We start from the raw sequence: 115,343 nt of genomic DNA, 5'->3' as shown, positions 1-115,343 counted from the left end.
CCGGCCCCGGCGACAGTAGCAATAACTCACTGGCCAAAAATACCGCCTCTTCAATATCGTGCGTAATCAATAGAATTTGCTTGCCAGTATCACGCCAAATCGTCAGCAACAACTCTTGCATCTGTTCGCGAGTGAAAGCATCCAGTGCGCCAAACGGCTCATCGAGCAGCAATAAACGCGGGTCAACCGCCAGTGCACGGGCAATCCCGACTCGCTGGCGCATGCCACCGGAAAGCTGCCAAATAAAGTGATGTTCAAAACCGGCTAACCCGACCCGATGAAGCATTTTCAGCGCGGTTGCCCGCCGCTGGGATTGACTTAGCCCCGCCAGTTGCAAGCCAAACTCGACATTACTGACCACATCGCGCCACGGCAGTAAACCCTCATGCTGGAACACCACTCCCCGCTCGGCACTGGGGCCGTGAACCGGAATATCATCCAGAGTGATGCTGCCAGCTGAAGGCTCCATAAACCCGGCAATCAAATTCAACAAGGTGGTTTTGCCGCAGCCCGATGGCCCCAATACCACGACTAACTGTCCGGATGCGATTTGTAATGACACATCCTGTAAAGCCGGTTTGCCCTGATATTCAGCCCACAGGCCGCTGACGTTTAGCATAATAACTCCTAGGACTGCGGTGCCGCCTGAACCGCTTTCACAAAGCGGTCAGTGACGAAATCATGATAATCACTGGCCACTTGCGGGATCTTACCTTGCTCTTTGAGGAACGCGGCAGTATCGCGGATAGCCTGATCCACTGGCTGGCCCAGCTGTGTTATCTGTTCAGCCACCGGCAGATAGGTATTGCCCTTCACCAACTCCGGCACTTGCTCGGCGGGTACGCCACTTAAGCGCGCAAGCTGTTTCAAATTTTCTGAGCTTTTAAGCCATTGATCCGGTTGGGCCAAATAAGCTCCTTGGGCAGCTAATGCACTGCGAGCAAAGGCGGTCACCACTTCGGGATGTGCTTGGGCGAAATCTTTGCGCACCACCCAAACATCCAGAGTTGGCGCGCCCCATTGACCCACTTGCGCGGAATCCGTCAGCACCGTGCCAGTTTTGGCTAATTCGTTTACGGCGGGTGCCCAAACATACGCGCCATCAATATCACCGCGTTGCCACGCTGCGGCGATAGCCGGTGGCTGTAAGTTCAGAATCGTGACTTGATCCGGCTTGATGCCCCAATGCTTCAGAGCCGCCAGTAGACTGTAATGAGTGGTGGAGATAAACGGCACAGCAATGCGTTTCCCAATTAAATCTTGCGGGGTTTTGATCTCTTTTTTGACGACTAATGCTTCCGAGCTACCCAACTGTGAGGCCAGCAAGAAAACCTCAATCGGGACATTCTGACTGGCCGCAACCGCCAATGGGCTGGAGCCGATATTCCCGATCTGCACATCACCCGAGGCCAGCGCCCTGACCACACTGGAGCCGCTATCAAATTTGCGCCAATCGACCTTAGCACCGGAAAGCTTGGCAAAACTGTTATCCGCCTGAGCAACCTTGGCCGGTTCGGCAGAAGTTTGGTAGGCCACCGTCACATCGACAGCATGCGCACTGGCCGCCACCAATGACAGAGCCAACAGCGCGCTACTGGGCCGTAAGAAGCCGCGAATGGCGGCGGCAATGTTTGCAGAAGATAAACGTGCAGAAGATAAGCTTGTAGAAGATAGGATTACCGCCATGGTTCACTCCGCTCGGTTAACAATGTCATTCGCTATTATTGCGACCTTTAGCGCACAGGGGCGCTGAGATGACAGTGATACCTGAAGGCGGAATGGAGACAAAGGAATAAAAAATTATTCTTTATTCCTTTATGTGATAACAAATTAACTCACGAGCGGATCATTATCTACAACAAATAGTTAACTAAAGGGATAATTCGCCTTTGAGGAAAATGCGAGATTCACCGGAGATAACCGTGCGATCTCCGGCTAACGTGCAGAATAACTCGCCACCTCGCGCCGATATCTGGCGAGCATGGAGGGACGACCTGCCCAACCGAGCCGCCCAATAGGGCATTAATGTGCAATGGGCCGATCCAGTCACCGGGTCTTCATTGCTGCTCAGGGTAAAGTAGCGCGAAACAAAATCGACCTCATCACCCGGCGCCGTCACAATGACACCACGGCCAGCGAAAGCAATGAGCGCAGCAATATCCGGCTGTAATTGCTGAACCTGTTGCTCATTCTCCAGCACTACCAGCAGAGATTTTGCTTGCCATACTTGTTGAATATCAACAGCTAGCAAGGTTTTCAACTGCACCGAAATCGCGATTTTCTCTGGCGGCAATGTGGGGAAGTTCAGCGACAACCGACTGAAGTTATCGGCATCGCGTTTGACATGTAAATCACCGCTGGCGCTACGAAAACAGATATCGTGCAAACCGGGATTAATCACATTGAACATCACATGCGCCGCCGCCAAGGTGCCGTGACCGCATAAATCCACTTCACGTTCGGGCGTAAACCACCGAATTGCCGATTTATCCCCTTCGTCCCAGACAAAACTGGTTTCCGGTAAATTGATTTCAGCGGCGATACGCTGCATTTTTTCTGCCGACAGTGGCTTTTTCAGTAAATACACCCCAGCCGGGTTACCGGATAACCCGCTGCCGATAAACGCATCAACATGGAAATAGTTGTAAGCCATCAATAGCTCCCATGATCGTACTCTAAATAATTCGAGTTGCAGGCCGGCGGCAATTGAGTAAATCCCCCGGAGTCTACTGACTTTAAGGTCAACAACCAGTAAGTGACTGGGGTGACAAATCGGCCGCGAACCGAGTCATAAAAACAGCCAACGCGCATGCAGCTTGCAGTATGACGAGTATTGTCAGTGCCAAATAAATCAGTGCCAAATAAGTAGTACACAGGCCGCTGTCAGCAACCCCATCGAGATATTAAAAGTAAACCAGGCCCGGCGGCTGCGCAGCAAACGGCCAATCAAAGTACCAAAACCCAGCCAAATAATACCGGCCACCAGATTCACCATAAACATGCCAAGGCTTATCATTAAGATGGAATGATTATAAGCCGCACCCGCCATACTGAAACTGGCGACTGACCCTAATCCCATCAGCCAGGCTTTTGGGTTAAGGAACTGCAATAGCCAACCCTGATACAATCGCAGCGGTTTTGGCGGGACGACATTGGTTTCTAATTTTTCATAGGCCGAAGTGGCAATTTTCCATGCCAACCACAGCAGATAAAGACTGCCGAGAATTTTCAGGATTAAATGCAGGGAGGGATAAACTAATATCAGGCCGCCGACACCAAATGCCACCAGCAACAGCATACTCTGCATGCCCAACATAATGCCTAACATCAACCAGATAGAGCGCATAAAACCGAAGTTGGCCCCGGCTGAGGTTAATAACATATTGTTTGGGCCAGGGGTAATTGCAGCAACCCAGAGAAAACCTACCATTGAAAGAAATAAACTCAGTTCCATGAGACGGGTGCCTCTCACCCAAAATGATGCGCGATATACCCATGAAGCTAACAGTGTGCTATTGATCACACAAGAGCAATGACATGATTTCCATTCACCATATGCATGAAATATTTCGTCCGCTGGCCGGTGCCAGTAACCCACATCTACAAACGCTGCTGCCCCGTTTGGTCAGGCGGCGCGTACAACTGCAACCTTTTTGGCAACGGCTGGAACTGCCCGATGGGGATTTTGTCGATCTGGCCTGGAGTGAAAACCCTGAGCTGGCGCGCGATAAGCCCAGAGTGGTGCTATTCCATGGGCTGGAAGGAAATTTTTATAGCCCTTATGCCCATGGGTTACTGCGCGCCTGGCAAGACCGAGGGTGGCTGGGTGTGGTGATGCATTTTCGCGGATGCAGTGGTGAGCCAAATCGCAAGTCACGCATTTATCACTCCGGTGAAACAGAGGATGCCCGCTTTTTTCTGCGCTGGTTGCGGGAAAGTTATGGTCAGGTGCCCACCGCCGCGGTTGGCATCTCTTTAGGGGGCAATATGTTGGCCCTCTATTTAGCTGAACAAGGGCAGTTAGCTCAACAAGAGCAACAGAGTTTATTAGAGGCAGCCGTGGTGGTTTCTGCACCGCTGATGCTAGAACCTTGTGCTGACCGCATGGAGCAAGGTTTCTCTCGGGTTTATCAGCGCTATTTGTTGAACCAACTCAAATTAAATGCCACCCGTAAGCTACTGCATTACCCCGGCAGCCTGCCGTTGGATCTGACTCAATTGAAAGGACTGCGGCGAATCAGAGAGTTTGATGATGTTATAACGGCTAGAATACATGGCTTCAATGATGCGTTGGATTATTATCGGCGTTGTAGCGCTTTACCTAAGTTGTCACAAATTAAGACGCCGCTACTTATCATTCATGCCAAAGATGATCCATTCATGACCGCCGAGGTTATCCCGAATCTCAACGAGTTACCGGACAATATTGATTATCAGCTCACAGAGCACGGCGGCCATGTCGGTTTTGTCGGCGGCTCCTTAAAACACCCACAAATGTGGCTGGAACAACGTATTCCAGCCTGGCTTTCCCCCTATTTGGAGCAATCATCATGATGATCCCTTGGCAACAAGTCGACAGTGAAACACTGGATAATCTGCTGGAAGCCTTTGTGCTACGTGAAGGCACAGATTACGGCGAGCATGAGCGCTCATTGACCCAAAAAGTCGAAGACGTCCGCCGTCAGTTGGTCAGTGGTGGGGCGGTTTTGGTCTGGTCCGAGTTACACGAGACCATCAATATTATGCCGCGCGGTGCATTTCGAGCCGGTGCCGAAGAGTTGCCATAATCCTCGCCGGATCACGACACTCGCCGAGTAAAATCAGAGTGACAAGCCGGACAATTTGCCCTAAAAATAGCCCTTAGCCCTAAAAAAATCAGCCATTAGCGCTAAAAAACAGCCAATTTCAGCCTGTCCACTGAGGATCTAACCCCATGGAGTTACAGCTAATATGTCAACTAAACATCCGGTTATAGCCGTCACCGGCTCAAGTGGCGCAGGGACGACGACAACCAGCCTGGCGTTTCGCAAAATTTTTCAGCAATTGAATATTCGCGCGGCGCAAATTGAGGGCGATAGCTTCCACCGCTATACCCGCCCAGAAATGGATACCGTCATCCGTAAGGCACGGGATCAAGGGCGTCATATCAGCTATTTTGGCCCAGAAGCCAATGACTTTGGTCAGTTAGAAGACAGTGTGGAAGAGTACGGCAAAAATGGCTCGGGGCGTTCACGTAAGTATTTGCACACTTATGATGAAGCTGTACCTTATAACCAAATTCCGGGCACTTTCACCCCTTGGGAGGCGCTGCCAGAACCCACCGATGTATTATTTTATGAAGGGCTGCACGGCGGAGTCGTGACCGAGCATCATGATGTGGCAAAACATGTAGATTTACTGGTCGGCGTGGTGCCCATCGTCAACCTGGAGTGGATTCAAAAATTAGTCCGGGATACCGGTGAGCGCGGCCATTCCCGTGAGGCGGTGATGGATTCCGTGGTGCGCTCCATGGACGATTACATTAGCTACATTACGCCGCAGTTCTCGCGCACCCACATTAACTTTCAGCGCGTGCCGACCGTCGATACCTCAAACCCATTTGCTGCTAAAGCCATTCCCTCACTGGATGAAAGTTTTGTTGTCATTCATTTCCGAGGTTTGGACCAAATCGATTTCCCCTACTTATTGGCAATGCTGCAAGGGTCTTTTATTTCCAATATCAACACGTTGGTTGTCCCCGGCGGGAAGATGGGGCTGGCAATGGAGCTGATTATGGCCCCGCTGGTGCAGCAATTGCTGGAAGGCAAGAAGATCGGATAATTCTTCTGTCTTGGAGCTGCAGGTAGGCGGTTAGCAACTCTGCAGCTGCAAGGGCGAAGGATTTATTTAGGCGATTTCGCGGATCTCAAAACTGTGGGTAATAGTCGCCGCTTTCCCTAACATCAAAGAAACCGAGCAATATTTCTCTGCTGAAAGCTCAACTGCACGCTCAACAATTTTATCAGTCAACCCTTTGCCGCTGACAATAAAATGCAGGTTAATTTGGGTAAACAGGCGCGGTGCTTCTTCCCGGCGCTGCGAGGTTAATGTCACTTCGCAATCGCGCACATCGTTGCGCCCCTTTTGCAAAATGGAAACGACATCAATTGCGCTACAGCCCCCCGCCGACATTAACAACATTTCCATCGGGCTAGGGGCTTTATCTCCTGCATTTCCATCCATTAAAACTTGATGACCAGATGCGGATTCACCTAAAAATGTCAGCCCTTCAACCCACTTTACACGTGCTTGCATAACTCATGCTCCCGGTTAAATTTTCTCATTCAGACTACCCTTTCATTTACAAACTGGCAATGTAACCCGATGTTCATCATGCTGAAGCGATACAACACAAGACACCGACCTCATCCTGTGCTACAAACAGAACCGAAAGTGTTGTATTTAGAATTAAATAGGGTAGCTTCTCAATACTCAGTGAAGGGTTTCTACTCGGTACGCATCTTGGCTATACCTTTCGGCAGTTGAGCAAATTAATATGCTAAATGAAAGTGTATTTTATAAGCACGCCGTACAGGGAACTCTGAGCCCTGTTAAGTTAGGCTGCGATAACAACAGAGGATAACAGCGAATGGTTCTCGGCAAGCCACAAACAGACCCGACTCTCGAATGGTTCCTGCCTCATTGCCATATCCACAAATATCCATCGAAAAGTACGCTAATTCACCAAGGTGAAAAAGCCGAAACGCTTTACTACATCGTGAAAGGCTCCGTTGCGGTGCTTATCAAAGATGAAGAAGGTAAAGAGATGATTCTCTCCTATTTAAACCAGGGAGATTTCATCGGCGAGCTTGGATTATTTGAAGAAGGCCAAGAACGTAGTGCTTGGGTTAGGGCAAAAACCGCCTGTGAAGTGGCTGAAATTTCTTACAAAAAATTCCGTCAGCTGATTCAGGTTAATCCAGATATCTTGATGCGCCTGTCGTCACAAATGGCGAATCGCTTACAGATAACATCTGAGAAAGTGGGTAACCTCGCCTTCCTGGATGCCACTGGGCGCATTGCACAAACGCTGCTTAATCTGGCAAAACAACCGGATGCCATGACCCACCCAGATGGGATGCAGATAAAGATTACCCGCCAGGAAATTGGTCAAATAGTTGGCTGTTCCCGCGAAACTGTGGGGCGGATACTAAAAATGCTAGAAGATCAAAATCTGATCTCCGCGCATGGTAAAACGATTGTCGTTTACGGCACTCGTTAATTCCCTATAAACTGGTGCCGATACCCTCGGCACCAGTTTTCTTCTATACCCGTTATACTTCAAGCTGCATGTGTGTTGGCTGCTTTCACTACTCGGCCCGTCCATGGGCCTCGCCTCTGCGAGGCCGCTGCAAGCAGCGTTCAAATCTGCTCCCAGCAGATTTGTCACCCCAGTCACTTACTGGTCGTTGACCTTAAAGTAAGTAGATTCTTGGGGACTCGCTCAATTGCCGCCTTCTGGGTATATGTTATGTAATTAATAAATCTCTGGGGCCTATATGAATTGGCAACGGCTTATTTATCATCCTGAAGTCAATTATGCACTCCGCCAGACACTTGTTCTCTGCTTGCCGGCGGCATTGGGGTTCGCGATAGGCGAATTGCGGTTGGGGTTGATGTTCTCCCTGATACCCGCCTGCTGTAATATTGCAGCGCTAGATACCCCCCATCAACATTTCTTCCAGCGACTGATTGTCGGCGGGGCTATCTTTACTTTCAGTAGTTTTCTGACTCAACAACTGCTGCTGTGGGATATTCCATTACCTGCGGTGATGCTTGGCTTGGCATTAATATTGGGTGTCAGTGGCGCTATCAGCCAGCTCAATGGCCGCCTGCTCCCCGCCGCACTTATCGCCGCTATTTTTAGCCTCAGCATGGTAGGCCGTACGCCTATCTGGCAAGCGCCATTGATGTGTGCCGTGGGGACTCTCTGGTATGGCCTATTTACCTGGCTATGGTTCCGGTTATGTAAAGACCAGCCGATCCGTGAGCCATTGAGTCAGCTTTATCATTTGTTGGCCGATTATTGTGATGCTAAATACAGTTTGTTGGGTCAACATGTGGCGCTAGAAAAGGCAATACCGCCGTTGCTTGACCGGCAACAAGGTATAATGGACAAGATTAATCAGATTTATCAGCAATTTAACTTGATAGACAATGCCACTAAAAAAGAGCGGAAACGGCTATTGAACTTGTTTCAGATGGCGCTCGATTTACAGGAACACATCACCGCGGCAGTGAGTCAGTCAGAAAAAACGCAAGAGTTAATTGACCAAAGCCCGATAGAGAAAGTCCTTAAGCGCAATATGCAGGTTATCTCGACGCAAATGCGCACCATCGCCGATGATATTCTCTATCATCACCGAGCGAAAAATCATTTCAGTGCAGATGATGCGCTGGTCGAACTGGAAGAGATTGCCCAGCAGCATCCGGATAACCCAGCGGCACAATTCTTCTATTACCATATCAGCCATGTTACCCAAATCCTGAGCGACCAACGCCCGCAGTATGAACGCGCTTTGATGTCCAGCCAGCTATCTCAGCCGTTCTGGCCAGCACTCACCAGCTATTTATCTTTTAAATCCAGTGCCTTGCGGAATGCCGCTCGCCTTGGCGTCACTTTGGCCGCCGGCAGTTACATCGGTACCTTGATTCATCTGCCTAAACCTTATTGGATTTTGCTCACCGTGATGCTGGTCACACAAAACGGCTATAACGCCACTAAAATTCGAATTCATCACCGCGCCCTTGGCACCCTGATTGGGCTGTTACTCGCGGCAGCTTTGCTGCATTTTCAAATGCCGGAAGGCACCACGCTAAGCATTATGTTGCTTATCACCCTGGGGGCCTATCTGGTTCAACGCAAAAACTATGGCTGGTCGGTCATTCTCAGAACCATCACTACGGTCTATATCTTGCAGTTATTGACCGGCGAAGGTGCGGACTTTTTAATCCCGCGATTGTTAGATACGTTAATCGGCTGTGCATTGGCCTTTGCCAGTACATTGTGGCTATGGCCGCAGTGGCAAAGCGGTTTACTGCGTAAAAATGCGCATCAAACGCTGGAAAGTTATCAGAGAATCCTGCGCATCCTGTTGAAACCTAATCCGAATATTGAGCAACTGTCGTTTGAGCGCATCCACGTGAACAAAGCCAGCAACGCCGTCCTCAGTTCACTGAAAGAAGCTATGCAGGAGCCGGGGTTCAACTCAGAATATCTGGCGGACATGCGTCTGTGGGCCACCCATAGCGAACTTATTGTCGGGAATATCAATGAGATGACTATACTGACGCGGGCTTATCCATTGGCAGAGTCACCGGCAGAATCAGATAAACACCACATTCAGCTGACGGTTAGGTTGGCGGAAGAGTATTTACAGCTCTGTGAAATGGCGATTCAACAATGTCAGCAACGGCTAGAGTCAGATACCCGTGAGGGGAATAACGATTTTGTTCAAATGCCAGATAGAGATACTGATACGCAAATCTCTGAACTTGAACGTAATTTACGGCGTATTTTGTCTCATTTGAGTGTGATGCATACCGTTTCATCGCTGGCATGGCAGCAACAGCCGCACCACGGTATTTGGCGTAGCCGGAAACTGCGGGGGACGGCATCGTAAAAAGGAGAGGCAAAAAACCTCTCCACAATCCGTTGACAAAAATACGATTTAACCTTTGACCAGGCTGGCAACCGCCCTTTCTAAACGCGCCATACCTTGCTGGATATCTTCGGGTTCAATCACCAACGAAGGCGCTAACCGTAATACATCTGGCCCGGCATTAAGAATCATTAAACCATTCGCTGCTGCTGCCGTCAGGAACTCCCGCGAGCGACCATGATATTGCGGCGTTAATTGTGCCCCTATCAGTAGCCCCATGCCGCGGATGTCATCAAACACCTGATACTTACTGTTAATCTCTTGCAAAGCCTGCACAAACAGGCCGTGGCGCTGTTCAATGCCATCAAGTACCTCTGGGGTATTAATCACATCCAGCGCGGCCTCTGCGACCGCACAGGCCAGTGGGTTCCCCCCATAGGTAGTGCCGTGGGTTCCTACCGCCATCACCGAGGCAATTTCTTCAGTCGTCAGCATCGCGCTGACCGGGAACCCGCCGCCTAACGCTTTAGCCGTGGTGAGGATATCTGGCGTCACGCCGTAGTGCATATAAGTAAACAGCTTACCACTGCGCCCCATACCGCTTTGCACTTCATCAAACACCAGCAGCGCTTTGTGTTGATCACACAGCGCGCGCACACCTTGCAGAAACTCTGGTGTCGCGGAGGTAATGCCCCCTTCCCCTTGAATAGGTTCCAGCACCACCGCACAAGTGTGGTCGTCCATGACCGCTTTTACCGCAGCCAGGTCATTAAACGGCACATGGATAATATCGGCCGGTTTCGGGCCAAAACCATCGGAGTACTTGGGTTGCCCACCGACCGATACAGTAAACAGCGTGCGACCATGGAATGCATTATGGAAAGCAATGATTTTAGTTTTATACGGGCTGTGGCGTTCAATAGCGTAATGACGGGCTAACTTAAATGCCGCCTCATTCGCCTCGCCACCGGAATTGGCAAAAAAAACGCGGTCAGCAAAGGTCGCCGCAATCAGTTTTTGTGCTAAACGCAGGGCGGGTTCATTGGTGAATACATTACTGGTATGCCATAACATGTCACCTTGCTGATGTAATGCCGCCACCAGCGCCGGATGGCAATGACCGAGTGCTGTAACCGCAATTCCACCTGCAAAATCAATGTATTCCGTGCCTTGTTGATCCCACACGCGGCTACCTTTCCCTTTGACCGGAATAAACTGCGCGGGTGCATAAACAGGCAAAATAACCTGGTCGAATGTACTGCGAGTCACTGCTAATTTATCTGCCATTGCACTGTCCAATCTGAGAAAATATTGAGCCGCCAATTACTGACGAGTGAGAATATAATCACAAAATATGCATAAAAAATCAAAATCAAGCAAACAAAAAATTAACCAATAGAGAAAATGCAATTCAACCAATTAATTTTTAAGGAAATTATCCAATAATTGATGGCCTTGTTCGCTGAGGATACTTTCCGGATGGAACTGCACGCCCTCCAGTGGCAAAGTGCGATGGCGGATGCCCATAATCTCATCCATCACGCCGTTTTGTTCAGTCCATGCGGTCAGCTCAAAACAATCAGGTAGAGAGTCAGTAGCAATCACTAAAGAGTGGTAGCGGGTCACAGTAAGCGGCTGATTAAGCCCACGAAAGACACCCTGACCATTATGGCGAATTGCTGTGGTTTTACCGTGCATCACTTGCCGCGCCCGCACGATACGTGCGCCAAAAGCCTGCCCAAGCGCCTGATGGCCCAGACAGACGCCCAATATGGGCAATTTACCGGCAAAATGACGGATCGCGGCCACAGAAATCCCGGCCTCATTGGGGGTGCAGGGGCCGGGCGAAATCACCAAATGGGATGGTGATAATCTTTCAATATCAGCTAGTTGTACTTCATCATTACGTTTAACAACCACTTCCGCGCCCAGCTCACAAAAATACTGGTAAAGGTTGTAGGTAAACGAATCGTAATTATCGATCAATAACAGCATATTTAACCTAACTGACTAAGTTGGTAGATTGTAATGCACTTTGGTGGCAATAAAAGAGTCATCAAATCTTGTAGGGATAAAGGTCACCAGTTCCCCTACTTTTAACTGAGCAAGTCCCACCAAGATGGCCTTATCTCTTTTATCTATAAAAAATTGCCCAGCATAATTACCATCAACAGCTTTTATTGATACTAAATCGCCCTGAATTGATGATATTGCACCACGTATACGTTCACTAAATTGTGCATGAGTATGCCAGTTTTTAATATTGAGTTGAGGAATTTCATGGACTCCCGCCGCGAGATTTTTATACTCTGCAACACATTGGATAGAACAAAGTGCAGTCAATGACGCATGACTATTCACCAAAGTAATGGCTTTGAGATTTGAAGGGTTGATTGCTTCAATCAATATCAAACACTCATTATAAAAATTGATGACTTTATTCAAGTATGCGGGTGTGCCATAAAGACTTTTTGAGTACCAGACTGGCTCATGATGAGCAATTCTATTCCGTAATCGGTTAACATTTCTTAGAATATTAATCAGTTGCGGGTGCTTCATTTTTCTACCGGGGAATGCATGGTAAAGTAAGTCCGGCCACAGTCGTAAAGATTGATCGGCATTTATATCATGGGACTGACACAAATGGCTCCACACCCCAAAGGTTAATTCTGGTATTAAATTATCCGCAGTGAGCTCTATTCCCCTCTTTTCCAACTTATTTGCTGCCGATACTATTGCAACCTTGGTATCTTTATATTGATTATCGGTGGCTGAATCATAGAAATTCTTAAGCCACATAGGGTCGAATGCAGCATCAATTTCAGCCGCATTCTTACCCTGTTGCTTTAGGCGTTCTCTGAATAAGGATTCATAGCCCGAACAGAGGCCATTGCGAAGAGAGACTTCCAGTATTTGTAGTACAGGCAACAGTTCGGCGCATACTCGCTTATTCCAGATATACATACCGAGACATTCCGATATATCAGTTGTTTCAAAACAACGCTCATATGTCGCAATACGTTTTCCTGATATTGACTCAATAATACGTTCAACTGACATACATAATATCCAGTAATATATTTTGTTATTTCAATTTGTTAACGTTAATCTCCACAGCGCTACATTTAAAGATTTATTATTGGTTCCTCAGAACTGACTCGCAACAATACCCTGACTAAGGTAGCAACTTGACAGCACCTATTGACTCTGTAATTTACGCGCTATATAGTCCCTCTCGTACCAATGAACCAAGGTACAACTTGATAGGCACATAGGGTAGGAAACTATGCCTTTGTAGCCGACAGATATTCGGGATAACCCGCCTTAATGGCGGGTTTTCTCGTTTTAGAGACTAGGTCATTGCAGTGTTTTTAACGCTTGCGCCCACCAGTAATTGACCCCAAAACACCACGCAAAATTTGTCGGCCTAGATCGCGCGCCATACTTTTGGCGGCAGTCTGGACAATACCATCGCGCTTGCCGCCACGCGGCCCGGTAGAGCCAAACAACAAATCATTCAGCCCATCCATCAAACCGCCGCCGTGAGCATCTGGTTGCTGAGGTGCCGCCTCCCCACCCGAAGCCGCATCTCCCAAGGTTGAGGAGCCACCGGCAGACAATTTCTCATAAGCTGACTCGCGATCCACCATCTCTTCATAGCGGCCATATAGCGGCGAATGATTAATGGCGTGATTACGTGCAGTGGCATCCAGCGCGCCCATTTTGGATTGTGGGGCAATCACCATGGCACGCTCAACAATATTGGGCCGCCCTTTCTCATCAAGGAAAGAAATAAGTGCCTCGCCGACACCCAGCTCAGTAATCACCTGTTCAGCACTGAATGCCGGGTTCGCGCGCATGGTTTGCGCAGCGGATTTCACCGCCTTTTGATCCCGTGGAGTAAAAGCACGTAAAGCATGCTGCACACGGTTACCCAATTGGCCGAGGATTTTATCGGGAACATCCAATGGATTTTGTGTCACAAAATAGATGCCGACCCCTTTTGAGCGAATCAACCGCACCACTTGTTCAACTTTATCCACCAGCGCCGCCGGGGCATCAGTGAATAATAAATGGGCCTCATCAAAGAAAAAGACCAATTTTGGTTTATCGACATCACCGACTTCCGGCAGTTGCTCGAACAGTTCGGCTAACAACCACAGCAGGAAAATGGCATAGAGTTTAGGTTGATTAATCAGCCGGTCAGCGGCCAATAGATTGATAACACCTTGCCCATTGCTGTCAGTTCGCATCAAATCGTGAATATCCAGCATCGGCTCACCAAAAAATTGATTAGCACCCTGCTGTTCTAAGGTCAGTAAACCGCGCTGGATAGCGCCTACCGAGGCGGGCGTAATATTGCCGTATTGGGTGCGGAACTGCTTGGCATTGTCGCCAACGAATTGCACGATGGCGCGCAAATCTTTCATGTCTAACAGCAGCAAATTATTGTCGTCGGCAATTTTAAACACTAATTGCAGTACGCCACTTTGCACTTCATTGAGATCAAGCAGACGCCCCAGTAGCAGCGGGCCAAGATCAGAAATGGTGGCCCGGATGGGATGGCCTTTTTCAGCGAAAATATCCCAAGGTACAATCGGGCAAGCTTGGGGTTGCCAGTCAGTGACGCCAATTGCCGTCAGTCTTGCTTGCAGTTTTTCTGATTCAATACCTTCCGCGCCAATACCGGATAAATCGCCTTTCACATCGGCCAGAAATACCGGTACGCCAATACGGGAAAACTGCTCAGCCATTTTTTGTAATGTGACCGTTTTACCGGTACCGGTCGCGCCGGTAATCAGCCCATGACGGTTTGCCAATGCCGATAAAATCACTAAATCCTGTGCTGGCTGCGCCTTCGCGATAAGCAATGCTTCACTCATGAACCTTTCCCCCAAGCTAAGACAGATAATTGATTATATGCAACCTGTTGATTAATTTCTGATGGGATGGGATTTTTAGGAGATAAACCAGCTTTCGGGGATGAAAGCTGGTTGCAGCAATTAAGGTAAAACTTTCGCCGACAGAATGGTGATAGGTTTCACTGGCACATTCTGATACGGGCCGACGTTTTCAGTCTGAACCTGGGAGATTTTCTCTACCACATCCATCCCCTTAACCACTTTACCGAACACGGCATAGCCAAAATCGCGCTGGCCGTGATCGAGGAAAGCATTGTCTGCCACGTTGAGGAAGAACTGGCTGGTGGCGCTGTCTTTATCTGCGGTGCGGGCCATGGAGATAGTGCCACGCAGGTTACGCAAGCCGTTATCCGCTTCATTTTTGATGGGGGTTTTAGCCGTTTTTTGTTTGAAATCGGCTGTAAAACCTCCGCCCTGAATCATAAAACCGGGGATAACGCGGTGGAATATGGTGTTGTTGTAATAGCCGTTGTTGACATAATCAACGAAATTCTGCGTTGAAACCGGTGCCTTCTGGCTATTGAGTTCCAACTCAATATTCCCAACCGACGTCGTTAACAACACATGAGGTTCACCGGCAGCCAAAGCAGCGGGTGCCACGGCGCTTAGAGAGCAAAGTGCGATGAAGGTCACTAAAGTACGTTTAAACATTAACGGTTCCTTTCTGTGGGATGCGAACAACGGAAAAACGCTTTGATTCTAAAGACCTGACCCACGCAATGCCACCCATTTACGGTTATTTATGTTACAGAATGCGCATTTTCGCTGAAAACTCGCCGCATCAGCAGTGAAATAGCGTAATGGCGATTAATTAATCATATTAACCCCTCTACCAAATCCTAGCCGACAGTGAAATTCTGTAACCGGGATCACGTCTTGCTTATTTTCTTACTCTCAAACTGCCATTTTTGCGAGCAGCATCCCATTTTGTTTTTGGTTAATCGTTAGTCTTTCTTCTCAAATGAGAGCGCTCTCATTTCTAATTTATTCATTTGGAGGCCAAATATGAAAACCTTTAAAATTACCATTATTGGTGGCGGCAGTAGCTATACCCCAGAATTAGTTGATGGATTAATTCAGCGGATTGACCAGTTACCGGTCACGGAACTGGCGCTGGCTGACGTCGAGTTAGGCCGTCAAAAAGTGGAAATTATTGCTGCACTGACCCGCAGAATGCTGGATCGCCACGGGCTGGAGCGCGTGAAAGTTAGTGTTCACTTCTCCCTGGATACCGCAATCGAAGGTGCCAGTTTTGTTCTGACACAATTCCGGGTTGGCCAACTCCCAGCACGGGCAGCAGATGAGCGCTTGGGTCTGAAATATAACTTGCTCGGGCAGGAGACGACTGGCGTCGGCGGTTTTGCCAAAGCGCTACGCACTATTCCGGTAATGCTGGATATTGCGGCTAAAGTTGAGAAACTGGCACCAGATGCTTGGATAATTAACTTTACTAACCCCGCCGGTATCGTCACCGAAGCGGTAACCCGCTATAGCAAAGCGAAAATTATTGGCCTGTGTAATGTTCCAATCAGCATGCACCACATGATTGCAAAACTACTGGATGCGCCTTATGAAGATATCCAACTGCGCTTCGCCGGGCTTAATCATATGGTGTGGGTGCATGAAGTATTGCAGCAGGGTAAAAATGTCACCGCAGATGTGCTGAACATGCTGTGTGACGGCGCTTCACTGACCATGAACAACATCAAGGAAGCACCATGGCCGCCGGAATTTCTGCGGGCAATGGGCGCAATTCCTTGCCCATATCATCGCTATTTCTACCAGACTCAAGATATGCTGGCAGAAGAGCAGGCCGCTGCCGCTGAACGTGGTACCCGCGCAGAGCAGGTGATGCAGGTAGAAAAAGAGTTATTTGATCTGTACGCTGACCCCCATCTGGACAGCAAACCGGAGCAATTGAGTTTCCGGGGCGGATCATTTTATTCTGAAGTAGCACTGGAACTTATTCGTGCAATTCATAATAATTTAGGGACGCAACTTGTAGTGAATACCACAAACCGTGGTGCGATTCGTGGTTTGTCTGATGGTTCCGTGGTAGAAACCAACTGTATTGTTGATGCACAAGGTGCTCATCCGCTCACTTTCGGGCCTTTGCCGGTGTCAATGCACGGGCTAACTCAGCAAGTCAAAGCCTATGAGCGCCTGACGATTGAAGCGGCAGTTCACGGTGATCGCCGCAGTGCTCTGCTGGCATTAGTGACCAATCCGCTGATTGGCAACGCCAGCATTGCTCAGCCACTGCTGGAAGAGGTTTTACAGGTCAATAAACCTTACTTGCCGCAGTTCGCAGATTTGTAACATTAACTCATTTTATTACCCACAGTAATTGGAGTTGCAGTTCCCCCTGCAACTTCAAATATGAAAGGGACTGGAGCAAGATGATGGTCACACTGGAAGACGTCGCGGTATTAGCCGGGGTTTCCCGCGCTACAGTATCCCGCGTGGTCAACGGTGATACCAATGTCAAAGCGCAGACGCGCGAAAAAGTCGAACAGGCGGTCGCGGTATTGGGCTATACCCCTAACCCTGCCGCACGGGCACTGGCCTCCAGCCAAAGTCATACCTTGGGGCTAGTGACCACCTCTTATCGCGGCGGCTTTTTTGGTGCATTGATGGATTGTGTCCAAACTGAAGCTGAATCTCAGGGTAAACAGCTATTAGTCACTCAAGGGCGGGATAATGCAGATAAAGAATGGCAAGCTATCCAGCGCCTGTATAACTTACGCTGCGATGGTTTAATCTTGCATGTCCGTTTTCTCAGTGATGAAAGGCTGCATCAGTTGGCAGCGGCTGGGCGCTCATTTGTGTTATTGGATAGGCTGGTTCCCGGTCTGGAAGCCCGTTGTGTTACTTTTGATCATCGTCGCGCCAGCCAAATGGCAGCACAGGCATTGATTGATGCCGGCCATCGCCATATTGCTTGTATCAGTGGCTCCGCACAGCGCCATTCCAGTGAATTACGCCGTCAGGGTTTTCTTGATGCTATGCAATTAGCCGGTTTAGAGCCGGTGGCCTGTGTAGAAGGGGTTTATGACTTGGAAAGTGGTCATCAGCGCGCCGATGAAATCCTCAGCCGCCCCAATCTCCCCACCGCCATTTATTGTTGCAACGAAGAAATGGCCATCGGCGCTTTGTTGGCTATCAATAAGCACCATTTACAAGTACCGCAGGATATTTCATTGCTTTGCTATGACAGCGGCGAACGCGCCCCATTTGTCCGCCCGGCCTTGACCAGCTTGCATTTCCCCATTGTAGAAATGGCGCGACATGCAACTCAATTGCTAATTAACCCGTTGATTCCCAACGCCAGTTTCCCACCGGCGATTATCATGCGCGAGTCAGTTATGCCGCCCAAGAAGTAGCTTTTCTGCCAACTCATACAGTACCCGACCACCTTCCTTGCTATCACGATGCTTACTATCACGATACTTACTACCACATCCGTCTTAGTCGCGCTCAAAGCGCGCTCACATCCCGGTCATATTCAGAATATTTATCCTCTGGCTCACTCCTGAACTGTGACACATCACAATTATTATCAATGACATTTCATAAATTACATTAAAAGTTGAATGTAAATCACAAAAAATCACTATGCCTATGCTAGGATCCGCGGCCTCAGTAGTGAAACTGGTTTGAACGCTTTCTATAAATGTTCTTACTATTATTGTTTAAATATTATGCTGACACAGGCCCCATCTATGAATAACAGCAATCGCCTTCGACTCACTTGGATCAGTTACTTTTCATACGCGCTGACCGGTGCGTTAGTTATTGTCACCGGGATGGTGATGGGAAATATCGCAGAGTATTTCAATCTGCCTATTGCCAGTATGAGTAACACATTCACTTTCCTTAACGCCGGTATTTTGATCTCTATCTTCCTGAATGCTTGGTTGATGGAAATCATTCCATTAAAACGTCAGTTAGTGTTTGGTTTTATTCTGATGTTAATTGCTATTGCCGGGTTAATGGTTGGCCATAATCTGATGGTCTTCTCCATCAGCATGTTCATTCTAGGGGTTGTCAGCGGGATAACTATGTCGATCGGGACATTCCTGGTCACCCATATGTATGAAGGGCGTCAGCGCGGTTCTCGCCTGCTGTTCACCGACTCATTCTTCAGTATGGCTGGGATGATTTTCCCGGTCGCCGCGGCAATGCTGCTGGCGCGCCATATTGAATGGTACTGGGTTTATGCTTGTATCGGCCTACTGTATGTCGGTATTTTCGTGCTGACATTGTGCTCTGAATTCCCGGTTCTTGGCCACAAAGCCACTGACCAGAGCAAGCCGGTGGAGAAAGAAAAATGGGGCCTTGGCGTATTATTCCTGGCGATTGCTGCACTGTGTTATATCCTCGGCCAACTCGGTTTCATCCAGTGGGTGCCGGAATATGCCACCAAAAACTTCAACATGGATATCAACCAGGCGGGCCAATTAGTCAGTAACTTCTGGATTTCCTACATGATTGGGATGTGGGCATTCAGCTTTATCCTGCGCTTCTTTGACCTACAGCGCATCGTGACCATACTGGCTGCGCTGGCGACATTGGCGATGTACATGTTTGTCAGCACCAATAACCCAGAGCACCTGAGCTACTACATTCTGGCGTTAGGTTTTGTTTCCAGTGCTATTTACACCACCTTGATTACATTGGGTTCACTGCAAACCAAAGTGTCTTCGCCAAAACTGGTGAACTTCATTCTGACCTGTGGCACCGTCGGCACCATGCTGACTTTCGTGGTCACTGGCCCGATTGTGGCTAACAGTGGTGTTCATGCCGCGCTGGCAACCGCCAATGGTTTGTATCTGACCGTGTTTGTGATGTGTCTGATTCTGGGCTTCTTCACTAAGCACCGCAGCCACGGCCATACAACCAACTGATTTAGCTGTTTTATTGCCCTGCCGCCATCTCGGTTGCAGGGCAATCACTGTTTTTTTATTTAAAGCTAACTATTTCTTCCTGCCCTAAATATATCCGACTTTCTGTCGGTTGCGTCTTGGCGATCACCACGCCATGGCGAATAGAATAATGCACAGGTACCTGTCGCCGTACAGCATCAAAACCATTGTCGGCGGGCAGAATAATCACGTTAGCGCTATTCCCCGGCTGCAAACCATAATCCGACAAATTCAACGTTCTGGCGCTGTGGGTGGTGATCAAATTCAGCCCATCATTGATTTGGCCATAGCCCATCAACTGACAGATATGTAATCCCATATGCAGCACCTGCAACATATTGGCGGTGCCCAGTGGATACCACGGGTCGAACACATCGTCATGCCCGAAACAAACATTAATCTCTGCCGCCAGCATCTCTTTCACCCGAGTAATACCGCGCCGCTTGGGATAAGTGTCAAAGCGCCCTTGCAAGTGAATATTTACCAGCGGGTTAGCAACAAAATTAATGCCGGACATTTTCAGCAGACGGAATAACCGCGAGGTATAAGCGCCATTATAAGAGTGCATCGCCGTGGTATGGCTGGCGGTCACCCGTGCGCCCATGTTCTCCCGGTGCGCCAATGCCGCCACCGTTTCGACAAAGCGCGACTGTTCATCATCAATTTCATCACAATGAACATCCACCAGCCGCTGATATTTCTGCGCCAATGCAAAGGCGATATGCAGCGATTCGACGCCATATTCACGAGTAAATTCAAAATGAGGAATCGCGCCAACCACATCAGCGCCTAGCCGCAGCGCCTCTTCCAGCAGTGCGGCCCCCTCGGGATAAGAGAGAATTCCCTCTTGTGGGAAGGCCACAATCTGCATATCCACCCACGGACTGACTTCTTCTTTGACTTCCAACATCGCGCTCAAGGCGGTCAAACTGGGGTCAGAAACATCAACATGGGTGCGAACATGCTGAATTCCATTGGCTATTTGCCATTTTAAGGTTTGCCAGGCGCGCTGTTTAACATCCTCGCGAGTCAGTAGCGCTTTGCGCTCGGCCCAGCGCTCAATGCCCTCAAACAAGGTGCCGGATTGATTCCAACTGGGCTGCCCGGCAGTTTGAGTGGTATCCAGATGAATATGCGGCTCAATAAATGGCGGCAAAGCCAGCCCACCTTGTGCATCCAATATCCCCTCACCGGCGACGGTCTGCTCCGGTTGTGGCGCAATCGCGGTGATTTTGCCATCTGCAATGGTTATCTGCCACAGCCCCGTTTGCCCACTAAGGCGGACATTATTGATAGTGTTTAATAAATGAGGGGTTAAAGATTTACCCGCCATAAAGGCCTCCATGATTGTTTTTCATTATTACCCTTTAGCTTACCCGACCCATCTCCCCTCGCCCGATTTTCTTTTAATAAAACACCGTTTTATTTTAATAAATCAAAAAACCAAAACTGAAACCATTCAGCTAAACATGAATGAAATCCACAACTTATAAAAAACGTTAAAAATCAGCCATCTACCACCTTAGAGGTATATAGGGAGCAAATTGATTTACATCAATAAGTGCGCCGTGCGGAAGATTAAGGTGAGGGTAGAAAATTAAAAATTGAGGCAAAAATGAGCAAAGTCAAGCTTGCCATCATCGGCAACGGCATGGTCGGCCACCGCTTTATTGAAGACTTATTAGATAAAGCAGATAAAGACCAATTTGAGATAACCGTATTTTGCGAAGAACCGCGCATCGCTTATGACCGGGTTCATCTTTCTTCTTATTTCTCCCACCACACTGCGGAAGAACTGTCACTGGTTCGCGAAGGTTTTTATGAAAAGCACGGTGTCAATGTGCTGGTCGGCGAACGCGCGATTACCATCAATCGCAAAGAGAAAGTTATCCATTCCAACAGCGGCCGTACTCTGTATTACGACAAGCTGATTATGGCGACCGGCTCTTACCCGTGGATCCCGCCGATTAAAGGCAGCGAAGGGCAAGACTGCTTTGTTTACCGCACCATTGAAGACTTAAATGCCATTGAAGCTTGCACCCGCCGCAGTAAACGCGGCGCTGTGATTGGCGGCGGGTTATTAGGATTAGAAGCAGCCGGCGCGCTGAAAAGCCTCGGTGTCGAAACTCATGTCATTGAATTTGCACCCGTATTGATGGCGGAGCAACTTGATCCAATGGGCGGCGACCAACTGCGCCAGAAGATTGAGCGCATGGGCGTCCGAGTTCACACCGGCAAAAATACGCAAGAAATTGTCCATAGCGGGCAAAACAGCCGCAAAACTATGCTGTTTGCTGATGGTTCGCAGCTGGAAGTCGATTTTATCGTCTTTTCCACCGGCATCCGTCCACAAGACAAACTGGCCCATCAATGCGGTTTAGCCACAGCACGCCGTGGTGGTATTGCTATCAATGATAATTGCCAGACCTCTGATCCGGATGTGTACGCCATTGGCGAATGCGCATCATGGCAAGAGCGGACTTTCGGGCTGGTTGCGCCGGGTTACAAAATGGCGCAAGTGACCGCCGACCATTTATTGGGCCGTGAAAATGCTTTCCACGGCGCGGACATGAGCGCCAAGCTCAAACTACTGGGGGTCGATGTCGGCGGGATTGGTGATGCCCATGGCCGCACTGAAGGCGCGCGCAGTTATGTCTATCTGGATGAAAGTAAAGAGATTTACAAGCGTTTGGTAGTCAGTGCCGACAACAAAACCCTGCTCGGGGCAGTGCTGGTGGGCGATACCAGCGATTACGGCAATCTGCTGCAATTGGCACTGAATAATATTGAGCTACCGGAAAATCCAGACAGTCTGATTTTACCGGCTCATGCCGGTAGCAAACCGGCGATGGGGGTCGACTCCCTGCCGGACAGTGCGCAAATCTGCTCCTGTTTTGATGTCACCAAGGGCGATATTATTCAGGCCATCGGCCAGGGCTGCCATACCGTGGCGGCGCTGAAATCGGCTACCAAAGCCGGTACCGGCTGCGGCGGCTGTATTCCACTCGTCACCCAAGTGTTAAATGCCGAACTCAGCAAGCAAGGTATTGAAGTTAATCATCATTTATGTGAGCACTTTGCCTATTCGCGCCAAGAGCTATACCACCTGATTCGCGTTGAACAGATTAAAAATTTCGATGCCTTGCTGGAAAAATACGGCAAAGGTTACGGCTGCGAAGTCTGTAAACCGACGGTCGGCTCACTGCTGGCATCCTGCTGGAATGAATATGTCTTGGAACCGCAACATACCCCGTTGCAAGACACCAACGACAACTTCCTCGGCAATATCCAAAAAGACGGCACTTACTCGGTTATCCCGCGCTCACCGGGTGGGGAAATCACCCCTGACGGCTTGCTGGCCATAGGCCGCATCGCCAAAGAATATAATCTCTACACCAAACTGACTGGCTCACAGCGCGTCGGGATGTTTGGCGCGCAAAAAGACGACCTGCCCGCTATCTGGGCGCAGTTGATTGAAGCGGGCTTTGAGACCGGACACGCCTATGCCAAAGCCCTGCGCATGGCAAAAACCTGTGTCGGTAGCACCTGGTGCCGCTTTGGCGTGGGTGACAGCGTTGGCTTTGGTGTGGCGCTGGAACACCGCTATAAGGGCATCCGTACACCACACAAAATGAAATTTGGTGTCTCCGGCTGTACCCGTGAATGTTCTGAAGCACAGGGCAAAGATGTCGGGATTATTGCCACCGAAAATGGCTGGAACTTGTATGTTTGCGGTAACGGCGGGATGAAACCTCGTCATGCAGATTTACTGGCAGCGGATCTGGACGAAGAAACCCTGATGCGCTATCTCGACCGCTTTATGATGTTCTATATCCGCACCGCCGATAAGCTGCAACGCACCTCGGTGTGGCTGGAAAGTCTGGAGGGCGGCATTAATTACCTGCGCGCCGTTATTCTCGACGACAAACTGGGCATCAATGATCAGCTCGAAACTGATATTGCCCGTCTGCGCGACAAAGTCGTCTGCGAATGGAAAGTCACCGTGGAAAACCCTGCGGCGCAAGTCCGTTTCGCCCACTTTATCAACAGCCCGCTGCGCGACCCCAATGTACAAGTGGTGCGCGAACGCGACCAACATCGCCCGGCCCGCCCGGAAGAACGCATCCCAGTCCGGATGCTGGAACTGGAGGAAAACCTATGAGCCAGTGGATCCCACTTTGCCCATTAAATGACATTTTGCCCGGTAGCGGCGTATGCGGTCTGATTGGCGAGCATCACGTCGCGGTCTTCCGGCCTTATACCGACGAACAGGTTTTTGCTATCAGCAATATTGACCCCTTTGCTCAGGCCAGCGTGTTGTCGCGTGGATTAATTGCAGAACATCAAGGTGATTTGTGGGTGGCTAGCCCCCTGAAAAAACAGCATTTTCGCCTGCATGATGGTTTCTGTCTGGAAGATGAAACGCGCTCAGTGACCCATTACGACGTGCGGGTTCGTGACGGCATAGTGCAAGTCAAAGCGTAATAGATAACGGGTTCTGGCAAATGCCGGATGCTGACAAAAATAACTTCAATTATCCCCAAGGATATTGGCGTCGCAGCGAACACTGCTGCGGCGTCGAGAGCTAGGGGACTGGGATAGAATATGTATACAGACACCATCAACAAATGCGCGGCCAATGCGGCCCGAATCGTCAAACTGGCGAAAGAAAGCCCGCTGGGCTTTTGGATTGGTTCGGCAATGGCCGGTGCCTATGTCGGCCTTGGCATTATTCTGATTTTCACACTGGGTAACCTGATTGACCCGGCTTACCGCCCATTAGTGATGGGAGCCACCTTTGGTCTGGCGTTGACCTTGGTGATTATTGCCGGCTCTGAATTGTTTACCGGTCACACCATGTTCCTGACCTTTGGTGTCAAAGCCGGCACCATCAAATCCAGCCAAATGTGGGCAGTTTTACCACAAACCTGGCTGGGGAATTTGTTGGGTTCTGTTTTTGTCGCCCTGCTCTATTACTACGGCGGCGGCAATTTGCTGTCCGTTGACACCAGTTTGGTACACACCGCGGCGCTGGCAAAAACCTCTGCGCCCGCTATGACCTTATTCTTCAAGGGTGTATTATGTAACTGGCTGGTTTGTCTGGCAATCTGGATGGCAATCCGCGTAGAGGGTGCTGCCAAATTCATTGCCATCTGGTGGTGTTTGCTGGCCTTTATTGCCTCTGGTTACGAACACTCAGTGGCCAATATGACCCTATTTGCGTTGTCGTGGTTTGGTCATCACAGTGAGGCTTATACCTTAAGCGGCATCGGCCACAACCTGTTATGGGTCACACTGGGCAATACCTTGTCAGGCGCGGTGTTTATGGGGCTGGGCTACTGGTATGCCACCCCACGGGAACAACGCCCACAGCCAGCGGCTATCAATGCGCCACAAGCAGTGCAAGAGTGAGTTATACGAAGTCGATTGATAGCTCAGTGAGTGAAGAGTTTACCGCACCGAGGGGCACTCCGGCGACTTACGTCGCTACGACCCCAACGGCACGATTCCCCTTCAATTGACTTTATCAGCAGTCTGATACCCGAATTCACCAGCTCTTAGGGGCTGGTTTTACCCCCTAGCGGCCTCAACCTGAAGGATTGCCCATGGACTACTTCCCGATTTTCTGCCAACTGCAAAACAAAGCCTGCCTGCTGGTCGGTGGAGGTGAAGTGGCCGAACGCAAAGCCCGCTTGTTGCTGGATGCCGGTGCCGCCGTCACCGTCAATGCGTGCGAGTTTACGCCGCAGTTTCATGATTGGGCTGATGAGGGGCGGCTTTCTTTAGTCAGCGGCGAGTTTGTACCCGGGCTATTGGCAGAAAAATGGCTGGTGATTGCCGCAACGGATCAGGTGGCCGTCAATGCTTTGGTTTATCAAAGTGCCAATCAACAGCGGGTGTTCTGCAATGTAGTTGATGACCCGAAACGCACCAGTTTTATCATGCCATCAATCATTGACCGCTCTCCTATCATGATTGCCATCTCCTCGGGCGGTAAAGCGCCAGTATTAGCGCGATTGCTGCGAGAGAAACTCGAGGCCATGCTGCCACAGCATTTGGGGCAGTTAGCACAGTTAGCGGGCAATTTACGCCAGCGGGTGAAACAGCATTTTGCCGCCATGACTGACCGCCGCCGCTTCTGGGAAAAACTGCTGACCCACGACCGGCTGGCGCAATCACTGGCGAATGAGGATCAGGTGCAAGTCGAGCAGCATGTTGAACAACTGTTCAATGCGCCACTGTCTGACCGCGGTGAAGTGGTGTTGGTGGGGGCCGGGCCGGGCGATGCCGGTTTGCTGACATTGAAAGGTTTGCAGCAGATTCAGCAAGCAGACGTGGTGGTCTATGACCGGCTGGTGTCCGATGAAGTAATGAATTTGGTGCGCCGCGATGCCGAGCGCATTTTTGTCGGCAAAGAGTCTGGCCGCCATAGTGTTCCACAAGATCAAATCAATCAGATTCTTTTGCAGCAGGCGCAGCAGGGGAAACGCGTGGTGCGCTTGAAAGGCGGCGACCCGTTTATTTTTGGCCGTGGCGGCGAAGAACTGGAAACACTGGCAGATTACAATATTCCGTTTTCCGTGGTGCCGGGGATAACAGCGGCGTCTGGCTGCTCAGCCTACAGCGGCATTCCCCTAACTCACCGCGATCACGCCCAAAGTGTGCGGCTGATTACCGGCCACGCCAAGAAAGACAGTCAGTTAGATTGGGCCAATCTGGCGGCAGAAAAGCAAACTCTGGTGTTTTATATGGGGTTATCACAAGCGGGCGAGATTCAGCAGCAATTAATTCGGCACGGCATGCCAGCCACCACGCCAGTTGCTCTGGTCGAAAATGGCACCTCGCGACATCAGCGGGTAGTCAGCGGCGAACTGAGCCAGTTGGCACTGCTTTCGCAGCAGGTCAGCAGCCCGAGCTTGATTATTGTCGGCAGTGTGGTCAGTTTGCGCAAAAAACTGAATTGGTTTTCCAGTGCGGAACACGGCAAAGCTGAGGTAAAGGAGCAAATTGAACAGGTGGGTTAAACTGAATTGACTCTGAAGGGGGAGAAATCCCCCTTCGACTGACGCACTGATTGATTCACTTACGGATGGGCAACAAAACCAATAGCTTCATACACTTTTGCCAGCGTTTCTTGTGCGCGAGCACGCGCCTTAGCCGCCCCGTCACGCATCACTTCCTGCAAGAAAGCCTCGTCTTCGCGATATTGATGATAACGCGCCTGTAGCTCGCTCAGCATGCCAGAAACCGCCTCCGCAACCGCACCTTTCAAATGACCATACATTTGGCCTTCAAACTGGGCTTCCAGCTCAGGAACAGACTGCCCAGTCACACCCGACAAAATATCCAGCAAGTTAGAAACACCGGCTTTCTTCTCTGTGTCATAGCGGATAACCGCTGGCTCGTCAGAATCCGTCATCGCGCGCTTAATCTTTTTCACCACAGATTTCGGATCTTCCAGCAATTCGATGACATTATTGCGGTTGTCATCAGATTTGGACATTTTTTTGGTTGGGTCCTGCAAAGACATCACCCGCGCACCGGCTTTAGGAATAAACGGCTCAGGAATTTTGAAGATATCGCCGTACAGATTATTGAATCGGCTGGCAATATCACGGCTCAGCTCCAGATGTTGCTTCTGGTCTTCACCGACCGGCACTTGGTTAGTCTGATACAGCAAAATATCCGCCGCCATCAACACCGGATAATCAAACAAACCGGCGTTAATGTTTTCAGCGTAACGGGCTGATTTGTCTTTGAACTGGGTCATGCGGCTCAGTTCGCCGAAATAGGTGTAGCAGTTCAGCGCCCAGCCCAGTTGGGAGTGTTCTGGCACATGGGATTGAACAAAAATGGTGCTTTTCTTCGGGTCAATACCGCAAGCCAGATACAGAGCCAAGGTGTCCAGAGTTCTTTTGCGTAACAAGGCTGGATCCTGACGAGCCGTGATGGCATGCAAGTCAACAATGCAATAAATGCAATCATAGTCATCTTGCATTTGTACCCACTGACGCAATGCACCCATGTAATTGCCAATAGTCAATTCGCCGGACGGTTGCGCGCCGCTAAATACGATAGGTTTTTGTTTATCGGATACAGCAGATATTTCAGTGGGTTTACTCATTTTATGCTTCCTGATCTTTTAAAGATGGCAGCCCGAGAGCGGGCAACAGACAGGCAAAGTGCTCTAGCACGCAGTCGGGATGACTGGTGGCAATAGCTTCACCATAGTTATATCCATAGGTCAGCCCGACACAGGGGCAACCCGCCGCCTGCGCGGCCATAATATCATTACGTGAATCACCAACAAACAGCATTTCACGGGCATGCAAGCCAAGCTTAGCCAGCAATAAATACAAGGGCGCGGGATGGGGTTTCTTCACCACCACATCATCACCGCCAATGATGACGGAGAAATAATCGGCAATACCCAAGGACGCTAGCAGTGGGGCGACGAATGGCGTGGGCTTATTGGTAATCAGGCCCATCGGCAAACCACTGGCCGCCAACTGCGCCAATGTCGCTTTCACTTGCGGAAATAGCTGGCTGCCCTGCTCGACTGTCTGGGCGTAATAGTGGTCAAACAGTTCACGAGTATGTGCCACTAATGGCGCATCTGGCTCGCGACCCGCCCAGCGTAGCGCGCGCTCGACTAATACATCAGCGCCATTGCCAATCCAGGTTGAGACCAAATCTTGGCCTGCGACCGGTAAATCTTGATGTGCCAGCGCCAGATCAATCGCGCTGGCCAGCCCCGGTGCGCTATCAACTAATGTGCCATCGAGATCAAAAGCCACACCGCGGATAGCATCAAATTTAGTCATGGGCAGATTTGGCCAATTCACTGCGCATGGCATCAATCACACTTTTATAGTCCGGCTGACTAAAGATTGCCGAACCGGCGACAAACATATCAGCACCGGCAGCCGCGATATCGCGGATATTATCCACTTTGACGCCGCCATCTACTTCCAGACGAATGTCATAGCCGCTGTCATCAATCAGCTTGCGCACTTGCTTCAATTTGTTCAGTGTTTCGGGAATGAAAGACTGCCCGCCGAAGCCGGGGTTCACTGACATCAGCAAAATAACATCCAGCTTATCCATCACATAATCAAGGTAGCTAAGCGGGGTGGCGGGGTTAAACACCAAACCCGCCTTGCAGCCACTCTCTTTGATGAGTTGCAAAGTGCGGTCAACATGCTCTGAAGCTTCAGGATGGAATGAAATATACGTGGCACCGGCTTTGGCGAAATCCGGGACAATACGATCGACCGGTTTCACCATCAGATGGACATCAATAGGGGCGGTAATACCGTAATCACGCAAAGCCTTGCATACCATCGGCCCGATAGTCAGATTAGGAACGTAATGATTGTCCATCACATCAAAATGCACAACATCAGCACCGGCAGCAAGCACCTTAGCGGTATCGTCGCCCAGGCGGGCAAAATCTGCTGACAGAATAGACGGGGCAATTAAAAACTTTTTCATCCGCTTCTCCAAACGTATCTCTTTGTTTTATGAGGTTTCAGCGTAACAAGCTTTTCTCACAAACCATGGGGTTTGAATCTTTACCGAGCGGCAGTTCCCGCTCAGCTATACAGCGCCAAAAGCTCGTTCACTTTACTACGGCCAAGGATATTACGGCTGATAGTTCGGCGCGCTTTGACCACATGCAGTGACGCCTGATGATACCAATCGCGCGTCAGCTCTGTGTCGTGATTAGAAATTAGAACCGGGATCTTATTTTCTGCTGATAGCTGGTAAGCCAGACGAGCCAGATTCTGTTGATCCGCTAAACCAAAATTACTGGTGTGATATGCCGTGAAATTAGCCGTCGCTGATAATGGCGCATACGGAGGATCGCAGTAAACCACCGCCCCGTGCACCGCTTTTAATAAAGTTTCCTGATAATGCTCACAAACAAAAACAGCATTTTGCGATTTTTCAGCAAACCAATACAGCTCATTTTCGGGGAAATAAGGTTTTTTGTAACGACCGAAAGGCACATTGAATTCACCGCTCAAATTATAACGGCACAGACCGTTATAACAATGGCGATTCAAATAGAGAAATAATAAAGCACGGCGATAGGTATCGGTACTGGCGTTAAACTCTTGACGCAGTTGATAAAAATTCTCGGAATTATTGAAATCGCCCGTGAATAAAACACGAGCATCCCGCACGAAGCCATCAGTGCGGTTCTTTACAATATTGTAGAGGTTAATGAGATCACTGTTGATATCGGCCAGTATGTAAGATTCATACTCAGTGTTAAGAAACACCGACCCCGCACCGACGAATGGCTCTATCAAGCAGTCTCCCGCTGGAAGATGGCGTCGAATGTCATCAACCAGCGGATATTTCCCACCAGCCCATTTTAAAAAAGCGCGGTTTTTCTTCATGCCGTCAGTTAGCTACTTAATAATTCAGAGCCGCAGATTGTACTCTGTTTCAGACAGCACATCAGCGCACAAATAAGAATGATTTATTTTTTAAGGTCTTGCTGTACTTGTTGTACAGGTTTAACCCACGGTTTTTTCGCCTGAACATCAGCGGGTAATGTGGCTATCGCCCTTTTAGCATCAGCAGAGGAGGCGTAATTGCCACTCACTAAGATGTACCAAGGCTTACCATCACGTTTAGTTTCATATACATGATAGTCAGATAGTTTTTGCTGCTTAGCATAGGCATTCAAGGTATCTGAGCGCGATGCGCTGCTCAGTTGTAACGTGAAGTGGCTACCAGGAGCATTTTTCAATGCGCTGCTGCTGCCAGCCGAACCTGACTTCGCCACCGCAGAAGCGGCTGGAGAGACGGCTGTTGTCGGATTTTTATGGCTAACAGCGGATGAATTCGTTGCTGATTGTTTAGTCGCTGCCGTGGCCTGTTTCTGCGTCGGATGAGTCATCGGTTCCCGTGCTACTGGCGCTTTGGCCCCTTTCGAGGTTGAAACGGTAGCTGGTGCCGTCGGCAGTGTGGAGGTCGGGCCGTCATTCATATTCTGAGACAGAGTATCGACCTGCCCCTGGGCCTGAGAAAGCGCATCAGACATATTCCCAGGCAATTCAACACGTTGAGTTGAATTATTGACAGAAGACTGCGGAGCGGCCTCGGTCGGTGTCGGAGAAATCGGCGGCACATTGATATCTTGTGGCTGAGCGGTATTCCTCACGCCATTGGCATCATGACCATCGGTGGTGTTATTTGCCACGGCTGGCTGAGTATTGCTGCCACTGGTCAGCGAAGATGAATCAGACAGATTAATATTTCGCGCAGCATCCACATTTGGATTTTGTTGCGATGCTTCATGCTCGGTCGGGGCTTTTAAGGCTGAACCAATGGCAATAATGATCAGCAGCAGCACTAAAATGCCAATACCAATCATCATATGTTGGCGTGAAACAGCAAGCTTAGGCCCAGTCGAGGACTTGCGGGCACGTGTTGGGCGACGGTCACTGCTATCTGGTTTCAGATCGTCTTCCGGCTTTAAATCATCCATCTAAACCCTCCAACTAGAGGCAAAAGCCTACCGCATTTATCATTGCAGTCCGGCTGATTGATTTTACTGACTGCTAACAAGCTAAAACGCCCGCAGCAAAGAAATATACTTATGCCATTTTCTATCACTGACAATCAGTGATAGACGCCAGTACCATATCATGTGCAACACCACCACGAACTTCTGACCGACCTATTGCGGTTGGCAATACCAGACGAAGCTCACCGGCTAGCACTTTTTTATCTCGCATCATGTGCGGCAGATAGGACTCTGGCGTCATTTCCTGCGGCCCGCTGACTGGCAGACCAGCACGTAAAAGTAGTTTCTTGATACGCTCAACATCTTGATCTGAAAGCTGGCCTAATCGACGGGAGGTATGTGCAGCCATCATCATTCCGGCGGCAACTGCTTCCCCGTGTAGCCAGACGCCATAACCCATTTCAGCCTCAATAGCATGACCATAAGTATGACCCAAATTGAGTAAAGCGCGCATCCCGCTCTCTTCCCTTTCGTCGGCGGCAACAACATCGGCTTTCAATTCACAGCAACGGCGGATGCAGTAAGCTAATGCTGACATATCCAGTGCTAACAAAGCGTCAATATTGTTTTCCAGCCACTCAAAGAAAGCGGCGTCAAGAATGATACCGTATTTGATAACTTCGGCCAGCCCGGAAGCAAGCTCACGTGGAGGGAGGGTTTTGAGACAATCAAGGTCAACCACCACCGATGCGGGCTGGTAGAAAGCACCAATCATGTTCTTACCCAATGGGTGGTTCACTGCGGTTTTACCACCGACAGAGGAATCCACTTGAGAAAGTAAGGTGGTAGGAACTTGAATAAAGCGTACACCGCGTTGATAACAAGCTGCGGCAAAACCGGTCAGGTCGCCTACTACACCGCCACCTAGGGCGACAAGTGTAGTATCACGACCGTGCGGTTTTTCCAGAAGGGCAGAAAATACCTGCTCCAGAACACTCAGAGATTTATACTGTTCACCATCAGGTAAAATCACCTGATCGACTTTAATGCCGCTTTGTTCCAGCACTGCCCGGAGCGAATCCAGGTAGAGTGGCGCTAGCGTTTGGTTGGTCACCAGCATTACCTGGTCACCCGCTTTTAGCGGCTTAAAAGAGGCCGGATCTTTGAACAATCCAGCAGCAATCGTAATCGGGTAGCTACGCTCCCCTAACGTGACAGTAATCTTCTCCATGTCGCGCCCTGTAACCTTCTTAACTTACGCCCGCGGGCATTAGTAAAATGCTAAATCAGTTACTTTCCAGCATGTTGATAATCTGGTTAGCAACAACTTTCGCGCTTTGATCGTCAGTGCGGATGGTGACATCTGCAATTTCTTCGTACAACGGATTACGTTCTTTTGCCAGTGCTTCTAACACCTCACGTGGAGGCGAATCAACCTGCAACAACGGACGTTTTTTGTCGCGCTGTGTGCGGGCCAACTGCTTCTCGATGGTGGTTTCTAAATACACCACCACGCCACGGGCTGACAAACGGTTACGGGTTTCTCTGGATTTAACAGAGCCACCACCGGTTGCCAGAACAATGCCCTGTTTTTCCGTCAGTTCATTAATAACTTTTTCTTCACGATCGCGGAAACCTTCTTCGCCTTCCACGTCGAATACCCAGCCCACGTCAGCTCCGGTACGTCGCTCAATTTCTTGATCAGAGTCGAAAAACTCCATATTGAGTTGCTGAGCTAACTGACGACCAATAGTGCTTTTGCCGGCACCCATAGGCCCAACCAGAAAGATATTGCGTTTCTCTGCCATGTTTTTGGTATTACTAAGACTATTCGTTAATGATAACCCGCCCCGCCAATCAAATTAGCAACGGGACCTAAACTGAAACCTCATGAGCGATAGTGCGAGATCAGACTGAAAATTATCTCAGCACTTCTGGTAGTTTGGCAACCGAATAAATCGTTGTACACGTCGTGGGAGGGAAACCATACGTTTTTATCGGCGTATCAACGTTATTAAAAACCTCGGAGCTCAATTCGGTAACCCTTGTAAGCTAAATCGGGGGCAGCGTCAAATTTAGAAGCCTCCTATCACACAAAAAGTTGCAGAAAGTCACCAAGATTGGCCTGTTTTCATCAATCGGCACCTTTTGGGGCTCAAGTACCTATCAACCTTGGGGTGATAAAAATAACTAACTCCCGACGACTTTGTTGCTGGGCGTCCTGTTTAAACAGCCCCCCCAACCAAGGAATATCGGCCAACATAGGCACTTTATTAACACCTTGACTGTTTTTTTGCTGAAAAATCCCACCTAACACAATAGTTTCGCCGTTATTGACGGTTATTTGGGTTTTTATTTCCTGCTTATCGATTAGCAAAGTTTCACTATCACCACGTTTCATCGCCATTCCCGGCATATTATGGCTGATTTTTAAGTTTAAAGTAATTTTGCCATTACGCAGTATTTTTGGTGTGACCTCCATTCCTAATACCGCCTCTTTAAACTCAATCGTCGTCGCCCCTTTTTTCCCCCGCGAGACAGTATAAGGAATATCAGAACCTTGTTTGATGCTGGCGGTTTGCTGGTGTGAGGCTACTAAGCGCGGGCTGGCAATAATGTCGACCTGATTTTCTTGCTCCAGAGCGCTCAACTCCAGCTCCAGCAGCCGCCCCCCGATGCGGGCAACATTAAATCCAGCACTGACTGCGCTGGTAGGCAGCGGCAAATTGACATTAAAATCACTCATTCTCAGCGCGGATGTAGGTTGTGGCTCCCCCATTCCCCAACGTACGCCAAGCTCCTGCAAGTTTTCACGGCTGATGGTCACTATATGCGCAGCTAACTGTACTTGCTGTAAAGGCAAATCCATCTCTGCCAACCAGCTTTTCAATAATGCTAATGATGCGGAAGTATCACGAATTAATAATGTATTTGTACGTTTATCTACCACCACACTGCCCAGTGGAGAAAGTAACCCGCCCTCGGCCAGATTCAAGCTGTCCGCAACTTGTTCAGCATCCGCATATTGCAAAGCCAGGTTCAAATTACTGAGTGATTCTGGGCCAGCTTTTTGTTTAGCTTGCAGCCGCCTGTCCTCAATATCCTGTTCAGTGAAAACCATCATCACCGCCCCTTCGCGCTCGACTTTCAAGCGGCTCATGCGCAAAACGATAGCAAGTGCTTGTTCCCAAGGGACATCCACCAGCCGGAGACTAAGATTACCGCCAATATCTGCCGCAATGACCAAATTCAATTGCTGATAATCCGCCAGTGCTTGCAACACCATGGGGGCAGGAGTGTCTTGAAACTCCAGTGAGATTGGCGAGCCGCCTTTTGCATTAATGGAAAAGGGCATGGTAAGTAAGGCACTGAGCAGCAGAAAAATAAATAATAGCTCTCGCGGCATACCAAACGCAGCCCATAGCCCGTCTTTTGATTTGACTATATTATTGATTTTAAATATATTTTTAATTTTAAATATATAGAAATCCATCAGATTCATTCCTTTTAATACTGATGATTAATATCTTAGCGCATCGAGAGCACCACAGAACCTGATGAACCCGAGCATGGCTTTTCTGGGTTAACATGCTGGAGGCGGACTTGCCGCGCACTGATGTCGGTCACTTGCCAATGAGCCAATAGGCGCGTTTCTATCGCCAGTTTTTGCCACTGGCCCTCCGCCCGCTGTACCCAAGCAGAATGGTAATCCGCCCCCCGGACAATGCCCTGTAATTGCCAATCGGCGAGTTTTTCACGGTCATCATCACAAGCCCCTGTTAATACTCGTTCAAATGGGTTGCGCCCAATCTCAGCCAGTATGGGTTCTGCGCCAACCGTCAAAGCCGGTAATGCCACCATCAACAGCCCTCCAAACATCCACTGTCTGTTGCGGCGATTATTCACTTTCACCTCCGGTAAGAGACTCTTTTAGGTTTAGTTTCACTGTCAGCGCATGCTTCTCTCGTGTAATGCCCATTATCTGGACTTGGACTGGCGATGAGGTTGCAGCTAACTGACGAAGTAAATGGAGCAATCCATAAAAATTAACCCGCAAGGTTGCATGCCATTGTTGTTGCTTGGTTAATTGTTGTTGCTCAGTTAATTGTTGTTCGGCTGAGTTTCCTCCGGCCGCCACTGACTGTTCAGATTGCCGCTGCCAACTCATCACCTGCCCATCAAACGGCACAATCCATTGCCCCACCAAATGTGCCATTGAGGCATTTGACGGCTGCAACGGTGCTTCAACCGCATTCAACACAGTAATTTGCTGCTCAAGAGAAATGAGCGATGGCAACTGCATCAGTGTGGATTGTTGGCGCTCAATCTGTTGTTGGTGTTGAATAATTTCCTGAGTAGCTAGCCGCTGCTGTTGCCATAAGGGCCGCAGCACCATGCCATAAACACTCGCACCAACCAGCGCCAGTATCCCCCATTGATATAAACAAAGCTGCCAGCCGGGCCTATCCATCCAGCGCTGAAGCTGTTTATTCATCATTAACCCCCTCCTCCTGCCAGTCGGCCTGCGCCATAAATCGAAAATGCCCATCATCCTGCTGCGCAATTTTTTGTAAGCGCACATTTGCCAATAGGGGCTGACGCCTTAACTTCACCAAAAAATCATGGATAGCGGCGTAATCTTGGCTAACAGCCTCAAAAACCAGATGTTCACCTTTAGGTATCAGGCTGATTAACCAGCAGTTCTCGGGGATTTCCTGTGCTAACAACTGCAATAATGTTGCGTAGCGGCGAGCGGATTGGTGCATTTTCCGATACATTTTCACTCGCTGCTCCGCGTGCTGTTTTTGTGTCATCCGCTGTTGCACCTGTTGATGATGCTGGCTTAATACCTTTTGCTGGCGCAAAAGCGCGGTAAGGCTGCTTTGCTGACTGATTTGCGCTAACTGTGATTGCCGCTGCACAACCACCAGTATGATGATAAAAAACAGGGCTTGGCATAACCCTAAGTTGCGCCAAAATCGGTAACGTGCAAGCTGGCGATCTGTGCGCCATGACGAGAAATTAACCTGATACATCAGTAATCTGCCGGGCGTAATGCCAACCCACCAGCCAACATGAAAGCGGCCGGTGATGAGGGCAAAGGGGGCTGATACTGAGCAAACGCAGCAAAGGGTGACCAGCGCGTGGTATTTTCCGGTGGGGATTCATCCATCATACTGCTGTAATACACTTTCACCGGATTATCATTTGGTTGGGGATGATGGGTATGCAACTGTGCCAGTAATGCAGTTAACGGATTAGCAGTTAACGGATTAAACGAGCGCACGCGGTCGCATTCCTGTATCTCGTCAATTTCAATGGGTACCACACCAAAGATAAACGGCATTTCACTGGAGGAAACCCACAACCACTCATGTGCCAGCCGATGAACTAACCAATAAGTCCCTGATAAACCAGCGGCCGTGGCCATATAACGCAGGGCGCAGGGGGTGATATCAATTACGGGGGATGGTAGGTTAGCCTGCTGTAAACATGCTTGCCATTGGTGAATTTCTGACTGGCGAGCGGCTGTGATTAATAATTCACTGCCAGCTTCAGCACGATAATCCAGCGCCAACTCCTGACTGTTGACCGGGAAAAGCTTGCTTGCCTCCGCATTGATAAACCCCGTGCGTTCGGGTTCACGCAGCCGCCGGTCTGGAAGAGGGATAGTCTGCTGCAATATACGCTGGGCGGGCAGTGCAATGCGTAATGAAATATGTCGTGGTAATTGTTTGCGTAATAATTTGAGTTTGTCGCTAACCACATCTGGCTGTTGTAAAATACCCTCCCGCAAAGCCCCAGAAGGTAAGGTTTGATGCCACCAATACCGCAGTTGCCAGCCATAACGGCGTCTGACAACGGCCAAGGCGCGTATAGCCTCCATTTGAATATCTAGCCCAACCTGCCAATATTGTGTGTGCATCTTTGTCGACCTCCCTGTCGAGAGAGAATAAAAGAACGTATCCATGTAACGGGCTTGCCTTTATACTACGGCGCGGTTGTTTATAAACTGCCCAATTGACATTGAATGGGAAATCTCAGGTGAAGTTCGTAAAGTATTTTTTGATCCTTGCGGTGTGTTGCATTTTACTGGGAGCAGCCTCGATATTTGGCCTGTACAAATATATTGAGCCTCAGCTACCCGACGTTGCCACACTGAAAGATGTCCGGCTGCAAACGCCTATGTTGGTGTATAGCGCCGAAGGCGAATTGATCGCCCAATACGGTGAAAAGCGCCGTATCCCGTTGACACTAAAACAAATTCCACCAGAAATGGTGCATGCGTTTATTGCCACGGAAGACAGCCGGTTCTATGAGCATCACGGTGTGGACCCAGTAGGTATCCTGCGTGCGGCTTCTATTGCACTGGTTTCCGGCCGTGCCTCTCAAGGTGCCAGCACCATTACTCAGCAATTGGCACGAAACTTTTTCTTAAGCCCGGAACGCACCTTGATGCGCAAAATCAAGGAAGCTTTCCTGGCCATTCGTATCGAACAGTTACTGACGAAAGATGAAATTCTTGAGTTGTACCTGAACAAGATTTATCTGGGTTACCGCGCTTATGGTGTCGGGGCGGCGGCGCAGGTTTATTTTGGTAAAGAAGTCAATGAGTTGACCCTCAGTCAAATGGCGATGATTGCCGGTTTACCGAAAGCGCCCTCGACTTTCAACCCGCTCTACTCACATGACCGGGCGGTTGCGCGCCGTAATGTTGTGCTATCACGCATGCTGGATGAAAAATACATCACCCAGGCGCAATACGAGCAAGCTCGCAGTGAAGAACTGGTCGCCAACTATCATGCGCCGCAAATTGCTTTCTCAGCACCTTATTTGTCTGAAATGGTGCGGCAGGAGATGATTAAGCGCTATGGCGAAAACGCCTATACCGATGGTTATCAGGTCTACACCACTATCACTAGAAAACTCCAATTGGCGGCGGTGGATTCCTTACGTGCCAATGTGTTGGCTTATGACATGCGCCACGGCTATCGCGGCCCATCCAATGTGTTGTGGAAAGTGGGTGAAAGCGCATGGAGCAATGAGAAAATTATTGATTCGCTGAAAACATTGCCGGTTTATGGCCCGCTGTTGCCTGCGGTCGTTACGCAAGCGAATGCCGACCAAGCGACAGCAATATTGGCGGATGGCAACAGTGTGGCGTTACCGATGGCCGGTATGCGTTGGGCGCGCCCCTATAAATCTGACAATGCTCAGGGGCCAACACCTAAGAAAGTCACTGATGTGGTACAGCCAGGTCAACAGATTTGGGTCAGAAAAGTAGGTGAGAGTTGGTGGTTGGCTCAAGTGCCAGACGTCAATTCCGCCTTGGTTTCTATTGACCCGAACAATGGCGCAATCAAAGCACTGGTCGGCGGTTTTGACTTTAACCAAAGTAAATTTAACCGTGTGACACAGGCGCTGCGTCAGGTCGGGTCGAATATCAAACCTTTCCTGTATACCGCGGCGATGGACAAAGGCCTGACTCTGGCAACCATCCTTAACGACTTGCCAATTACCCGCTGGGATGCGGGTGCTGGCACCGATTGGCGGCCCAAAAACTCGCCTCCAACTTATGATGGCCCGATTCGTCTGCGTCAAGGTTTAGGCCAGTCGAAAAACGTGGTGATGGTGCGGGCAATGCGTGCCATGGGTGTGGATTATGCCGCTGAATATCTGGAGCGCTTTGGTTTCCCGGCACAGAATATCGTGCATTCAGAATCATTGGCGCTGGGTTCCGCGTCATTCACACCATTACAGCTCGTCCGCGGTTATGCGGTGTTGGCCAACGGCGGCTATTTGGTCGACCCGTATTTCATCACCAAAATCACCGATGATATGGGCAATGTGTTGTTTGAAACGAAACCCAAAATTGTCTGTGCAGAGTGCAATTTACCGGTCATTTACGGCGATACTCAGCGCTCGGTCGTGCTGTCCGACGACAACACTGAAAACGTCGCAACTTCACAAACGAATAATGCTAACAATGTGCCAATGCCAGAGCTGGAACAAGTTACGCCAGCACAGGCCAAGCTCAATAGCGATGAGCAATATGCGCCACATGTGATCAGTACACCGCTGGCGTTCTTGATGCGCGATGCATTGAACTCCAACATCTTCGGGGAACCCGGCTGGATGGGCACAGGCTGGCGTGCTGGGCGCGACTTAAAACGCAAAGATATCGGCGGTAAAACCGGAACCACCAATAACTCGAAAGATGCTTGGTTCTCCGGCTACGGCCCGGATACCGTGACATCCGTCTGGATTGGTTTTGACGATCATCGCCGTGACTTAGGCCGCAGCACTGCATCTGGCGCTATTTCTGATCAGATTTCAGGGGCCGAGGGCGGAGCGAAAACAGCTCAACCGGCGTGGAATGACTTTATGAAAGCGGCCTTGGAAGGCCTGCCGGAAAAACAAGTTTCACCACCGCCAGGTATCGTCAGTGTCGTGATTGATAAGCAAACAGGCAAGCTATCTCCAGGCGGGCCGGGTAGCCGTTCAGAGTACTTTATCGAGGGGACACAACCCACCGAGTATTCAGTACATGAAGCGGGTACGACACTAATGGACAACGGCCAGACTCACGAGTTGTTCTGACGAGCGGTGAAGTGAGTGCTAATGGCGACTAAGCTGCTTTAGCACCAAAATAAAAGCCGGGAAATCGCAAGATTGTCCCGGCTTTTTTATGGCGAGCCGCTCAATATCAGGCCATACCCGCTTTGGTCAAAAATACCTGAGCCAAAAACAGGGCGCTGACATTGCGGGCTTCGCGAAAATTCGGTTCATCGAGCAGCGCCATCATATTCGCAATAGGCCAGCGCACTTGGGGCAGTGGTTCCGGCTCATCGCCTTCCAGACTTTGTGGATAAAGGTTTTGCGCCACAACAATGTTCATTTTGCTGGAGAAATAGGACGGTGCCATCGTCAGTTTACTGAGGTAATCGAAACGCTCAGCGCCAAAGCCAACCTCCTCCATCAATTCGCGATTTGCGGCCTCTAATACACCCTCTCCGGGATCAATCAACCCTTTGGGGAAGCCCAATTCATACTCTTCTATACCCACGGCATACTCGCGGATCAGCAATAGGTCATCACCAATAATGGGCACGATCATGACGGCTTCGCGATTTGATGGCCGCATGCGCTCATAGACACGTTGTACGCCATTACTGAACTCGAGATCGACGGCTTCAACCGTAAATAAGCGGGAGCAGGCAATCGTTTCTATTTTAAGTATTTTAGGTTTTTGCAGGTGTTCCATAATGGCCCCAAATTAAAACTTACCGCCTGTGTCGGGCACGTATCAGGGTAGTCAGGCTCATAATAAGGTTACTTCATAAGCGACTTTTTACCCACGCGGATTAACCCGACTCTTTATACTGGAATTTATTAGAACTTGATCACATTGTGCGTTAATGAGAACCTTTATCGCAACGCTAGTTAGATATAATTTACCTGTTTTTAACATGGCGGCGAGTTTAGTCAAGATTCAACTGGTTAATTTTCATCCTATTTCAGTGCAGTACTCGTTAAAAATTGTGTTTGAAAATAGGATTATGCTGATATTACCGAAGTTTTAGCCTTGCTATCCTTATCAGCCTACGGGCAGTGAAAGAGCACTTGCATTAAGTTATTTGATGAATAACTCTGTTATATGCCTCTGTAAGGTGTTTATGCATAATATATGCCCAAAATAATTCGAGTTGTAGGAAGGCGGCAATTGAGTGAATCCAGATGAGTTGACGCCAGTCAATGATTCGGGTGAATGAAAGCAGCCAACGCACATGCAGCTTGACGTATGACGGGGATAATGCGTTATTTCATAGAGTTGGCGTAAAACAGGGGCGTTCGGATGGGGATGGGATGAGCACAATAGTCATAATATTGGCCTTACTGTTGACCAGTCTGATCGCAGTAGGTTTGTGGTGGTGGTTCCGATTCCGCCGCCCTGCTCCCGTAACTGCAACTCTGCCGTTCGTAAAACCTACTCATCGCAAACTGACACCTGAAGAGCGGGTAAACGTTGAGAATTATCTCTTAAATCAACAGGATAAAATTGGGCTTAAACCCCAATCGACTTTTGATACTCATAGCCTGAGCAACAGCACTCCTTCACCCACGAAGCTTATTCTAACCCCTCAAAGCGACAATGTTTATTCGGTTACGCGCGCCATTACCCGCTATGGCGTGGCCACTGATGAACCCAATAATTGGCGTTATTATCTTGATTCTATTGAAGTTCATTTACCTGCTTCGTGGGAACAATATATTACTCAGGATAATGACGTAGAACTGATCCAAACCCAGCCGCTCCCTCTGGTTATTTCCCTCAACGGGCATACGCTGAAAAATCACCAGTCTGAGAATAGTTACCAGCCTATTTTACCTTCAGTGGCGCAAAATGCGTCAATTCGCAAGGCGGATAGCGAGCATATTGAGCTGCTGAATATCCGTAAGGAAACAGCGGAAGAATATGCTCTGCATGGCGCTAATGGCCTAAAAGAAGCGGCGGCTATTTGTTTAGCATTGCTATTGCTGTTCTTTGCACTGACTGGTCCAACAGTGATACTGCCCTGGCTTATAATTGTGGCAGCCATATTAACCGGTTGGGCTTGCTGGAATATGTTCCGCCCGCTATCTGAGAAAGACTTGCGGGAAGTTCATTGCTTGAGTGGTACACCAAAGCGCTGGGGCCTGTTCGGTGAGTCAAATCAGGGACAGATGAACAATATCTCACTCGGGATTGTAGATCTGATTTATCCGGCCCATTGGGGGCCTTATTTTGCTCATGATCTGGGTAAAAAAACCAACATTGATATCTATCTCAATCGTCAGGTTGTTCGTCAGGGGGCTTTTTTATCCCTGCATGATGAAATGAAACATTTTCCTCTACAGCGTTGGGGGAAAAACCTGACGCTGATGGCCGGTTCACTGTTAGTCATGGGATTATTACTGATTTATATCCCATTGGGTCTGCCGCTGAAATTAAGTGTTGCTTGGTTACAAGGCGCACAAAGCCAGCAGGTGACCAGCGTCGAAGCATTAGAAAAGATGCCACTCCATATTGGCGATATGCTGAAAGCGCAGGGGACGGGGATGTGCTATGTCCCACCGAATACCCAAAACCCACACAATTTTGTTTTTACACCTTTTGATTGTTCCGGTATCTATTGGAATAACGCTGCACCCTTGCCGCAACCTGAATCTGAAATTATTGAAAAAGCGGCCGCGCTGGTGGCGACCGTCAACCAACAACTGCACCCACAAGGCACGGATACCAACGTTAACCCACAGTTGGCAACTGCGATTGAAAAATCCGGCATGATTTTGCTGGATAACTTTGCTGATATCGTCCTAAAAACGCAGGCATTATGTGGTGGAGACGCCGATTGTATCCGTCTAAAAAATGCCTTGGTGAATTTAGGTAATGCCAAAAATTGGTCTGGGCTAGTGAAACGGGCACAATCTGGCACCTTAAAAGGTATGAATGTGCTGTTACGCCCAGTCAGTGCTGACACCTTGGAAAATCTGGTTAAGACGGCAACCTCATCATTTGTTTACCGCGAAACACATTTGGCGACAGAAGCGTTAAACAGCCCACCGCCGGGTGGGTTCCTGATTACCAGCGATGAAGGTAAACAACTGGTTAATCACCCTGCTCCATCGGTTCCACTGTTTGATTACAGTGCGCTTGAGCAATGGCGGGAGTTACAGCGGCTCTCTGGGCTGCTACTCAACACCCCATTTAAGGCGGAAGGGATCATTACCAATATCACCACCGACGCCAATGGCACCCGCCATATTGCATTACACAGTGAACCGGATATCGTGACACTCGGCCGTTATTTGGGTACCAGCCTGCTGTTACTGGCCCTGATGATTTGTTTCGCGGTGAATGCAACCTTATTCATTCAGCGGATACTGAAAAACCGTAGCCGTATGGATAATATTCAGCGCTATTATGATAATTGCTTCAACCAAACCCTCACTCCAACACCTTTCCTGCGTTAGCCATTTTTCGTTTATTATGAACTATTATTTATACCTTAAATAATTCGAGTTGCAGAAGGGCGGCCAACGCACATGCAGCTTGAAGTATGACGGGTTATCACCACTATTGTGATTGTGGAGCCGCTATGCCCCCTGAATTTAATTGGCAAGAAATTGATACCGTGCTGCTGGATATGGATGGCACTCTGCTGGATTTAGAGTTCGACAGCCATTTCTGGTTAAAGCAGGTACCGGAAACTCTCAGCCAACAGCGCGGAATCTCGCTGGAACAAGCGCATAAAATTATCCATGATGAATATCTGGCAGTGCAGCACACATTAAATTGGTATTGCTTCGATTATTGGAGTGAGCGACTGGATTTAGATATCTACGCCATGACCACACAAGCGGGCAGCCGGGTTCGTCTGCGCCAGGATACCCAGCCCTTTCTGACCAGTTTACGGGAGCGCGGCTTGCAAACTATTTTGCTCACCAATGCCCACCCGCACAGCTTGGCGGTAAAAATTGAGCACACCGCTCTCGACCAGCACCTTGATTTATTACTTTCCACCCATACATTTGGTTATCCAAAGGAAGATCAACGGCTGTGGCAAGCTGTCACACAGCATACTGGGCTGAATCCTGCCAGAACCTTATTTGTCGATGACAGTGAAAAGATTTTGGATGCCGCGCACGCCTTTGGTATCCGCTATTGTCTGGGGATAGAAAACCCAGATTCCAGCTGTGCTGATAAGGCATTTCACAGCCATCCTGCAATCAATGATTACCGTAAGCTATTGCCCGCATTGCAGTTACGCAAGTGAGTGGGGAAATTCAGCCTAACGACAGGAGTTTTCATGAAGGATAAAACAGCTTCGGATGAATCGGTTCGGCTGGATAAATGGCTTTGGGCTGCCCGGTTTTACAAAACCAGAGCCGTCGCGCGGGACATGGTGGACGGCGGCAAAGTCCACTACAACGGGCAGCGCGGTAAACCGAGTAAGTTAGTTGAAATCAATGCTGAAATCCGCCTGCGCCAAGGAAACGATGAGCGCACAGTACGGGTCTTGGCGCTACACCACCAGCGCAGGGGCGCAAGTGAAGCTCAGGCATTATATGAAGAAACAGAGGCCAGCATTGCTAACCGCGAGAAAGTGGCACAGGCGCGCAAGCTAAATGCTCTGACTATGCCGCATCCGGATCGACGGCCGGATAAAAAAGAGCGTCGCAACCTAATCAAATTTAAACAAGGCGAGCCTGAGTAAACTGCTTGCAGCCAGAAAGAGAGAAAACTATGTCTAATCACGACCTGTCTCATCACGACCAATCTAATCGCGATCAACTACATCGCTATCTGTTCGCTAACCATGCGGTGCGCGGTGAGCTAGTTTCAGTTAATGAAACCTATCAGCAGGTATTAGCCAATCATGATTATCCACCCGCGGTACAAAAACTGTTGGGCGAAATGTTGGTCGCGACCAGTCTACTGACGGCTACCCTCAAGTTTGACGGTGATATTACGGTGCAATTGCAGGGCGGCGATGGCCCACTATCACTGGCAGTGATTAACGGCAATAACCAACAAGAAATGCGTGGCGTCGCCCGCTTTAAAGGCGAGATCAGTGATGAAAGCACCCTGAAAGAGATGATGGGCAACAGTGGTTATCTGGTGATCACTATCACGCCAGCACAGGGGGAACGCTATCAAGGCGTCGTGGCATTGGAAGGTGAAACCATCGCTGCCTGTCTGGAAAATTACTTTATGCAGTCTGAACAGCTCCCTACCCGCCTGTTCATCCGCACGGGTAGTGTAGAGGGTAAAGCTGCCGCAGGCGGTATGTTGCTGCAAGTTCTGCCAGCAACCGATCGCAATGAAGATGAGTTTGATCATCTGGCACAACTGACCACCACCATTAAAGCCGAGGAGTTATTCACCCTGCCGGCCAATGAGGTGCTGTATCGGTTATATCATCAGGAAGAAGTGACACTTTATGAGCCACAAAATGTCAGCTTCCGTTGTACCTGTTCCCGTGAACGTTGTGCCGATGCATTAGTGACGTTATCCGAAGATGACGTTAAAGAGATGCTCGAGCTGGACGGCAATATCGATATGAATTGCGAGTATTGCGGCACTCACTACCTGTTTGATGCGGTTGATATCGCCACATTAAAAAGCGGCAATAGTCCGTCACCAGAACAAATTCATTAATTATTGTAATGCATAGTTGGGTGCTGACTCGTGCCCAGCTATTTCTCCTGCTGTTTCATACTTGCGACAATCCGTGTCCTATCTCTCATAACCTAGCGAAAAATAGGCCATATATTGAAATATTTGAACGCTATCGCTGTTAATCAGAGATGAGTAATTACAATCGCTGGTAGAAAATTGACGATCCAGGAGTTATGACATGAGTGTTAAAGGAATTACCCCGCAGGAGCTCGCCGCCTATGGCATCCATAACGTCAGCGAGATTGTTTACAACCCAAGCTATGATTTACTGTTCCAGGAAGAGACCAAACCCACACTCGAAGGATACGAGCGCGGAACCCTCACCACCACAGGAGCAATTGCGGTAGACACCGGTATCTTTACTGGCCGTTCACCCAAAGATAAATATATTGTCCGAGATGCCATCACGCAGGATACCGTGTGGTGGGCTGATCAAGGCAAAGGCAAGAATGATAACAAACCGCTGAGCCAAGAAACCTGGGCCCACCTGAAAGGGTTGGTAACCAATCAGTTGTCTGGCAAGCGCCTGTTTGTTGTTGATACATTCTGCGGTGCCAATGCCGATACCCGTCTGCAAGTTCGCTTTGTCACTGAAGTGGCCTGGCAAGCGCATTTCGTCAAAAACATGTTTATCCGCCCAATAGATGAAGAACTGGCCCATTTCGAACCTGATTTTATCGTCATGAATGGCGCTAAATGCACTAACCCGAACTGGAAAGAGCAAGGTCTGAATTCAGAGAACTTTGTCGCCTTTAACCTGACAGAACGTATGCAGCTGATTGGCGGCACATGGTATGGCGGTGAAATGAAGAAAGGTATGTTCTCAATGATGAACTACCTGCTACCACTGAAAGGCATTGCTTCCATGCACTGCTCGGCTAACGTCGGCGAAAAAGGCGATGTTGCTATCTTCTTCGGCTTGTCCGGTACCGGTAAAACCACCCTGTCCACTGACCCGAAACGCAAGTTGATCGGCGATGACGAACATGGCTGGGATGATGACGGCGTATTTAACTTTGAAGGTGGCTGCTACGCCAAAACCATCAAATTATCCGAAGAAGCAGAACCCGATATTTATCATGCAATTAAGCGCGATGCTTTGCTGGAAAACGTAGTCGTACTGCCAGATGGTACTGTTGATTTCAATGACGGTTCCAAAACTGAAAACACCCGTGTTTCTTACCCTATCTACCACATTGAAAATATCGTCAAGCCAGTATCTAAAGCGGGCCATGCCACTAAAGTTATTTTCCTGACGGCTGATGCTTTTGGCGTATTACCGCCGGTATCTCGCCTGACGGCAAATCAAACCCAGTATCACTTCCTGTCTGGCTTTACCGCCAAACTGGCCGGTACTGAGCGCGGTGTCACTGAGCCGACGCCAACCTTCTCTGCGTGTTTTGGTGCCGCATTCTTGTCACTGCATCCAACACAATATGCAGAAGTGCTGGTGAAACGTATGCAAGCGGTGGGCGCACAAGCTTATCTGGTCAACACTGGCTGGAATGGCACGGGCAAACGTATTTCCATCAAAGATACCCGAGCTATCATTGACGCCATTCTGAATGGTGAAATTGATAAGGCTGAAACCTTTACTTTACCTATCTTTGATCTGGCGGTGCCGATGGCATTACCGGGCGTAGACCCTGCCATCCTCGACCCTCGCGATACTTACGCCGATGTCGCGCAGTGGCAAGAGAAAGCCGAAGACTTAGCGAAGCGCTTTACCACTAACTTCGATAAGTATACGGATACCCCTGCCGGGGCCGCGCTAGTCAGCGCAGGGCCAAAGATCTGATTTAGATTTGGTTTTGTAAGATGACAAAAGGGGCACATTGGTGCCCCTTTTTGTTTTTCGCACATCAACAATGGATTAGATCTGGTTTGGTGGTTTAGTGATCAGGTTGGGTTGTGGTTGTTCGGTGATCGGGTTCGGTTGTGGTTGTTCGGTGATCAGGTTCGGTTGTTAAAGCAACTGAGTTTACTTAGTCTCCGATGAACCAACCGCCAAGGGGGTTACAAGCGCGTCACCCCCTTGGAACCCCTGCGCTTACGCACGTATCGCTTGTCCACTTCGTGGATTCCCTCACTCATCATTACGCTAACGGACCGCCGTGATTCGCTCATGCTCAAGCACGGCTCGCTCGGCTTCCCTGCCTCGCGTCCTACCTTCACTCTTCATTCGGCAGCTCAAATGTGCTTTAAAAATCAAAAGAGAAAATCAAAATCTTAGAGATAAGGTTTTGAATTGGCTTTTGATCTTGAGCGCAATCAGGGATATTACCGACAAAGACGATGGCCCGAGTGAGCCGCCATGGACGGCGGCGAAAAGCGCGCTGGAGCAGGACGCGACTCGCGCTGGCTCGATAAGGCCAACGGCTACCGGAGGGGACTGCGAATAGCAGTAATATTTCGCGCAAGCCGCAGGTGCAGGAGGGCCGGCTTGCCCTCCTGCTCGGTTGAGGCTACGGAGAGTAAGTTGAGCACTTAACTCATATCAACCGAAACATGCTCCGATACACCCACAACCAAAAAAATAAAACTCATACTACTGCTGGTGGCTTAGCCTTCACATCCAACGGCAACGGGATATAAGCCCGAATCCGTAATCCGCCCCGCTCACTGGTGCCGATATCCAACGAACCGGCGTGCGCATCAATAATCCGCTGCACAATGGCCAGCCCTAATCCGGTGCCGCTGGTGCTGCGTGCGCTATCACCACGGACAAAAGGCTGGAATAAATGCTTTAAATCTTCGGGCTTGATACCGGGGCCATCATCTTCCACCTGGAACCAGGCGCGTTGAAGTTCAGTGCCGCTACTCACTTTTATCCAACCATTACCGTAACGGGCGGCGTTCACCACCATATTTGCCAAAGCGCGTTTAATGGATAACGGATGAATATCCACCATGACCTCGCCTTGGCATAAATCTGTTTCAATTACCCGCTCATAGCCGCTTTCAGCCGCAATCACTTCACCCAACACCGCATTAAGATCACTCGATTCGGTCGGCATCTCCTGCCCAGTGCGCAGATAATCGATAAATTGCTCAATAATGGCATTGCACTCTTCAATGTCTTTATTGATCGACTCAGAGAGATAACCGTCGGCTTCACTCATCATTTCCGTCGCCAAACGAATCCGGGTCAATGGTGTGCGTAAGTCATGGCTGACCCCGGCCATTAGCAAAGTGCGGTCATCAGCCAGCAGCTTCACGCCAGCCGCCATTTGGTTAAATGCCCGGGTCACAGAACGCACTTCTGAAGCGCCATATTCCCGTAAAGGCGGCGGAATAATACCCTTACCGACCTGCAAAGCCGCGTGTTCCAGCTCGACCAAGGGACGATTCTGAATACGGATAAACAGCCAAGCCCCGCCGACCGCCAACAGCATGATGGCCAAGGTATAGCGGAACAGTGGCGAAAAATCGCCTTGATGGATCTCGGTTAATGGCACCCTCACCCAGATATCCGGCGACAACCATGTTTTTAGCCAGACAACCGGGGAGTTTTTATTCACCTCAACCCGCACATCGGTTGGCCCACCTAATTGCTGGGCCATTTGATCACTAAGAAATTTGTAATGCTGTGCCCAACGCAGGCCACTTTCCTCTGCCGCGGCATTGGTATAAAGCGAAATCCCCAATTCACGGTAAATCTCACGCCGAAACGCCGGCGGGACTTCAAGTAGCGTGCCATCTTCCAGTTGCAGTCGATCAGTCATCAGCATACGAACTTCATAGGCCAACACTTTATTAAACTGCTGCAAACTGGGCAAAATGGCGAAATTCAGCACCACCAAATACGTCGTGACCAAACTGACAAACAACAAGGTCACAATCAGTAATAAGGTTCGGGCGAATGAGCTACGCGGAGAAAAGCGCCATCGCCTCATGCTTTACTGCCGTCCGGCACGAATACATAGCCCAAACCCCATACGGTTTGGATATAGCGTGGATGCGCTGGATCTTCTTCTACCATGCGGCGCAGACGTGAAATCTGTACGTCGATAGAGCGCTCCATTGCGCTGTATTCACGGCCACGCGCCAGGTTCATCAATTTATCGCGAGATAATGGCTCACGCGGGTGACTGACCAAGGCTTTCAGCACCGCAAACTCGCCGCTAGTCAATGGCATAGGCTCATCTTCACGGAACATCTCGCGAGTCCCGAGGTTCAGTTTGAACTTACCAAAGGCAATAATCGCTTCTTCTTGTGAAGGCGCGCCCGGTAATTCGTTAGCCTGACGACGCAATACCGCACGGATGCGGGCCAGCAATTCGCGGGGATTGAATGGCTTCGGAATATAGTCATCCGCACCAATCTCCAGCCCAACGATACGGTCAACTTCTTCACCTTTCGCCGTCACCATAATGATCGGCATTGGGTTGCTTTGACTGCGCAGACGGCGGCAAATAGACAGGCCATCCTCCCCTGGTAACATCAGGTCGAGCACCATCAGGTGGAAAGACTCACGGGTCAGCAAGCGATCCATCTGTTCAGCATTGGCAACACTGCGCACCTGGAAACCTTGCTCTGTCAGGTAACGTTCTAATAGCGCACGCAGGCGCATATCGTCATCAACGACCAGAATCTTGTGATTCTCTTGCATTTTATTACTCCCAAAGGCCGTATTGCCCGAATCTGCACATTGTTAGAAAAACTTACTCTATACCCTAAATAATTCGAGTTGCAGGAAGGCGGTAACTGAGTAAATCCCCAAGAGCTTACATAAGTAAGTGACTGGGGTGAACGAAAGAAGCCAACGCACATGCAGCTTGAAGTATGACGGGTATAACAGACAGCTATTAATGGTATATATTCTAGTCGAAATTGTTACAAAGCTTATTGTCGGGCTTAATTATCAACACTTTCGTCAAATGGGCGATAGCGAATTTCTAAAATCCAGTAGGTTGCTTCGCCATTGGGTGTTTGCACCGTCACTTCATCATCCACCTGTTTGCCTATTAAGGCACGGGCCACCGGCGAATCGATAGAAATCCATTTTTTCGCGGGATCAAACTCATCCGGCCCGACCAAACGAAAGATGCGTTGTTCTTCTAATTCATTTTCTACCCGCACCCAAGCACCAAAATAGACTTTTCCTTCCTGACGAGGGTCGGGATCGACAACTTTCAGCACTTCAAGGCGCTTGGTCAGAAAGCGCACCCGGCGGTCAATTTCCCGCAGTCGCTTCTTACCATAGATATATTCGGCATTTTCCGAACGGTCACCCATGGCGGCCGCTTCAGACACGGCTTGTGTCACTATCGGCCGCTCTTCTCGCCACAGATAATGCAGCTCCCGATCCAGCGCCTGCCAGCCCTCGCGGGTAATGTAGTTGCTTTTAGCCATTCGCTCATCCAATCAATATGGTTGGGTCTAATACCACGCAATATAACGTAATAACGAAACTTTCTGCCAATAAGTTTATTTCCTCATTATCCAATGGGTTGCCCCCCACTCTCGCGTTGCGGCTTGTTCACAAGATATCTGTAGTTTCTCTCATTTGGAACTGGATATGTTGACTTTTTAACCAGTGAGTTTTAGAACAAGAAGTGGGTGGTCGACCACTTATCAGTATTTATTAACTGAATGTTGTATATGAATTTATTTACATAATGGAGGGTATAAAAATGGAAATAATTATTCTAGAAACCAAATTACCGGCACAAAACGTACCTCGGCCAGCCGCCGATCAATAACAACCGAAACCTCCCTGGAACATTAGGGAGGTTAGTTTATGTCTCAGTTCATATAACGTTACACAATGGAGCGAACACGTATGGAAGGTTCTAAGCCCTTACTGTTACCTCATATCACGCTATCAACCAATACAGCCTTACGAGCAGGGGTCTTGCTGACCATTGCCGATCTTGCTGAATGGGAACGTTTTAATCGCCTACTTGGGTGCTGTAATGGCAAACACACTACGGAACAAATCGCCACAATTCTTTCTCTTGATATCAATAAGTTGAATAACACTCTCGCTTCTCTGGAGGACGCTGGCTTTATCTGGTGTTTACCGGATTACCACGCCATTCCAACATCTTTATTTCTACAGGAATTTAACCGTTGGCTCCCTATATGGGTTCACCAAATGTACGACCAGCCGATGATATGGCAAGGTCTGTATGATGGTCATGAACCCGCATCGATAATGATTGGTTGGGCGCAGGAAAATATGCATTACACCCGCAGCGTAATGTCACATATGCCCCTCGCCGTCCAGTACGCGAGCACGGAAAGAGAACAGCAAGTCCAGTTCCGCCATCTCAGCGAAGAATGGGATCACTATCGGCTGTTTATGACCGCCTGTGAGGCCACAGCTATCAGTGCAGACTATCTAAATGAAAGCCGCCCACTGGCAAGCACATTAAATATCACTCTATTTATGCGCAGCGTCGCCCCTCTAGGGACACTGGTATACAACGCTTGCGAGGCGTTACTGGAAGCCACCACGGATAATGACCAAACAGTAGTGGATTTTTACCAAACCGTCGGCCAACGACACGATTTGCCTCAGGCATTCACTGATGAACTTATTCGCCACTTGATGGTTGATAAAGAATTTGGCCATATCGATATCTTTGAACAGCTGCTGGAGAACCATCCAATGCTACCAGCAGCAACCGTAGCCGCTATTTTTTCAAGCTGCCATCGGCTGGCAGATTGGTTTGAGGTGTGGAATGACAATATTTATCATCATTACCGCCTATCAGACCCTCCCTATTTAACTAACCGTCCGCCACAACCCCCCTATCATCAGCTTCAGTCGTCAGGAGTTGGCGGCTAATATTCATTATTTGAGGTCTATTTTATGGATAACACTGTCATCGCCCCAGCCATCCCCCTTGTATCACTGCATGATTTATCTATTGCCAGAGAACTTTGGGATGTTGTTCAACCCGAAGAGATAGATGAATGTCTGACTACCACACTGCATGTATTACGCGGCTGGCTGGAGGGCGACAAGCTAAGTGAATACTATGGGCTAGCGCCACACTGCTGCAAACTGATGGTTGAAATGTGCCACTTGTTATACGGGCTGGACAAAACCCTCGCACGATGTGCAGCAGAAACTGAGGATAAACAGTTGCAGGAATTGTTTATCCGCCACGCATTCCATTCACACCACATGCATAAATACTGGGATGCTATCTGCCAGGAATTGACCCACTCCCCGATCACGGAACTTGAGCCATTAACCTCAACTTTAATGTTCCAGTTGGCGCTGGAAAATATGGCGGTGAAAGACCCACTAGCATTCTCTTATGCCATGGGGCTTTTTGGTTCCCCAGGAGATACTGACGCGCTTAACGCCATGGCGCAATTTTTCGAACGCATCTCTAGTCATCAGAAAGTAACCCAACAACTTTCTTCATGGGTCGCCGAAGCGACCAGCAACGAAATATCATTTGCCAGTATTCCCGCGACTCAGCGCTATGGTTACCCCTATAGTGGCCGTTATGGCAAAGCCTGTGCCGATATTTTGGGGCCACGTTTACAACGGGATTTAGATACCAGTTTGATTAACCTAGCCTCGTTGGGGGATCAATTTCATCTATTTTACCGGGGAATAAGCATTTTTTATGTCAATAAAAAATTGCCTTTCCCCCGCCTAAAAATGGATTGGTTACACGGCGTGTAACTCTGGCGCATAAACCGAGCAAGGATAGGAGGAAAGTATGCTATTAAAAAACTCAATCAGCATTGAGCATGTTCAGGAACACAGGCTGCGCCTGACTTCAAGGCTACAGGTTGTCGAGTTGGTTGACACCGATATCAGCACTTTTTTTACCTCCCAGCTTTCAGCCCATAGAGATCCTGAACGGGCACTGCAAGAAGCGGGTTGTTGTGAGGCATTCAGCGACGATTTTATCGAATTTCTTGACCAGAATATGATGCTTTACCCCTTTCCCCCCGATGCCGATTACATTGATGCCAGCATGGCCGCTGAAGCCATTAATAAAGAACTGAATCTTTGGGCCGACGCCCTGTATTTTGATCCATTTTGGCAAAAAATGAATAATCCAGATTCGCCTAACAATCTCAATACTCTTTACGCCTGGGCAATCGAGAATTATCACCATACCCACAGTGTTATCCAACATTTGGGCACCGTATTAGCCCACACTAATGAGTTATTACTGATTAATAAGTGCATCATTCATTTATCAGAGGAATGGGATCATCCTTATTTGTTTAAAGTCAGCGCAACACGTTTTCGACATGCTCATCAATTGCCTCAATTAGAAAAAAACTTATTGCCGCTACCCAGCACCCAGGGAATTTGCCGATTCTTGCAGATGGCGGCTAAACAGCACCCGTTCGTCTATAAAAGTTGCGTGGCCGTTCTAGAGAAAACGGCGCGGCGAGTTGAGGAGACTCGCCAGTTTTATCACCATGTGGCGGCTCAGCATGCTTTGCATGACGATGTTGTCATGCCGCTGATAGCGCATGCCGAAACCGATGAAGAGTATGACCATCTCAATTCATTAAGTTTATTCTCAGCTTGCTATGGTGCCCTGCCGATAACTATTGCCGGGGCAGCATTGAGATTCGCCTATGGTTTTACTGAAGCGCTTTATCTCTGGCAATGCCACCTGCTGGATGTTTATTTGCATCAACCATTGGGTGAAGGCCACCGTAGCCGTCGATCTGCTTAGGCCACTCATTGATGCGGTTATGGAAACGCCCTCAACCGATGCAGCCAATTGCTATCATTTTTGTTGGCTCCTCTTTGGCTTATTACGTGCTGATGACGACGTTTTCCACTTATCTCCATGAACATTTACGTTTTCCTATTACCACTGTCAGCGCCATTATGTTTGGCTACATTTTAGTTTCACGGTTATCCAAAGTCGCACTGGGGCCGTGGTTTGATCGCCTGACTTTTCGTTCCGGCCTGATTTTCGCGCTAGGCATCGCCGCCAGTGGTTTTTTATTAGCATCGTCGAATGCTCTCATGGGGGAATTCGCCCCTTGGTGTCTGTGTATCGCTGGAGTGGGTGTTTCCTCGGTTGTCTTGCTGACTCAGTCATTTATTGCCAGCCAGAAACAGCTTCGGTCTCACAATGCGGCAACCTCGGCTGATTACTCCTTTCTCTATATCTTGATGAATGGTTCGGCGTTGATTGCCCCTATCATCGGCTTTGAAATCCTACGCTATGTACCCCAAGGGCTATATTGGATTATCGGTGGCCTCTATATATTACTGCTGGTCTATTGCCTGATATACATCTCGGGGACTGAGTGCAAACCGCCCCCAGCTCCGCGCCTGACACTCGCTGACTGGCTCAAGCCCTTTAAAAATCGCAATTACTGCCGCTTCCTACTGGTCAACAGTTTATTATGGATGCTGCATGCCCAGCTTTATTCCACCATCCCTCTCTATACCCGCGAGACCTTGGATGACGAAAGTAATCTGACACTGTTCTTTATCGTGGAAGCGCTATGCGTCATGGTGTTGCAGCATTGGGTCAGTCTCTATATTAATCAGTATATTCCATCTTATTATCCTGCTGTCGCTCTGATGTTATTCTCTGTTTCTTTTTTCCTGATTTATCTTGCTCAGGATATGGTACTGATTCTATGGGCGGCGGGGGTTTTCTCCCTGGCTCTTATGGTGTACATGCCCAGCGCAGATGCAAATAATGCTGCATTTGCTGACCATGGCAGTTTCGCGACCTATTTTGGTTTGCTATCACTGTCAGCAACATTGGGTGATTCGTTAGGCAATATTTTGGGAATGAGGTTGTTGGCTTTCCTGTTACAAAGTGGAAATGTCTCACAATACTTTTTCTGGCTCGCCGGGATAACCGCAGTGCTGGCAATTTTTTACCGCAATCCGTATAACTGTTCTCTATGATTTTTTCCCTATTCCTCTATCAAAATTGATATCAGACTTATGAATGAACAACTGAGCAGCATTATTGCAAGCGAAATACAGGCGCGACCGGAGCAAGTGATTGCTGCAATACGCCTGTTGGATGAAGGTAATACCGTGCCCTTTATTTCACGGTATCGTAAGGAAGTTACCGGCGGATTGGATGATACCCAGCTGCGCCAGTTGGAAAGCCGTTTGGGTTATCTGCGCGAACTTGAAGACCGCCGCCAAACCATTCTTAAATCAATAGAAGATCAAGGCAAGCTCACCGAGCAACTCGCCGGTGCCATTAACGGCACCATGAGTAAAACCGAGTTGGAAGATTTATACCTTCCTTATAAACCCAAGCGCCGCACCCGTGGGCAGATTGCTATTGAAGCCGGTCTGGAACCCTTGGCAGACAGCTTATGGCATGACCCACAGCAAGACCCAGAACAGGTCGCGCTCGCTTTTGTCGATGCTGAAAAAGGCGTGGCGGATACCAAAGCGGCACTGGATGGCGCGCGCTATATCCTGATGGAGCGTTTTGCGGAAGATGCAACATTGCTGGCGAAAGTGCGCCAATACTTGTGGAAAAACGCCCATTTAGTATCAAAAGTAGTGGAAGGCAAAGAGCAGGAAGGCGCTAAATTCCGCGATTACTTTGATCACCACGAACCTATCGCCCAAGTCCCTTCTCACCGCGCCCTGGCGATGTTCCGTGGCCGTAATGAAGGTGTGCTGCAACTGGCGCTGAATCCCGATCCCCAGTTTGACGAGCCGCCTCGCGAGAGTCAGGGCGAACAGATTATTATCAATCACCTGGATCTGCGCCTGAATAATGCGCCGGCAGACAGCTGGCGCAAAGCGGTGGTCAACTGGACTTGGCGCATTAAGGTGCTGATGCATCTTGAAACCGAGTTGATGAGCACCTTGCGTGAACGGGCCGAAGACGAAGCTATCAATGTATTCGCCCGTAACATGCAAGATTTGCTGATGGCGGCCCCAGCAGGGATGCGCGCCACTATGGGCCTCGATCCGGGCCTGCGCACCGGGGTAAAAGTGGCGGTAGTTGATGCTACCGGCAAGCTGGTTGCCTTCGATACCATTTATCCTCATACCGGGCAGGCGGCAAAAGCCGCCGCTGTAGTGGCCGCCCTGTGCATCAAACATCAGGTTGAATTGGTAGCGATTGGTAACGGCACCGCATCACGGGAAACCGAGCGCTTCTTTACTGAGCTGCAACAGCAGTATCCGGCGGTGACGGCGCAGAAAGTCATTGTCAGTGAAGCCGGGGCGTCAGTTTATTCAGCCTCGGAGCTGGCGGCACTGGAATTCCCAGATCTGGATGTTTCCATCCGTGGCGCGGTCTCTATTGCCCGCCGCTTGCAAGACCCGTTAGCGGAACTGGTGAAAATCGACCCGAAATCCATCGGGGTCGGCCAATATCAGCATGATGTCAGCCAAAGCCAATTGGCGAAAAAACTGGATGCGGTGGTAGAAGACTGTGTAAACGCCGTGGGAGTCGATTTGAACACCGCGTCCGTGCCATTGCTGACCCGAGTCGCCGGTTTGACCCGCATGATGGCGCAAAATATTGTGAACTGGCGTGATGAGAATGGCCGCTTCCATAACCGCGAGCAATTGCTGAAAGTCAGCCGCTTAGGGCCAAAAGCCTTTGAACAGTGCGCCGGTTTCTTGCGTATCAACCACGGAAATAACCCGCTGGATGCCTCAACAGTGCATCCGGAGGCCTATCCGATTGTCGAGCGTATTTTGGCCGCCACCGAGCAAGCTTTGCAGGATTTGATGGGCAATGCCACGGCCTTGCGTAATCTCAATGCCCGCGATTTCACCACCGAGAAATTTGGTGTGCCGACGGTCACCGATATCTTACGCGAGCTAGAAAAACCGGGCCGAGATCCCCGCCCTGAGTTTAAAACGGCGACCTTTGCCGAGGGCGTGGAAACACTGAATGACCTGACGCCGGGTATGATCCTCGAAGGCTCAGTGACTAACGTGACTAACTTTGGTGCGTTTGTCGATATCGGCGTTCATCAGGATGGTCTGGTGCATATTTCCTCACTGGCAGATAAATTTGTCGATGACCCGCATAAGGTGGTGAAAGCCGGCGATATCGTCAAAGTTAAAGTCATGGAAGTGGATTTGCAGCGCAAACGTATTGCTCTGACGATGCGCCTTGATGAGCAACCGGGTGAAAGCGGTTCACGCCGGGGTAATGGCGGTGAAAACCGTGCCAATGCCAATAATTCCAGTAATAACAGCCGACCACGGAATAATAATGAATCCAATAGCCGCCCAGCAGCCAAAGGGCGCGCAGACAGCAATTCTGGCAGCAACAACAGCGCCATGAGTGACGCGTTGGCTGCGGCGTTTAAAAAGCGCTGATATCGGAGCTGAGGGCCACATTTGTGACCCTCAGCTTGCTTTATTCACTTTCTGCATGGCATTTGTCAGTTAAAACTCATCCCTAACGGGTTATTGACCCTCTACGCTCATATTTTTTTCTTCTATAAGATTGCTGGGTTATCTTCTAAATTAATTAGCACGCAATTCTTTTATCCAGTGTTAAATCGAGTATCACCCTGGCTGATTTAACATCATAGTTAACATGCGGTTTAATTTGGTCCGCTATGGCTGTTAATTTATAAATAATTACCATAGCATTCTAATAGTTAATTAGAATGCGAATGTTATTTGATTCAAATCATAGTGAAATGATTATGTTAATAATCGGTATTTATCATTATGGATAACGGTTTATAGAAACATTCAGTTAACTGATTTAACTCATTGTTCGCATTTGCGATTGTGCTAATTTGATGGTAAAACAAGCGCAAATAAAAATCAGACTCATTAATTATAAAAATGAGATCGTAATGAATATTTACTTTTGAGTATTTAGCCTGAGTTGAATATGAAAACGATTCTTACTATTATTACTTTAATTATTACGTCTTACAGACTCTAAATAATTTGAGTTGCAGGAAGGTAGCCAATGCACATGCAGCTTGAAGTATGGCGAGTAGGGTGGAATCACTCTGAATACTGGTACATCAATAACGATAATTAATTACCTACATTTCAAGAGGCTCTTATGCATTTGATCCCACAACGTTCCTACAAAATTGTTGGTTTCTCACCTGAAATTAGCCCCGCTTACCGGCAGAAATTGTTGTCTCTGGGTATGCTACCCGGCTCTTCATTTAATGTTGTTCGCCTTGCGCCCTTAGGTGACCCTATTCAGATAGAAACTCGTCGGGTCAGTCTGGTGCTCCGTAAAAAAGACTTAGATTTGCTGACACTCGACCTGCAACCCTAAGATTTCAGGTCAATTCTTTATTTTTCAGGTCAACTTCTTGTTTTTCAGGTCAACTTCTTATTCTGGTTGCGGGGTGATGCAAGATAATCGCCTTGCGCAAGCTGACTTTCATTTATTGATTATCACGTTGGATTATGAAAACACTCACCATTGGCCTAATTGGCAACCCCAATGCGGGTAAAACTACCCTTTTCAACCAGTTAACTGGCGCTCGCCAGCGAGTTGGTAACTGGGCCGGGGTCACTGTCGAGCGCAAAGAGGGCCACTTCAACACCGCGCAACACCAAGTGACTTTGGTTGATCTGCCGGGAACCTACTCACTAACGACCATTTCAGAGCAAACCTCGCTGGATGAGCAAATTGCCTGCCACTATATTTTGAGCGGCGAAGCGGACCTGCTGATTAACGTGGTGGATGCCGCCAATCTGGAGCGCAATCTCTACCTGACACTGCAACTGCTGGAGCTAGGCATCCCCTGTATCGTGGCTCTGAATATGCTGGATATCGCCAAAAGCCAGCACATTGATATTGATATTGAAGCCCTTTCTCAGCAATTGGGCTGCCCAGTTATCACGCTGATCTCGACTCGAGGGCGCGGTATCAATGAATTAAAAACGAGCATTGATGAGTTTCAGCCCGTCACTTTTAAAGCTTTGATTAACTACCCGCCGGTGCTACTGCATGAAGTGGAGAAGCTGGTGCAGGAAATGCCGCCCTCCTTGCCGGTTCAACAACGTCGCTGGTTGTCCCTGCAAATCTTGGAGGGGGATATTTACAGCTTGGCGCGTGCGGGTATAACTGCGCCACGCCTTGAGCTGGCACGTGAAAACCTACGGAAAAATCAGCACGAAGACCCAGAACTGGTGATCGCCGATGCCCGCTATCAGAGCATTGCCCGTATCTGCGATATCGTCGGCAACTCACAGCAAGCCGAACCCAACCGCCTGACACAAGCACTCGACAAAGTGATCCTGAACCGCTGGTTGGGCGTGCCTATCTTCTTGTTTGTCATGTATTTAATGTTCGTCTTGGCCATTAATATCGGCGGGGCGCTACAACCGATATTTGATATCGGCTCTGCGGCCATTTTTATTCAAGGGATACAATGGGTTGGCTATACACTGCATTTCCCGCAGTGGCTAACTATCTTCCTGGCCCAAGGGGTCGGGGGCGGGATAAACACCGTGCTGCCGCTGGTGCCACAAATTGGCATGATGTATTTGTTCCTCTCCTTTTTGGAAGATTCTGGCTATATGGCCCGTGCCGCGTTTGTTATGGACCGGCTGATGCAGGCGCTGGGGTTACCGGGTAAATCTTTTGTGCCGTTGATTGTTGGTTTTGGCTGCAATGTACCCTCGATTATGGGCGCACGCACCTTGGATGCTCAACGCGAGCGATTGATAACTATCATGATGGCGCCGTTTATGTCCTGTGGCGCGCGGCTAGCTATATTTGCAGTATTTGCCGCCGCATTCTTCGGCCAGGACGGGGCCAGTATCGTCTTTTCTCTCTATTTACTGGGGATTGCCGTCGCCATTCTCACCGGATTGGTTTTGAAATACACCATCATGCGCGGTGAAGCATCACCCTTTGTGATGGAATTGCCGGTTTATCATGTGCCGCATCTCAAAAGTCTGTTATTACAAACCTGGCAACGGTTGAAAGGATTTGTCCTGCGCGCCGGGAAAGTCATTGTTATCGCGAGTATTTTTATTGGCGGTTTGAACAGTTTTTCTTTCAGCGGCAAAGCCGTCGACAGTATTAATGACTCGGCGCTGGCTTCTGTCAGTAAAGTATTAACGCCATTACTGTCGCCAATGGGGATTCATGAGGATAACTGGCAAGCGACTGTGGGCTTAGTCACCGGGGCCATGGCCAAAGAAGTCGTGGTGGGGACATTGAATACCCTTTACACCGCCGAACAAATTAAAAATGAACCTTTTGATGCTGAAAGCTTTAATTTATGGGGTGAATTGGCCGGAGCGGTTGATACCACCTGGCAGGGGTTAAAAGATACTTTTAGCCTCAGTGTGTTATCCAACCCTATTGAAGCCAGTAAAGGTGACGGCGAAATGGCGGCCGGTTCGATGGGGATGATGAGTAGCAAGTTCGGCTCCAGTATTTCAGCCTACAGCTACCTGATTTTCGTCTTACTGTATGTGCCTTGTGTCTCCGTGATGGGGGCGATTGCGCGGGAAACCAGCCGCGGCTGGATGACTTTCTCAATACTGTGGGGGCTGAATGTTGCTTACTCACTGGCCACTTTGTTCTATCAAGCGGCCACTTTCCGGGATCACCCACAACAGAGTTTTAGCATTATCGCATTGGTTATTATTATTAATGTTTTAATCTTGTTGGGTTTGCGCCGGGCGCGCAGCCGGGTCACCGTGAGATTACAAAACAATACGCCCACCAGCAAGTGTTGCCAGCGCTCTGGCAATGACTGTCATTGATGAGGAGAAACTATGGCAAGCCTGGTGCAATTGCGCGATGCAATCGCCCTTAGCGGCAACACTGATGCCAAGCAGTTAAGCCACCAATTGGCGCTGCCTTTACCTCTGGTTGAGGCAATGCTGGAAAAGTTGACCGCAATGGGCAAGATTGAACGTATTGAGCAAGATAATAGCGGGTGCCTCAGCGGCAATTGCAAGCGTTGCCCTGAGGGAAAAAATCAATGTAACACAGTGATTTATCACTTGAAAAATTAACAGCGCGCCAAATGAGATGCCCACTTGGGCATCTCTGCTAACATTATTTATAGACTTCTGCATCGGCCGCAAACTTCCCTTTCTCGCGCTCGGCAATAATCAGGTAATACTTACCGCCTTTCTCGTCTGCCAATTTTGACAGTTCATGCTTCACGTCCATTGGCGATGTTGCTTCACCCGAAGTCGAGATTGTGCCAATTTTTTCGTAATTTTTAGCTTCTTCTTTAGTAATTTCTTTAGCCGCCATCGCGCCAAAAGAAACCCCTGTCACCACCAGAGCTACCGCCAGATTTTTCAATAAATTCATACCGAATACCTCGCAAATGAATGATTAATGCTTATAAGTATTGTACTAATGCACTAACAATTATTAATTAAATTTAATATTTAGCCATTAAATCGACGATTAAATTTTATTTAGCCGCTCTTTTCAACCGGCTCTTATCGCCAGCCATGGTGCTTCGAAAGCCCAAAAAATAGAATGTCAGCGGCTATTCTGTTGCGCGAAATCGATAATTAGTTTTGAAAATTCATCGGGATGAGAAACAAATGGCGCATGGGCACATCCTTTCATCACCACCGACTGCGTGTGCGGCCATTTGCTATCTAACAATGAGGCGACATTGCGCGGCACCAGCCCATCCAGATAACCATAAATTCGCAAAAAAGGCAGAAAGCAGCCGGCTAACGCTTCGCGCAAATCCGCCGTGCGCAGGATATCTAACCCACCGGTCAAGACACTCACTTCCGGCATTTGGTGTTGCAATACAACCGCTTTCAACAAACGGGCATCCTGGCGTGCGCTTTCCGTCCCCAAAGTTTGCAGTGCCAAAAAACGTTCAACGGTGCGCTGGAAATCCTCACTGAGTTGTTGTTGGAAACCCGCCAAAACCTCTGGGCGGATACCCGGCCACTCATCATGAGCCGCAAAACACGGGGAAGAAGCCACCGTGATAAGCCCACTGACCCGCTCGGGGTGCTGTAAAGCTATCTGGCTAGCAACCAACCCGCCCATTGACCAACCCAGCCATATAGCTTGCTTAGGGGCTTGTTGTAAGACTATTTCAGCCATTTCAGACAGTGACATCGCACCAAATTCATTGCTGCGGCCATAGCCGGGGAGATCGACTAAATGCAGGCGAAAATGCGGCGCGAGTCGGTCAATTATGCAATGCCATACTCCTGCATTCAGCCCCCATCCGTGCAGTAACACAAGATCGCGATCGCCTTCACCGCAGACGTTCCAATAAAGTTGTTTCATACGTTAGTATCCTGTCGCCTTAACCTGTATAGCAAGGAAGATATACATGCTAACAATCATCAGCCAATGTTGGCTATGCCAGCAACCGCTGTATCACCCAAAGCACGGTATTTGTTGCTACTGCCGCCGCCACTTACCCCCATTACCGCCTTGTTGCCCTTACTGCGGCTTACCTTGCAGCAATACAGCTTTGCCTTGTGGCCGGTGTCTTCAGCAACCACGGCCCTGGATGCGCATGATATTTGTCAGCGATTATATTCCCCCATTGAATGGGTTGATAAAAAAGCTAAAATTTAGCGGGGCGACCTCACTGGCACCGGTATTGGCTCGATTATTCTTACTGCGCTGGCTCGATGTTTGGCGTCACGGTAACGTCATCAAACCGGACAGAATTATCAGTGTACCGCTGCACCGCTGGCGTTGTTGGCGGCGCGGGTATAATCAAACAGATTTATTAGCGCGCCCATTGGCTCGCTGGCTGGGTTGCGACTACAGCAATACCACCTTACGCCGCATTCGAGCGACGCCCCCTCAGCAGCAATTAAAAGCCACCGCACGGCGGAAAAATATGCAGGGAATATTTCGCTGTATGGAGCCTATTCGCGGCCAACATATTGCTCTGCTGGATGATGTTGTGACAACAGGCAGTACACTGAATGAGATTGCCAAGTTACTATGGGCTCAGGAGATCGCCTCATTGCAGGTCTGGTGTCTCTGCCGAACCTTGTAGTCACCCTAACAATGGGCGTATTATAACCGACAAGAATAGTCAACTATTGAGCAGATGCCATGATCACAATAACAGACGCAGCACAATCTCATTTTGCCAAACTGTTGGCAAATCAAGAAGAAGGCACCCAAATCCGCGTATTTGTTATCAACCCCGGTACGCCAACCGCCGAGTGCGGTGTGTCTTACTGCCCACCGGATGCCGTTGAAGCAACAGATACCGTACTGAAATTTGAGCAGTTATCAGCTTATATTGATGAGTTGAGCAAACCTTATCTGGAAGACGCTGAAATCGATTTCGTCACTGACCAGTTAGGTTCTCAACTGACACTCAAAGCCCCTAACGCAAAAATGCGTAAAGTGGATGACAATGCTCCGCTGATGGAGCGGGTTGAGTATGTGCTGCAATCACAAATTAACCCGCAATTAGCCGGTCACGGTGGTCGTGTCACCTTGATGGAAATCACGCCAGACGCATTGGCTATCCTGCAATTCGGTGGCGGTTGTAACGGCTGTTCCATGGTCGATGTGACCTTGAAAGAAGGCATCGAAAAAGAGTTATTACAGAAATTCCCAGAATTGAAGGGTGTGAGAGATTTGACCGAGCATCAGCGCGGCGAGCATTCTTACTACTAATTATCCTGCGTCTTTGGCGCTACAGCGGTGTTAGCGGCACTCACTCACCCGAATCACTGACCTGAGTCAGCTCATCGGGATTTATTCGCTTGCTGCCTTGCTGTAACACCAGTGACTTTGGCTAATATTAGATGGCTAACAAACCTTATCCTGCGTCCTTGGCGTTACAGCGGTGTTAGCGGCACTTGAGCGCATGCACTTGAAGCAATGTGACGAGTATATGTTTTGACGTTGAGCGCAATCAGGGATATTGCCGACAAAGACGATGGCCCGAGTGAGCCGCCACGGACGGCGGCGAAAAGCGCGCTTGGGCAGGGATGCCCATCGCGTTGGCTCGATAAGGCTAGCGGCTGCTGGAGGGAATGGCGCAGCCACAATATTTTGCGCAAGGCGCGGGATTGTTAAGGGTGTGTGCCCACACCCTTAACCGGTTGAAGCATCAAGAGTTAGGTGAGCGGCAATCTCATGTCAACCGAACCCATCACCTAATAACCCTTTGTACGACCTAAAAGGTCACCCCGCTGAAACATTCTTGCGGCGCTTATCCAAATCTTTCAATAAACGATTAACCTGGTCGTCGGCGAACATCTCTTCCAAAGTTGATGTCAACTTACGCCGCCAGTTTGGATACTCATCACTGGTGCCAGGAATGTTGACTGGAGCAGCCATATCCAGCCAGTCTTCCGGCTGCAAACCCAGTAACGCACTGGCACTATCAGCCACATAGCGCTGCAATCCGCGGTTGAGAACCGGGCTCATCGATAGCAACGATGCTTTATGACCCACTTTCTTTGGCACACAATCATAATGATGCAGCCCTTCCAGCAAACCTTGTTTCGCGCGCTCTCTATCAAGATAGAGCTGTTTCAACATCTGTTGGTCCGGATATAACCCCAACTTACTTCCTAACGTCAAATCATCACTTTGCCAATAACCGCGCAGAGTCGGCAAGTCATGGGTGGTGATGGTCGCCATCGCCTGTACCGGATAAGACTGTGGTGCGCGGAAGGTGTTTTCGCTGTCATGCTCAAAATAGAGCACTTTATAGGAATACACCCCACTGTCGCGCAGCTTGGCGACAATCTCGACCGGCACCGTGCCTAAATCTTCACCAATGACCATGCAGTTGTGACGCTGGCTCTCTAAAGCTAATATCGCCAGCAAATCATCGACTGGGTATTTAACATAAGCTCCTTGATCGGCGGTTTGGCCGTAAGGAATCCACCACAAACGCAATAACGCCATGACATGGTCAATACGCAGCGCGCCACAACTGGTCATATTGGCCCGCAGCAAATCAATAAAAGGCTGATAAGCGCGAGCGGCCATGACGTGCGGATCCATTGGCGGCAAGCCCCAATTTTGGCCCAGCGGCCCTAAAATATCGGGCGGTGCTCCCACAGAAGCTTTAAGACAATATAACTCGCGATCACACCAGGTTTCTGCGCCACCTTCTGCTACGCCAACCGCCAAGTCACGATACAAACCCAGCGGCATTTTTCGTGTTTGACTGATATGGAAACAGTCATCAAACTGGCTGGCGGCCAACCACTGCAACCACAGATAGAAATTCACTTCATCCGCATGCTCACGGCAAAAATCAGCCACACCACTGCTGTGCCCATCACGATATTTTTCCGGCCATACCGGCCAGCCCCACATCATCGGGTCATTTTCACTCAAATGAGCATGAAGAGCATCAAAAGCGGCCTGTTGATGCAGGCTACTGCCACCTTGTTCAACAAATCGATGGAAAGCCTGCACCCGCGCATCTTTTGCTTTGCGGGCAGTAAAAAGCGGGAAAGCCAAACGCAAAGCGGCTAGTTTGAGTTGCATCACTTGCGGATAATCAACCCATTCGCTAGCGCGCGCTTTCGCCAGCGCACTTTGTGTCTCGGGCTGGTTCCACCAAGTCTGCGCGGCTTCGCTGCTGTGGAATTCATCCACGCGATTGACGTCAATATAAATCACATTCAGCCAGCGCCGTGAAGAGGGGCTGTAGGGGCTGGCACTTTGTGGATTTGCCGGATACAGCGCATGAATCGGGTTAAGGCCAATAAAGGCCCCACCGCGCTCACCCACCTGCTCCAACATCTGGGTTAAGTCGCCAAAATCACCAATACCCCAGTTGCGCTCGGAGCGCAGGGTATACAGCTGCACACAGGCTCCCCAGAGTTTTTTCCCTGCCAACAAGGCATCCGGTTCAAAACAGCGCTTCGGCGCGACGATAACCGAACACTGCCACTGTTGTAAGCCTTGTTCCAGCACCAAACGGTGATAGCCCTGCGGCAGTGAGGCTGGCAAGGTCAGCGTCTTTTTGGCACTGATACGCCCTTGATGTAAATCACCTTTTTCGGTCTGTAGCTGCCAGTGATAATCGCCTGAACCCGCCATTGGCAGCTGCATTGCGCTGCCAAAAGTATTTACTTTTGGCAGCTGCATTGCGCTGCCAAAAGTAAATACTTTTACCGGTGGTAATGGTGCTTTTTCTGTCTGGGAGTCAGAGGGCACACTGGTGCGCCCCATGGCCGCCAACAACTGCTGCTTAGTTTGTGCCGAAATAGCCTGCGGCTTACCATGCGCATTAATATAGTTGGCGGCTATCCCTGCCAGTGTCGCTGCTTGATCGAGCGATTTACGATCCATGCAGTCTTCTCCTTAACGTTTGGCTTGCCAGATCCGCGTTTGATAATCGCGAATTGAACGGTCAGAACTGAACATCCCTACCCGAGCGGTGTTAAGAATGGTACGGCGGGTCCATTCATCCTTATCGCGGTAAAGGGCATCAATTTGCTTCTGTGCCTGACAATATGAAGCAAAATCAGCGAGTACCAGATAAGGGTCACCCCCTTCCAACAGGCTATGCAGCATCATGTCAAATGCGTGTTTATCACCTTGGCTGAATGCACCGCTGGCGAGCTCATCCAAGATACTTTTCAGATGTGCGTCAGATTTCAAATATGTCTGCGGCTTATAACCTTTCGCCAGAATGGCTTTTACCTGTTCAACGGTGTTGCCGAAAATAAAGATATTTTCGTCACCGACCTGTTCAGCAATCTCGACGTTAGCGCCGTCCAGTGTGCCCACCGTTAATGCGCCATTCAGCGCCAACTTCATATTGCCCGTCCCAGAAGCTTCTTTACCAGCAGTGGAAATCTGCTCGGACACATCTGCCGCCGGGATCATCAATTCTGCGACCGAAACACGGTAGTCAGGAATGAACACCACTTTCAGGCGATCTTTGACGATCGGATCATTATTGATCTTCTCCGCCGCCTGATTAATCGCATAAATAATATTCTTAGCTAAATAATAACCTGGCGCAGCTTTCGCCCCGAACAGGAATACACGCGGGGCAATATCCAGGTTCGGGTTGTCACGAATCTGGCGATACAGCGAAAGAATATGCAACAGATTCAAATGCTGACGTTTATATTCATGCAACCGCTTAATCTGTACATCAAAGATAGCATCCGGGTTAATAGTTATCCCCATAACGCGCTTAACATATGCAGCTAATTTAACTTTATTGTCATATTTGATCTGCTGATACTGTTGGCGGAAAGCTTTATCTTCGGCATAAGACTCAAGCCCGGCTAATGCATCCAGATTATTTGCCCATTCCACTTTTAATGTGTCGTCAATCAAACCTGACAAAGCCGGGTTACATTGCTTCAACCAGCGGCGCGGGGTAATACCATTAGTAACATTGTGGAATTTATTTGGCCATAATTGATAGTATTCAGGGAACAAATCTTTGATAACCAGATCTGAGTGCAACTGTGCAACGCCGTTGACGGCAAAGCCGCTCACCACGCACAGATTGGCCATCCGCACTTGTTTATTATGGTGGACTGCCAGCTTGGCCCAGACCTCTTCGTCGCCCGGCCATTGCTTATCGACCAACTTCTTAAACTGCGCATTGATTTGCTTGATGATGACAAAATGACGTGGCAGCAAGCTACGCACCAGTTTTTCATCCCAGCATTCAAGCGCTTCGGGCATCAGAGTGTGGTTGGTGTAGGCAAAAGTTTTGCTGGTAATCGCCCAAGCAGCATCCCAACTGAACTGATGCTCATCCAGCAACACGCGCAGCATTTCAGGAATGGCGATAGTCGGGTGGGTATCATTCAACTGAATGACTTCATAATCTGGCAATTCAGCCAGCTTGCGGCCCGCCAGATGGTGCTTGCGCAAGATATCGGCCACCGAACAAGCACACTGGAAATATTGCTGCATCAGCCGCAGACGTTTACCGGCCAGATGATTATCATTTGGATACAGCACTTTAGTCAGCTTTTCTGCTTCAACACCATTTTGCTCGGCAAGCAAGAACTTACCGTCATTAAAATTAGTTAAATCAAATGGATGCTGATGAGTGGCTTGCCATAAACGCAAGGGTTGAGTGACGCCATTACGAAAGCCCAGCACCGGCAAATCCCAAGCTTCGCCACGTAAGGTAAAGGCCGGACGCCATAACTGACGGCCATCCGCCTGTTTCTCCAGCTTGCCACCAAAGCCAACATCCACCGCCAGCGCGGCATTGTGGCGGAACCACGGGTAGCTTTCGCGCTGCCAATTATCCGGTGCTTCCTGCTGCTTACATTCACTGAAAGATTGGCGGAACAAACCATATTGATAATTCAGACCATAGCCAGTGGCGGGCTGCTCAACTGTCGCCATTGAATCAAGAAAACAAGCCGCCAAACGGCCCAAACCACCATTGCCCAATGCGGGGTCAGTTTCCTGTTCTAACAGGTCGCTCAAGTTAACCTGCTGCTCCGCCAACAGCGCCTCTACTTGGTCATACCACCCCAGGTTAATCAGATTATTGGCAGTTAAACGGCCAATTAAAAACTCCATCGAAATGTAGTTAACATGGCGCTGTACTTTTTTGGCTGGCTGTGGGGCGGGCTGAGCTGACAGTTGCTCGGCCAATGCCGCGCTGACCGCTTCCCACCATTGGTGTTGGGTCATTTGCTGAGCAGAAGTTAAACCAAAGCGCTGCCACTGGCGGGCCAGTGCGGCCAGGAAATCGTCCTTTTTAAGCATAAGCTGTGACATAGGGAAGTCTCTAATCCTGTGAGTGGGGTAATCTTACCCTTATCCTGCCAATGAGAATGGACAAGAGCATCATCCTGCCGGGTAGTTAGCTGGGGATGAGTCGCAGGGCGTAGCTAAAATTGTGATCCGGTGCAACTTACAGCCACAGGAAACATTAACTCTATTGCAATAAGATGGCCGTTATCAGACCTTAGCAGTGCTGATTAATTACGAGGCTAAAAATAATTACTCTTATGAATGCCTGTAACAACTCATTAAAAATGGATATGTCAAACGCCAGGACGTTTTCTCACCGGAACCCTTTTAAACCGGACACAGCATGCTTATCCCATCAAAACTGAGCCGCCCGGTACGGCTGCAAAATACCGTGATACGCGATCGCTTGTTAGTGAAGTTATCTGGCGTCGCAAATTACCGCCTGACATTAATAAATTGCCCGGCGGGATATGGTAAGACGACGTTAATCGCTCAGTGGGCAGCCGATCAATGCGATCTAGGCTGGTATTCTCTGGATGAAAGTGACAATCAACCCGAGCGTTTTGCGACCTATTTAATCGCAGCCATACAATTGGCGACCAGAGGCTATTGCAGCAAAAGTGAGGCCCTCAGCCAGAAGCATCAATATGCCAGTCTCTCTGCGCTGTTTGCGCAATTATTTATCGAGCTGTCCGATTGGGACGGCCCGCTGTATCTGGTGATTGATGATTATCATCTGATTACCAATGATGCCATTCATGAAGCCATGCGCTTTTTCCTGCGCCATCAGCCAGAAAATCTGACCCTGATTCTGCTTTCTCGCACCTTGCCACCACTGGGTATTGCTAACCTGCGGGTGCGCGACCAGTTGTTGGAATTAGGTATGCAGCAGTTGGCATTTAATCATCAGGAAGCGCAGCAATTCTTTGATTGCCGCCTCTCCGTTCCACTGGAGCAAGGTGATAGCAGCCGCCTGTGTGATGAAGTGGAAGGGTGGGCGACGGCGCTGCAATTGATCGCGTTGTCATCGCGCCAGCCCAATTCCTCAGCACAAAAATCAGCAAAACGGTTGGCCGGGTTAAATGCCAGCCATTTGTCAGATTATTTAGTCGATGAAGTGCTGGATCAGGTCGATAGCGAGGCGCGCGCTTTCCTGTTGCGCTGTTCGGTATTGCGCTCAATGAATGATGCCCTGATAGTGCGCCTGACCGGTGAAGATAACGGCCAACAACGGCTGGAAGAATTAGAGCGTCAGGGACTATTTATTCATCGAATGGATGACAGCGGTGAATGGTTCTGCTTCCATCCATTGTTCGCCACTTTCCTGCGCCAACGCTGCCAATGGGAACTGGCATTAGAATTGCCAGAATTACACCATGCGGCGGCTGAGGGCTGGCTGGCTCTGGGCTATCCAGCGGAAGCTATCCACCATGCATTGGCGGCGGGCGATGTCGGCATGCTACGTGATATCTTGCTGCAACACGCCTGGACTCTGTTTAATCACAGTGAGTTAGCCCTGTTGGAGCAATGTCTGCTCGCCCTGCCCTACTCTTTATTGGTGCAAAATCCTGAACTGGCATTGCTACAGGCATGGCTGGCGCAAAGCCAACATCGCTATGGTGAGGTCAATACCTTGCTTGAGCGCGCTGAATCAGCAATGCAGGAACGTAAAATTCCTATTGATGATATTTTGCGGGCTGAGTTTGATGCTTTACGTGCTCAAGTGGCTATCAATGCCGGTAAGCCGGAGGAAGCCGAGAAGCTGGCAACCGATGCGCTGAAATATCTACCGATGGCAAACTTCTACAGCCGCATTGTCGCGACCTCGGTCACCGGGGAAGTTCATCATTGCAAAGGCGAACTGAGCCGCGCACTGCCGATGATGCAGCAAACTGAGCAAATGGCACGCCGCCACGAAGTCTATCACTATGCTTTATGGGCGTTATTGCAGCAGAGTGAAATTCTGATTGCGCAGGGATTCCTGCAAGCAGCTTATGAAACACAAGATAAAGCCTTTGATTTAGTTCATGAACAGCATCTTGAACAGCTTCCGATGCATGAATTCCTATTGCGCATTCGCTCCCAGGTATTGTGGTCGTGGTCACGGCTGGATGAAGCTGAAGAAGCGGCGCGCAAAGGTATCGAAATTCTGGTCAACTATCAGCCACAGCAGCAATTACAGTGTCTGGCGATGTTGGCAAAATGTTCGCTGGCCCGTGGGGATTTAGATAACGCCAACATGTACATTCAGCGCTGCGAGGCGCTGCAACACGGCAGCCAATATCATCTCGATTGGATTACCAATGCCGATAAACCCCGGGTTATTCATTGGCAAATGACCGGAGATAAAGTCGCGGCGGCAAATTGGCTACGCCAGGCCGAAAAACCGGGGATGGCCGATAACCACTTTTTGCAGGGGCAATGGCGCAATATTGCACGCATCCAGATTATGTTGGGCCGGTTTAATGAAGCGGAAGTGGTGCTGGACGAACTTAATGAGAATGCCCGCCGCTTGCGTCTCACCAGTGACCTTAATCGTAATCTATTGTTAAGTAACACTCTTTACTGGCAAACCGAGCGGAAAAGTGAAGCACAAAAAGCACTGATTGAATCCCTTTCATTAGCCAATCGCACCGGTTTTATCAGCCATTTTGTGATTGAAGGCGAGGCGATGGCGCAACAGTTGCGCCAGCTAATTCAACTCAATGCATTACCCGAATTAGAGCAGCATCGCGCCCAACGAATCTTGAAAGACATTAATCAGCATCATCGGCATAAATTTGCTCATTTCGATGAGATCTTCGTCGATAAGCTGCTAACTCACCCGCAAGTTCCGGAGCTAATCCGCACCAGCCCGCTTACCCAACGCGAATGGCAGGTCTTGGGGTTGATTTACTCCGGCTACAGTAATGACCAAATAGCGGGCGAGCTAGAAGTGGCGGCCACCACCATTAAGACGCATATTCGTAATTTGTATCAAAAGTTAGGTGTCGCCCACCGGCAAGACGCAGTACAACAAGCGCAACGGTTATTACAAATGATGGGGTATGTTTAACGAAAACTCTGTCATTAAATTTAAATATCAGTGAGTTAAATTGAATTTTATCTCTCTGGTAGATTGACAATCATTGGCCTAGATATTAATGACCGACCGCCATTTATCCTGAGAGTCTCTCTCTGGCGGGGTAAGGCGGCTAATAACCACTCTATTTAACTGGTCTTTATTGGCGAAAAATTGATTACAATCTCGCGATTGAACATTCAATCGCGATTAGATTAAAGGTCATCAGCAGTATGGAACAGTTTGAAACAATCAGTATTGAGCAGGCCTATAACCGCCTAAAAGAAAACAAAGCAGTTTTAGTTGATATCCGCGACCCACAAAGTTTTGAAGCGGGTCATGCGCCGGAGGCGTTCCATCTGACCAACAGCAGTTTGCACACCTTTATGCAACAAACTGATTTTGAACAGCCGGTGCTGGTGATGTGCTATCACGGCAACAGCAGCAAAGGCGCGGCGCAATATCTCCTTCAGCAAGGTTTTGAGGCGGTTTACAGCATTGATGGCGGTTTTGAAGCTTGGGCCAGGAGCTACCCGCAAGAAATCACTCGTGAAAATGTCTGATTCTGTTGCCTATTTGTAACCTGCTATTCGCCACAGCCAACCAGATTGTGATATTTTTAAACACCTAGATTAAAATCTCGTTAGACGGTGATAGACAAAATGGTTCGTGTGATAGCAATATCTAATCTACGTCTGGCGCAGGCCTTTGTTGATTATATGGCCACTCACAAGGTGGCGCTGGAAGTGCGGCCAGATGCTCAGGGTGCTGAGATTTGGTTAGCGGATGATGAACAATTGCCCTTGGTGCAGCATGAGCTGGAACAGTTTTTACTCGACCCCCTCAATCCGCGCTACCAAGCGGCCAGTTGGCAATCGGGCAATCTGCATTCTAATTTGCCGTACCAACGCTTTTCCTACCTCCAGACTCTCCGCAGTCAGGCTGGCCCACTGACGCTGAGTATTATGGTGCTGTGTATCGCCATCTATATTCTGATGCAAATCGTCGGTGATGCCGCAGTGATGTCTTGGTTGGCGTGGCCTCGTGACGAGAGCCAATATCTGCAAGTATGGCGTTGGGTCAGCCATGCTTTACTGCATTTTTCCCTGTTGCACATCCTGTTTAACCTGATGTGGTGGTGGTATCTGGCCGGGCAGATGGAGAAACGGCTTGGCACCGGTAAATTGCTGGTATTAACTATTGTTTCCGCCTTATTTAGTGGTTGGGGTCAATCGCTGTTTAGTGGTGTGAATTTTGGCGGCCTTTCTGGTGTGGTATATGCCTTAATGGGTTATGTTTGGCTGACTGGCGAGCGCGCACCCGAGCGCGGTATTTCGTTGCCTCGCGGCTTAATGGCTTTTTCTGTTCTCTGGTTGGTTGCTGGGTATTTCGATATTTTAGGTTTGTCGATCGCCAACGCAGCGCATGTTTCAGGCCTGATTATTGGGTTACTGATGGCATTTTGGGATACGCGCAACAGCGCAAGAACCACACAATAACTGTCTGGAAAAACCAGGCGAATTAGGGGATTACCGTGAAGCAAACGCAGCGGCATGATGCGATTATTGAATTGGTACGCCAACAAGGCTACGTCAGTACTGAAGAGCTAGTGGAGCATTTTGCCGTTAGCCCGCAAACCATCCGACGCGATTTGAATGATTTGGCGGATCAAAACAAGATTCACCGCCATCATGGTGGTGCCGCATTACCCTCCAGTTCAGTCAACGCGGCTTATAACGACCGTAAAGTAATGTGGTCGGAAGAAAAGGCGCGCATTGCCCAACGTGTTGCCAGCCAGATCCCCGATGGCGCGACACTGTTTATTGATATCGGCACCACACCAGAAGCGGTCGCTCATGCTTTAATGAATCATAAAGGCTTGCGCGTGGTGACCAATAATCTGAACGTGGCGACATTGTTAACCGCCAAAGAGGATTTTCGGCTAATTCTAGCCGGTGGTGAAGTTCGTACCCGTGATGGTGGGATTATTGGTGAAGCCACGCTGGACTTTATTTCCCAGTTCCGCCTCGATTACGGCATCCTCGGCATCAGCGGTATTGATATGGACGGCTCTCTACTGGAGTTTGATTATCATGAAGTGCGGACCAAACGGGCGATTATCGAAAACTCCCGCTGCGTGATGCTGGTCACCGACCATTCCAAATTTGGCCGTAACGCGATGGTGAATCTGGGGAACATGAATCTGATTGATTATTTGTTTACCGATCAGATGCCACCAGCCAGCGTGATGAAGATTATTGAGCAGCATAATGTTCAATTAGAGTTGTGTTGAGGTTTTAGTTTTGGTGATCCGATTCGGTTGTTAGAGCCCCGAGTTAACTTAACCTCCGATGAACCAACCGGCAAAGGGGCCATAAGCGTGGCCCTTGTGCAATCCTGCGCTTGCGCACGTATCGCTTGCCCACTGCGAGGGTTCCCTCACTCATCATTTCGCTGACGGATCGGGCCGATTCGCATCCATGCTCAAGCGGCCCTCGCTCGGCATCCATGTCTCGCGTCCTACCTTCATTCTTCACTCGGCTGCTCAAATGTGCTTTTAACATCAAAATCTAAAGGCAGGGTTTTGACTTTCTCTTTTGACCTTGAGCGCAATTAGGGATATTACCGACAAAGACGATGGCCCGAGTGAGCGGGCATGGACGCCCGCGAAAAGCGCGCTTGGGCAGGGATGCCCATCGCGCTGGCTCGATAAGGCCAACGACTACCGGAGGGGACTGCGAATAGCAGTAATATTTCGCGCAAGCCGCAGGTGCAGGAGGGCCGGCCTGCCCTCCTGCTCGGTTGAGGCGGCGAGAGCCAGGTGATCACTGAACGAATATCAACCGAAACAATAATCCAATTTGCTCTTGACTCAAATGCTCTAACAACCAAACCAGATCAACTATTCACCAAATCCAAATCCAAATCCAAATCCAAACCTCCCCCCCACATCCTGATAACAAAACTGTTACTTCCATCACGCATAAATGTTTTTTTTTGGTTAAGTCTTGGCTTGTTTGTTGGTTTTTGATTACAATCATGAGCGAAAACGAACATTAAAGAGCTGTTTCGAACATCCGGAGGAGGTAAGCATGGAAACCAAAGACTTGATCGTGATCGGTGGCGGCATTAATGGTGCCGGTATCGCTGCTGACGCTGCAGGGCGTGGCCTGTCCGTTCTGCTGCTGGAAGCACAAGATTTGGCCTGCGCTACGTCTTCCGCCAGTTCCAAACTCATCCACGGTGGCCTGCGCTATCTGGAACATTATGAGTTCCGCTTGGTCAGTGAAGCATTGGCCGAACGTGAGGTTTTGCTGAAAATGGCTCCTCATATTGCTTTCCCGATGCGCTTCCGCCTACCCCATCAGCCCCATCTGCGCCCGGCTTGGATGATTCGCACCGGCTTATTCTTGTACGACCACTTGGGCAAACGCACCAGCCTGCCAGCCAGTAAAGGGCTGCGTTTTGGACCAGAATCAGTATTGAAGCCCGAATTAGTGCGCGGTTTCGAATATTCAGACTGCTGGGTCGATGATGCCCGTCTGGTGGTATTGAATGCTCAGGAAGTGGTCGAGCGCGGCGGCGAAGTGCGTACTCGCACCAAAGTGACTCGCGCCTGGCGTGAGCAAGGTTTATGGATGGTGGAAGCTGTGGATGTCGACACCGGCCAAACCTTTACCTGGCGTGCTAAAGGTTTGGTGAATGCCACCGGCCCATGGGTTAAACAGTTCTTCGATGATGGCCTGAAACTCAAATCACCTTATGGTATCCGCCTAATTAAAGGCAGCCATATTGTGGTGCCGCGAGTTCATAACCAACCACAAGCCTATATTCTACAAAACGAAGACCATCGTATTGTCTTCGTCATTCCATGGTTGGATGAATATTCCATCATCGGCACCACCGACGTGGAATATCACGGCGATCCTAAAGAGGTGAAAATAGATGATCAGGAAATTGATTATCTGTTGAAGGTCTATAACGACCACTTTAAAAAGCAGCTGGGTCGCGACGATATCGTCTGGACTTACTCTGGTGTCCGTCCGCTATGTGATGATGAATCAGATTCGCCGCAAGCGGTTACCCGCGATTACACACTGGATGTCGCGGATGAAGGCGGCAAAGCGCCGCTGCTGTCGGTATTTGGCGGCAAACTGACCACTTACCGCAAACTGGCAGAACACGCGCTGGAAAAACTGTCCGGCTATTATCCAAATGTTGGCCCGGCGTGGACGAAAACTGGCTCTTTACCGGGCGGAGATATTGGCGGCAGCCGTGATAACTATACTGTGCAGTTGCGCCATCGCTATAACTGGCTACCAGAAGGGTTAGCGCGCCGCTATACCCGTACCTATGGCAGCCACAGCGAACTAATTTTGGCGGAAGCCACCAGCCTCGACAGCTTGGGCGAACATTTTGGCCATGGTTTGTATGAAGCAGAATTGCGCTATCTGGTTGAAAAAGAGTGGGTTATTGAACTCGATGATGCCATCTGGCGGCGCACCAAGTTAGGTATGATGCTAGATGAAGCGCAAAAACAGCGGATTGCCGAATGGCTAGCGCACGTTCAGGCGAAGAAACAACAGACATTGTCCTTAGTTTCCTGATAGCAAATACTCATCATTAATCTGTTAAAAAAACCTCTTCACAGTTCGCTGCTGAAGAGGTTTTTTGTTATTAACTCACCGAATATTTAGAGCTTGATTGGCTTAATATGCCAAATATCATCGGCATACTCTTCAATGGTCCGGTCTGACGAGAAATAGCCCATATTGGCGATATTGAGTAAGGTTTTACGTGTCCATTCATCCGGATGGCGATAGAGTATATCGACTTGCTCTTGGGTATCCACGTAGCTGCGATAATCTGCCAGTAATTGATAGTGATCACCCAGATTAACCAGTGAATCAAACAAGCTGGTGTATCGCTGAGGTTCTTCTGGGCTGAAAGCGCCGGTGGCAATTTGCGTCAAGACCAAATGCAGCTCCGGATCTTCGTCGTAATATTTCCGTGGGTTATAGCCACTGTTACGCAGCGCCTCAACCTGCTCGGTAGTATTACCAAAGATAAAAATATTCTCCTCGCCCACATGTTCGCGGATCTCGACATTCGCCCCATCCAGAGTGCCAATCGTCAGCGCCCCATTCAGCGCAAATTTCATATTACTGGTTCCTGATGCCTCGGTACCCGCCAATGAGATCTGTTCGGAGAGATCCGCCGCCGGAATGATCAACTGCGCCAGGCTGACACTGTAGTTCGGGATGAATACCACTTTCAGTAGATTATTAATCCGTGGATCATTATTGATCACTTTCGCTACATCATTGATCAAGCGAATGATTTGCTTCGCACTATAGTAGGCTGATGCCGCTTTCCCGGCAAAAATCACCACGCGCGGCACCCATTTCTCATCAGGAGCTTCGAGAATGCGGTTATAGCGAGTTATCACATGCAGCACATTCAATAACTGCCGTTTGTATTCATGAATGCGCTTGATTTGCACATCAAACAGCGCCGCAGGATTCACCACAATATTCAGTTTTTCAGCAATATAGACAGCCAGCCGCTTCTTGTTCTCCAGCTTGGCTTTCTGTAGCGCCTGCAAGAAACTCGGGTAATCGAGATTCTTTTCCAGCTCGCTGAGTTGGCTCAAATCAGTGCGCCAGTTGTGGCCGATGCTGTCATCCAACACCGCCGCCAATGGCCGGTTAGCCAGCCCCAGCCAGCGCCGTGGGGTGACGCCATTAGTTTTATTACAGAAACGATTAGGGAAAATACGGGCAAAATCGGCAAACAGCGATTGCACCATTAATTCTGAATGCAGGGCCGACACGCCGTTCACTTTATGGCTGGCGATCACCGCAAGCCAGGCCATACGAACTCGCCGGCCATCATGCTCATTAATAATTGATACACGCGGCAGCAATTCTGGCTCATTCGGATATTGTTCCTGCACCAGTTTGAGGAAATGGTCATTGATATCAAAGATGATTTGCAGATGGCGCGGCAGGATCTTGCCAATCATGTCGATGGGCCAAGTCTCCAGCGCCTCACTCATCAGGGTGTGGTTGGTGTAGGAAAACACTTGCTGCACCACATCCCAGGCGTCCATCCAACTAAATTTATACTCATCAATCAGCAAACGCATCATCTCAGGGATAGAGAGCACCGGATGAGTATCATTGAGGTGAATAGCAATCTTATCAGCCAAATTATCGAAGGTTTGATGCATCGCCCAATGGCGGCTGAGAATATCCTGCACAGTGGCGGAGACTAAAAAGTATTCTTGCCGCAGGCGCAGTTCGCGCCCGGAGTAGGTCGAGTCATCGGGGTAAAGCACCCGAGAGACGTTTTCTGAATGGTTTTTATCTTCAACCGCCGCGAAGTAATCGCCCTGATTGAATTTCCCCAGATTGATTTCATTACTGGCCTGCGCAGACCATAAGCGAAGTGTATTTGTGGCGTCGGTATCAAAACCGGGGATGATTTGATCATAAGCGCAGGCGAGGATTTCTTCAGTTTCCAGCCAGCGGACTTTGCTGCCTTCTTGCTGAATCCGGCCACCAAAACGCACTTTATAGCGGGTATTGTGCCGCGGGAACTCCCAGGCGTTACCATATTCCAGCCAGTTATCCGGCGATTCCATCTGTTGGCCATTGACGATTTTCTGGCTGAACATGCCATATTCGTAGCGAATGCCGTAGCCGCGCCCCGGCAGTGCCAATGTGGCCAGTGAGTCCAGAAAACACGCCGCCAATCGCCCTAACCCGCCATTGCCGAGACCGGGGTCATTTTCTTCTTGCAACAGCTCAGATAGATTGAGGCCCATTTCATCCAGCGCCTGCTCGATATCCTCATAAATTCCCATCGATAACAGGGCATTAGAGAGCGTTCGCCCCAAGAGAAACTCCATCGACAGATAATAAACCTGCCGAACATCCTGTGATAATTGTGCGCGATTAGAACGCAGCCAGCGTTCAACCATCCGGTCGCGCACGGCAAATAAGGTCGCATTCAGCCAATCGTGCTGAGTCGCAATAGTGGGATCTTTACCCACAATAAACATCAATTTGTAGGCAATGGAGTGTTTCAGCGCGTCCACACTGACAACAGGTGAGGTATAACTGAACGGTGATGTCATAGCGTTTTTCCCAATTCGTGGTTACAACAAATCGACAATTAAAGACGCCGATAAAGTGACAGATAATCTGCCGCTGCTACTTGCCAACCAAAGTCCAACCCCATCGCGTGGCGCTGAACATGACGCCAATGTTTTGGTCGACTCCACAGCACAAAAGCACGGCGAATCGCCCGCACCAATGCCTGTGCATCGCATTCATCAAACACAAACCCCGAGGCGCTGCCATCAGCCAGATTTTCTAGCGCGCAATCCACCACGGTATCTGCCAACCCGCCCGTATGCCGGACCAGCGGCAATGTGCCATACTTCAAACCATACAACTGTGTTAGCCCACAGGGTTCAAAACGGCTGGGTACCAGAATCACATCCGCACCAGCAATGATTCGGTGCGAGAATGCTTCGTGATAACCTATTTGTACCCCAACCTGGCCGGAATAGTCTGCCGCAGCCGCCAAAAACGCCTCTTGCAAAATGGCATCCCCCGCGCCCAGAACAGCCAATTGTCCGCCCAATTTCAGTAAATCAGGCAGCGCCTCCAGCACTAAATCTAACCCTTTTTGCTCCGTCAGCCTGCTGACTACGGAAAAAATAGGTTTCTTTTCAGTGACTTCCAAGCCCATAGTGGTTTGCAAGTGTGCTTTATTCACCGCTTTCTTTTGCAGGTTTTCTGCATCATAGCGAGCATGGAGCAAAGCATCTGTTTGGGGGTCCCAAATATTGCTGTCTACGCCATTGAGGATCCCGGTCAATCGTCCCTGACTGGCCCGCTCTTGTAGCAACCCCTCCATGCCGTAGCCAAAAGCGGGTTGGGTAATTTCCTTAGCATAGGTCGGGCTGACCGTGGTGACATGGTCAGCAAAAAACAGCCCAGCTTTCAGATAGGAAATTTGGCCGTAAAACTCCAGCCCGTACATTTGGAAGAATGCAGCGGGTAGTTGTATTTCAGCCAAATGATGACCAGAAAACAACCCTTGATAAGCCAAATTATGGACGGTAAATACCGATCGCGCAGGGCGACCGCGTGCGGCGAGATAAGCACAGGCTAGCCCAGCATGCCAGTCATGGGCATGTACCACCTCAGGACGCCAGTAACCATCCAGACCACAAGCCAGTTCGCAAGCCATCCATCCCAGTAATGCAAAACGACGATAGTTATCGGCATAAGCATGTAAAGATTGGTCGTGATACGGGCTACCTGCCCGGTCATAGAGACCCGGTGCATCAATCAGGTAAATACCAATACCCTGATAATGCCCATAACGTAATGAAACACGGCCTGCAAAGGTATCAATCTCCCTGACCAAAACCGTGTCTGGAATGCCCCGGCGCAAATCAGGAAAAGCCGGCAGCATGACCCGAACATCGGCCCCCTCAGCAATTTGGGCGGCAGGTAAAGCACCAACAACGTCGGCCAATCCCCCGGTTTTTAACAATGGGAATAGCTCAGAACATACGTGTAGAACCCGCATCATTTTTCCTATTCACTTTTAAGTTTAGCGAGCATTGCCCGCGTCACTAACACCACCCCACCTTCCGAGCGGTAAAAACGCTTACTATCTTCTTCGGCGTTTTCCCCAATAACCGTCCCCTCGGGTATTTGGCAGGCACGGTCAATAATGCAGCGGCGTAGCCGGCAGGAACGGCCAACATTGACATCCGGTAGCAGTAATGTGGAATCAATGGTGCAGAACGAATTGACCCGCACTCGTGGGAATAACACCGAATGCACCACTACCGAGCCGGAAACAATACAACCACCGGAAACCAAGGAGTTCATGGTCATACCATGGCTACCGGAGCGGTCTTGCACAAACTTGGCCGGCGGCAGTGGTTCCATATGGGTACGAATCGGCCAATCGCGGTCATACATATCCAGCTCTGGAGTGACCGACGCCAAATCGAGGTTGGCTCGCCAATAGGCGTCCAGCGTCCCGACATCACGCCAGTAAGGGGGCAATTCAGCATTCGAGGTCACACAGGAAAGGTCAAACGGATGCGCCCAGGCCACTTTTTGTTCCGTCAATTTCGGAATGATATCTTGACCAAAATCATGGTTAGAGCCGGGGGTACTCTGGTCGTCTTCTAAGAGTTTAAACAGATAATCGGCATTGAAAATGTAGATGCCCATACTGGCGAGCGCCATATCCGGGCGGCCTGGCATCGCGGGAGGATTAGCCGGTTTTTCATAGAAAGCGGTTATCTGATAATCCTCGGCAACTTCCATGACACCAAACTCAGTGGCTTCTTTAATTGGCACCGGGATACACGCCACAGTGCATTGCGCCCCTTTTTCGGCATGGTCGAGCAACATGCGGGAGTAGTCCATTTTGTAGATATGGTCACCCGCTAGAATGACGATGTATTCCGCTTGGTAGCGGCGGATAATATCCAAGTTCTGGTAAACCGCATCAGCGGTGCCTTTGTACCACTGCTCAGTGCTCAGGCGCTGTTGAGCGGGCAATAAGTCGATAAACTCGTTCATTTCCTCATTGAGGAATGACCAACCGCGTTGAATATGCTGAACCAGACTATGGGATTGATATTGTGTTATCACGCCGATGCGCCGGATACCGGAATTCAGACAGTTGGATAGCGCAAAATCAATGATGCGAAATTTGCCACCAAAATGGACAGCGGGCTTTGCACGGGTAGCTGTTAAATCTTTCAGCCGTGAACCACGACCACCCGCCAAGATTAGTGCCACCGATTTATTCGGTAATAATCTGGCTAACATCAGCGGGTCTTTGCTCTCAAACTTAACCATCGAGACTCCTTAAAATTTCTGTGCGAGCACGCAAACGGCATGTGCAGAGCCGTTCCACACGGTTAATAATTCCGTATGCTCTGACGGCTCAAAAGGAGGAACCACCACCCATTCCCCCGCAGGTAAATGCATTTCACACTGTTGATCCGTGGCATTTATCACCACCAACCAGCGCTGAGATAACAGGATTTGCAGTTGTTTCTGGCAGCCATGCTCCCAAGCCGAATCACTCAACGCTTGTCCCCGGCTATCCAACCATTGCACATTGCCATCGCCGTCCTCCCACCATGTGTCTTTAATCAGCGCAGGAATTTGCTGGCGTAACTGAATCAGTGCGGCGGTAAATGCTGTTAATTCACGATCGCGACTCCCCCAATCAAGCCAAGTGAGAATGTTGTTTTGACAGTACGCATTGTTGTTGCCTTGCTGACTATGACCATGTTCATCGCCAGCAAGCAGCATTGGCGTTCCCTGCGAAAGCAACAAAGTCGCCAGCAATGCCCGCTGGCAAGCTTTGCGCCGTTGCCAGATAGCGTCATCCGCGACCAAACCCTCACTACCAAAATTATTGCTAAGATTGTTATCACTGCCATCACGGTTCTCTTCGCCATTGATTTCATTGTGTTTTTGGTTAAAGCACAGCAAATCCTGCAAGGTAAAACCATCATGGGCGGTAATTTGATTGATACTGGCGGAAGGCAAACGCTCCCGATGTCTGAATAAATGGCTGGAAGCGGCAAAATGCTGGGCGAATTGCCCTAAAGGTAAATCACCGCGTAACCAGAAGCGGCGCATGGCATCGCGATATTGGTCATTCCATTCGCTAAAACCAGTCGGGAAGTTCCCCAGTTGATAGCCTCCCCAGCCGATATCCCAGGGTTCCGCAATCATCTTGCAGGCACTGAGTTTTTCATCCGCGGCCAGTGCGGCAAACAAGGGCGCATGCTGATCAAAATCCGGTGTGCGGCCCAAAACTGTGCCCAAGTCAAAACGGAAACCATCAATGTGGCAGCTATCAACCCAATAACGCAGGCAGTCAAGCACCCACTGCATCACATAAGGCTGACTAAGACGCAGCGCATTGCCACAGCCGGTCATGTTGTCGTATTCGCCCTCAGGAGTCAGCCAGTAGTAACTGGCATTGTCGATCCCCCGCTGGCACAACGTGGGGCCGAATACATCTAGTTCAGCCGAATGGTTGAACACCACATCCAAAATGACTTCAATGCCGGCCTTATGCAGGGCTTTAACTGCATCGCGCAACTCTTGCAGCGGGGAGATGCCCTCGCGACCAGAAACATATTCTGGATCAACCGCATAGGGCGCTAATACGTTATAGCCCCAGTAATTACTCAGCCCCATTTTCTGTAACCGTGGCTCATCAACATGAAATTGCACCGGCAACAGTTCCAAGGTGGTAATACCCAGTTTTTTCAAATAGCGGATCATGGCGGGATGAGCCAAACCGGCGTAAGTACCGCGCAGGTTCGCGGGAATATCCGGGTGCAATTGGGTTAAACCGCGCACATGGGCTTCATAAATGACGGTATTGCCCCAAGGAATCGCTGGAGGACTATCCCCCTGCCAGTCATATGTTTCGTGCACCACAATACACTTAGGCGCGGCGGCAGAACTGTCGCGATCGTCGGGCTGATTCACCCCGCCATTTAATCTGGGGTCATCGCCTACTTTTCGGTCTAGCGCATGGGCGCAAGGGTCTATTAATAACTTATGCGGATTAAAACGGTGGCCTTGTTGCGGGGAAAATGGCCCGCTGACACGGTAACCATAGCGCTGCCCCGGCTTTCCTCCGGGAAGATAACCATGCCAAACATCCCCACTGCGGGCCGGTAACGGAATGCGGAATTCCTGATTATCATCATCGAACAGACACAGTTCGACCTGCTCGGCATTGGCCGAAAACAGGGTGAAATTTATCCCGCTCCCATCAAAATGAGCGCCAGCCGGTGTCGGAGAGCCACTCGTCAACCTCGTCATCCTAACCCTCCCGCACCAGATAAATAGTCGACAGCGGCGGCAGAGTTAACAGTAATGAATGGGGGTGATGATGGCTGCCTACATCATGGCTATGAATACCGCCCTGATTACCCATATTGCTACCACGATAAAACTCAGAGTCAGAATTCAGCACTTCGCGATAATGCCCGCCCTGCGGGATACCTACGCGGTAGTTATAGCGCGGAACCGGTGTGAAATTGCTGATAACAATCAGTTCGTTACCATCAGCATCACGGCGCAGGAAAGCAAATACCGAGTTTTCATGGTCATCCACCACCAGCCATTCAAAACCGGCAGGTTGGTAATCCAATTCATACAATGGCGCATGTCTTTGATAACAATGATTAAGATCGCGAACCCACCGCTGCACTCCCTTATGCCAACCATTTTCATCATCCAGCAGGTGCCAGTCCAAGCTGGTATCGAAATTCCACTCGCGCCCTTGGGCAAACTCACACCCCATAAACAGCAATTTCTTGCCCGGATGCGCCCACATAAACCCATAATACGCCCGTAAGTTGGCAAATTTTTGCCATGCATCGCCGGGCATGCGGTCGAGAATCGAATGTTTGCCATGGACGACTTCATCGTGCGAAATCGGTAAAATAAAGTTCTCGGTATAGGCGTATAACATACCGAAAGTCATGAGATTATGGTGGTATTTGCGGTGAATAGGGTCACATTGTAGGTAATTGAGCGTGTCATGCATCCAGCCCATATTCCACTTATAATTAAAGCCCAATCCACCCGCATCAGGAGGTAATGTCACCCCAGGGAAGTCAGTAGACTCCTCGGCCATAGTGACGCCGCCGGGGCGCTCAACACCGATGGTGTGATTGGTGTAGCGCAGAAAGGCAATCGCCTCCAAATTTTCGCGCCCGCCGTAATAATTGGGTACCCATTGCCCTTCAGCACGGCTGTAATCGCGGTAAATCATTGAAGCAACAGCATCAATACGCAATGCATCGATGCCAAAACGCTCCATCCAATAAAATGCATTTCCCGCCAAATAGTTACGAACTTCATTGCGTCCATAGTTATAAATCAGGGTATTCCAATCCTGATGGTAGCCTTCGCGCGGATCGGCATATTCATATAAGGCGGTGCCGTCAAAAGTTGATAATCCATGTTCATCACTGGGGAAATGACCGGGAACCCAGTCAAGAATGACGTTAATTCCTGCTTCATGGAATTTGGCGACGAAATCTTTGAAATCCTGCGGCGTACCAAATCGGCGGGTCGGCGCATATAAACCTAACGGCTGATAGCCCCAACTGCCATCAAACGGATGTTCATTAATGGGCAGTAATTCCACATGGGTAAACCCCATATATTTAACGTATTCAACTAGTTGTTCAGCTAACTCGCCGTAACTGAGCCAAAAATTGTTTTCGGTATGACGTCGCCACGAACCGAGATGCACTTCATAGATAGAAATCGGTGAGCGTAAGTCATTGGCTTTTTGCCGTGCAGCAGTATTTTCCACCACCTCCGGCAATGGGCTGATTAACGAGGCGGTTTCTGGCCGCATTTGGGCTTTAAAGGCATAAGGGTCCGCTTTTAACCGCACCTGACCATGGCAATCTATTATCTCAAATTTATATAACTGCCCTGCTTGCACACCGGGCAAGAATAGCTCCCAAATACCATTTTCACGCCGTAGCCGCATAGGGTGACGGCGGCCATCCCAAAAGTTAAATTCACCGACCACAGAAACGCGCTGAGCATTAGGTGCCCAAACCGCAAAACTGACACCCGGCACGCCATCCAGACTCATCAAATGCGCCCCTAAGCGTTCATAAGGGCGTAAATGGGTGCCTTCAGCCAATAACCAAGCATCGATATCCTGCAATAAGGTGCCGAATCGGTAGGGATCGTCGAGGATTTGTGTGCTTTCTTGCCACGTAACCGCTAACTGATAGCGGAATGGCGTTTTACGGCGAGGGAGTTTGGCAAGGAAGAAGCCGCGCGGGTCTTCACTCTGAAGTTGAACCACATTACGCCCAGTGTCTGTTTCAACCAACCACACTTCTTTGGCATCCGGCAACAGCGCACAGACCTGTAACCCCGATTCAGTTTGGTGCATACCCAAAACGGCGAAAGGATCAGCATAATGGCCGGAAATAATCTGATTAATCACCTGACGGTCGGGAAGTACTGGCATATCCTCTCCATTTGATTAACTTAATGATTTTTATACTTAATTTTAGATGCACGGCTAAAATTAAGCCTATTAATCATGTAATTTATTTAATGAATGGGGCATGATCAAGGTCAATAAATAGACTTAATGCCTTAACCTGTCTTTATGATTGCGCACTTAGCTATAGGATTTTTCGCCCCAAACTATAAGCATAGTCAATGAGTGCTAAAAAAATTGGCTTATGATTAATGAAATTTTTTCTCACGCAAATAAGTGAAAAAAAGGAGATTAAGCTGTGTAAGAAACACATATGTGATGGAAATGCTTTTATGAGTCACACAAAGAAAAAGTGACACCCGCCAGATAAAATGTGCAAAACAAGAAACTGACACGCTATTTGGCCCCATAGGGCTTTTTTGCTAAAAAAAGGGGCTGGTTAACTTCTCAACAGAGAAATCTGGATACAATAGCGGCAGAAATAAATAATCGTAGTCATTACAGTGGTTATCCAACATGGGCGTTAGCCAGGTCGAACTGATTTTTTCCCTTTTACAACAGATGTGTGTCTATCTGGTCATTGCCTATCTGTTGAGTAAAACACCGCTTTTTATCCCCTTAATGCAGGTTACCATTAGGTTGCCCCACAAACTGGTGTGTTACCTCACGTTTTCCATGTTTTGTATCATGGGAACCTATTTTGGTTTGCATATTGATGACTCCATCGCAAATACCCGCGCTATTGGCGCTGTATTGGGGGGGGTTCTGGGGGGGCCATCAGTCGGGTTTCTGGTTGGGCTAACCGGCGGTTTACACCGCTATTCCATGGGGGGAATGACCGCTACCGCCTGTATGTTATCCACTGTAACCGAGGGGTTATTAGGCGGGCTGCTCCACAGTTACTTGATCCGCAAAAATCGCCTTGATCTGCTCTTCCAGCCCCTGGTTGTCGCCGGTATTACCTTGGTGGCCGAAGTTCTGCAAATGCTGATTATCCTGGCGGTGGCTCGCCCATTCCATGAAGCCGTCGAGTTAGTTGAGAACATTGCCCTGCCAATGATGATAACCAACACCATCGGGGCAGCAATGTTTATGCGTATCTTATTGGATAGACGGGCTATTTTCGAAAAATACACCACGGCATTCTCGGCTAAAGCTTTACAAATTGCCGCGCGAGCGGAGGGGTTATTGCGCCATGGTTTTGACCAGCAAAACAGTATGCGGGTGGCGCGTATCTTGTATGAAGAATTGGGTGTGGGCGCAGTGGCCATTACTGACCGCGAGAAGTTGCTGGCATTTATTGGCACCGGTTCTGACCACCACCTGGTGGGCGGCGCTATTACTTCCGACCATACCCACCGGGCGATTGAGCTAAATCAGGTGGTCTATGCCGACGGCAACGCCGTGCCCTATACCTGCTCAATTTCTCCGACTTGTAAACTGGGTTCCACCTTGGTTATCCCGCTGCGCGGTGAAGAACATCGGGTGGTGGGCAGCATCAAGCTGTACGAGCCGAAAAGTAAGTTATTCTCCAGTATTAACCGCACATTGGGTGAAGGTATTGCTCACTTGCTGTCGGCGCAAATTCTGGCCGGTGAATTTGAACAACAAAAGCAAATGCTGGCGCAATCAGAAATCAAACTGCTGCATGCCCAGGTCAACCCCCATTTCCTGTTTAATGCGCTTAATACTTTGTCAGTGGTAATCCGCCGTAATCCCGACCATGCCCGTAAACTGGTGCTTTCACTGTCGACATTTTTCCGCAAAAACCTTAAACGCAGCCACGATGTGGTCACACTGAGTGATGAAATTGAACATGTGAATGCGTATCTGGAAATCGAAAAAGCGCGCTTTGCTGATCGTCTGAGTGTCGAAATTTCATTGCCCAATGAGCTGATGGATGCGCGGTTGCCCGCATTTTCCCTGCAACCGGTGGTTGAGAATGCCATCAAGCACGGTATCTCACAGATGTTCAGTAATGGGCGCATCACCCTGCGCGGCAAGCTGGATGACCATATTCTGGTGCTGGAAGTTGAGGATAACGCCGGATTGTATCAACCGCAGCCTAATGGCGATGGGCTGGGTATGAACCTGGTGGATCGGCGGATTAAAGTGCGTTATGGCAATGAATATGGCGTGACAGTGATAAATAAAGCCGATGAATTCACTCGCATTATCATTAAGTTGCCGTTTATTACGGCTAGTGAATGATCCACTCAAGCTAATTATTCATTCAGACTAATGTAATAACCCGATCAGCCGAAGCAATGGTTGAAGGCCGGTGAGCAATAATCACCCGGGTTATTTTCAATGCGGCAATACTGGCATTGATATAATCTTCATTATCCAGATCCAAATGGCTGGTCGCTTTATCCATAAACAAGATCCCAGGGCGGCGATACAGCGCACGCGCAATCAATAAGCGCTGTTTTTGGCCGCCAGATAAACTGCCGCCCAACTCCCCAAGTAAAGTTTCATATCCCATTGGCATAATATCATCATGGATATTGCAATAGCGGGCGCAACTAATAATGGATTCTCGATCGAGATAAACATCAAAACTGGCAATATTCTCTGCAATAGAACCCGCGAACAGTTTGTCATCCTGCAAAACACAGGCAATATATTGGCGATAATTGTTGATACCAATAGTATGAATATCCAGCCCATTAGCGACACTCTCTCCTGATTTAATATCAAGATTAAGGCCATTAATAATAGGTTTAGATAAATTGTCATATTGATAAACCAGATTACATATTTTATCAGAACATTCAGAGAACTAATAGCACGATCTGATATTTTTATATTAACTTCCGCTGAGTTAAATTAAAACCCAGAGTATGGCATTAAACTCTATATTGCAATAAACACCTCAGCACATATAAAATGCGCATTCAGCCGTATTAATTTAAATAAAAAATTAATATAATATAATAGTTATTTTAATTATTTAAAATTAGAAATGTATAATTTAAAAAACCGCCCTAATCATCAAATTAGGGCGGTTTCTATTCTATCCGTTAAAGCTGGATAATAAATTACAGCAAAATTCGCAGCATACGGCGCAGTGGCTCTGCCGCGCCCCACAGCAACTGGTCACCGACGGTAAAGGCGGAGAGATATTCCGGCCCCATGTTCAGTTTACGCAGGCGGCCCACTGGCGTGTTCAAGGTGCCGGTTACCGCTGCTGGGGTCAGTTCGCGCATGCTCAGCTCGCGGTCATTCGGGATGACGCGAACCCAGTCATTGTGAGTGGCCAGCAATTGCTCGATTTCAGGTAGCGGCACGTCTTTTTTCAGCTTCAGTGTGAAAGCCTGGCTATGGCAACGCAGTGCGCCGATGCGCACACACAGACCATCAACCGGGATAACACTGCCGGTATTCAAAATTTTGTTGGTTTCGGCTTGGCCTTTCCATTCTTCACGGCTCTGGCCGTTATCCAGCGCTTTGTCGATCCATGGAATCAAACTGCCCGCCAATGGCACGCCAAAGTTATCGGTCGGCAATTTGCCGCTGCGAGTGGCCGCCGTCACTTTGCGTTCAATATCCAGAATGGCCGAAGCCGGGTCTTGCAGCTCTTTTGCTACATCGGCGTGTAACATGCCCATTTGGGTCAGTAACTCGCGCATATGGCGCGCACCACCACCGGAAGCCGCCTGATAAGTGGCCACAGAGGCCCACTCAACCAAATCATTAGCAAACAAACCGCCCAATGACATCAGCATCAGGCTGACGGTACAGTTACCACCAGCAAAGGTTTTGATACCTTTATCCAGCCCCTGCTGAATAACACTGTGGTTTACCGGGTCCAGAATAATAATTGCGTCATCTTGCATACGCAAAGAAGAAGCGGCATCAATCCAATAACCTTGCCAACCCGCTTTACGCAGCTTTGGATAAACTTCGTTGGTATAATCTCCCCCTTGGCAAGTGATGATAATATCCAATGCACTCAGCGCATCAATATCATAAGCATCTTGCAATGTACCTTGCTGGCCGGTGAAAGACGGGGCGGCTTGGCCATGTTGAGAGGTAGAGAAAAAGACCGGGCGGATACCGTCAAAGTCGCGTTCTTCAATCATGCGCTGCATGAGTACTGAGCCGACCATACCGCGCCAGCCGATAAAACCAACGTTTTTCATGTTTACTGTCCTGCCTTGGAAGGTGACACTGATTAATGGATGTCTGTCTCGCATTACTGCTGGTGCATACAGCGCACTGACGAGGGAGACCTGATACCACCTTACGAAATATGGACAAAGTGGCAAGTTAAATTATTCGATACCAGAATGATTCAAAGCAATCTTTCTAATATGTGGCTTTGACTGGCGGGAAACGCCAGTCGTTTTGATTATTTTGAGGTAATAATGACAGAGATGATTGCAGCAACTGTATTGCTGTTTTTGATTATGGACCCGCTGGGTAATTTACCGATTTTTATGTCGGTGCTTAAACATCTGGAACCCAAACGCCGTCGAATAGTATTGATTCGCGAATTGCTGATCGCACTCATATTGATGCTGATTTTCCTGTTCGCTGGCGAGAAGATCCTGGCATTTTTGAATCTGCGCACTGAAACCGTCTCAATATCCGGCGGTATTATTTTGTTTTTAATCGCTATTAAGATGATTTTCCCCTCTCCCGAAAGCAATGTTACCGGGCTATCGGCAGGGGAAGAACCTTTCCTGGTTCCGCTGGCAATTCCATTAGTGGCAGGCCCGTCTATTCTGGCGACCTTGATGCTGCTATCCCATCAATATCCTAATCAGCTTAGCCATTTGGTACTGGCTTTGATGATTGCCTGGGGTTTATCGGCGGCTATTTTACTGATGTCGAACCTGTTCCTGCGCTTGTTGGGCAATAAAGGTGTCAGTGCTTTGGAGCGGCTGATGGGGCTAATTTTGGTGATGTTATCAACGCAGATGTTTTTGGATGGCGTGCGCGCCTATCTAACTAAATGACTAAATAAGTTTACGCGCCGGTTATATGACCTCAGAGGGGCAATAACCCTTTGAGGTTGCTGACAAACCTATTTTATAGCTCGGAGACTCGCGGGGCGACTGCACCGATGGGCGCTCCGGCGGCCTAAGCCGCTACGACCCATTCGGCACATTTTCCCTTCATTTGACCTTATTAGCCGTCTGAATAACCCTCTTTGGGTTTGCATCACTCACTGATTAGCCCTGTTTTTCCAGCGCTAACACACAGCGCTGCACGACTTCATCAATATCCGCATCAATATCCACACAGATAACGTCCGGTTCTTCTGGCCCCGGTTCTTCCAATGCATCAAACTGGCTTTTTAATAAATCAGTGGGCATAAAATGGCCGGAACGGGCTTTTAACCGCCCCATAATGACCTCAAAACTGCCTTTCAGGTATAAAAATACCATTTCCGGATTACCTTCCCGCAGCCGATCGCGGTAGCGGCGTTTCAGGGCCGAACAGACAATAATGCCAGTTTCATTTTTATGATTCAGACTGTAGGCCGCATCACTCAGGCGCTCTAGCCACGGCATGCGGTCCTCATCATTAAGAGGGTGTCCGCTGCCCATTTTCTGAATATTAGCACGGGGGTGTAGGTCGTCACCGTCAATAAATTTGGCATGAATTCGCCGGGCCACTGCCTCTCCCACAGTGGTTTTACCGCTACCTGATACACCCATCACGATAATGCTACGTCCAGCCATAATGTTGATCTCTATCTCAGAATAGGAATTTTACTGCTCTCTATGGTTCCGTATTTTACCATGTTACCGGTATCATGATACCGGTAACAAATGGAGATGTGACTTTTATCACACCGGATAGAACATCGTCATTGGACTCAATCGCGCAATCACGCTGGCTCCAGCTGACTGTAACCATAATAAAAAGCGATACATATACTCTAAATAAATGGAGAAATACTATGCCATTAGTCATTGTCGCGGTTGGCGTTGCCATGCTGCTGTTACTAATGATCCGTTTCAAGCTCAACGGATTTATCTCGTTGATACTGGTCGCGCTAGCGGTGGGTGTCATGCAAGGGATGCCGGTCGATAAAGTTGTCGGCTCAATCAAAGCAGGGGTCGGTGGAACACTAGGTAGCCTAGCGCTGATTATGGGCTTCGGCGCCATGCTCGGTAAATTACTGGCGGACTGCGGTGGCGCTCAACGAATTGCCACAACCTTAATTGATAAATTTGGTAAAAAACACATTCAGTGGGCGGTGGTACTGACCGGTTTCACCGTCGGTTTTGCTCTATTCTATGAAGTCGGCTTCGTGTTGTTGTTGCCGCTAGTATTCAGTATCGCGGCATCAGCCCGCATTCCATTATTATATGTGGGTGTCCCGATGGCCGCGGCGCTGTCAGTGACTCACGGTTTCTTGCCCCCTCATCCTGGCCCAACCGCTATTGCCACCATCTTCCATGCCGACATGGGTAAGACCCTGTTATATGGGACATTATTGGCTATTCCAACCGTGATTCTGGCTGGCCCGGTGTTTGCACGATTCCTGAAAGGGATTGATAAACCTGTGCCGGAGGGGCTGTATAACCCGAAAACCTTTACTGACGAAGAAATGCCAAGTTTTGGTGTCAGTGTCAGCACTGCGTTGGTGCCGGTTATTTTGATGGCATTGCGGGCTGTGGCAGAGATGATTTTGCCCAAAGGCCACCCGGTCCTCTCTTATGCTGAGTTCTTGGGCGACCCGGTAATCGCCACACTGATCGCCGTGTTAATCGCGATTTTCACCTTTGGTTTAAACCGTGGCCGCTCAATGGAGTCCGTGATGGACACCGTGACTGACTCCATCAAAATCATTGCGATGATGTTGTTGGTTATTGGCGGTGGCGGGGCTTTCAAGCAGGTTTTAGTCGACAGCGGCGTTGACCACTACATTGCCAGCATGATGAACAGCAGCGGGCTATCACCAATTCTGATGGCATGGTCAATTGCAGCCGTCCTGCGTATTGCGCTAGGTTCTGCGACTGTGGCCGCCATCACGGCCGGGGGGATTGTCGCGCCACTCATTGCCACCACTGGTGCCAGCCCTGAATTGATGGTCATTGCAGTGGGTTCGGGCAGTGTGATTTTCTCTCACGTCAACGACCCAGGCTTCTGGTTGTTTAAAGAATATTTCAACCTGACAATCGTCGAGACTTTCAAATCATGGTCAGTGCTGGAAACTATTATTTCTGTCTGCGGGTTAGTCGGCTGCCTGTTATTGGCAACCATTATCTAATCATAACAGTGAGTTAAATACTGCCACCGGGGAGGATGGTGAAGCCCACATCGACCATTTTGGGTGTGACCACCTCTCCGCGTAGCCGCGCCAGCAAGCGCTCGGCACCAATTTGCCCCATTCTTTCGCGCGGGGTCAGTACACTGGCCAGCTTCGGCACCATCGACTGGCCAATATCATGACCATGGAACCCCGCTATCGCCATATCATGCGGAATAGAAAGCCCCTGCCGCTGACACTCGAATACTGCGCCAATCGCCAAGTCATCATTGGTACAGAAAATGCTGTCGATCTGCGGATAATTCACCTGGGCTTCGCGCAATAACTCCGCGCCAGCAGAATATGATGAAGAACGGCTAGTCATCACACTCATCGGTTCCAAACCTGACTCGCGCATCGCCTGCTCATAACCTTGCTGTTTAATCACCGTCCGCTCATCCTGACGCGCGCCAAAATACACCACGTAACGGTGGCCTTTGGCGATAATCTGCTGGGTCATTTGTCTTGCAGCTTCAAAGTTATTAAAGCCCACGGCCAAATCAATGCAGGGCGAAGAACAATCCATTAGCTCAATAACAGGAATGCCCGCGACCTCAATCATTTTCAATGTACGCGCCGTGTGGTGCCGTTCGGAGAGGATTAATCCATCAATATTGTAGGAAAGCAGAGAGGTCAACCGCTGCTCTTCACGTTCTTTCTGGTAGCCATAATGTGCCAGCATGGTTTGGTAGCCATGAGCATCCGTTACACTTTCAATCCCCCGCAGCACCTCGGCAAAAACCTGATTGGTTAATGATGGCAGCAAGACACCAATAGCATGACTGGTGGCATTGGACAGGATATCGGGAGCACGATTAGGGATATAGCCCAGTTCGTCTAGCGCCAGTGCAATTTTTTCCTGCAACATCGCAGAAACTTGCTCCGGATTGCGCAAATAGCGGCTGACCGTCATTTTAGTGACCCCAACCATATCAGCAACATCTTGTAGCACTGGCCTTTTTTTCTTCATTATCAATGAACTGAGGCAAAGTAAACGGGGTGCCATTCTAGCAAATAAAAGGGTATGACGCGATGCATACCCTTTTTTACTTAGGACGATCAAACTTAAACTGGCGGTAAATCAAACAGCAAGATTTCACTGTCTTCATCGGCATGAATAGAAAGAGCTGCTTCATCCCAGATAGCGAATGCATCGCTGGTACCCGCATGGCGGCCATTGATAGATACCTTGCCGCGCACGACCTGTATCCATATACGGCGCTCTGCCTGAATCTGATAAATTGACTGCTCTTCACGTTTCAATGCCCAGCGCCATAGCGTCATGTCCTGGAACACTTTTAGCGAGCCATCACGAGCATCCGGTGATAACACCAGTTGCCGCCCTTGCGGAATGTCGAACATTTGTTGTTCATAACGCGGCTGCAAACCGGTCTTATTCGGGATAATCCAGATCTGGTACAAATGCAGCGGCTGATCATCACGGCCATTATATTCTGAATGACGGATACCCGTGCCAGCACTCATAATCTGAAACTCACCCGCATGAATTTGCTCTTTATTGCCCATGCTATCCTGATGTTCAACAGTTCCGGACAGCACATAAGTCAGAATTTCCATGTCCTTATGCGGGTGAGTACCAAAACCCTGACCAGCATCGATGACATCTTCGTTAATCACCCGTAGTGCTGAAAAACCCATAAATTCTGGATCGTGATAATCGGCGAATGAGAAAGTATGCCAGCTGTCCAGCCAACCGTGATTAGCATGGCCACGTTCTTCTGCTTTGCGTAAATAAATCATGTTCAGTTCTCCTCAACGTTTTCTTTAGTCTAGATGTCGCTGAAGAATATGAAAGCGCAAAAAACTCATCCCTCTGTTCAAAAAATTCGACTAATTAATCAGTGAAAAGACAAATGATTTAAATTTGAAGCAATTAGGCTGCAAAGGCATGCCAATCTCTGAAAAAGGTGTGTTTTGGCCGAGAATAAACAAAGGCGGATGAGTAAAAACAGACAAAAAAAAAGCCAGCACCCGGCTGGCTAAGTAAACACTGGAAGCAATGTGAGCAATGTCGTGCCTTCGTAATGTGAACACCTAAACTTTGATGGCCTCACCTGAAAGCACGACAATGATAATCATTATCACTCTCACTTGTAAAGTGTTTTTTTTAGCCACCACCAATATTATTGACTCAGTTAAATAAATAGTTATTTTATTAGGTAATTCAAACAGTAAGAGTAGGGGTATGTTTATGAAAAATGTGCAGATACGCCATGTGGAACTCACTGATTATCCGGCCTTGCAGCAGCTATTTTCTCATCCACAGGTTTATCGCGACACATTACAGCTCCCCCTACCGTCTCAAGATATGTGGGCGAAAAAGCTCAGAGAAGCACCCACTGGGATGCATAATCTGGTGGCATGTATTGATGACAAAATTGTTGGTCAACTTACTGTCGAGGCAAATCAGCGAGCGCGCCGTCGTCATGTGGCTACTTTCGGTATTGCTATTGATGCCGACTTTTGCAGGCAAGGTGTGGGCAGCATATTAATGGCGACCATGATCGACTTATGTGATAACTGGCTGAATATACAAAGGATTGAATTGACTGTTTTTGTCGATAACTTAGCCGCCATTGCTCTTTACCGTAAATTCGGCTTTGAAATTGAGGGCACCAGCCCATGTTTTGCTTTCCGTGATGGGCAGTTTGTTGATGCCTATCATATGGGACGAATCAAGCAATCAAGCTAACCATCGGGGGATAAGGCCTATACCCCCTGCGGCGACTGTTTGCAGGTAGACGGCATACCAGAGCAGTAAATACTCCTGCCATTGGCAAGATGACAAATATTGCTAAATACCCGCTGTTTCTTTGATATAACGGCGGGCTTTCACCGCATATTCAAATGGATTAGCAATGGCTGGATCTTGCTCTGCCTCCACCACCATCCAACCTTGATAGCCTTTTTCATCCAGTAATTTAAATACTGGACGGAAATCGATAACACCATCACCGGGTACTGTAAAAGTGCCTTTTTTCACACCATCAAGAAAGCTGAGTTTTTTCACTTTAACTTCCGCAACCACCTCATCACGAACGTCTTTCAGATGAACATGATTAATACGCGGCAAGTATTTTTCTAAAATAGCTAACATCGCCTCCTGGCTACCCTCGGAATAATAAGCATGCCCTGTATCAAATAGCAGATAAACATCATCGTTAACCATGCTCATATAACGATCAATTTCGTCACTGGTTTGAATACCGGTCCCCATATGATGATGTAAACACACTTGCATCCCTTTAGTGGCAGCGATTTTGGCTAACTCGTTATAACCATCCGCAACACGTTGCCACTCAATATCAGTAAAATAAGGCTTTTCTTCAAAAACAGATTTTGTCGTCCCTTGAATACTTTTACTTTGTTCTGAACAACCAATCACTTTGGCCCCCATTGTATGGAGAAAATTCATATGATTAGTGAATTCATCAATCGTTTTAGCGCGCTGATCATCGGCAAAAAAAGTGCTGAACCAAGCATTGCAAATCTGTATACCACGGAGTTCAAGCATAGGTTTCAATACGTTAGGATCTCGTGGATATTTACTACCAACTTCACTACCGGTAAATCCAGCCAGCGCCATTTCACTGATACATTGTTGGAAAGTATTTTCTTTGCCTAAATCTGGCATATCGTCATTCGTCCAACCAATAGGAGCGATTGCCAACTTCACACGATCTTTATTCATAATAAACCTCTGCGACATATCTTACTTATCCAGATGAATACAATTAAAAGGTGATTAATTACCCATCCTGCAAAGCCAAAAATAGTCTTTATTTATGTTTTAAATGATGCTTAATATTCAGGTGGCTATAGGGTTTTATTTACCTAACAATTCGCGCTCAATATATTCGCGAGTAGCAACAGCCTGATGCACCATTTTTTCCGGATAACCAAAAAGAGAAGTCGCAATAATTGATTCACCACCGACTTTAAAAGTACGGTTGGCGAAATCCATATCACGTAATGTCTGGAACAATGTGGAGAAATCAACTTCTCCCTCGCCAATACCCACGTGTTGATGAATAACAGCATCAACACCCGGCGGATTCACAATATAACGACAGTGTTTAGTGTGATTCATAGTATCGGCAATCAATACATGAGAAAGATCATCACCGGCATATTTCAGCATACTGGCGACATCGCCTTTGCCTTTATCATAGAAAAAGGTGTGGGGGACGCTATAAAGGTATTTCACGTTATCACTGCGTAATGATTTCACTAAATCTGCGGTTTCATTGTTTTCTTCACAGAAATCCCATGGATGAGATTGAATCTCTACCCGAATACCCTCGCGCTCAATAATTGGCAATAGATCTTCCATTGAGCGATACCACATCTCTTCGCAAATTTCTGGCTCATTCGGATCGCCAGAAAGTTCAGTGTTAATCACAGGAACACCCATCTCGACAGCAATTTCAATCATTCTCTTCCAGTTGGTAACCGCAGCCTGTCGCCGAGCTTCAAGTGGCCCAGCCCAGCGATATACCACGATAAAAGATGATATTTCGACTCCAGTTTCTTTTAATGCTTTCTTATATTCAGCAATAACTTCACGGCCCGCTTTGGGGTGCTTATAAAATGGGTTCAGCTGCGGATGCGGTGACTGCTCAATATAGTCATATCCCCATTCTGCCACTTGACGGACCATATTAGTGATACCCAGGTTTTTAATGACATCAACATCAAATGCAATCTTCATAGCCCCCCGGTTTTGCGTGAAATATGTACAAACTTGAAATAGACCGACTCTGCAACAAAAATATGGCCACACCGCAGCTTATTGGCTAAAGCACAGACAGCAGATATTGATATTATTTGTTATAAAAAGCGGGCCGTTGCGGTAAGTCTATTGGAACAATCTCACCATTCTCCTGCGCAGCAATACAGGCATCAGCGGTGACTGCAGCCGCAAAACCATCCCAAGCAGAAGGCCCGGTGAGTTTTTCAGCCAGAACATCGTTGATAAAGGCTTGCAACTCGACATCATAGGCATCAATAAAGCGATCTTTCCAATCAGTGAGGATTTCATGTGATAGTCGAGCTTCGCTACGCAGCAATACTGAAGATGGCTCAGGTAATTTCGCAATACCAATATCACCAACCACTTCGCATTGAATATCATAGCCATACTGGCAGTTCACAAAGATTTCCACATCAATACGCGTCCCTTTTGCCGTTTCAAATAGCACGACTTGTGGGTCTCTCAGATGTGCTTTGGCATGTTTGGCTTTTCGCGGGAAAACAACCTGAACAGAGACATAATCGTCATCTAACAACCAGCGCAGTACATCAATTTCATGAATTAAGGTATCTGTAATAGCCATATTCGTGGTGTAGTTATCGCCGACTCTCGGGTTGCGATGAGCGCAATGTAGCATTAATGGCTCACCAATTTTCCCGCTGATAATCACATCTTTCAGTGCGCGATAGCCTTGGTCATAAGGCCGCATAAACCCGACTTGAACCAAACGCTTACCTTGCGCCGCTTCAGCTTCGACAATCCGCTTGCAACCCTCTGCGGTCACAGCCAATGGTTTTTCACAGAATACATATTTACCTGCCGCAACCGCCGCCAACACGAACTCTTCGTGACTTGGCCCCCAAGAAGTCACTAACACCGCATCCACTTCTTTTGCATTAATCACTTCATAGCCATCAGTGTATATATTCGCCTCGATACCCAAATCACGAATAACTTTGGTGGCATGCTCGCGATTAATATCAGTCACGGCAACAATACGGCTCCCCTGTAAAACTTTGCTACAACGGCGAATATGATCCTGACCAATTGCACCCGTGCCAATCACACCAATATTTAACGACATATTATTTCCCTCATGAAGTTTTGGTTTGCAGGTGATTCCTGCTCGTTTTACGACTTCACATTCAGATCAAATGTACCCGTCATCTTTCAAGTTACAGGTGCGTTAATAATCACGGGCTTTGGCAATATTTTGTTCCAACAGCCGAACCACTGCGTCCGTCCTTTCACTGTCAGAAACTTGAGCAACCCCGACTCGCCACCAACTCAGGTACTTATGCACCATAGTTTTTGGTAGAACTTTTATATCGATAAGGGTTGAAATCGTCTGCATACGGGCATCGGCCAATGCATCGACCAATTGCTGCTCAGTGGAAACACGATATGTCTTACAGCCATAAGCAGCGGCCAACATGGCAAAATCTACTGGAACAAAATCACCGTCTAATTGACCAGTTTCTTGATTACGGAAACGGAATTCAGTGGCATAACTGTCCATTCCATGTTCCATCTGGAGGTTATTAATGCAGCCATTTGTCATGTTATCGAACAACACAACGTTAATTTTGCAGCGCTCTTGAATGGATGTGACTAACTCAGAATGCAGCATCATGAAAGCGCCATCACCCACCAACGAATAAACTTCGCGATCAGGTTCAGCCAGTTTCACACCCAACGCAGCGCTAACTTCGTAGCCCATACACGAATAACCATATTCGACGTGATAGCCATTACTGCCTTTTGTGCGCCACACCCGCTGCAAATCACCGGGTAAACTCCCTGCAGCAGCAACAATGACGGCATCTTGAGGTAATTGGCTATTCAGTACCCCCAGCACTTGGCTTTGTGTCAGGAAAGAACCGGTTTTATTGATAAACTCAGCAAAAACCTGCTCACGATCCAAATGGTCATTTATCTCAGGGGTAAAATCATCGGCATTGTATTCCACCTGATAGACCCGCTCCGTCTCCGCTAATTGTTCAGCGCGCATCCGAGCAATTTCGCCCCCCCAACCGGCCTGGTAGCCAGAGCTATTAAGCTGTTGATGCAATGCTGACAATGCTTCACGCGCATCAGCCAGTAATTGCAAACCATCGAGTTTGCCGGCATCAAAAGCACTCACATTGATATTGAGGAATGAAACATCAGGATTCTGAAACAACCACTTAGATGATGTAGTAAAGTCGGTATAACGAGTACCAATGCCAATCACAAGATCAGCCTGTTTCGCCAATGTGTTAGCCGCCAAACACCCCGTTTCACCAATACCACCGAGATTCAGTTCATGTTCTGAGCTGAGTGTGCCTTTACCGGCTTGTGTTTCTACCCAGGGCAAACCGAAGCATTCGGCAAATCGTTGTAATGCTTGACCGGCTTGCGAGTATTTCACGCCCCCACCACAGACCAAAATCGGCTTACGTTTGGTGGTCAATAAAGCAATCGCATCAGCCAGCATTACAGCGCTGGCTGGCCTTCGGTCAAGACGATGAACGCGTTTCTGGAAGAAATAATCAGGATAGTCATAGGCTTCAGCCTGAACATCTTGCGGTAAACAAAGTGTCACAGCCCCGGTTTCTGCTGGATCAGTGAGAACTCGCATTGCATTAATACACGCGCTCATCAGTTGCTCTGGCCGCATAATGCGATCCCAGTATTTACTGACGGGTTTGAATGCATCATTGGTGCTGATACTCAGGTCATGGGATTGCTCAATCTGCTGTAGCACGGGGTCTGGTTGACGCGATGCAAATACATCACCAGGAAGCAAGAGTAGTGGGATGCGATTAGCCGTTGCGGTAGCCGCGGCAGTAACCATATTGGCACTTCCTGGCCCAACAGATGAGGTACAAGCATAAATTTGCTGGCGTAGTTTCTGTTTTGCAAAGCCCGTCGCGGCATGGGCCATTCCTTGTTCATTACGCCCTTGATGGACGACTAATTCGCCACAATCCTGTTCCAGTGCTTGCCCGATCCCCAGTACATTACCATGGCCAAAAATAGCAAAGATCCCTTTGATAAATTTGATTTCCTGACCATCAACTTGCAGGTATTGATTGTCCAAAAAACGAACTAATGCCTGTGCCGTGGTTAGCCGAATCTTATTCATTTACCCATCCTTTGCTATGTTTGCGCGATACCATGGAACTGAGGTACTTTCAGCCCCGAAGATACGTTTGCCACACAGAAGAAGCCGGCTTGATGGTTTCCGCTATGCTGACAACAATGAGGTGAAACATTGCAGGGATTATAAACAAATATTTTTTTCATAAAATCACATTACAGAAGAAACATTTCATTATGCGATGAGGATCAAATAATCAGGTAAACACTGAAACTGTCATACCCACATTGACCCACTTAAAAAAGGATCATTTTAATACCTTAGAATAGATATGTAATTTATTGATATCTTTGGTTTATATTGATTTCCAATATCGACTAGCCCCCCTAAGAAAACCATTAATAATTTGTACTATCTTTTGGCTTGGACTCTATTTCCGAGCGTCATACAAGGCTTTTAGCCCCGTCACATATTCGGGGTGTAAATTTCATTTAACCTTGAGTTTGAAATATTTATTCCTCATACTAATTTCAGAAACGTCATTACAGTTCATTTCATTGGACATTGTCGGGGTTTTAAAAGAAGGAAATGGGGATGGGTACACAACACAAAGTGCTGGATGTCATATGTATCGGGCGAATTGCCGTCGATTTTTATGGACAACAGATTGGTTCCCGACTGGAAGATACCAGTACATTTGCCAAATATTTGGGCGGTTCATCAGGTAATGTTGCCTACGGCACGGCAATCCAAGGTTTGAAGTCAGGGATGCTGGCACGTGTAGGTGATGAACATATGGGCCGCTTCCTGCGCGAGGAATTACAACGTGTTGGTGCTGATACCCGTTTTCTTATTACTGACAAACAGCGTCTAACCGCATTGGTTATTCTAGGGATTAAAGATCAAGAGACTTTCCCACTGATCTTTTACCGTGAAAACTGTGCGGATATGGCCCTCACGCAAGATGATATAGACGAGTCTTATATTGCATCATCCCGAGCATTGGCTATCACTGGCACACATCTTTCGCACCCCAATACACGCGATGCCGTACTGAAAGCATTGGAATATGCACATAAACATGGGCTACGAACCGCTTTGGATATTGATTATCGCCCAGTATTATGGGGTCTGACCTCACTTGGCGATGGTGAAACACGTTTCATTGAGTCGGAAAAAGTGACTCAGCAATTACAGGAAGTCCTACACCATTTCAATTTAATTGTCGGCACGGAAGAAGAGTTCCATATTGCCGGTGGCAGTACAGATACTCTGATAGCGCTACAAAATGTGCGTAAAGCAACCCAAGCGACGCTGGTCTGTAAACGCGGAGCACAAGGTTGTTCAGTGTTCGAAGGGGAAATTCCCACCCGTTGGGAATGGGTCAAACTCCATTCGGGTGTTCGCGTTGAAGTTCTCAATGTATTGGGAGCTGGTGACGCCTTTATGTCTGGCTTGTTGCGCGGTTATCTTAATGACGAGAACTGGGAACAAGCTTGCCGTTACGCCAATGCCTGCGGTGCACTGGTTGTTTCCCGTCATGGCTGTGCGCCTGCTATGCCAACCAAAATAGAATTAGATAATTACCTCAGCCGTGAACGCTCGATTCTACGCCCAGATCGTGATGCCCATCTTAACCATTTGCACCGGGTGACTAGCCGTAAACAGCAATGGCCGGAACTTTGTGTCTTCGCTTTTGATCACCGCAAACAACTGGTTGATATGGCTCGCGAGGCGGGGGTTAGTGAAGAACGTATCCCCCAGCTCAAGACATTATTGCTCCAAGCTGCGCAGCAAGCTGCTCAAGAGTCTGAGCTAACACAGAAGAGCGGCATTTTGGCAGATACAACTTATGGTCAGGAAGCACTTAACACTATTACTGGCCAAGGGTGGTGGATAGGTCGCCCGATTGAGCAACCCAGCTCAAGGCCATTACGTCTGGAACACGGCAACATTGGCTCCCAACTTATTGATTGGCCACTGGAACATGTTGTGAAGTGCCTGATTTTTTATCATCCTAAAGACAGCATAGAGCTACGCCAGCAACAGGATGAGTTGATTCTGGATGTTTACCGTGGATGCTGTAAATCAGGGCATGAATTACTGTTGGAAGTCATTTTACCTGAAGATAATAAAGACAAAGATGAACGTTATTACATTGAAACTATGGCACATTTCTATGCGCTAGGTATTCAACCAGATTGGTGGAAACTACCACCACTAAGCGCAGAAAATTGGCAACAAGTAGGTAATTTGATTGAAACTCAAGACCCCTATTGCCGAGGTGTATTGATTCTTGGGTTAGACTCTTCAGAAGCTATATTAAAAGCGGGTTTTGCCGCAGCGGCTCAAGCTCCTTGGGTTAAAGGTTTTGCTGTCGGCCGCACCATCTTCGGTCAAGCATCTCGCCATTGGCTACAAGGTGAGTTAAATGACGCAGAGTTGATCGCGCAAGTGAAACAAAATTATCAAACGCTGATAGGTTATTGGCGAGACTATCGGCCTGTCATCTGAATTTAATACAGCTTTACTGGCGCTGATGTGAAAAACGTCAGCGCCATTGTGCTGCCATCTGCACGATTTATTCCTTATTAGCCTGAAAAAATCCTGATTTTTGTCAAACTTGATAAAGTAATACCTTTTGCTTATAGCCGTTTCCTTTATTATGGCTTCGTGAACAGTTTGAATTCGCGATGAAATAAAAGTAAATGCGGATATCAGCAAATGAAATTTTCCAACCATCTGTTAGAATGCCTGACAGATAACCCCTGAATTTTCCTCTGCCGTGGGCCGAATGGATGAATAACCCTACTCAACTATCATTGTTACAAGACCAGATTCGTCATCGTTATGAGACGTTAAGCAAACGCTTAAAACAAGTTGCCCGTTATATCTTGGATAACAGTAACAGCATTGCATTTGATACAGTTGCTTCCATTGCAGCCCAAGCTAGTGTGCCTCCATCAACATTAATTCGGTTTGCAAATGCCTTTGGTTTCAGTGGGTTTAATGAAATGAAACAGGTATTCCGTCAACATCTGATGGAAGAAACCGTTAACTATACCGAGCGCGCACGGTTATTCCGTCAAACCTCAACTGATGGCAATACAGCACCAGAAAAACCAGCTGAAATACTGAATGTATTTACGATGGTCAATGCACAAGCCCTACAACAACTTGCAGTGCAAACCAGCGCAGAACAGTTGGATAAAGCAGTTGAGCTATTGAACAACGCTGAAAATATCTATGTGATTGGTTTGCGGCGCTCTTTCAGCGTTGCTTCATACCTGACCTATGCATTACGTCATTTGGAACGCCGAGCTTTTCTAATTGATGGGCTAGGAGGTATGTTCGCTGAACAATTGAGTATGGTGAAACCCAAAGACGTAGTTATTGCCATTAGCTATTCACCCTATGCACAAGAAGCATTAGAACTGGTCGAATTGGGTGCGAAAAGTGGTGCTCAACAGATTGCAATTACTGACAGCCAAGTCAGCCCATTAGCGGCTTTCAGTGATGTGTGTTTTGTGGTGCGAGAAGCACAAGTCGATGGATTCCGCTCACAAGTTGCTTCTATGTGTCTGGCGCAAACTTTAGCGGTTTCATTAGCACTGAATAACGCAAAAGAATAATCTATAAATCAGTATTATCAATAAGCTACAAACCAAGTGTAAACTTTGGCAGATCAATAAAATGGGTAGAATCCCACCTACCCATCAATTCGTTTTTAACAAAAGCACTTTAGCTTTTTCCTGTCGGATATTGATCACTATTGATCCACGCATGATCTTTTTCCCAGGTAAACTTCCATAGCCGTACCGGCCCTGCCATGACATTCAAATAATAGCTGTTATAACCTGCCAATGTTGCCACGGGGTGGTAGCCCTTTGGTACTTTCACGACATCCCGGTTATAGACTGGCATACATTCATCCAGTGAACGATCGTCGGTATACACTCGCTGCAGGCAAAAACCTTGTTCTGGACTCAGCCGGTGATAATAGGTTTCCTCCAAATAGGTTTCATCTGTAACATTTTCCTGGTCATGTTTATGACTTGGGTATGAACTGGTATTCCCTTCATCAGTATAAACCTCAACCACCAGCAAGCTATCGGCGGGTTGGTTGTCAGGTAAAATATTATGTACTAACCGCTGGTTACGCCCCTTACCTCGCCGTTCCACACCCACATCCGCCGGTGTAATCAGCCGGGAAGGTAAATAACCATTACCGGGGGCGCGGCAAACAGCCAATTCCAAGTCGGTCTCTGCCACAACTTTCACATGATCATGATGTGGAACATAAACAGAATAAGGCGGTATTCGTTCGAATGGACTCATGCGTTTGCCAATGTGCGGATATTCAGCCCGGCGTGTTGATACCGAGGCAATTCCAGCAACCAATACCAGGCAAAGTTCATTATCAGCACTGTCTAGAACCAACGTCTTTCCAGCCGTCAAGTGATAGACATCAAACCCGACAAAACGCCAGCCCGCGTTCTCTGGAGAAATATGCTGAATACGCCCATCCACATCCGGTAGCTGACATTTGGCAAGTAGTGTCGACATGATGACTCCCCTGTTGGCAACATGAAATTACTCTAACGAACACTCTCAAGCAGCATTAACCCAGTGTTGGCATACTGTATTCGGAAACAGTTTGCTGGCCGGTTGGCCAACGGGCCGTGGTTGTTTTCATACGGGTGTAAAAACGCACACCATCAGTGCCATGAACATTTAATGCACCGAATACAGAGCGCTTCCAACCACCAAAACTGTGAAATGCCATCGGCACAGGAACAGGGACATTAACGCCAACCATCCCTGCCTGGACTTCATGTACAAACTGTCGTGCATAATGACCACTACTGGTAAATATCGCACTCCCATTACCAAATTCATGGCTATTTACAGTATTAATTGCGGTTTGGTAATCAGGAACTCTGACAATCCCCAACACTGGGCCAAAGATTTCTTCCCGATAAATTTTCATATCCGGAGTGACATGATCAAACAGCGTGCCACCAACATAATATCCTTGCTCATAGCCAGTGACATTATAGTTGCGACCATCTGTGACTAATGTCGCGCCTTCTTTAACACCTTGCTCAATATAACCAAGAACTTTTTTCTGATGGGCTGCTGAAATCAACGGCCCCATTTCATTTTCTTCCCCACCTTGTTGTAAACCTGGGCCGACACGCAAACGAGTAATAAGTGGTTTTAACTTTTCAATGAGCTTATCCGCCGTGCTATCACCGACGACAACGGCAATAGGCAACGCCATACAACGCTCACCGGCAGACCCAAATGCACCACCCATCAATGCATTAACTGTCGCATCCAAATCAGCATCTGGCATGATAATCGCTTGATTTTTTGCAGCACCAAAAGCCTGTACGCGCTTACCCTGTGCACTGGCAGTGGTGTAAATATGTTCAGCAACAGTAGAGGAACCCACAAAACTTACAGCTTGAATTCGTGAGTCGGTGCAGAGTTGCGCAGCATTTTCATTTGAACAGTGAATAACATTGAATACGCCATCAGGTAAGCCCGCCTCTGTCAGCAATTCAGCTAAACGAACCGATGCTGAAGGATCGAGCGCAGGGGGTTTCAGAATAAAGGTATTACCACACGTCAATGCAATGGGGAACATCCACATTGGAACCATCGCAGGAAAATTAAATGGGGTTATCCCGGCCACAACGCCCAAAGGTTGCATCATCGAGAAACTATCAACCCCGGTGCCCACATCTGCGGAATATTCGCCTTTCAATAAATGAGGGATACCACAGGCGAATTCGACCACCTCCAGACCGCGAGTGATTTCGCCCAACGCATCTGAATAGACCTTGCCGTGCTCACGAACAATCAACTCAGCCAATTCATCACGGTGTTGTTCAATTAATGTTTTAAAATTGAACATGATGCGAGCGCGGCGCAAAGAGGGAGTTCGTGACCAATCGACAAAAGCCTGATGAGCAACGCCAATAGCCTGATGAACTTCTTCAGCAGTGCTTTGTGTAACCTGACTTTCAACCTTGCCGGTGGCTGGGTTATGAATATCGACAGTCTGATTACTGGAACTCAAAGAATTCTTCCCGCCGATAAAGTTACTCACGATTTTCATGTCTCACCCTCTTCTTAATAGCGGCTATCGCAAGGGTCATTGAAAATGGCTATATGCCAGACACCTAACGAACCATGCGCTTAATCAGTAAGAGTTATCTTGGATAAAGCCAATATAACCCACAAGGCGACCAACCGCCGGAAAGACGAAAAGCCAGCCGATATGCAGACTCTATGCTATTGAAAAAAAAGTTTCAAATAACTTTCTTTGAAAATTTTATTTTGTGCGATGCATCGCAAGTTCCTGTAAAGAGTTCGTGTCACTATCAAAATCCTCAGAGCATCAACGCAATACCCCATCCATCTGCAATATCTCACTTTTTATACTAATAAAAACTGCCAATATAGAAAAAATATGTATGTTAACTTGGCAACACCTCATATTAAATGATTTCTATTCGACATTTTTCAGCTTAATATTTGAGCTAGATCGAAAAATTAATTTTTCGTTATTTAAGTTAAATGAAATAAATGTTTTCATGCTGAACAGTATGCAAGTGACTTTAATCTTCGTCCGCTGGAGACAGGTTGGCAGTCTCCAATGTCGTCATCGGCTGTATTTATCGGCAGTTTGGCCGTCGGGCTATCATTGCAGGAGCAAAGCTATGCCTATTGCACAAGATCGTTTCTGTATTAATCGCAAAATTGCCCCAAACTTAAGTATCGAAAGCTTTTTTTGTTTAGTTAAAAAATGTGGGTTAAATAAAGTTGAATTACGCAATGATATGCTGGGCGGGAAAGTGACGGATGAGTTGAGTTCAGCGCAACTCAATACTCTGGCTGATGAATATGGAATCGACATTATTACTATCAATGCGTTGCAATATTTTAATCTGCCAGAACACCGTCCAGCACTGCTGAAAGAAGCAGAAAACATGCTAAAACAAGCAAAAGCGATTAACTGCCGTGGGGTTATTTTATGCCCAAACTGTAGCGCCAATGACCGCCGTTCAGCCGAGCAAAAAGAACAAGACACACTAGATGCTTTAGTGCTGTTAGCCCCGCTATTTAAAAAGTATCAAGTAACCGGGTTGGTAGAACCTTTAGGCTTTAAAATCAGTTCATTACGTTCCCACCTGCTAACACAATCTATTATTCGCAAGTCAGCCGCGCCCTATAAAATGGTGTTGGATACTTTCCACTACTATCTGAGCGATGTCGCACAGGCCGAGTTCGACGCACATATCGATATCAATACTATCGGGCTAGTGCATCTTTCCGGCGTCGAAGAAATGCGGTTAAAGTCCGCACTGACTGATGAAAACAGAATTATGCTGAGTGAACAGGATAAACTGAACAGTAAGCAGCAAGTGGCTAACTTGGAACGACTGGGTTATCAGGGAATATATGCTTTTGAACCATTCTCATCACAATTGAATACTTGGTCAGAGGCTGATATTGAAAGAGAAATTCATCAAAGTATTGCCTGCCTACAAAACTAATATGCGGAACCGGTATCGTTCCGCCAAGTTGAAAGCATGAAAAGCCCCATCAAGAAATGATGAGGCTGATTGTCATACATCCGCAGGATGGCTCAAGTGAACATTTTGGCTTAACCAACCGCGGTTAGCTTTTCGGCGGTTTTTCCCGGCCACGAGAGCTGAAAACGCGGGGATCCATTTTTAGCCCGATTGGCCCTCACCCCAAATCTAGCAAACTATTAAGCTGGTCGATTTGTTGCCGCCACTCACGTTGTAATGTAATTTTTTGGTGTTTAGGTTTACGCGCCAAATCCTCGGCCAATTTAGCTTCCAGTTCCAGTAAGGTTGCCAGCAGGTATTCCTCCTCACTCTCCATTGGTGCGGTAATGGCCTCAGTTATAATGGCTGAAATCGGACTCGGTGCCATAAACGATTTATCGGCCAGAATGTCGTAAACCGGAGCCAGGTCGTGCCACTCCTCAAGCCGTTGTTGGTGAATTAACCAGAAGCGATTACAACTTTGCTCAATTAATGTGCGGTCATGGGACACTAATAATACTGCGCCACTGAACGTTTTTAGCGTTTCCGCAAGTTCCTCCTTACCCTCCATATCAAGGTGGTTGGTCGGCTCATCCAGTAGCAGCAACGAATAGTTTGCTAGTGTCAGGCCGATAAACAGCAGCCGCGAACGTTCACCACCGCTGAGGGTGCTGACCTTTTGCTGATGTCGCAGATAAGGGAAACCTGCGCCGATCAGCGCCATTTTTCGCTGATCTTCCGTCAATGGTGCGAAAGGTGCTAGCGCGTCACTGAGCGAATCATCATCATGTAATTGATGTAGGCTTTGATCGTAATAACCTATATGTACTTTGGGATGGAAAACCATGCCCACATCGGCGGTATCTGGTTGGTTGAATGCTTGCCATAAACTGTGTAATAACGAAGACTTACCGCAACCATTGCGCCCAACCAGCGCGATACGGTCACCGCTTTTTACCCTGACTTCACCCAGTTCGAATAAGACAAGCGCATCCGGCGCAGGGCGCACCTGCAAATCAGACAGCGCCAGCACGCGGTCAGCGGGCAATGCTTCGCCATTAAGCCGCAATTGCCACTGATTACCAGCCGTCAGCAAGGTTTGATCTTCCTTCATCCGGTCGACCTGTTTCTCCATCTGTTTGGCTTTACGTGCCAACTTTTCGTTGTCATACACGCTGCCCCAGATAGCCAGCCGTTTGGCGCTTTTCGCTACGCGGTCGATCTCCTTTTGTTCAGCTTGATGGCGATGGGCATCGGCGATATCTTTCTCCTCCAGCGCTTGTCGAGCTTGTGTGCAGGGCAGACGAATAAATTGTAGAGTTTTATCGCGCAGGATCCAGGTGCTGTTGGTTACGCAATCCAGCAGGCTGCGGTCATGTGACACCAACACAAAGCTGCCGCCCCAGTTTTGCAGAAACTGTTCAAGCCAGAGCAGAGTCGGCAAATCCAGATGGTTACTGGGTTCATCCAACAGCAGTAAATCCGGTTGGCGGATCAGCGCACGCGCCAATAACAGACGCGTATGCTGCCCGCCACTCAGGGTTCCAGCAGTCAATGACCATGCGTTTTCATCAAAACCCAGTGTGCCGAGCAGCACTTCAGCTTGCCAGCGCTCAGGTTGGTGCAGGCTGTCCGGCAGATAATTGAGTACCGCGTCTATCAGAGTGGCATCGTTCAATACAGAGGGCAGATGTTGTTCCACCATTGCCATCAGACATTGGTTGGCGGTGGTGATGGTGCCGGAGGTCTCAGAAAGTGCGCCGCTGAGGATTTTCAGCAGAGTGCTTTTGCCACAGCCGTTATGGCCAATTAGACCAATGCGATCGCCTTTTTTCAGGCTAAAGGAGATCTCAACCAGCAATGGGCCGAAGGTGTTGTCGTAGCAGACAGATTGTGCGGAAAGTAATATGCTCATGATGCTTATCCAGATTTTCAGGCATAAATATGCCTATCGTCGAAAATTGCTGACGATAACCGGTAAGCCGGAGGGAAGTTCTCAGATTGTTAGTTAGCTTCGCTCAAGCAGGTTATCGCAGCACGATACCGGTAATGCTTGAGCTATGACGATCGCTAAGGACAAGCGAAATTAAAAACATTTCACGGGTCAACATGGCAATCCTCCTTATATAACATTGGCGTATGAATAATATGATTATATTGAGTAGCTTGTTATTTAGTCTACTTTTTTTATAGCTCATTATTATTCCCGAGAACTTCAAGTTTTCTAGCTCTCCCCATAAGGCTTCCACTGCATTTAATATGGTTTAAATTTAGCCAAAAAATCTAACCGAATGATTTTATTAACCATGAGCCGCCGTGTGAGGCGAAAAAAGTCTGAACACTCGTTAAGATAAAGTTTGCACGCTAATATTTAGAAGCCTCAACCACTCGGTTCAGGCTCCTTTTGGATTACTGTTTAATACTTATCTATTGATAAGAGAATGTTATGCTGGCAAGCGCATTTGCAGTGCCCGGTTGTAAATTCCCCGTGCGGATATAACGCGCCTGGAAAGGCAGTGTCAGTGTTTGTGCCTGACCCGTGCTTTGAACAAAAAATTGATTGAGCGTTCCAGAAGCCGAACTGTCCGGGCCTAACATCAGCGGGCCATTACCGTTATAGAAAAACTCCACACCGACACCAGCGGCAGTTGAGTTACTGGTTAATGACACCACAGAGGAGCTGTTTGCCGGTTTAGCTTGATCTGTCATCACTGCGTTAACGGCAATATTTTCATCACAACTCAGGGCAATATCGAAATGACCAAAAGCAGATGTGCTGCCAACCGAAGGTAGCGTGCGGACATCAATCACCCCAAGATCCACATTTGCAGCCTTGGTGTTAACAGTACACCCTGATGCTTGCACAGTGATACTGACAGGGTTGATGATCACTCGCGCAGTTTTCACCTCATTGTTGTAAGCCGTCAGCACTGCGGCATCAATAGAACTTGTCTGGTACACACCGGATGAGAGTGTATGACCCGTTTTGATAAACGTCACTTTCGCCGACCAGCCCAAATCCGGACTGGAGCCGCTATATGTCTGAGTCTCTCCATCCAGTAGCGGTATATAGACGGAGCTCTTGAAATCTTTCAGCCCAATAATAAAACCCACGCCAGCCACCCCGGTTTCAAAAATAGCGTAATTAACGCCATCGACATTTACCGACATACCTGTTGGGATTGCACCGCTGCCCGGCATCATCGTGCTTTTATTGCATTGGAAGATATAGCCGCACCAAAATACTTGCTGCACTGATGCAGTAGCACTCCAAGTGGAACCGATAATATTACCGGGCCTCACTGAATCAGCAGGGCCGACATAATTCATCGGCTGGGGCGATAACGTAATATTTGATTTCCAGTCCAAAGCATAAGCCTTACTTGCGCAGCAAAGCACAAAAATAATAGTGACAAATAATCGTATCATTGATACTCCAATACCCAAGTGGCTATGGCCGATACAGGGCCGGGGCTGACCGGAGAGCCGGTGGCAGTAAGGCGGGCGTAAAATTTCATCTGAACATTCTCCGCGCCAGGTGTTCCCAAAACTTCTGTTTGCATATTTAGCGCCAGAGGCTTTTCAGCTTTATTCAATAACTCAACAGCAACGCCCGTAGCACCACCGTCATCAATTTTAATCAGATCGGCCCCAGAGCCATCCGGCGTACCGACAAAGCGAACTTTGACTCCGGTAAATGTCGGCCCACACTCTTCCAGATTGATGAAAAAGGGGGTTTTAATATTGCTGATCCCGTGCCCAGCACCGAATTGTTGTGTGCCGATATTTCCTAAAGGAACAGTCTGCATTGTCGAATCAGTCGAAACTGTACAGGTGTTGCCAATCAGTTTTCCCGTCACTGAGACCAGCACATCGTAGGCCTGCACCGGCGCGGGTAAAAATGAAAGTGCCAGTATTGTCAGTAATGACTGCCTTAAAATTATTGACATACCAACTCCTGCGAATAGAGACCCGTATTAGGGTTATGATATTTTTTATCCAATTTGAAACGTGCGGTGCAGGTTTTATCATTGCCTGTTCCCCATACCGCCCGTAGCACTCCTTGCTGAGGTAGCCCGGATAAATAAAGGCTCCCTTCATCACCAACGATACCGCTGTTAGTGCTTTTGTCATTCAGCGAGACAATCGTCCCAAATGGAAGAACGCCGTTTTTATGGCGAATAAAGAACATCGCTTTCATGCCAACCTTGGTCGAGATTGTTGCTCTTACCAGGGCACCTTCGGTCGGTGTTTTACTCACCATTGTATTGTCCAGCTCAACACTATCCCCTGCCGTCGTAACGTCCATTTCTACCCGGTTCATACGGTAAGGGGTCGCATAGGGGATAACTGCATAGCCGCGACTGTCGGTTCTAACACCTCGGTGGCTACGGATGGCAACATCACTTGCTCCCTCAGCTTTAATCAGAATGTTGGTGTTGCCCAATGGCTGGCTGAATGTCAGGCCATCTTCATGCAACACTACACCGCCACTCATACCGTAACTTAGGCTACGAGCGTTCTTCGAATAGCCGTAGCCAAGGTTGTAGTCACCCCTTGCCCCTTGGTAACGAAGGGCAAGATCACCACCAGACTGTTGCTGGGCACTGTAACGCTGGCTGGCGCTATAAAATAAATTTTCCTGCCCTGGCACGTAGCCATTAAGACCTATATTGTTAATAGAACCTGATGAATCAGAGTTCGTCAGCGCATAATTGGCACGAGTGGACAGCGCAGGATCGCCTAATGGCAATGAGAACGAAAAAGCGAAAATATTATCTTTTTTCCTGTCATACAGGCTGGTGCTACGCTGGTAGCTAACCCCGTAGGAAACTCGACCAAATGTGTTATTCCATGCAAATTGAGCGCTTTCAGCCGATTTATCTGATTTCCAGTAAGTTTGTTTATCCCACGACAGTGATAGCGCGCCAGCATCACCCATACTTTGTGACAAAACGACCTGGTTTCTGGATTTACGGGATAAAGCCAAATTGTAGACATTCTCATAATTAGTGCTGATAGAGCCATCAGCCTCCTTTATGAAATCCACATTTCCACCTTGCATCCGTTTGTAGGTGGTATCACTTAATTCATAGAAACCATCAGAGGAGAAGAACCATGAATTTAGATTAAACCTGGTTCCATAATTATTAACTAACTTGTTGTAACGCAGACGTAAAGCGTCACCACTGTAACGATTGCTATCGGCCAGCAGGCTTTGGGCATGAGTCACATCAATTGAATATGCACCCAAACGCCCAACGTTTTGTCCAATTCCCATCGCCAGGCCGGTGTAATTTTCTGAAAACTGAGCGCCACCGTAGAGCGTCAAACCATATTGCCAGCCCCAAAATGCTTCAGTTTGTATAATAAAAGGAGAGTCCTGGTTTTCATTCGAGCGGAAATACCCGACCCCAGCAGCATATTTAAATTGCCCCGGACGTACCAAATTCGGCACGCTGGCAAATGGCACTGTGTAATGCGATTCCGTACCATTGGCCTCTTGGATCGTCACGGATAAATCACCGCCGGAGGCCGTCGGATATAAGTCATTTAATATAAACTCACCAGGGGAGACGGAAGTCTGATAAATAATATTGCCATTCTGGCGTACAGTTACAGTGGCATTACTGCGAGCAATGCCACGGACTTCAGGAGCATAGCCCCTCAGGCTAGCTGGCAGCATATTATCGTCGGTATTCATTGCCACACCTCTGAGCCCCACAGAGTTAAAAATTTGTGCGGAGGTGTTGGTTTCACCCAAATAGAGCTGAGACTGTAATGGGGGTAAATCACGCTGCACCCACGTTTGAACATGCGTTAAGCCATCATCCGTATTTTTTGTCCATGTTGAATAATCGCGAAATCGCCACGGGCCAAAATTCATTCCGCTGTTCAAGCCAATAAACATCTGATTGTCTATTCCCCGACTTTCGTGACGATATTCATTACGAGCCCCATTGACGACGTAATTCAGCCAACCAGAATTAATACCATGCTCCCAACTTTTGGGATTAATATAGTCACGAGGCACATTTAACATATACCGCTGAGGCAGATTAAAATAAAGAGATAACTTATTTTTCTCAAAAGAGACTTTTGTGTCGGGGAAATAGTCCTCCAGAGAATAACACTGATCATCGGATAGAGAAAAATCACCCTTAGCCTGAGTCACATCAATGAGCATTAATTTAATCTGCTCCAATGTCAGACATGGCTCAAGTGCGGAATTATTACTTTTCTGATTAACGTTAAATTTCACATCTGTAGTAAATGCGTAACTTTCGTTTACATAGATACTGACGTTATACACGCCTGAAGGTAATTCACCACCATCATTAACCCAAGATAGATCTGCAACGCTATCATTTTCGCCATTAAGAAATGCGGGATTAAAATGAATATCATTCTGTGCGTGAACTACGCCCCCCAATAAAAAATGGGATAGCAGAACGCAATTTATTTTAATTTTCACTCTGCACACTCTTATATATTCTGAATTATTTCATAATAAAAACAACTCAACGCATTGTTAACGCTATAGAAATTTCCGGCGTCCAAGCACCATAATCATTGATTGCCTGATAACTAAGCTGACGAGCGTTGCTGAATGATTCTTCAAGCGTCACTGTATCTCTCGGCGGGATCATGACCGACGATACTGCTTTCCCATCCACTTTCATATTTATAGTCGTAATATAAAAAGGAGTCGGATTAGTAATAT

The 115,343-nt window shown here is 48.4% G+C and carries 93 protein-coding genes and 1 pseudogene (2 of these 94 running past the window's edge); 42 read left to right on the top strand and 52 right to left on the bottom strand.

The window, feature by feature from the left end; translation table 11 throughout:
• The 4 genes from tauB to OP863_RS01115 form a co-directional block, all read right to left on the bottom strand.
• Positions 1-619, bottom strand: partial view of a taurine ABC transporter ATP-binding subunit gene (gene tauB, locus OP863_RS01130; protein WP_265525798.1) — the 5' portion only. It extends 149 nt beyond the left edge of the window; only the first 619 of its 768 coding nucleotides appear in the window; it begins with the start codon at positions 617-619; its stop codon lies beyond the left edge, outside the window.
• Positions 620-627: 8 nt separating this feature from the next.
• The gene (tauA, locus tag OP863_RS01125) at positions 628-1,686 is read right to left on the bottom strand and encodes a taurine ABC transporter substrate-binding protein (protein WP_265525797.1); all 1,059 of its coding nucleotides are present in this window, start codon (positions 1,684-1,686) and stop codon (positions 628-630) included.
• 184 nt (positions 1,687-1,870) lie between these two features.
• Positions 1,871-2,653 (bottom strand): PhzF family phenazine biosynthesis protein, encoded by a 783-nt coding sequence (locus OP863_RS01120; protein ID WP_265525796.1) that lies wholly within the window; start codon positions 2,651-2,653, stop codon positions 1,871-1,873.
• A 198-nt stretch (positions 2,654-2,851) separates the two neighbouring features.
• Positions 2,852-3,454: a LysE family translocator gene (locus OP863_RS01115; protein WP_050291820.1), complete on the bottom strand. Its 603-nt coding sequence runs from the start codon at positions 3,452-3,454 to the stop codon at positions 2,852-2,854.
• Positions 3,455-3,555: 101 nt separating this feature from the next.
• On the opposite strand from OP863_RS01115, the gene OP863_RS01110 reads away from it, so the two are divergent.
• From OP863_RS01110 to OP863_RS01100, 3 genes are all read left to right on the top strand, one after another.
• On the top strand, positions 3,556-4,554 hold the full coding sequence (locus OP863_RS01110; protein WP_265526304.1) for a hydrolase: 999 nt from the start codon (positions 3,556-3,558) through the stop codon (positions 4,552-4,554).
• Positions 4,551-4,787 (top strand): YheU family protein, encoded by a 237-nt coding sequence (locus OP863_RS01105; protein WP_265525795.1) that lies wholly within the window; start codon positions 4,551-4,553, stop codon positions 4,785-4,787. Before OP863_RS01110 ends, OP863_RS01105 begins: the two co-directional genes overlap by 4 nt.
• Before the next feature lie 163 nt (positions 4,788-4,950).
• Positions 4,951-5,820, top strand: a complete 870-nt coding sequence (locus OP863_RS01100) for a phosphoribulokinase (protein ID WP_038637163.1) — start codon at positions 4,951-4,953, stop codon at positions 5,818-5,820.
• 66 nt (positions 5,821-5,886) lie between these two features.
• On the opposite strand, the gene OP863_RS01095 is transcribed toward OP863_RS01100, so the two are convergent.
• Positions 5,887-6,294 carry an OsmC family protein gene (locus OP863_RS01095; RefSeq protein WP_004875129.1) on the bottom strand — a complete coding sequence of 136 codons (408 nt, stop codon included), beginning with the start codon at positions 6,292-6,294 and terminating at the stop codon, positions 5,887-5,889.
• 334 nt (positions 6,295-6,628) lie between these two features.
• Here OP863_RS01095 and crp point away from each other — a divergent pair, with 334 nt between their 5' ends.
• Complete coding sequence (crp, locus tag OP863_RS01090; RefSeq protein WP_265525794.1) at positions 6,629-7,261, top strand: cAMP-activated global transcriptional regulator CRP; 633 nt, start codon at positions 6,629-6,631, stop codon at positions 7,259-7,261.
• A gap of 277 nt (positions 7,262-7,538) precedes the next feature.
• Complete coding sequence (locus OP863_RS01085) at positions 7,539-9,662, top strand: YccS/YhfK family putative transporter (RefSeq protein ID WP_145591577.1); 2,124 nt, start codon at positions 7,539-7,541, stop codon at positions 9,660-9,662.
• Between the two features lie 48 nt (positions 9,663-9,710).
• On the opposite strand, the gene argD is transcribed toward OP863_RS01085, so the two are convergent.
• From argD to ppiA, 5 genes are all read right to left on the bottom strand, one after another.
• Positions 9,711-10,928, bottom strand: a complete 1,218-nt coding sequence (gene argD / locus OP863_RS01080) for a bifunctional acetylornithine/succinyldiaminopimelate transaminase (RefSeq protein WP_265525793.1) — start codon at positions 10,926-10,928, stop codon at positions 9,711-9,713.
• A gap of 132 nt (positions 10,929-11,060) precedes the next feature.
• Positions 11,061-11,636, bottom strand: coding sequence for an aminodeoxychorismate synthase component II (locus tag OP863_RS01075; RefSeq protein ID WP_145586401.1), 576 nt, complete (start codon positions 11,634-11,636; stop codon positions 11,061-11,063).
• A gap of 15 nt (positions 11,637-11,651) precedes the next feature.
• Positions 11,652-12,701: an Abi family protein gene (locus tag OP863_RS01070; RefSeq protein WP_145509939.1), complete on the bottom strand. Its 1,050-nt coding sequence runs from the start codon at positions 12,699-12,701 to the stop codon at positions 11,652-11,654.
• Positions 12,702-13,012: 311 nt separating this feature from the next.
• Positions 13,013-14,524 carry a helicase HerA-like domain-containing protein gene (locus OP863_RS01065; protein WP_265525792.1) on the bottom strand — a complete coding sequence of 504 codons (1,512 nt, stop codon included), beginning with the start codon at positions 14,522-14,524 and terminating at the stop codon, positions 13,013-13,015.
• A gap of 120 nt (positions 14,525-14,644) precedes the next feature.
• Positions 14,645-15,214, bottom strand: coding sequence for a peptidylprolyl isomerase A (gene ppiA, locus OP863_RS01060; protein ID WP_025376626.1), 570 nt, complete (start codon positions 15,212-15,214; stop codon positions 14,645-14,647).
• A 354-nt stretch (positions 15,215-15,568) separates the two neighbouring features.
• Here ppiA and OP863_RS01055 point away from each other — a divergent pair, with 354 nt between their 5' ends.
• The 3 genes from OP863_RS01055 (at position 15,569) to tsgA (ending at position 19,470) form a co-directional block, all read left to right on the top strand.
• Entirely contained in the window at positions 15,569-16,882 is a 1,314-nt protein-coding gene (locus tag OP863_RS01055) for a 6-phospho-beta-glucosidase (RefSeq protein WP_038637184.1), read from the top strand.
• Positions 16,883-16,965: 83 nt separating this feature from the next.
• Complete coding sequence (locus tag OP863_RS01050; protein WP_145591594.1) at positions 16,966-17,946, top strand: LacI family DNA-binding transcriptional regulator; 981 nt, start codon at positions 16,966-16,968, stop codon at positions 17,944-17,946.
• A gap of 339 nt (positions 17,947-18,285) precedes the next feature.
• Positions 18,286-19,470: an MFS transporter TsgA gene (gene tsgA, locus OP863_RS01045; protein WP_265525791.1), complete on the top strand. Its 1,185-nt coding sequence runs from the start codon at positions 18,286-18,288 to the stop codon at positions 19,468-19,470.
• A gap of 55 nt (positions 19,471-19,525) precedes the next feature.
• Here the strand turns inward: tsgA and OP863_RS01040 are convergent, their stop codons facing one another.
• Entirely contained in the window at positions 19,526-20,833 is a 1,308-nt protein-coding gene (locus OP863_RS01040) for a cytosine deaminase (protein ID WP_072089153.1), read from the bottom strand.
• A gap of 270 nt (positions 20,834-21,103) precedes the next feature.
• Between OP863_RS01040 and nirB the strand changes: the two genes are divergently transcribed.
• The 4 genes from nirB (at position 21,104) to cysG (ending at position 26,513) form a co-directional block, all read left to right on the top strand.
• Positions 21,104-23,650, top strand: a complete 2,547-nt coding sequence (gene nirB / locus OP863_RS01035; protein WP_038637195.1) for a nitrite reductase large subunit NirB — start codon at positions 21,104-21,106, stop codon at positions 23,648-23,650.
• The gene (gene nirD, locus OP863_RS01030; protein ID WP_145587997.1) at positions 23,647-23,973 is read left to right on the top strand and encodes a nitrite reductase small subunit NirD; all 327 of its coding nucleotides are present in this window, start codon (positions 23,647-23,649) and stop codon (positions 23,971-23,973) included. The genes nirB and nirD overlap by 4 nt, the downstream gene beginning before the upstream one ends.
• A gap of 120 nt (positions 23,974-24,093) precedes the next feature.
• Positions 24,094-24,900: a nitrite transporter NirC gene (nirC, locus tag OP863_RS01025; RefSeq protein ID WP_038637199.1), complete on the top strand. Its 807-nt coding sequence runs from the start codon at positions 24,094-24,096 to the stop codon at positions 24,898-24,900.
• 194 nt (positions 24,901-25,094) lie between these two features.
• Entirely contained in the window at positions 25,095-26,513 is a 1,419-nt protein-coding gene (gene cysG, locus OP863_RS01020; RefSeq protein WP_145591574.1) for a siroheme synthase CysG, read from the top strand.
• A gap of 59 nt (positions 26,514-26,572) precedes the next feature.
• On the opposite strand, the gene trpS is transcribed toward cysG, so the two are convergent.
• The 12 genes from trpS to pilM form a co-directional block, all read right to left on the bottom strand.
• Positions 26,573-27,613: a tryptophan--tRNA ligase gene (gene trpS / locus OP863_RS01015; RefSeq protein ID WP_038637204.1), complete on the bottom strand. Its 1,041-nt coding sequence runs from the start codon at positions 27,611-27,613 to the stop codon at positions 26,573-26,575.
• A gap of 1 nt (position 27,614) precedes the next feature.
• Positions 27,615-28,313, bottom strand: a complete 699-nt coding sequence (locus OP863_RS01010; RefSeq protein WP_145588003.1) for a phosphoglycolate phosphatase — start codon at positions 28,311-28,313, stop codon at positions 27,615-27,617.
• On the bottom strand, positions 28,306-28,983 hold the full coding sequence (gene rpe / locus OP863_RS01005; protein ID WP_038637210.1) for a ribulose-phosphate 3-epimerase: 678 nt from the start codon (positions 28,981-28,983) through the stop codon (positions 28,306-28,308). Before rpe ends, OP863_RS01010 begins: the two co-directional genes overlap by 8 nt.
• 101 nt (positions 28,984-29,084) lie before the next feature.
• Positions 29,085-29,897 carry an adenine-specific DNA-methyltransferase gene (dam, locus tag OP863_RS01000; protein ID WP_265525790.1) on the bottom strand — a complete coding sequence of 271 codons (813 nt, stop codon included), beginning with the start codon at positions 29,895-29,897 and terminating at the stop codon, positions 29,085-29,087.
• Positions 29,898-29,980: 83 nt separating this feature from the next.
• Entirely contained in the window at positions 29,981-30,994 is a 1,014-nt protein-coding gene (locus tag OP863_RS00995) for an SPOR domain-containing protein (protein WP_038637217.1), read from the bottom strand.
• Between the two features lie 124 nt (positions 30,995-31,118).
• Positions 31,119-32,204, bottom strand: coding sequence for a 3-dehydroquinate synthase (gene aroB, locus OP863_RS00990; protein ID WP_038637220.1), 1,086 nt, complete (start codon positions 32,202-32,204; stop codon positions 31,119-31,121).
• A 55-nt stretch (positions 32,205-32,259) separates the two neighbouring features.
• Positions 32,260-32,781 carry a shikimate kinase AroK gene (aroK, locus tag OP863_RS00985; RefSeq protein ID WP_004391482.1) on the bottom strand — a complete coding sequence of 174 codons (522 nt, stop codon included), beginning with the start codon at positions 32,779-32,781 and terminating at the stop codon, positions 32,260-32,262.
• A 347-nt stretch (positions 32,782-33,128) separates the two neighbouring features.
• Positions 33,129-34,328, bottom strand: a complete 1,200-nt coding sequence (gene hofQ / locus OP863_RS00980) for a DNA uptake porin HofQ (protein WP_416222831.1) — start codon at positions 34,326-34,328, stop codon at positions 33,129-33,131.
• A 173-nt stretch (positions 34,329-34,501) separates the two neighbouring features.
• Positions 34,502-34,852 carry a pilus assembly protein PilP gene (locus OP863_RS00975; RefSeq protein ID WP_416222830.1) on the bottom strand — a complete coding sequence of 117 codons (351 nt, stop codon included), beginning with the start codon at positions 34,850-34,852 and terminating at the stop codon, positions 34,502-34,504.
• Between the two features lie 19 nt (positions 34,853-34,871).
• A complete protein-coding gene (locus tag OP863_RS00970; RefSeq protein WP_265526300.1) occupies positions 34,872-35,468 on the bottom strand; it encodes a pilus assembly protein PilO in 597 nt (198 codons plus the stop codon).
• A complete protein-coding gene (locus OP863_RS00965) occupies positions 35,461-36,009 on the bottom strand; it encodes a PilN domain-containing protein (protein WP_145588005.1) in 549 nt (182 codons plus the stop codon). Before OP863_RS00965 ends, OP863_RS00970 begins: the two co-directional genes overlap by 8 nt.
• On the bottom strand, positions 36,009-36,899 hold the full coding sequence (pilM, locus tag OP863_RS00960) for a type IV pilus biogenesis protein PilM (protein ID WP_145588008.1): 891 nt from the start codon (positions 36,897-36,899) through the stop codon (positions 36,009-36,011). The genes OP863_RS00965 and pilM overlap by 1 nt, the downstream gene beginning before the upstream one ends.
• A gap of 119 nt (positions 36,900-37,018) precedes the next feature.
• On the opposite strand from pilM, the gene mrcA reads away from it, so the two are divergent.
• Positions 37,019-39,574 (top strand): peptidoglycan glycosyltransferase/peptidoglycan DD-transpeptidase MrcA, encoded by a 2,556-nt coding sequence (gene mrcA, locus OP863_RS00955; RefSeq protein ID WP_265525788.1) that lies wholly within the window; start codon positions 37,019-37,021, stop codon positions 39,572-39,574.
• A 106-nt stretch (positions 39,575-39,680) separates the two neighbouring features.
• On the opposite strand, the gene nudE is transcribed toward mrcA, so the two are convergent.
• Positions 39,681-40,238, bottom strand: a complete 558-nt coding sequence (gene nudE / locus OP863_RS00950; RefSeq protein ID WP_145588012.1) for an ADP compounds hydrolase NudE — start codon at positions 40,236-40,238, stop codon at positions 39,681-39,683.
• Positions 40,239-40,840: 602 nt separating this feature from the next.
• Between nudE and OP863_RS00945 the strand changes: the two genes are divergently transcribed.
• From OP863_RS00945 to OP863_RS00920, 6 genes are all read left to right on the top strand, one after another.
• Positions 40,841-42,988 (top strand): intracellular growth attenuator family protein, encoded by a 2,148-nt coding sequence (locus OP863_RS00945; protein ID WP_145588014.1) that lies wholly within the window; start codon positions 40,841-40,843, stop codon positions 42,986-42,988.
• 125 nt (positions 42,989-43,113) lie between these two features.
• The gene (gene yrfG / locus OP863_RS00940) at positions 43,114-43,791 is read left to right on the top strand and encodes a GMP/IMP nucleotidase (protein WP_145509945.1); all 678 of its coding nucleotides are present in this window, start codon (positions 43,114-43,116) and stop codon (positions 43,789-43,791) included.
• Positions 43,792-43,824: 33 nt separating this feature from the next.
• Entirely contained in the window at positions 43,825-44,232 is a 408-nt protein-coding gene (gene hslR, locus OP863_RS00935) for a ribosome-associated heat shock protein Hsp15 (protein ID WP_145588018.1), read from the top strand.
• A gap of 29 nt (positions 44,233-44,261) precedes the next feature.
• On the top strand, positions 44,262-45,176 hold the full coding sequence (gene hslO, locus OP863_RS00930) for an Hsp33 family molecular chaperone HslO (protein WP_038637247.1): 915 nt from the start codon (positions 44,262-44,264) through the stop codon (positions 45,174-45,176).
• Between the two features lie 199 nt (positions 45,177-45,375).
• Positions 45,376-46,995, top strand: coding sequence for a phosphoenolpyruvate carboxykinase (ATP) (gene pckA / locus OP863_RS00925; RefSeq protein ID WP_265525787.1), 1,620 nt, complete (start codon positions 45,376-45,378; stop codon positions 46,993-46,995).
• A 463-nt stretch (positions 46,996-47,458) separates the two neighbouring features.
• Entirely contained in the window at positions 47,459-47,599 is a 141-nt protein-coding gene (locus OP863_RS00920) for a hypothetical protein (protein ID WP_186368317.1), read from the top strand.
• 141 nt (positions 47,600-47,740) lie between these two features.
• On the opposite strand, the gene envZ is transcribed toward OP863_RS00920, so the two are convergent.
• The 3 genes from envZ to greB form a co-directional block, all read right to left on the bottom strand.
• Positions 47,741-49,093, bottom strand: coding sequence for a two-component system sensor histidine kinase EnvZ (gene envZ / locus OP863_RS00915; protein WP_145588020.1), 1,353 nt, complete (start codon positions 49,091-49,093; stop codon positions 47,741-47,743).
• Positions 49,090-49,809 carry a two-component system response regulator OmpR gene (gene ompR, locus OP863_RS00910; protein ID WP_004393220.1) on the bottom strand — a complete coding sequence of 240 codons (720 nt, stop codon included), beginning with the start codon at positions 49,807-49,809 and terminating at the stop codon, positions 49,090-49,092. The genes envZ and ompR overlap by 4 nt, the downstream gene beginning before the upstream one ends.
• Before the next feature lie 245 nt (positions 49,810-50,054).
• Complete coding sequence (gene greB, locus OP863_RS00905; protein WP_038637253.1) at positions 50,055-50,552, bottom strand: transcription elongation factor GreB; 498 nt, start codon at positions 50,550-50,552, stop codon at positions 50,055-50,057.
• A 430-nt stretch (positions 50,553-50,982) separates the two neighbouring features.
• On the opposite strand from greB, the gene OP863_RS00900 reads away from it, so the two are divergent.
• From OP863_RS00900 to OP863_RS00865, 8 genes are all read left to right on the top strand, one after another.
• Positions 50,983-51,993, top strand: a complete 1,011-nt coding sequence (locus OP863_RS00900) for a hypothetical protein (protein ID WP_038637256.1) — start codon at positions 50,983-50,985, stop codon at positions 51,991-51,993.
• A 24-nt stretch (positions 51,994-52,017) separates the two neighbouring features.
• On the top strand, positions 52,018-52,848 hold the full coding sequence (locus tag OP863_RS00895; protein WP_050291833.1) for a hypothetical protein: 831 nt from the start codon (positions 52,018-52,020) through the stop codon (positions 52,846-52,848).
• 37 nt (positions 52,849-52,885) lie between these two features.
• Positions 52,886-53,866, top strand: a complete 981-nt coding sequence (locus OP863_RS00890) for a hypothetical protein (RefSeq protein ID WP_145591570.1) — start codon at positions 52,886-52,888, stop codon at positions 53,864-53,866.
• A gap of 11 nt (positions 53,867-53,877) precedes the next feature.
• Positions 53,878-55,068: an MFS transporter gene (locus OP863_RS00885; RefSeq protein ID WP_235895411.1), complete on the top strand. Its 1,191-nt coding sequence runs from the start codon at positions 53,878-53,880 to the stop codon at positions 55,066-55,068.
• A gap of 39 nt (positions 55,069-55,107) precedes the next feature.
• Positions 55,108-57,474, top strand: a complete 2,367-nt coding sequence (locus OP863_RS00880; protein ID WP_265525786.1) for a Tex family protein — start codon at positions 55,108-55,110, stop codon at positions 57,472-57,474.
• 709 nt (positions 57,475-58,183) lie between these two features.
• Positions 58,184-58,408: a ferrous iron transporter A gene (gene feoA, locus OP863_RS00875; RefSeq protein ID WP_005186094.1), complete on the top strand. Its 225-nt coding sequence runs from the start codon at positions 58,184-58,186 to the stop codon at positions 58,406-58,408.
• A gap of 134 nt (positions 58,409-58,542) precedes the next feature.
• Positions 58,543-60,861: a Fe(2+) transporter permease subunit FeoB gene (gene feoB, locus OP863_RS00870; RefSeq protein WP_265525785.1), complete on the top strand. Its 2,319-nt coding sequence runs from the start codon at positions 58,543-58,545 to the stop codon at positions 60,859-60,861.
• 12 nt (positions 60,862-60,873) lie between these two features.
• On the top strand, positions 60,874-61,116 hold the full coding sequence (locus OP863_RS00865) for a FeoC-like transcriptional regulator (protein WP_038637278.1): 243 nt from the start codon (positions 60,874-60,876) through the stop codon (positions 61,114-61,116).
• Positions 61,117-61,159: 43 nt separating this feature from the next.
• On the opposite strand, the gene OP863_RS00860 is transcribed toward OP863_RS00865, so the two are convergent.
• The gene (locus tag OP863_RS00860; protein WP_038637281.1) at positions 61,160-61,423 is read right to left on the bottom strand and encodes a YdgH/BhsA/McbA-like domain containing protein; all 264 of its coding nucleotides are present in this window, start codon (positions 61,421-61,423) and stop codon (positions 61,160-61,162) included.
• Positions 61,424-61,600: 177 nt separating this feature from the next.
• Positions 61,601-62,377, bottom strand: coding sequence for a pimeloyl-ACP methyl ester esterase BioH (gene bioH / locus OP863_RS00855; RefSeq protein WP_145591567.1), 777 nt, complete (start codon positions 62,375-62,377; stop codon positions 61,601-61,603).
• A gap of 46 nt (positions 62,378-62,423) precedes the next feature.
• On the opposite strand from bioH, the gene gntX reads away from it, so the two are divergent.
• From gntX to OP863_RS00840, 3 genes are all read left to right on the top strand, one after another.
• Positions 62,424-63,107: a DNA utilization protein GntX gene (gntX, locus tag OP863_RS00850; protein WP_038637286.1), complete on the top strand. Its 684-nt coding sequence runs from the start codon at positions 62,424-62,426 to the stop codon at positions 63,105-63,107.
• Between the two features lie 59 nt (positions 63,108-63,166).
• Positions 63,167-63,742, top strand: coding sequence for a Fe-S biogenesis protein NfuA (gene nfuA, locus OP863_RS00845; RefSeq protein ID WP_038637289.1), 576 nt, complete (start codon positions 63,167-63,169; stop codon positions 63,740-63,742).
• A gap of 225 nt (positions 63,743-63,967) precedes the next feature.
• Positions 63,968-64,147, top strand: a complete 180-nt coding sequence (locus OP863_RS00840) for a hypothetical protein (protein WP_186368316.1) — start codon at positions 63,968-63,970, stop codon at positions 64,145-64,147.
• 108 nt (positions 64,148-64,255) lie between these two features.
• Here OP863_RS00840 and malQ read toward each other — a convergent pair whose 3' ends face one another.
• Positions 64,256-66,388, bottom strand: coding sequence for a 4-alpha-glucanotransferase (malQ, locus tag OP863_RS00835; RefSeq protein ID WP_265525784.1), 2,133 nt, complete (start codon positions 66,386-66,388; stop codon positions 64,256-64,258).
• A 12-nt stretch (positions 66,389-66,400) separates the two neighbouring features.
• Positions 66,401-68,806 (bottom strand): maltodextrin phosphorylase, encoded by a 2,406-nt coding sequence (gene malP / locus OP863_RS00830; RefSeq protein WP_145588033.1) that lies wholly within the window; start codon positions 68,804-68,806, stop codon positions 66,401-66,403.
• 319 nt (positions 68,807-69,125) lie between these two features.
• On the opposite strand from malP, the gene malT reads away from it, so the two are divergent.
• From malT to glpD, 5 genes are all read left to right on the top strand, one after another.
• Positions 69,126-71,837, top strand: coding sequence for an HTH-type transcriptional regulator MalT (gene malT, locus OP863_RS00825; protein WP_265525783.1), 2,712 nt, complete (start codon positions 69,126-69,128; stop codon positions 71,835-71,837).
• A gap of 239 nt (positions 71,838-72,076) precedes the next feature.
• On the top strand, positions 72,077-72,406 hold the full coding sequence (glpE, locus tag OP863_RS00820; RefSeq protein ID WP_050291838.1) for a thiosulfate sulfurtransferase GlpE: 330 nt from the start codon (positions 72,077-72,079) through the stop codon (positions 72,404-72,406).
• A gap of 99 nt (positions 72,407-72,505) precedes the next feature.
• Positions 72,506-73,342, top strand: a complete 837-nt coding sequence (gene glpG / locus OP863_RS00815; protein WP_038637301.1) for a rhomboid family intramembrane serine protease GlpG — start codon at positions 72,506-72,508, stop codon at positions 73,340-73,342.
• Between the two features lie 35 nt (positions 73,343-73,377).
• Positions 73,378-74,136, top strand: a complete 759-nt coding sequence (locus OP863_RS00810) for a DeoR/GlpR family transcriptional regulator (RefSeq protein WP_038637305.1) — start codon at positions 73,378-73,380, stop codon at positions 74,134-74,136.
• 799 nt (positions 74,137-74,935) lie between these two features.
• Positions 74,936-76,450, top strand: coding sequence for a glycerol-3-phosphate dehydrogenase (gene glpD / locus OP863_RS00805; protein ID WP_145591564.1), 1,515 nt, complete (start codon positions 74,936-74,938; stop codon positions 76,448-76,450).
• 86 nt (positions 76,451-76,536) lie between these two features.
• Here glpD and glgP read toward each other — a convergent pair whose 3' ends face one another.
• From glgP to glgB, 5 genes are read right to left on the bottom strand one after another with little or no spacing between them, the layout of a single operon-like run.
• Positions 76,537-78,984 carry a glycogen phosphorylase gene (glgP, locus tag OP863_RS00800; protein WP_265525782.1) on the bottom strand — a complete coding sequence of 816 codons (2,448 nt, stop codon included), beginning with the start codon at positions 78,982-78,984 and terminating at the stop codon, positions 76,537-76,539.
• Positions 78,985-79,022: 38 nt separating this feature from the next.
• Positions 79,023-80,453: a glycogen synthase GlgA gene (gene glgA / locus OP863_RS00795; protein WP_265526299.1), complete on the bottom strand. Its 1,431-nt coding sequence runs from the start codon at positions 80,451-80,453 to the stop codon at positions 79,023-79,025.
• An 8-nt stretch (positions 80,454-80,461) separates the two neighbouring features.
• A complete protein-coding gene (gene glgC / locus OP863_RS00790) occupies positions 80,462-81,748 on the bottom strand; it encodes a glucose-1-phosphate adenylyltransferase (RefSeq protein ID WP_145588037.1) in 1,287 nt (428 codons plus the stop codon).
• 9 nt (positions 81,749-81,757) lie between these two features.
• Positions 81,758-83,746 (bottom strand): glycogen debranching protein GlgX, encoded by a 1,989-nt coding sequence (gene glgX / locus OP863_RS00785; RefSeq protein WP_265525781.1) that lies wholly within the window; start codon positions 83,744-83,746, stop codon positions 81,758-81,760.
• Position 83,747: 1 nt separating this feature from the next.
• Entirely contained in the window at positions 83,748-85,931 is a 2,184-nt protein-coding gene (glgB, locus tag OP863_RS00780; RefSeq protein ID WP_145588041.1) for a 1,4-alpha-glucan branching protein GlgB, read from the bottom strand.
• A 492-nt stretch (positions 85,932-86,423) separates the two neighbouring features.
• Here glgB and OP863_RS00775 point away from each other — a divergent pair, with 492 nt between their 5' ends.
• On the top strand, positions 86,424-88,118 hold the full coding sequence (locus tag OP863_RS00775; protein ID WP_145510066.1) for a sensor histidine kinase: 1,695 nt from the start codon (positions 86,424-86,426) through the stop codon (positions 88,116-88,118).
• Positions 88,119-88,140: 22 nt separating this feature from the next.
• Here OP863_RS00775 and OP863_RS00770 read toward each other — a convergent pair.
• Positions 88,141-88,671: pseudogene (locus tag OP863_RS00770) on the bottom strand (ATP-binding cassette domain-containing protein); the annotation flags it as partial.
• A gap of 277 nt (positions 88,672-88,948) precedes the next feature.
• Positions 88,949-90,052, bottom strand: coding sequence for an aspartate-semialdehyde dehydrogenase (gene asd / locus OP863_RS00765; protein WP_145588045.1), 1,104 nt, complete (start codon positions 90,050-90,052; stop codon positions 88,949-88,951).
• A 225-nt stretch (positions 90,053-90,277) separates the two neighbouring features.
• On the opposite strand from asd, the gene OP863_RS00760 reads away from it, so the two are divergent.
• The gene (locus OP863_RS00760) at positions 90,278-90,871 is read left to right on the top strand and encodes a YhgN family NAAT transporter (protein WP_032821272.1); all 594 of its coding nucleotides are present in this window, start codon (positions 90,278-90,280) and stop codon (positions 90,869-90,871) included.
• 216 nt (positions 90,872-91,087) lie between these two features.
• Here the strand turns inward: OP863_RS00760 and OP863_RS00755 are convergent, their stop codons facing one another.
• The gene (locus OP863_RS00755; RefSeq protein WP_265525780.1) at positions 91,088-91,600 is read right to left on the bottom strand and encodes a gluconokinase; all 513 of its coding nucleotides are present in this window, start codon (positions 91,598-91,600) and stop codon (positions 91,088-91,090) included.
• Positions 91,601-91,821: 221 nt separating this feature from the next.
• Between OP863_RS00755 and gntT the strand changes: the two genes are divergently transcribed.
• Positions 91,822-93,138 carry a gluconate transporter gene (gene gntT, locus OP863_RS00750; protein WP_050112072.1) on the top strand — a complete coding sequence of 439 codons (1,317 nt, stop codon included), beginning with the start codon at positions 91,822-91,824 and terminating at the stop codon, positions 93,136-93,138.
• Positions 93,139-93,151: 13 nt separating this feature from the next.
• Here gntT and gntR read toward each other — a convergent pair whose 3' ends face one another.
• Positions 93,152-94,147 carry a gluconate operon transcriptional repressor GntR gene (gntR, locus tag OP863_RS00745; RefSeq protein WP_050291846.1) on the bottom strand — a complete coding sequence of 332 codons (996 nt, stop codon included), beginning with the start codon at positions 94,145-94,147 and terminating at the stop codon, positions 93,152-93,154.
• Between the two features lie 95 nt (positions 94,148-94,242).
• Positions 94,243-94,938 (bottom strand): pirin family protein, encoded by a 696-nt coding sequence (locus OP863_RS00740; RefSeq protein ID WP_038637363.1) that lies wholly within the window; start codon positions 94,936-94,938, stop codon positions 94,243-94,245.
• Positions 94,939-95,389: 451 nt separating this feature from the next.
• Here OP863_RS00740 and OP863_RS00735 point away from each other — a divergent pair, with 451 nt between their 5' ends.
• Positions 95,390-95,890: a GNAT family N-acetyltransferase gene (locus tag OP863_RS00735; RefSeq protein ID WP_038637366.1), complete on the top strand. Its 501-nt coding sequence runs from the start codon at positions 95,390-95,392 to the stop codon at positions 95,888-95,890.
• A 102-nt stretch (positions 95,891-95,992) separates the two neighbouring features.
• Here OP863_RS00735 and iolE read toward each other — a convergent pair whose 3' ends face one another.
• From iolE to iolD, 4 genes are all read right to left on the bottom strand, one after another.
• The gene (iolE, locus tag OP863_RS00730; protein WP_265525779.1) at positions 95,993-96,889 is read right to left on the bottom strand and encodes a myo-inosose-2 dehydratase; all 897 of its coding nucleotides are present in this window, start codon (positions 96,887-96,889) and stop codon (positions 95,993-95,995) included.
• Positions 96,890-97,024: 135 nt separating this feature from the next.
• On the bottom strand, positions 97,025-97,909 hold the full coding sequence (locus OP863_RS00725) for a sugar phosphate isomerase/epimerase family protein (protein WP_265525778.1): 885 nt from the start codon (positions 97,907-97,909) through the stop codon (positions 97,025-97,027).
• A gap of 112 nt (positions 97,910-98,021) precedes the next feature.
• Positions 98,022-99,035: a Gfo/Idh/MocA family protein gene (locus OP863_RS00720; RefSeq protein WP_145591559.1), complete on the bottom strand. Its 1,014-nt coding sequence runs from the start codon at positions 99,033-99,035 to the stop codon at positions 98,022-98,024.
• Positions 99,036-99,137: 102 nt separating this feature from the next.
• A complete protein-coding gene (gene iolD / locus OP863_RS00715; protein ID WP_145588054.1) occupies positions 99,138-101,078 on the bottom strand; it encodes a 3D-(3,5/4)-trihydroxycyclohexane-1,2-dione acylhydrolase (decyclizing) in 1,941 nt (646 codons plus the stop codon).
• Between the two features lie 549 nt (positions 101,079-101,627).
• Between iolD and OP863_RS00710 the strand changes: the two genes are divergently transcribed.
• Positions 101,628-103,547: a bifunctional 5-dehydro-2-deoxygluconokinase/5-dehydro-2-deoxyphosphogluconate aldolase gene (locus OP863_RS00710; protein ID WP_265525777.1), complete on the top strand. Its 1,920-nt coding sequence runs from the start codon at positions 101,628-101,630 to the stop codon at positions 103,545-103,547.
• Between the two features lie 284 nt (positions 103,548-103,831).
• The gene (locus OP863_RS00705) at positions 103,832-104,665 is read left to right on the top strand and encodes a MurR/RpiR family transcriptional regulator (RefSeq protein ID WP_004388956.1); all 834 of its coding nucleotides are present in this window, start codon (positions 103,832-103,834) and stop codon (positions 104,663-104,665) included.
• 109 nt (positions 104,666-104,774) lie between these two features.
• Here OP863_RS00705 and iolB read toward each other — a convergent pair whose 3' ends face one another.
• Together iolB and OP863_RS00695 are read right to left on the bottom strand one after the other, a co-directional pair.
• Positions 104,775-105,599, bottom strand: a complete 825-nt coding sequence (iolB, locus tag OP863_RS00700; protein ID WP_265525776.1) for a 5-deoxy-glucuronate isomerase — start codon at positions 105,597-105,599, stop codon at positions 104,775-104,777.
• Between the two features lie 55 nt (positions 105,600-105,654).
• Positions 105,655-107,160: a CoA-acylating methylmalonate-semialdehyde dehydrogenase gene (locus OP863_RS00695; protein ID WP_145588058.1), complete on the bottom strand. Its 1,506-nt coding sequence runs from the start codon at positions 107,158-107,160 to the stop codon at positions 105,655-105,657.
• A gap of 604 nt (positions 107,161-107,764) precedes the next feature.
• On the opposite strand from OP863_RS00695, the gene OP863_RS00690 reads away from it, so the two are divergent.
• Positions 107,765-108,601 (top strand): TIM barrel protein, encoded by an 837-nt coding sequence (locus tag OP863_RS00690; protein ID WP_265525775.1) that lies wholly within the window; start codon positions 107,765-107,767, stop codon positions 108,599-108,601.
• Between the two features lie 196 nt (positions 108,602-108,797).
• Here the strand turns inward: OP863_RS00690 and OP863_RS00685 are convergent, their stop codons facing one another.
• The 5 genes from OP863_RS00685 to OP863_RS00665 all read right to left on the bottom strand — a co-directional run.
• Positions 108,798-110,534: an ABC-F family ATP-binding cassette domain-containing protein gene (locus tag OP863_RS00685; protein ID WP_265525774.1), complete on the bottom strand. Its 1,737-nt coding sequence runs from the start codon at positions 110,532-110,534 to the stop codon at positions 108,798-108,800.
• 512 nt (positions 110,535-111,046) lie between these two features.
• Positions 111,047-112,048 (bottom strand): fimbrial protein, encoded by a 1,002-nt coding sequence (locus OP863_RS00680; protein WP_145591554.1) that lies wholly within the window; start codon positions 112,046-112,048, stop codon positions 111,047-111,049.
• On the bottom strand, positions 112,045-112,569 hold the full coding sequence (locus OP863_RS00675) for a fimbrial protein (protein WP_145591553.1): 525 nt from the start codon (positions 112,567-112,569) through the stop codon (positions 112,045-112,047). The genes OP863_RS00680 and OP863_RS00675 overlap by 4 nt, the downstream gene beginning before the upstream one ends.
• Positions 112,560-115,094, bottom strand: coding sequence for a fimbria/pilus outer membrane usher protein (locus tag OP863_RS00670; RefSeq protein WP_416222819.1), 2,535 nt, complete (start codon positions 115,092-115,094; stop codon positions 112,560-112,562). The genes OP863_RS00675 and OP863_RS00670 overlap by 10 nt, the downstream gene beginning before the upstream one ends.
• A gap of 46 nt (positions 115,095-115,140) precedes the next feature.
• A protein-coding gene (locus OP863_RS00665; protein WP_145588066.1) for a molecular chaperone crosses the window boundary here: on the bottom strand, positions 115,141-115,343 show its final stretch. It continues 484 nt past the right edge of the window; 203 of the gene's 687 nt are visible here — the last part of the coding sequence; its start codon lies off the right edge, out of view — the gene reads right to left on this strand; it ends in the stop codon at positions 115,141-115,143.

Origin of the sequence: Yersinia sp. SCPM-O-B-9106 (C-191) (assembly GCF_026183365.1) — a bacterium.
Classification (GTDB): Bacteria; Pseudomonadota; Gammaproteobacteria; order Enterobacterales; family Enterobacteriaceae; genus Yersinia; species Yersinia rochesterensis.
This window is presented reverse-complemented; position numbering and strand designations above follow the sequence as displayed.

What these genes read in the sequence shown, in the direction of transcription:
- OP863_RS00860 (WP_038637281.1), bottom strand. Translation starts at nt 61,423, where the DNA reads ATGAATTTATTGAAAAATCTGGCGGTAGCTCTGGTGGTGACAGGGGTT.
- OP863_RS00760 (WP_032821272.1), top strand. Translation starts at nt 90,278, where the DNA reads ATGACAGAGATGATTGCAGCAACTGTATTGCTGTTTTTGATTATGGAC.
- OP863_RS00895 (WP_050291833.1), top strand. Translation starts at nt 52,018, where the DNA reads ATGGATAACACTGTCATCGCCCCAGCCATCCCCCTTGTATCACTGCAT.
- ompR (WP_004393220.1), bottom strand. Translation starts at nt 49,809, where the DNA reads ATGCAAGAGAATCACAAGATTCTGGTCGTTGATGACGATATGCGCCTG.
- glgA (WP_265526299.1), bottom strand. Translation starts at nt 80,453, where the DNA reads ATGCGGGTTCTACACGTATGTTCTGAGCTATTCCCATTGTTAAAAACC.
- OP863_RS00690 (WP_265525775.1), top strand. Translation starts at nt 107,765, where the DNA reads ATGCCTATTGCACAAGATCGTTTCTGTATTAATCGCAAAATTGCCCCA.
- glpG (WP_038637301.1), top strand. Translation starts at nt 72,506, where the DNA reads ATGGTTCGTGTGATAGCAATATCTAATCTACGTCTGGCGCAGGCCTTT.
- glgB (WP_145588041.1), bottom strand. Translation starts at nt 85,931, where the DNA reads ATGCCAGTACTTCCCGACCGTCAGGTGATTAATCAGATTATTTCCGGC.
- OP863_RS00695 (WP_145588058.1), bottom strand. Translation starts at nt 107,160, where the DNA reads ATGAAAATCGTGAGTAACTTTATCGGCGGGAAGAATTCTTTGAGTTCC.
- ppiA (WP_025376626.1), bottom strand. Translation starts at nt 15,214, where the DNA reads ATGTTTAAACGTACTTTAGTGACCTTCATCGCACTTTGCTCTCTAAGC.
- cysG (WP_145591574.1), top strand. Translation starts at nt 25,095, where the DNA reads ATGGACTACTTCCCGATTTTCTGCCAACTGCAAAACAAAGCCTGCCTG.
- OP863_RS00735 (WP_038637366.1), top strand. Translation starts at nt 95,390, where the DNA reads ATGAAAAATGTGCAGATACGCCATGTGGAACTCACTGATTATCCGGCC.
- OP863_RS00725 (WP_265525778.1), bottom strand. Translation starts at nt 97,909, where the DNA reads ATGAAGATTGCATTTGATGTTGATGTCATTAAAAACCTGGGTATCACT.
- OP863_RS00675 (WP_145591553.1), bottom strand. Translation starts at nt 112,569, where the DNA reads ATGTCAATAATTTTAAGGCAGTCATTACTGACAATACTGGCACTTTCA.
- OP863_RS00995 (WP_038637217.1), bottom strand. Translation starts at nt 30,994, where the DNA reads ATGGATGATTTAAAGCCGGAAGACGATCTGAAACCAGATAGCAGTGAC.
- OP863_RS01105 (WP_265525795.1), top strand. Translation starts at nt 4,551, where the DNA reads ATGATGATCCCTTGGCAACAAGTCGACAGTGAAACACTGGATAATCTG.
- OP863_RS00890 (WP_145591570.1), top strand. Translation starts at nt 52,886, where the DNA reads ATGCTATTAAAAAACTCAATCAGCATTGAGCATGTTCAGGAACACAGG.
- argD (WP_265525793.1), bottom strand. Translation starts at nt 10,928, where the DNA reads ATGGCAGATAAATTAGCAGTGACTCGCAGTACATTCGACCAGGTTATT.
- glgX (WP_265525781.1), bottom strand. Translation starts at nt 83,746, where the DNA reads ATGACGAGGTTGACGAGTGGCTCTCCGACACCGGCTGGCGCTCATTTT.
- hslO (WP_038637247.1), top strand. Translation starts at nt 44,262, where the DNA reads ATGTCTAATCACGACCTGTCTCATCACGACCAATCTAATCGCGATCAA.
- rpe (WP_038637210.1), bottom strand. Translation starts at nt 28,983, where the DNA reads ATGAAAAAGTTTTTAATTGCCCCGTCTATTCTGTCAGCAGATTTTGCC.
- glgC (WP_145588037.1), bottom strand. Translation starts at nt 81,748, where the DNA reads ATGGTTAAGTTTGAGAGCAAAGACCCGCTGATGTTAGCCAGATTATTA.
- nirC (WP_038637199.1), top strand. Translation starts at nt 24,094, where the DNA reads ATGTATACAGACACCATCAACAAATGCGCGGCCAATGCGGCCCGAATC.
- iolB (WP_265525776.1), bottom strand. Translation starts at nt 105,599, where the DNA reads ATGTCGACACTACTTGCCAAATGTCAGCTACCGGATGTGGATGGGCGT.
- gntT (WP_050112072.1), top strand. Translation starts at nt 91,822, where the DNA reads ATGCCATTAGTCATTGTCGCGGTTGGCGTTGCCATGCTGCTGTTACTA.
- OP863_RS00720 (WP_145591559.1), bottom strand. Translation starts at nt 99,035, where the DNA reads ATGTCGTTAAATATTGGTGTGATTGGCACGGGTGCAATTGGTCAGGAT.
- OP863_RS01075 (WP_145586401.1), bottom strand. Translation starts at nt 11,636, where the DNA reads ATGCTGTTATTGATCGATAATTACGATTCGTTTACCTACAACCTTTAC.
- OP863_RS01110 (WP_265526304.1), top strand. Translation starts at nt 3,556, where the DNA reads ATGCATGAAATATTTCGTCCGCTGGCCGGTGCCAGTAACCCACATCTA.
- nudE (WP_145588012.1), bottom strand. Translation starts at nt 40,238, where the DNA reads ATGGAACACCTGCAAAAACCTAAAATACTTAAAATAGAAACGATTGCC.
- aroK (WP_004391482.1), bottom strand. Translation starts at nt 32,781, where the DNA reads ATGGCAGAGAAACGCAATATCTTTCTGGTTGGGCCTATGGGTGCCGGC.
- envZ (WP_145588020.1), bottom strand. Translation starts at nt 49,093, where the DNA reads ATGAGGCGATGGCGCTTTTCTCCGCGTAGCTCATTCGCCCGAACCTTA.
- OP863_RS01040 (WP_072089153.1), bottom strand. Translation starts at nt 20,833, where the DNA reads ATGGAGGCCTTTATGGCGGGTAAATCTTTAACCCCTCATTTATTAAAC.
- nfuA (WP_038637289.1), top strand. Translation starts at nt 63,167, where the DNA reads ATGATCACAATAACAGACGCAGCACAATCTCATTTTGCCAAACTGTTG.
- malQ (WP_265525784.1), bottom strand. Translation starts at nt 66,388, where the DNA reads ATGGATCGTAAATCGCTCGATCAAGCAGCGACACTGGCAGGGATAGCC.
- glpD (WP_145591564.1), top strand. Translation starts at nt 74,936, where the DNA reads ATGGAAACCAAAGACTTGATCGTGATCGGTGGCGGCATTAATGGTGCC.
- OP863_RS00900 (WP_038637256.1), top strand. Translation starts at nt 50,983, where the DNA reads ATGGAAGGTTCTAAGCCCTTACTGTTACCTCATATCACGCTATCAACC.
- OP863_RS00965 (WP_145588005.1), bottom strand. Translation starts at nt 36,009, where the DNA reads ATGTATCAGGTTAATTTCTCGTCATGGCGCACAGATCGCCAGCTTGCA.
- OP863_RS00680 (WP_145591554.1), bottom strand. Translation starts at nt 112,048, where the DNA reads ATGATACGATTATTTGTCACTATTATTTTTGTGCTTTGCTGCGCAAGT.
- yrfG (WP_145509945.1), top strand. Translation starts at nt 43,114, where the DNA reads ATGCCCCCTGAATTTAATTGGCAAGAAATTGATACCGTGCTGCTGGAT.
- OP863_RS00740 (WP_038637363.1), bottom strand. Translation starts at nt 94,938, where the DNA reads ATGATTTATTTACGCAAAGCAGAAGAACGTGGCCATGCTAATCACGGT.
- malT (WP_265525783.1), top strand. Translation starts at nt 69,126, where the DNA reads ATGCTTATCCCATCAAAACTGAGCCGCCCGGTACGGCTGCAAAATACC.
- glgP (WP_265525782.1), bottom strand. Translation starts at nt 78,984, where the DNA reads ATGACATCACCGTTCAGTTATACCTCACCTGTTGTCAGTGTGGACGCG.
- nirB (WP_038637195.1), top strand. Translation starts at nt 21,104, where the DNA reads ATGAGCAAAGTCAAGCTTGCCATCATCGGCAACGGCATGGTCGGCCAC.
- OP863_RS00705 (WP_004388956.1), top strand. Translation starts at nt 103,832, where the DNA reads ATGAATAACCCTACTCAACTATCATTGTTACAAGACCAGATTCGTCAT.
- OP863_RS01050 (WP_145591594.1), top strand. Translation starts at nt 16,966, where the DNA reads ATGGTCACACTGGAAGACGTCGCGGTATTAGCCGGGGTTTCCCGCGCT.
- OP863_RS01100 (WP_038637163.1), top strand. Translation starts at nt 4,951, where the DNA reads ATGTCAACTAAACATCCGGTTATAGCCGTCACCGGCTCAAGTGGCGCA.
- OP863_RS00945 (WP_145588014.1), top strand. Translation starts at nt 40,841, where the DNA reads ATGAGCACAATAGTCATAATATTGGCCTTACTGTTGACCAGTCTGATC.
- OP863_RS00975 (WP_416222830.1), bottom strand. Translation starts at nt 34,852, where the DNA reads ATGTTTGGAGGGCTGTTGATGGTGGCATTACCGGCTTTGACGGTTGGC.
- OP863_RS01070 (WP_145509939.1), bottom strand. Translation starts at nt 12,701, where the DNA reads ATGTCAGTTGAACGTATTATTGAGTCAATATCAGGAAAACGTATTGCG.
- pckA (WP_265525787.1), top strand. Translation starts at nt 45,376, where the DNA reads ATGAGTGTTAAAGGAATTACCCCGCAGGAGCTCGCCGCCTATGGCATC.
- feoA (WP_005186094.1), top strand. Translation starts at nt 58,184, where the DNA reads ATGCATTTGATCCCACAACGTTCCTACAAAATTGTTGGTTTCTCACCT.
- aroB (WP_038637220.1), bottom strand. Translation starts at nt 32,204, where the DNA reads ATGGAGAAGATTACTGTCACGTTAGGGGAGCGTAGCTACCCGATTACG.
- iolD (WP_145588054.1), bottom strand. Translation starts at nt 101,078, where the DNA reads ATGAATAAGATTCGGCTAACCACGGCACAGGCATTAGTTCGTTTTTTG.
- OP863_RS01055 (WP_038637184.1), top strand. Translation starts at nt 15,569, where the DNA reads ATGAAAACCTTTAAAATTACCATTATTGGTGGCGGCAGTAGCTATACC.
- tauA (WP_265525797.1), bottom strand. Translation starts at nt 1,686, where the DNA reads ATGGCGGTAATCCTATCTTCTACAAGCTTATCTTCTGCACGTTTATCT.
- iolE (WP_265525779.1), bottom strand. Translation starts at nt 96,889, where the DNA reads ATGAATAAAGATCGTGTGAAGTTGGCAATCGCTCCTATTGGTTGGACG.
- glpE (WP_050291838.1), top strand. Translation starts at nt 72,077, where the DNA reads ATGGAACAGTTTGAAACAATCAGTATTGAGCAGGCCTATAACCGCCTA.
- OP863_RS00775 (WP_145510066.1), top strand. Translation starts at nt 86,424, where the DNA reads ATGGGCGTTAGCCAGGTCGAACTGATTTTTTCCCTTTTACAACAGATG.
- asd (WP_145588045.1), bottom strand. Translation starts at nt 90,052, where the DNA reads ATGAAAAACGTTGGTTTTATCGGCTGGCGCGGTATGGTCGGCTCAGTA.
- feoB (WP_265525785.1), top strand. Translation starts at nt 58,543, where the DNA reads ATGAAAACACTCACCATTGGCCTAATTGGCAACCCCAATGCGGGTAAA.
- OP863_RS00970 (WP_265526300.1), bottom strand. Translation starts at nt 35,468, where the DNA reads ATGAATAAACAGCTTCAGCGCTGGATGGATAGGCCCGGCTGGCAGCTT.
- hofQ (WP_416222831.1), bottom strand. Translation starts at nt 34,328, where the DNA reads ATGCCCTTTTCCATTAATGCAAAAGGCGGCTCGCCAATCTCACTGGAG.
- nirD (WP_145587997.1), top strand. Translation starts at nt 23,647, where the DNA reads ATGAGCCAGTGGATCCCACTTTGCCCATTAAATGACATTTTGCCCGGT.
- OP863_RS00685 (WP_265525774.1), bottom strand. Translation starts at nt 110,534, where the DNA reads ATGAGCATATTACTTTCCGCACAATCTGTCTGCTACGACAACACCTTC.
- OP863_RS01085 (WP_145591577.1), top strand. Translation starts at nt 7,539, where the DNA reads ATGAATTGGCAACGGCTTATTTATCATCCTGAAGTCAATTATGCACTC.
- OP863_RS00755 (WP_265525780.1), bottom strand. Translation starts at nt 91,600, where the DNA reads ATGGCTGGACGTAGCATTATCGTGATGGGTGTATCAGGTAGCGGTAAA.
- OP863_RS00885 (WP_235895411.1), top strand. Translation starts at nt 53,878, where the DNA reads ATGCGGTTATGGAAACGCCCTCAACCGATGCAGCCAATTGCTATCATT.
- gntX (WP_038637286.1), top strand. Translation starts at nt 62,424, where the DNA reads ATGCTAACAATCATCAGCCAATGTTGGCTATGCCAGCAACCGCTGTAT.
- bioH (WP_145591567.1), bottom strand. Translation starts at nt 62,377, where the DNA reads ATGAAACAACTTTATTGGAACGTCTGCGGTGAAGGCGATCGCGATCTT.
- crp (WP_265525794.1), top strand. Translation starts at nt 6,629, where the DNA reads ATGGTTCTCGGCAAGCCACAAACAGACCCGACTCTCGAATGGTTCCTG.
- OP863_RS00880 (WP_265525786.1), top strand. Translation starts at nt 55,108, where the DNA reads ATGAATGAACAACTGAGCAGCATTATTGCAAGCGAAATACAGGCGCGA.
- OP863_RS01010 (WP_145588003.1), bottom strand. Translation starts at nt 28,313, where the DNA reads ATGACTAAATTTGATGCTATCCGCGGTGTGGCTTTTGATCTCGATGGC.
- tsgA (WP_265525791.1), top strand. Translation starts at nt 18,286, where the DNA reads ATGAATAACAGCAATCGCCTTCGACTCACTTGGATCAGTTACTTTTCA.
- OP863_RS01065 (WP_265525792.1), bottom strand. Translation starts at nt 14,524, where the DNA reads ATGAGTGAAGCATTGCTTATCGCGAAGGCGCAGCCAGCACAGGATTTA.
- pilM (WP_145588008.1), bottom strand. Translation starts at nt 36,899, where the DNA reads ATGCACACACAATATTGGCAGGTTGGGCTAGATATTCAAATGGAGGCT.
- OP863_RS01095 (WP_004875129.1), bottom strand. Translation starts at nt 6,294, where the DNA reads ATGCAAGCACGTGTAAAGTGGGTTGAAGGGCTGACATTTTTAGGTGAA.
- malP (WP_145588033.1), bottom strand. Translation starts at nt 68,806, where the DNA reads ATGTCACAGCTTATGCTTAAAAAGGACGATTTCCTGGCCGCACTGGCC.
- dam (WP_265525790.1), bottom strand. Translation starts at nt 29,897, where the DNA reads ATGAAGAAAAACCGCGCTTTTTTAAAATGGGCTGGTGGGAAATATCCG.
- OP863_RS00865 (WP_038637278.1), top strand. Translation starts at nt 60,874, where the DNA reads ATGGCAAGCCTGGTGCAATTGCGCGATGCAATCGCCCTTAGCGGCAAC.
- trpS (WP_038637204.1), bottom strand. Translation starts at nt 27,613, where the DNA reads ATGAGTAAACCCACTGAAATATCTGCTGTATCCGATAAACAAAAACCT.
- gntR (WP_050291846.1), bottom strand. Translation starts at nt 94,147, where the DNA reads ATGAAGAAAAAAAGGCCAGTGCTACAAGATGTTGCTGATATGGTTGGG.
- OP863_RS01115 (WP_050291820.1), bottom strand. Translation starts at nt 3,454, where the DNA reads ATGGAACTGAGTTTATTTCTTTCAATGGTAGGTTTTCTCTGGGTTGCT.
- hslR (WP_145588018.1), top strand. Translation starts at nt 43,825, where the DNA reads ATGAAGGATAAAACAGCTTCGGATGAATCGGTTCGGCTGGATAAATGG.
- OP863_RS00710 (WP_265525777.1), top strand. Translation starts at nt 101,628, where the DNA reads ATGGGTACACAACACAAAGTGCTGGATGTCATATGTATCGGGCGAATT.
- OP863_RS01120 (WP_265525796.1), bottom strand. Translation starts at nt 2,653, where the DNA reads ATGGCTTACAACTATTTCCATGTTGATGCGTTTATCGGCAGCGGGTTA.
- greB (WP_038637253.1), bottom strand. Translation starts at nt 50,552, where the DNA reads ATGGCTAAAAGCAACTACATTACCCGCGAGGGCTGGCAGGCGCTGGAT.